Genomic DNA, 110,930 nt, shown 5'->3' with positions numbered 1-110,930 from the left:
CTCGCCGAGGGGGGCGGACTCGAAGAGGCCCTGCGCGGTCTGGCCGCCCGCGAGTCGGCGGCCTTCCGGGTGGACGGGGCGCCCGTACCGCTGCCCGAACGGGTGCAGACGGCGCTGCTGCGGATCGCGCAGGGCGCCCTCGCGAACATCCGCGAGCACGCCGCCGCCGACTCCGCCGCCCTGACCCTGACGTACCTCGACGACCAGGTGGTCCTGGACATCGCCGACGACGGCCGCGGCTTCGACCCCGTCGAGACGCCGGGCGGGGTACGCGGCCACGGACTGCCCGCGATGCGCGTGCGGGCCCGGCAGCTCGGCGGCACCCTGACGGTCGAGTCCACCCCCGGCGAGGGCACCGTGCTCTCGGCCGCGATCCCGCTGTCCCTGGAGTCGTGATGTCCGTACGGATCCTCCTCTGCGACGATCACGTCGTCGTCCGCGCCGGGCTGCTCGCGCTGCTCGGCAGCACCCCCGACATCGAGGTCGTCGGCGAGGCGGGCAGCGGGGAGGAGGCCGTCGCCATGGCGGCGAAACTGACGCCCGACGTCGTCCTGATGGACCTCCAGCTGGGCGCGGGCATCGACGGCGTGGAGGCGACGCGCCGGATCGCGCCCACCGGCGTCCACGTCCTCGTCCTCACCACGTACGACACGGACGCCGACATCACCCGGGCGATCGAGGCGGGCGCCACCGGCTACCTCCTGAAGGCCGAACGGCCCGAGGAGCTGTTCGCCGCCATCCACGCGGCCGCGCAGGGCCGCACCGCCCTCTCCCCGCCGGTCGCCAGCCGGGTCATGGACCGGATGCGGGGCGCGGCGGGGCCGAGCCTCACGGACCGGGAGCGGGACATCCTGGGCCAGCTCGGGCGGGGCCTCGGCAACCGCGAGATCGCGCGGGCCCTGTTCATCAGCGAGGCGACGGTCAAGACGCACCTCGGCCGGATCTACGCGAAGCTCGGCGTCGACACGCGGGCGGGCGCGGTGGCCGTGGCGAAGGAGCGGCGCCTGCTGCCGTAGGGGGTGCCCTGCCAGTCCGGCCGGACTGCACCAGACACACCCCCTCAGCCGTGTCGTGCTCCGCGCCCGTACGTGCGCGAAGCCCCACCACTGCTACCGTGCGTTGCTGTTCCATCGCACGGTGTCATGTCTTGAGACTCGGTCAGTCCAGTGGGAGCGCACGTGAAGCTCGCGATCGTCGGCGGCGGTCCCGCCGGCCTCTACCTCTCGATCCTGCTGAAGCGGCAGGACCCGGCGCACGACGTCGCCGTGTACGAGCGGAACCCGGCGGGTTCCACGTACGGCTGGGGCGTGACGTACTGGGCCGGGCTGCTCGACAAGCTGCGCGCGGGCGACCCGGAGTCCGCGGCGGCCGTCGCGGAGGCCTCCGTGACCTGGAACGACGGGGTCGCGATCGTCCGTGACGAGCGGACCGTCCACCGCGGCGACGCCGGCTTCGGCATCGGACGGCGGCGGATGCTCGCGCTGCTCGCCGACCGGGCCCGGGAGCTCGGCGTACGGGTCGAGTTCGAGCACGACATCCCCGGCGCGGACGCGCCCGAACTGGCCGGCGCGGATCTGGTCGTGGCCGCCGACGGGGTGAACAGCGTGCTCCGCGAGGCGCACGCCGACCACTTCGGCAGCGAGGTCGTGAGCGGCCGCAACCCGTACATCTGGCTCGGCACCACCAAGGTCTTCGACTCCTTCAGCTTCGCGTTCAAGGAGACCGAGCACGGCTGGATCTGGTGCTACGCCTACGGCTTCAGCGGCGAGCGCTCCACCTGTGTCGTCGAGTGCTCCCCGGAGACGTGGACGGGCCTCGGTCTCGACACGCGCGGCGAGACCGACAGCCTCCGGTTCCTGGAGAAGCTCTTCCACGACCTCCTCGACGGGCACGAGCTGATCGGCCGCGACCGCGCCGACGGCGCCGCCCAGTGGCTCACCTTCCGCACGCTCACCAACCGGGTCTGGCACCGGGGCAACCTGGTCCTCCTCGGCGACGCCGCCCACACCACGCACTACTCGATCGGCGCCGGCACCACCCTGGCCCTGGAGGACGCGCTCGCCCTCGCGGACGCCCTGCGCGCGCACACCGACCTCGACACGGCCCTCACCACGTACGGGAAGCGGCGCCGCGCCGAGCTCCTCTCCGCCCAGAGCGCGGCCCGCTACAGCGCCCGGTGGTACGAGAACCTGCCCCGCTACATGCGCCTGGAGCCGGCCCACATGTTCGCCCTCCTCGGCCAGCGCCACTCGCCGCTGCTCCCCCACGTCCCGCCGCAGCTGTACTACCGCCTCGACCGCGCCGCCGAGCAACTGGAACCCCTCCGCCGCCTCAAGCGCTGGCTGGGCCCCCGCCTGGCCCGCGCGACCCAGGGCCGCCGCTGAGCGCCACGGGTGGGGTGCGGCCGTTCGTCCTCGCGTACGAGGCCGGCCCGGCGCCGTGACACCATCGGTTCCGTGCTCGACATCGGCTACTCCCTCTCGCGTCGCTTCCCCGACCCGCCGCAGACCGACTACCGCCACGCGGACGTCCACGCGCTGCGCCACGACCTGTTCTGCGGGGACGTGTACCTCGCCGACACCAAGGCGGACCGGGAGGTGTCCACAGCCTGGGGATGGGTGCCGGTGCTCGACTTCGCGTGGGCGCTGTGCGACATCGTCGAGCAGCTCGACCAGGACCCGCGCGGCAACCGCTCCTCCCGGCCGCAGTACGCGGAGCTCGACTTCACCGAGTCCTCGGACCGGATGCTCTTCGAGCGCCGCTTCGGCTGGGTGGACGTCGAGGCCGACTGGATGCCGGGCGACGAGCCGCCGCTCACCTTCAACCACTCCGCGCTGCGCCGCGAGGCCCGCGACTTCCTGCACGACCTGATCGCCGACCTCACCGACATGCACGACGGCCTCGCCGACAACCCGGCCGTCTGGACCCTCCAGGCCCGCTTCCCCCGCCTGCCGTAGGACCATCGGGCCGGCCGCCTCCCCGATGCCGGGTCTGGCCCCCGGGCGCCGGGCCCCCGCCAGTCGTAGGACCACCGGGCCCAGCGGGCCGCCCCCTCGCATGCCCCAGACCACCGGGCGAGCCCCCGCTCCCCCGCAGACCCCCTGCGAACCCCCGCCCCCCCCGCCCCGCCGCAGGCCCCGGTGACGGGCCTCACCCCTCCACCCGCACCCCCAGCTTCGCCGCGAGCAGCGGTGCCAGGTCGAAGAGCTGGGCCGTCGAGATCACGGCGCCCGCCAGCGACTCCACCCCGCGCTCGATCTCCAGGCGCTGCACCCCTCTCAGGTCCACGTCCTTGAGCCGGGCCCCGCTGAAGTCCACGCCCGTGAGCACGCAGTCCACGAACTCCACCCGCTCCAGCACCGCGCCCCCGAAGTCGGGCTCGCTCAGCACGCAGCTCTCGAAGACGACGTCCTTCAGCTTCGCCGCCCTCAGGTTCAGATAGTCGCTCTTCCCTCCCCGCACCACGACCCGCTCCAGCACCGCCCCGTGCAGCTGCGCCCCGCCGAGCCGCGCGTCCACGACCTCCACGTCCCGCAGCTGCGCCCCGGCCAGGACCGTCCCCACGCCCCGTACGCCCGTCAGCACCGAGTCGAGGAACCGCGCCCCCGTCAGGCGCGCCTCGTCGAGCCCGCACTCGCGGAGCGCGCAGTCCAGGAACCGGGCGCCCTCCCCCGACTGCCCCGCCAGATCGAGCCCGGCCAGTTCGAGGCCGTCGTAGTCCCCGTCCGGCGCGAGGCCGCCCTCGTACACCTCCAGGGGAGGAAGCCGCACCTCCGGCCGCCGGGCGCCCACCACCGCCGCCTTCTTCTTCCGCGTCGTCGCCATGCCCCCATGGTGATGTACGCCACTGACAACGCCTCCGATGTCACGAACGCGCCCCCGTCCCCCGTCCCCGTTCAGAAGGTCACGAGCCCGACACGAGGGAGACGGACATGCGGAAGCTCACGATCATCGGCGGCGGATTCGCGGGACTGACCGCGGCCATCACCGCCGCCGAGGCCGGCACCAGGGTGACCGTGCACGAGGCGCACCGGACCCCCGGCGGCCGGGCCCGTACGGCCGAGGGCACCTACCGCACCAACGAGGGTCCGCACGCGCTCTACGCCGGCGGCCCGCACTGGACCTGGCTCAAGCAGCGCGGTCTCCTGGGGCCGCTGGCCCCGCTGCCGCCCGCCGAAGGCCTCCGGTTCCGATTCCACCGCGGCGGCGCCCTGCGCCGCACCCCCCCGCTCGGCCTGCTGCGGCAGTCCCTGCGGACCGCCGACAAGGCCCCCGTGGACCTCGACTTCCGCACCTGGGCCACCGGGCTCGCGGGCGAGCGGGCGGCGCGGGTGGCCGCCGCGTACGCCGGGGTCGCGCTCTTCCACCACGACCCGGGCGCGCTCTCCGCCCGCTTCGTGCAGGAACGGCTGCACCGGGCCGCCGCCGTACCGCCCGAGGCGCACTACGTGCGCGGCGGCTGGGGCGAGCTGATCGAGCGGATGGTCGCGCGCGCGTGGGAGGCGGGCGTACGGATCGAGACGTCGTCGCGCGTCGAGCGCCTCGACGACCTTCCGGGGGGCGAGGGACCGGTGATCGTCGCCACCTCCCTGCCCGCCGCCGCCCGGCTCCTCGACGACCCGTCGCTGACCTGGGAGAGCGGCCGTACGGTCCTGCTCGACCTGGCGCTGCGGAGCCGCAAGGGGGACCCGTTCGTGATCTCCGACCTGGACGAGCCCGGCTGGATCGAACGGTTCACGGCCCAGGACCCCTCACTCGCCCCGGCAGGGCAGCAGCTGATCCAGGCACAGCTGCCCGTCGGCCCGGACGCGGCCAAGGCGGACGGCGTCGCCCACGCCGAACGCCTCCTCGACCTGGGCTTCCCCGGCTGGCGCGAGCGGACGGTGTGGCGGCGGGAGGCGATGTCCCAGGGGCGTACGGGGGCGGTCGACCGCCCGGGCACGACCTGGCGCGACCGGCCGGCCGTCGACCGGGGCGACGGCGTGTACCTGGTGGGCGACCAGGTGGCGGCGCCGGGCGTGCTGTCGGAGGTGTCGTTCACGAGCGCGGTCGAGGCGGTGTCGCTGGCGCTGCGCGCGGACCACTTGGCCGTGCGGCGGGCGTGACGCGGGGCGCGCGGCGGGCGTGACGCGGGGCGCGTGGCGGGCGTGACTCGGGGCGTGCACGGCGGGTCTCCCCACCACCCCCTTGACCTCAACCATGCTTGAGGTCAGAGGCTTGCCCTGTCACCGCACGACCCGCGCGGACACCGTCACCGCACGACCGCGCACACCCATCCGTACGACGACAGGGGATCCGCCATGCACGCCATCCGCCTCCACGCCTTCGGCCCCGCCGAGAACCTCACGTACGAGGAGACGCCCGACCCCGTGCCGGGCCCCGGCCAGGTCCGCGTCCGGGTCGCGGCGGCCGGCGTGCACCTCCTCGACACCGCGCTCCGCGAGGGGATGACGGGCCCGTTCCCGGCGCCCGCCGCCCTGCCGACCGTCCCGGGCCGCGAGGTCGCCGGCACCGTCGACGCCCTCGGCGAGGGCACCGACCCGGCGTGGCTCGGCAAGCGGGTCGTGGCCCACCTCGGCATGAACCCCGGCGGGTACGCCGAACTCGCCGTCACCGACGCCGCCCGCCTGCACGCCCTGCCCGACCACCTCGGCGAGGCGGAGGCCGTCGCCATGATCGGCACCGGCCGCACCACCCTGGGCATCCTCCAGTTCACCGAACTCGGCCCCGAATCCGTGGCGATCGTGCCCGCCGCCGCCGGCGGCATCGGCACCCTGCTCGTCCAGTTCGCCAAGAACGCCGGCGCCACCGTCATCGGCCTGGCCGGCGGTCCCGCGAAGGTCGCCCTCGTCCAGGAGAACGGCGCCGACCTGGCCGTCGACTACAAGGAGCCCGACTGGCCGGAGAAGGTCCGCGCGTACCTGGGCGACCGGACCGCCACCGTCGTCTACGACTCGGTCGGCGGTGACACCGGCCGGGCCGCCGTCGGCCTCCTCGGCAAGGGCGGACGGCACATCGTCTTCGGCTGGTCCGGCGCCGGCCTCCACGACGGCGAGGCGCTCACCTTCACCCCGGAGGAACTCGCCGCGCGCGGCATCACCTCGGAGTCCGTCCTCGGCCCCGTCATGATCCAGAAGGCGGGCGGCGACGTCCGCGCGCTGGAACTCGCCGCCCTCGACGCGGCGGCCACCGGCACCCTCCGCCCGGCGGTCCACCGCTTCCCGCTCGCGGACGCGGCGGGCGCCCACCGCGCGCTGGAGACCAGGGGCACGGTGGGCAAGGTGGTGCTGGTGCCGTAGGAACAGGCGAGAGACGTCACCGGCTCCCCGCAACGGGGCCGCCGGGACGTCACCGCCCCCCGGCACCGGGGCCGCCCGGATGCCACCGGCCCCCGGGCCACCGGGCGCCGGTGGCGTCTCCCGTCCCCGGGCTCAGACCCCGACGACGTCCCAGGAGTGGGCCTTGAACTCCTTCTGGAAGTCGGGGTGGTCCTCCCACATCCGGGCGATGGAACGCAGCACGTCCCAGTTCTGTTCGAGCGCCTGGTCCACCACGGGCCGCAGTTCCGGCGACTCCCGCTTCTCCACGAGCCCGCCGACGGCCGCCGCGGCCTGCACGGTGTAGCGCGTGGCCCGCAGGGCCCGGGACGTGTCGTCCATCCCGAACCCGTGGTCGCTCCCGTTCGCGGGGTCGAAGAGCGGAGTCAACCGCGCCTCGATGAAGGCCGTGATCCGCTGGAAGCGCTGCTCGATGTCCGTATCCATGCCCCCTTTCCTACACCCCCGGCGCACCGAGCTCCGCCAGGGCCCCGTCCGTCAGCCGGTAGACCGTCCACTCGTCCTGCGGGCGGGCGCCGAGGGACTCGTAGAAATCGATCGAGGGCGTGTTCCAGTCGAGTACGGACCACTCCAGGCGCTCGTAGCCGCGCTCCACGCAGATCCGGGCCAGTTCGCGCAGCAACGCCTTGCCGTGGCCGCCGCCCCGCGCCTCCGGACGGACGTACAGGTCCTCCAGGTAGATGCCGTGGACCCCGCGCCAGGTCGAGAAGTTGAGGAACCAGAGCGCGAAGCCGACCACCTCGCCGGCCTCCGTCTCCGCGACGTGGGCGAAGGCGGCGGGTCGGGCGCCGAAGAGGGCCTCGTGGAGCTGCTCGGGGGTCGTACGGACCTCGTGGAGGGCCTTCTCGTACTCCGCGAGGTCACGGACCAGGGCGTGGAGGACGGGGACGTCGGCGGGAGTGGCTGTACGAATCATGGCCCCAGCCTGCCGGGAAGGGCCCCGGCCTGGCGAACGGGTTCCTCACCGCCTCCCGGCACGGGCGCCCCGCCTCGCCTCACGCCCGCCCGGCACTAGCGATCCGCCCCCGCCTCACGCCCGCCCGGCACGAACGACTCGCCCCCGCCTCACGTCCGCCCGGCCATCAGGATCCGGGCGACCGCCACCTGCTCCTGATCCAGCCCCGGTTCACCGTCCGCGACGTCCCAGAGGCCGTTCTGCAGGATGCGGCCCAGCGTCCACGCCACCGCGCGCGCCCGGTCGCCGACGACGTCCGCGAGGAGGTCGAACCTCCACAGCACGTCGTCAGGGTCGAAGCGGTCCAGCAGCGCCGGGAGCAGGTCGAAGCCCGGGTCACCGGCGAGCGGCTTCGGGTCGATCGCCAGCCACGGTTCACGCCCGCCCGCCAGGACGTTCCCCAGGTGCAGGTCCCAGTGCAGCAGCCGGTCGCCCGGTTCACCCGCCACCTCCCGAACCGCCGCCGCGCAGTCCCGCAGGACCGCCGCGTCCCGCGCACCGAGGCGTACGACCGCGCCGGGGACCTCGGCGAGCATCCCGGCCGCGACGTCCCCGAGCGTGCGCAACCCCGGCGGCGCCGGGACCGCCGTCAGGCGCGCGAGCAACCCGGCGACGACGCCGAGCGCCTCCCGGGTGTCGGCGACGGACGTCAGCGGCCGGCCCTCGTCGAGCCGCTCCAGGAGCATCGTCCCGGTGCCCTGGTCGTGGTCGAGGAGCCGTACGACGCCGTCTCCGCCCCAGGCGCGCAGGCCGACCGGCTCGCCCTCCGACTCCTCGTCGAGGAGCTGCATCTTCAGCGCCGCGCGCGTGCCGTCCGCGACCCGTTCGACGGGCAGCACCAGCGAGGCCACCCCATGCATCGAAGGACCCGTGACCCGCAGTCCCCACCGGCCGAGGAACTCCTCGGCGAGACCGGGCAGCCCGGCGACGAACGCCCGCCCGGCGTCCCCGTTGTACCTGGCCTGCGACGCCGCGAGCTCCTCGGGTACGTGAACCATCCCCCGACCCTAGACACCCGCCTCGGCCGGCGCCTCCGATAATCCCGTCGCGCCACACGGCGCACCCGCGACCGTCAGGGCCGTCCGCGGGCGACGACGATCCTCGTACCGTTTACGTCCGGCGGAGGCCGCACCAGCACCTCCGCGCGCCCGGCGGGCACGGACGCGTGCTCCGTGAGAAGGACCGCCACCGGCGCCCCGACCACCGCGCCCCCGCCCCGAACACCCCACCGCAGAAGGCCCGATGAGCACCGCCGAGGCGACCGCGACGACGGCGTGCCCGGAACTGCGCACGGGCACGGAAGAGTCCTTCCGGAGCGACGGAATCCGCACGCTGCCGCAACGGAATCCGTACCGCCCACGCGCGGGACGAGCACCCTCGAACCCAAGCCGCCCGACGCCCGGACATCGGCGCCGAAGGGCCCGTATCCAGGGGGCCTACGCCCCCGGTAACCTCCCGCCCACGCACCCGGAAGAGGGATACACATGAGTACGGTCAACGGCGGCATCTCGTTCTGGTACGCGCAGGACGGCACCCCCGCTCCCCGCGAACCGCTCCCCGGCGACACCACCGCGGACGTCTGCATCGTCGGCGGCGGCTACACAGGCCTGTGGACCGCCTACTACCTCAAGAAGGCCGTCCCCTTCCTCAACATCACCGTCCTCGAAGCGAAGTTCTGCGGTTACGGCGCCTCCGGACGCAACGGCGGCTGGCTCTACAACGGCATCGCCGGCCGCGACCGCTACGCCAAGCTCCACGGCCACGAGGCCGCCGTCCGCCTCCAGCAGGCCATGAACGCCACCGTCGCCGAGGTCCTCGACGTCTGCGAGACCGAGAAGATCGAGGCCGACCAGCACCGCGGCGGCGTCCTGGAGGTCGCCCTCTCCCCCGCCCAGCTCGCCCGCCTCAAGGCCTTCCACGCCGCGGAGGTCGCCTTCGGCGAGACCGACCGCGCCCTGTACGGGGCCCGCGAGACCGCCGACCGCATCCGCGTCACCGGCGCCGTCGGCTCCTCCTGGACACCCCACGGGGCCCGACTGCACCCCGTGAAGCTCGTGAAGGGCCTCGCGGCCGCCGTCGAGGCCCTGGGCGTCGTGATCCACGAGTCGACACCCGTCACCGAGATCCGGCCGAAGCACGCGGTCACCCCGTACGGCACGGTCCGCGCCCCCTACGTCCTGCGCTGCACCGAGGGCTTCACCGCCACCCTCGCCGGCCAGCGCCGCACCTGGCTCCCCATGAACTCCTCGATGATCGCCACCGAGCCCCTCACGGACGCCCAGTGGGAGTCCATCGGCTGGGAAGGCCGCGAGACCCTCGGCGACATGGCCCACGCCTACGTGTACGCACAGCGCACCGCCGACGGCCGCATCGCGCTGGGCGGCCGGGGCGTCCCGTACCGCTTCGGTTCGAAGACGGACAACGACGGACGCACCCAGCCGCAGACGATCGAGGCCCTCCGCGACATCCTGGTCCGCTTCTTCCCGCAGCTCGCGGGCGTACGGGTCGACCACGCCTGGTCCGGTGTCCTCGGCGTCCCGCGCGACTGGTGCGCCACGGTCACCCTCGACCGCTCCACGGGCCTCGGCTGGGCGGGCGGCTACGTCGGCTCCGGCGTCGCCACCGCCAACCTCGCGGCCCGCACCCTCCGCGACCTCATCAAGGAGGACTCGGGCCAGTCGGGCCCCACGGACCTCACCGCCCTCCCCTGGGTGAACCACAAGGTCCGCAAGTGGGAACCGGAGCCGCTGCGCTGGCTCGGAGTCCAGACGATGTACGCGGCCTTCCGTGGCGCGGACCACCGCGAGGCCACGGGGCACGCGGCGACGACGGACCGGGTGGCGGTGCTGGCGAACCGCTTGAGCGGACGCTGAGCCGGGAGCGGGGGGAAGGGGTCTCGGGGTCTCAAGGGGCCTCGGGGTCTCACTCCACCTGGATGCCGAAGTCCCCCACGAGCTCCTCCAGACCGCCCCGGTACCCCTTCCCGCCGAGGACGAAGTCCCAGTCACCCCCGGCGCGACGCCGGAACGAGCCGAGGACGAGGGCCGTCTCGCCGGGCCGGCCGTCCGAGACGACGAGCCGGTCGAGCTCGGCCCCGGAGTCGTCGCGCAGCCGGATACCGGCATCGGTGAACCCCCCGAGATCCGCCTCGGGGTTCACCTCCGGGTCGACGGCCGCGACGAGGACGAGGCGGTCGGCCCGGGACGGCAGCGCGTCGAAGCCGACGCGTACGGCGACCCGGTCGCCGGGCGCCGCGGCCGCCATCGACACCGAACCGTCCGGCGTGGAAGGGTTGTTGAAGAAGACGAACCACTCGTCACCGAGGACCTGGTTGCCGGAGCAGACCAGCGCGCACACGTCGAGCGCGGCCGAGCCGGCCCACACCATGCCGAGCAGGTTGAAGCCGGCGTCGGCCTCGACGGGCGCGTCCACGGCGGGGGTGTCGGCGACGGTGGCCGAGGGCGAGGACCCTGGCCCCAGCCGCCCCCGGAGCCCGTGCTGGTGGAGCAGGTCCACGAGTTCGGTCCCGGCGATGAGGGTCAGGGGCTTGCCGTTGGCGAAGGTGTACGAGCCGGGCCCGAACCTGGAGGTGGTGACGAGGACGCCCTTGTTCGCGCCGGCGCCCTGCACGGTCCCGTACAGATCCCGTACGGCGGACGGGGGCACGGTGTTCCGGTACCGCTTCACCTGGACGACGATGGAACCGCCGCTGATGGGGTCGGGATCGAGGGCTTCGACGTCCACCCCGCCGTCGTTGGAGCGGCGGGTGGTGACGGCCTGGAGCCCACGGGCCCGGAAGAGTTCGGCGACGAGCCCCTCGAAGGCGATGGGGTCCATGGCCAGCAGATCGGGCTCCTCGCCGTCCCCCTGGACGACGACGTCCGGGCCGACCTGGCCGGGGGTCCGCAGCGGGACGACGGCCGCCCGCTCGTCGGGCTTGGCCGCGAGCCGCCCGCCGAGGGCCCCGGTCAGGCACTCGACGGCCCCGACGAACTCCAGGTTCAGACGGTCGAAGACGCTCCGCTCGACGGCGACGGAGGCCACGCAGACCCTCCCGGCGAGCCCGGTCGCGGGATCGACCCCACCGACGTACCCGTTGAGGGTGACGGTCTCCAGGGCACCGAACCGGTCGGCGGCGAACAGCTCGCGCACGGCGAGGAGGACGCTCTGCGCGATGACGTCGCGGTAGAGGGCGCGCCGCTGGGTGACGGGCCTGGGCACCTCCTTCTCCTGGTCGGTGCTGGGCAGGTACTTGACCCCCTTGGCCTCGGGAACGACCTCGTACCCGGGCAGGCCCCAGTCGAGGACGAGCGTCCGCCCGCCGCGCGCGTAGGCGGCGGACACCTCCCGGGGGAAGCCCTCGGGCCAGCCGGTGGACGCGAAGAGGACGGCGGAGAAGAACTCCACGACGGTCTCGGCGTCACCGTCGCGCAGCGCCGCCTCCGTCCCGGCGACACCGCTGTTGTGCGCGCGGACCTCGGCGAGCCGGGCGGCGGCCCAGGTGTCGTACTCCCGCCGGTACGCGGCCAGTTGCTCCACACGCCGGGCCTCGGCGGCCTGCGCCGCGTACCAGTCCCGCTCGAACCGGGCGCGCGCGTCCCGCTCGGCCTGCGCCCGCCCGGACGCGGTCCAGGCGCTCTCGGGCTGGTAGAACCGCTGGTCGGGCATGGCGACGGGCTCCCCGAGGCGCCCCGGCGAGAACGGCTCGACGGTCTCCTCCCGCCGCAGCGACCCCACGGAGAACGCGGGCGCCCGGCACCCGGCCGCCAGCAGCCCCTCCAGCAGGGCGACACGCTCCTCCAACTCCCTTGTCCGGCCCAGCGCGTCCGCCTCCCGCTGCTGCCGATAGGCGACCCGCTGCTCCCGCTGCATCCGGGCGACATCCCGCGCGTACGCCCGCTGCGCCCGCTCGGCGTCCCGCTGCTCCCGCAGCACCGCCTGGTGCTGCCCCTCCCGCTGCCGTTGCGCCACCCGCTGCTGCTCGGCCCACACACCGATCAGCCCCCCGGACCGCCGCACCATCAGCCCCACCCCTCCCGAACAACACCCCACACCACCGGTACACCCCCGTAACACCCAAGTGTCCCGGACCGGGCTGGTCCGGGACACAGGAACGGGACGAGACCTCGTGGACTCGCCGGGCGCGACCCGGCCTAACGCAGGGCCGCATGACCGTCGGCGGGTACGGCTCAGGACTGGGCCTGTTTCAGCAGCCCCTTGACGGACACTTCCGAGTTGACGGTGACCCAGCCGAGGCCGTAGCGGGCATTCTCCCGCTGCACTTCTTCCTCGTCGAGAGCTTCATAGATGGCGTAGATCGACTCACTCTTCTTGTACTTCTCGAAGTTGAACGAGGAGATGAAGACATCCGTAGCCTCTTCCGGCGACCAGAAAGCCGCCACGTATCGCGGCTTGCGCGTCACGTTGATCAGGTTCGTGTTGTAGCGCACCCTGCCGTGATAGATCACATGCTCACCACAATCGTCGGGAGGGCAGTAATACCGCCCTTCCGACTCGTCCCAGGAGGGCCTGCCGTAGGAGAAGTCATCGTCGAGCTTCCCGCGGTCCTGCCTCATGATGGCGAACTGCAGCGATGCCTCGAGCACCTCGTACTTCGTCCCCTTGGGCACCATGATCATCTGTTCCATCCTGAACTCCTCCCCGACGGCCAGCGTGGAACCAGGCCCCTGGAACTGACCTGACGCGATGATCTCGCCGTCGGTCTCACCCTCGAAGGCCTGCGCCTCCGCGTACCATCCCTCCTCCTCGCCCTTCCATCTCGCCAAGCCGTCACCGGACTTGGAGAACTCGGATACGTACCCGAAGACCGTGTAGTCGTCAACGACGAGGTACACCGGGATTCCTCCGTCGTTCTTGGCGTAGAGCTTGAGAGGGACGTGAAAATAGGGCGCATCGGCGTCCGCGTAAGGTTTCCCGAATTCTGCCTTTAGGACGAAGTGCATGGGTGCGACGATGGGTTGGTAGAGAATCGAGTACCCCAGACTGACGGAAGTCAGGATCGCCGTGACGGTGACGCCTGCGGCGAACTTCTTCGGGTGCGGGATCCCTCTCCATACCTTTTCGCGGACGAGGACGTGGAGGGCCCACAGAGACCACAGCCACAGGGCGAGAAAGATCAGGACAGCGGCTATGAACTCCCGCTCCTGCGACCACAGGAACAGAAGAAGGGACGTGGTGGCGAGTGCCATGAGCACACCGAGGAGGACCAGCGCTCCGGACACCTTGACCTGTCGCCGGCCCCAGTGGTCGACGACGGCGGGCAGCGCGCTGGCCTGCACCACTCCCGCGAGGAGGAACAGGACGCCGACGAGCCGCTGCGCGAACGTCAGCGCCCCCAGGGCGTCCGCCCAGCCGATGACGGCGTGGAGACCCAGCGACCCGAGCAGCCCCACGAGCATGAGGGCGATGACCAGCCGCCGCCTCCAGCCCCGGTCGTCGGGCCAGACGTCGCTGTCGCCGCCCCGCCAGTGGACGCGCGAGCGGTCGTCGAGGTCCATGTCGTCGGGGTAACCCAGGCGGCGGAGGACCTTCCGCAGCTCGCGAAGGGACCAGGCGCTGCCGACCGTCTTGCCATGGATGGTGATCCGGCGCAGACCGCGCCGGTCAGGTGGCTCGACGACCACCCAAGGTCGTATGCCCATGACGCCAGCCTCACCGGCCGGCCCGCCATGTGCACGCCGAGCTGCTGCGTCCGACTGAAATCCCGAACGCATGAGTGACTCGGCCGGTACGTCCCGCACCAAGGTGGCCCGGGACGTCAGGAACGGACGGATCGACGTCAGCCCACCGGCAGGGCCACGGACCGGATCTCGCTGTACGGCGAGTAGTTCCCCGCCGCGTCATACGTACGGGCCCGGTACTCGTGGCTGCTCCCGTCGGCGGCCTGGGCGGCGCAGACGGTGACGGTGGCCGGTTCGCGGCGCGGGTCGTAGGTCTTGCTCACGACGACCGACCAGGCGGTCGCCCCCGGCGCCCGGCGCTCGATCTCCAGGCCGACGAAGTCGCGGATCGGGGCCGGCGTGTAGTCGGTGGCGGTGGCCTGGACACCGCCCGCGCAGGAACCCAGGGTCAGGTCGGGGGCGTAGCCGGGGGCGATGCCGTCGGGGATCTCCAGCCAGAGCTCGTGGGGGGCGAGGGCGTCGAGCCCCACGGGGCTGGGGGTGGTGGTGCCGCCGTCGTTGGTCACGAGGACGCGGTAGTGGCGCGTCTCGCCGTCGGCGGCGATGGGGGCGGTGGTCCAGGTGTTGCCCCTGGTGGTGCCCAGCGGGACCCAGACGTAGGAGCCGTCCACCTTGTCGTTGCTCAGGACCGTGTAGTGGTCGAAGTGCGGCTCGGTGTTCAGGGGCCACTTCAGGGTGACCTTGCGGGTCACCTTGTCGAAGGTGCCGGTCAGGGAGGTGACGATGGGCAGGGGACGCACGAGGGCGTCCGCGCTGCCCGCGGAGATGTTGCCCGCCCTGTCCTTGGCGCGCACCTCGTAGTAGTACGGCGTGCGGTCGCCGGGGTTCACGAGGGGGTCGGTGTGGCTGCGGGCGGTGGTGGAGGAGGTGACGGTCGTCCAGGTGGTGCCGCCGACGGGCCGCCGGTGGAGCGAGTACCCCGCGAGGTCCATCTCCTTGTTGGCCGTCCAGGAGACGGTGGTCTTCCGCGTGGTGGTGTTGTAGGTCGTCCGCACGCCGACGGGCGCGAGCGGCTTCACCTTGTCGTACACGGCGGCGGTCCGGGGCGCGTAGGCGAACTTGACCTTCGCGGCGCCGGTCCAGTTGGCGTAGTCGACGCGCACGGTGTGGCGGCCCGGGGGGACGACGAGATGGACGTTCCTGCCGCGGGCGGTGTCGCCGGTGCCGGCCCACAGGTCGATCTTGCGGACACCGTCCACGTAGACACGGACGCCGTCGGTGGCCAGGACGGCGAACGTGAAGGGCCCGCCGGAGCCGAAGTCGCGCGCCATCCACCAGCGGACGCCGAAGTTGTTCACCGGCACTCCGGCGACGGGGCTGCCGGCCCAGCTCTCGCTGACGGCGCTGTCGCAGTCGGTCTTCACGGGGGTGCCGGTGAACGAGGTGTTCTTGTAGAACGTCCGCATGAAGACGCCGGCCGAACAGCTGGTTCCGGCGGCGGCAGCCTGCGGGGCGGCGGCGAGCAGCCCGCCGAGGACGACGGCCGACATGGCGCCACCGACGGAGGTGGCGACGAGACTCTTCAGATACACGGGGATCCTTCACGCATCAGCGAATGTGCAGCACCAAGACTCCCGCCGGCGCCGAAAGGTTGCCCTGCACCGCTGTCATAGGCGCCTGCCAGGATCACGGACGTGAAGACCAGCGAAGACCTCGTGCGACGCGTGGCGGCGAAGGCCAGGGCCACGTCGCGGACCTTGCCTCCCGTCGCCGGCGCCGAGGAGGTGGCATCGGCGGAGGCGGCCCTCGGCTTCCCGCTCCCACCCCTGCTGGCGAGCCTGTACCGAGAGGTGGCCAACGGCGGCTTCGGCCCCGACTACCAGCTCCTCCCGCTGGTGGGAACGGGCCGCACGGTACTGAGCGAGTACCGCTCCGAACGCTCGGCCTCGGCCGAGGGCGAGACACCGTACTGGCCGGCGGGCGTGCTGCCGATCCTCGACTGGGGCTGCGCCATGTACGCCGCGGTGGACTGCCACAGCGAGACCGCCCAGGTCCTCCTCTTCGAACCGAACGCGATGACGGACGACGGAGCCACCGCCTGGTTCCTCGACGCCGACAGCCTGACCGCCTGGCTCGAGACCTGGCTCACCGGAACAGGGTGGTACGAGGAAGACGCCGACGAGCACCCGGACGTGGCAGAACCGACCCCATGGGAGAGGGCTGCCGCCCGGATCGGGGAGGGAACGGCCCGTGGATGCTGACATGGGCCGATTTGGGGTGCTGACAGACACCGTGGGCGTCTACGAGAGAAACCCTCACCGCGTCGGCTGACCGCACTCGGCTCGGAACTGGTCGAGGAGGGTGAAGAAGAGCTCGATGGCAGGCATGCCCACGGCGGCGGCCTCCCGCTCGATCTGCGCGGACCAGCGCAGGGAGCTCTCGTACCCGTTGCGCTTGCGGAGCCAGGTGTCGAAGGGCGACTCGCGGCCGGGAGTCCAGAAGGGGAAGTCCTCCTCGGCGTCGTGCACGGTCAAGGCCACGCTGTAGCCGATCAGCATGGTGTCCAGGTGCGTCAGCGAGCTGCCGGGAACCCACATGCCGGGGCGGAGGCGGACCTGGTCCAGCAGGTCGTAGACGTTCCGGAAGCCGTCCATGGGATTCGCCTTCGTCATGTGGATGCCTGGCTCCGAACGTCGAGCGCCGCAACACCCACCGTTCCTCGGTCCGTGTCAGCGAGACCGCCGGGCTACGGGTCATCCGGCTGCGCGGCGCTCGTCACCCTGACGGAAGCGTCGCCGTCGAAGGCACCGGTGGATGCCGAGGGGGAGCACCTGCCAACCGCGCCAGTTGTCCGTGAGCTTCCTACGTCGCGGTGAGTACGTCGGCGACGGCGTGCATGTCTTCGGTGATGGCGTCTGCCTGCGCCTCGGCGAAGAGGTCCGCCTTGTGGGGCTTGTCGGCGTAGCCGATGACCGTTGCCCCGGCCGCGTGCGCGGCCTGGACGTCCGTGAGGGAGTCGCCGATCAGGGTGCAGCTCGTGACGTCGATGTGCATCTGCTCGGCTGCCGTGATGAGCGGGAACGGGTTCGGCTTCATCAGGTGCGGCTGCTCGGCAGGGCGGCCCACGATCTTCGTGACGTACTCCTCCAAGCCGTGGAGTTCCAGGAAGACCCGTACGCACTCGGCGGAGTTGTTGCTCACCACCGCGACCCCCCGACCGGCCGCACGGGCCGCCTGGAGTGCCTCGACGGCACCTGGTGTCGGCTGCCCGGCCACCGCGACGGCTCGCACCTCGGCGCCCGTCAGGGCCTGCTCGATCTTCTGGCCGAGCTCGGAGTCGGCATCGTGCGCGATGCGCAGAACCTCGATCGGATCGTCCGTCCGGGCTGCAGCCACGCCCGCGGCTTCGTCCTCGACGGCGAGGAGCGCGGCCAGCTCCCGCGCGACCTCGGGCGCCGGAAGTCCCGCGAACACGTCACACACGGGCCCGTCGAAGTCGAAGAGGATGACCCGGGCGTTCGCCAGGGTCTCGGTGAGTGAGTCAGCGTGCGTCAAGGTCGCAGTCCCTTCCATGGTCTCCCGGACACTGCCGAACCACGTCAAGACCTACTGGACCGGCTGGACCCTGTCTGAGGACCAGCCGTCGTCGATCGCATGATGACAGTGCTGACAGTGCCCCTACCCAAGAACTCGCACATCTGGCACGGAGCGACCGTGATCACGCGAAAAGGGCCGGCGCTGGGAAAACGCGCCCCCTCAGGGCCCACCGTGGACCCCTTCCCCACGCTGCCCGAAGGGCCGGCTCCCGGCGGAGGGCGCAGAGCACGTCGGTGGAAGCACAGGCTGGGCGTCGGGGAGCATCAGGGTTGCTCAGAACTCCCGGAACATTGAGGGCTCCCACCCTTGGGGAAGGGACCGGGTCATGAAGACGAAGACTGGCCCGTACGGCGTCTCCGTTTGGAGAGCCTCCCACTGATCCAGCTCGTGAGCGCAGTACCGCCGCCACAAATTCATCATCTGCGCGACCTCTTCGTCACTGAGACGATCACGGTCCTGCCCATCCGTCATGCGCGCCATGGTAGGCGCGCCCCCGACGAGCCGACGTGCGCGACCTCAGCCCGTGGTCCCTCGACGAACAACGACGACACCAAGGGATGGTCGCTCACGCCCGATCCCGCTCCCCGCCATCTGCCTGGCTCCCCTGCGTCGGCATCGGATGCGTCAGAGGGTCGAGTCAGTGGAACCAGACGACGAGACGCACGTTCTCCGCGCCGTGGACTTCGCCGAGGATCCGCATGACGCTCCAGACGCGACCCCAGTCGGTGTCGGGCCCTGCGGCCGATGCGCGACTTCGTGTTCCGGAGGCGTTCGTCTCCTGCCAGTCGGTGGCGGACAGCTCGGCCCAGGTCACCCATGTCGTCCCGTACACGGAGTGAGGGCCGCCGTAGCCGGCGAACTCACGGCGCAGCCCTTCCGACGCGTCATCCGGAAAGCCTCGGTCCTCAGCAAGCGGACGGAAGCCGAAGGAGTTGCGGATCCCGAAGAGACAGGCCAGGCCGTCGTAGGCGTTGCCCCTGTTCAGCAGGAAGAGGTCGATGCCCGCTTCCCAGACCGTGTCCTCATCATCCGGACCCCACAGCCGAGCCCCCGGCCGGCACTCGATCATTCCGCTGACATCGGTCGACATGGCACGATCCTGCCTGCCAGGCCCGGGAGCCGGCACCTCCGCGTTTCGCTCCTCGGCCGACCGGAGCCGTTGACGTCACCCGTAGATGCCAAAGACCCCCGACCAAGATCGGTCGGGGGTCTTCGCACGTCCTGCCTGGAGCCCCCTGTCGGGTTCGAACCGACGACCCCCGCTTTACAAGAGCGGTGCTCTGGCCAGCTGAGCTAAGGAGGCAGCGAGTGCAGTGTATCCAACGTCGTCCGTCGGGCGGTCGGAAATCTCACGGCCCCGGGAGTACTGACAGATCCCGGATCGCCAGGTAGCGTCACCTGGAGTTCACCCTGGTGGACTAGACCTCAATCCTTCCTTTACTCGGATCGTCCGGCACGTTCCTGCCGGTGAAGGGACACATCACCATGGCCTCCGTCACTTTCGACAAGGCGACCCGGGTGTACCCCGGTGCCACCAAGCCCTCCGTCGACCAGCTCGACATCGAGATCGCCGACGGCGAGTTCCTCGTCCTCGTCGGGCCCTCCGGCTGTGGCAAGTCGACCTCCCTGCGCATGCTCGCGGGTCTCGAGGACGTCAACGCCGGCTCCATCCGCATCGGTGACCGCGACGTCACGCACCTGCCGCCGAAGGACCGGGACATCGCCATGGTGTTCCAGAACTACGCGCTGTACCCGCACATGAGCGTCGCCGACAACATGGGCTTCGCGCTCAAGATCGCCGGCGTCAACAAGGCCGAGATCCGCGCCAAGGTCGAAGAGGCCGCGAAGATCCTCGACCTCACCGAGTACCTCGACCGCAAGCCGAAGGCGCTCTCCGGCGGTCAGCGCCAGCGCGTCGCCATGGGTCGCGCCATCGTGCGTGAGCCGCAGGTCTTCCTCATGGACGAGCCGCTGTCGAACCTCGACGCCAAGCTCCGCGTCTCGACCCGTACGCAGATCGCCGGCCTCCAGCGCCGCCTGGGCATCACCACGGTCTACGTCACCCACGACCAGACCGAGGCGCTCACCATGGGCGACCGCGTCGCCGTCCTCAAGGACGGTCTGCTCCAGCAGGTCGACTCGCCGCGCAACATGTACGACAAGCCCGCCAACCTCTTCGTCGCCGGCTTCATCGGCTCCCCCGCCATGAACCTGGTCGAGGTCCCGATCGTCGACGGCGGCGTGAAGTTCGGCAACAGCGTCGTCCCGGTCTCCCGTGACGCCATCGCCGCCGCCTCCGCCAAGGGCGACACCACCGTCACCGTCGGCGTCCGCCCCGAGCACTTCGACGTCTCGGGCCCGACGAGCAAGGACGGCCTCGCCGTCACCGTCAACGTCGTCGAGGAGCTCGGCTCCGACGGCTTCGTGTACGGCTCCACCCGCGTCGGCGGCGAGGACAAGGACCTGGTCGTCCGCGTCGGCGGCCGTGACGTCCCCGCCAAGGGCACCACGCTGCACGTCGTGCCGCGCGCCTCCGAGCTCCACGTCTTCTCGACCTCCACGGGCGCGCGCCTCAGCGACTGACCCGCGACCGGTCGGTGCGACGACGACCTCTCCTCGGCCCCGTGTCTCTTGCAGATACGGGGCCGTTGGTCTAAGTGGTGGTTTACTTCGCGAAACCCCGGCAGACCCCGGCAGATCGCGGCAGAACCCGTCATTCGGAGCCCGTATCCACCTCCCGCGTCAACACGGGATTCGAAAAGCCGCTTCGAACCATCCCTCGCGAGAGTGACTAAATGTCGCCATTTCACTACCGGCCGCTACGCTCTCGTGCGTGACGCACACTGCCCGCCGAATCGGCCGCTCTCTCGCCCTCGTCCTGCCCGTCGTCCTGGTGCTCTCGGGAACGCTCGCGGTGTCCGCCGTTCCGTGGGCCGGCCAGGACGCCGGGACCCAGCTCACGGCATCCTCCTCCGAGGTCTCCGTCCGCGCCAAGTCCCGCGCCCCGCAGGACATCCTGCGCGACCAGCTCCTCGCGGAGCTCCAGGAGAAGGATCCCGGCACGGCTCTCACCCACCTCCAGCGTGAGGTGGAGAACCGGCCCTCCCTCGCCAAGCACTGCATGTCCATCGCCCGCTCCCTCGGCCGCGCCGCCGTCGAGCAGTACGGCCCCTCCCGCGCCCAGTCCTTCTCCCGCCCGGTCTGTGACACCTCGTACGCCACCGGCGTGATGCGCGCGAGCTGAGGCGCCGTCGCACGTCCGGCAGTCGGCCGTACGGGGCGCCTATCGTTCCCCGTATGCACAACACCTCTCCGACGCAGGCCGTGGTCCTGGCGGGCGGCCAGGGCTCACGGCTCCGCCCGTACACCGACGACCGCCCCAAGCCGATGGTCGAGATCCCGGGCACCGGGATCCCGATCATCGGCCATCAGCTTTCCTGGCTCGCCGCCGAGGGCGTGACCGACGCGGTCATCTCCTGCGGCCATCTGGCCGAGGTGCTCCAGGAGTGGCTGGCGGGCGCCGACCTGCCGCTCAAGGTGACCACGGTCGTCGAGAGCGAGCCCCTGGGCCGCGGCGGCGGGCTCAAGTACGCCGCCGCGCACCTGCCCGCGCCGGACCAGCCCTGGTACGCCACCAACGGCGACATCTGGACCCGCTTCTCGCTGCGCGAGATGGCCGCCTTCCACGCGGAGCGCGACGCCCTCGCCACACTCGCCCTGGCCCGCCCCCGGATCCCGTGGGGCGCCGTCGAGACCGACACCTTCGGGCACATCACCGACTTCGTCGAGTCGCCGCCGTCGCCGTTCCTCATCAACGCCGGCGTGTACGTCTTCTCCGCCGCCTTCACGGAGCTCCTCCCGGAGGTGGGCGACCACGAGCGCACCACGTTCCCCCGGCTCGCGCGCGAGCGGCGCCTGGCGGGCTTCCCGCTGCCCCAGGGGGCGTACTGGAGGGCCATCGACACCGCCAAGGACCTCACCGAGGCCGCGAAGGAGCTCGCCTCGCAGAGGGGCTGAGGCCGGGCGGGACCGGGAACAGCAGGAGGGCGGCACCGCATCCGCGGTGCCGCCCTCCTGCTGTTCCTCCGTACGAGACCTAGCCCAACAGCCCGCCGATCGGGTTCCTCGCGCCGCCCGTCGACGAGCCGCTCTCGGACGGGGTGCCGGTCGAACCGGTGGAGCCGGTCGAGCCGCCCGTCGAACCGCCGCCCGTCGTGCCGCCGGTGGTGGTCGGCGTGTCGGTGGTGGACGGCGGGGGCTCCGGCTCGGAGCGGGTCGGGGTGCGGCTGCCGCCGGTGCTGCTGCCCTGCGTGGCGGTCGGGCGCCGCTCCTCCTGGGTCCGGGTCGACTCACGGGTCGTCTCGGTGGGCCGGGTCGCCTCCTGCGTCTCCTCGCGCTCCGCCGGGGCCTCGCTCGTCGCGGACGGCTCGGGCTCGGTGGACACGGTCTTGGAGGGCGCGCGGCGCGTCGGCTCGGCCGGGAGCGGCTGACCGGGGAGGTGGTTGATCGGGTCGTCGTTCGGGCCCGGGACGGTGATCATCTCGGTGGAGCGGACGGCGCCGCCGAGGACGGAGCCGACGAGGAGGGTGAGACCGACGACGACGGAGGCGACGAGGATGCTGCGCCGCATGACGCGGCGGCGGAGGTCCCAGAGGTCGGCGCGGGGGCCGAGGGTGCGCCAGGCCTCCCCGGCGAGGCGGCCGTCGAGGGAGTAGACGGGGGCACCGGCGATGATCAGCGGGGACCAGGCGGCCAGGTAGATGATGTCGGCGGAGTCGTAGACCGGGACGGTCCTCCAGCTGACGGTCAGCAGGAGCGCGGCGGAGAGCAGGGCGCCGACGACGGCGGCGACGCGCTGCCAGAGGCCGAGGACGGTGAGGACGCCGACGACGACCTGGAGGAAGGCGACGGTGAGTCCGGCGCCGACCGGGTGCTGGAGGGCGAAGTCACGGAGGGGTTCGGCGAGGGCCCACGGGTGGAGGGAGTTGAGCCACTTCACCATGGAGCCGCGCTCGCCGCCGTCGAAGTAGACGGGGTCGCAGAGCTTGCCCATGCCCGCGTAGATGGAGATGAAGCCGAGGAAGACGCGGAGCGGGAGGAGGACGACGCCGAGGTTCATCCGGCGGCCGGGATAGTAGGCGTGCCGGACGCTGTCCTGCCCGTGGCGCTGCGCGGGCCGGCCGTGCGCCTCCTCGTCCTCGTACGGTCCGGGCCCCTCGGTCTCGGGCCGGAGGGCGTACAGCTCGTCGTACGCGCCCTCGGCTCGGCGCATCGGCGGCAGCAGCGGTCCGGAGCCGGCGGGAACCACGGGGGTGGGCATGGTGTCGTCGATGCGCGGGATGGCCTGGGTGGCGCCCGCGTCGAGACCGGGGTGGCCCATGCCCGGCTCCAGGGTGGAGACGGAGGACTCGCGGACGGCCTGGAGGAGGCCGGTCGCTCCCGGTGAGGACTTTCCGGTCCACACGACGGGACGGCGGCGCGGCCCGCCCGCTCCGGCCGTGGCCCCGGACAGGGCTGCGGTACGGGCGCCGGCGCCGAACTTCGGCTGAGCCGGCGCGAGCCGCACACGGAAGCTGGCGTGGTTCACGATCACCTGGGCGGGATCGGAATCCACCTTGACCATGCTCAACGCGGGCTGATCGTCGAACCCCGGCCGGGGCGTTCTGGTGTCCACACTCATCTAACCGAGTGATCTGGGTTTAGGACACTGCCTTGACGGCTCGCAAATGTCCGAGACCCGTCAAGATCAACGGCGCCGGAAGGCCCGGCGGACCGGGAACTGTTGTTCGCTGGCGGGGCGTCAGTTTACTTTGAGGTCCGCGCGATGCGAGTCGAGGGGAGCGACACCATGGCCCACCCTGTTCAGCCCGGCCCGGACGGTCACACCGGTCCGGCGGCCCAGGAGCAGATCCCGCGGCAGCGGGAACCGCGACCGGCGGTACCCGCCCCGGAGCCGGCACGGCGGGACAACCAGCTCGTCTTCTCGGACCTGGACCACTACCCGGTCGTGGCCCAGGCCCTCGACAACCAGTGGCTGCCGTCCGAGCTGGCCGGGGGGCGGCAGGACGCGAACGCCCCGCGCAAGGCGCCCGGGGTGGTCGCCGCCGCCTCCGCGGAGCTGCGCCGCTCACTGGTCAACAGCGGGACCCTGGTGGTCAACCGGGCCTTCTTCGTCAACAACGAGGCCCTGTACGCGAACTTCGTCCCGCAGGCCGAGGCGGCCGACCGCAACGCGTTCGCGCGGCTCCTGAACGACCGGGCGATCGTCCCGTACCTGCTCACGGAGCGGGACGGCACCGAGGACTTCGCCTTCGCGCACGACGCGGTCGCCGGACGTGCCTGGCGGCGGCTGATCACGGAGGAGTCGGACCCGGGTTTCGTACGCCTGGACTGGGACGAGCAGGGGAACCGGGCGGTCGCCGAGCGCATCGGCCAGCGCTTCACGCGGCAGCTTCCCGGGCTGAGGTGGCTGAACCCCCAGGAGCTCGCGAAGGACCTCGGGATCCCGGTGGAGCTGGCCACCTCGATGGGCAGCGGCATCCTGCAGTCCATCTACACCTGGGCGGGTGCGCAGGACCACACGACCAACATCGCCCGGAACGCGGTCTACCAGGAGTTCCTCACCCGCCCCGGCACCGATCCGCACCAGTGCCTGCTGCGGGACGGCGACGAGATCGTGCCGACGAAGCAGCTGATCGACCTCATGTACAGCCTGGGCCTGGCCGACGCGAGCGGACTCGTGGCGCTGACGCCGCCGGGCTCTCCCCCGCGCCGCACGCTCCAGGAGGACGTCTCGCCGCACGCCCGGGAGCAGGACCCGGAGGCGGTCGGCCTGCTGATCCGGAACCTGGTCGCCGACTCCCTGCACCGGGCGGTCGACGGCCCCAACTCGTACGCGGCGCTGTCGCTCGCCGACATCATCGCCCTGCGCGAGACCGGCGAGTGGAACACGTACGTGGGGTCGTTGGAGGCGTTCCTCCACGACAGCTTCCGGGGCGGACGCATCCCCGATCCGGACGAGTTCTCCGAGCGCACGGCCACGATCGCCCGGGACCACGCCCGCATGCTGAGGACGGCGCGCCGGTCCAGCCGCTCGGGTGAGGGCTTCGCCCGGGACATCACCACGGTCCTCGTGCTGCAGTCGGGAGCCGCTGCGCTCCAGGTCGTGAGCGGGGAGCCGTTGTCCGTGTCCACGGCGGCGATCCAGGCGCTGACGGCCGTGGGCGGGGCGCTGACCGTACGGCTGGAGTTCTGGGACCGGGGCGCCCGGGACCGCCGCTCGGGCCTCGGGCACTCGCTGACATTGCCGACGCTCCGGCTGGGCAACCTGAAGAGGGACTGGCAGACCATCCTGGCCGCGTCCGGTCTGTCCTCCGTCGACGCCCGGGAGGCTCCGCGCCGGGGCGGTCAGGCCGACCAGCAGGCACGGAACGACTAGTACGCACCCGGCGGCGCGGCCCGCCGGGCCTGAGAGGGAGAACCATGACCGGGGATCCGGTGGGGCGGTACGACGTGCTGCGTAGCGAGCGGCCGGAGCTGTTCCGCAACGAGCCGGGCGGGATCGAGATCCTGACGGACCCGGCCGCCGTCGAGGCCGCCGGCGGGGTGGTGTACCAGGACCCGTACGTGCTGCTCGTACGGGACGCGGTGCGCTTCCCCGACGGCCGCACCGGTACGTACACGCGCTCGGTGAGCGCGACCGCCGCGCCGGGATGCGTGATCCTGCCGCTCCTGGGCGACCGGATGGTGCTGATCGAGCACTACCGGCACGCCACGCGGTCCTGGCACTGGGAGATCCCCCGCGGTTTCGGCACGGCGCGGCTCACGGGCGAGGCGAACGCGGCGAAGGAGCTGGCGGAGGAGATCGGGGCGCGGGTGCGGGAGCTGCTGCCGCTCGGCTCCCTGCATCCCGATTCGGGAGTGAGCGCCGACCTCGTGCTGCTGTTCGCCGCCCGGATCGACGCGGTGGGGAGCCTGGAGACCGGCGAGGGCATCCGCGGCTCGATGACGCTGCCCTTCGCGGAGGCCGAGTCCATGATCGCCGACGGGCGCATCACGGACGGTTTCACCATCGCCGCCATGACCCGTGCCCGCCTGGCAGGCCTGACGGCCTGAGGCGGGCACGGGTACGGCGGGACCGGCGGGTGCCGGACCGGAGGGGTCCGACGAGGTCCGACGGGTGCCGGACGGGCCGGGGTCCGGACCGGCGGGGTCCGGCGAGGCGTAGGGCTCCGGCGTCAGCGGGCCATCCGGCGGCGGGCCGCCTCGTAGAGCACGACGCCGGCGGCGACACCGGCGTTGAGCGACTCGGCGCCGCCCGGCATGGGGATGCGGACGAGGAAGTCGCAGGTCTCGCCGACGAGGCGGGAGAGGCCCTTGCCCTCGGAGCCGACGACGATGACGACCGGGCCGCCCAGCTCCTCCAGCTCGTGGACCTCGCGGTCACCGTCGGCGGCGAGGCCGACGACCGTGACGCCGGCCTTCTGGTACTGCTCCAGGCAGCGCGTCAGGTTGGTGGCGCGGGCGACCGGGGTACGGGCGGCGGTGCCGGCCGAGGTCTTCCACGCACCGGCGGTCATGCCGGCGGCACGGCGCTCGGGGACGACGACGCCGTGGCCGCCGAAGGCGGAGACGGAGCGGACGACCGCACCGAGGTTGCGCGGGTCGGTGACGCCGTCGAGGGCGACGATCAGCGGGTCGTCGTGGTCGTCGAACGCGGCCGTGACGAGGTCCTCGGGGTGCGCGTACTCGTACGGCGGCACCTGGAGGACGAGACCCTGGTGGTTCAGGCCGTTCGTCATCCGGTCGAGCTCGGGGCGCGGCGCCTCCATGATGTTGATGTTGCCGCGGCCGGTGGCGAGGTTCAGGGCCTCGCGCACACGCTCGTCGTTGTCGATGAACTGCTGCACGTACAGCGTCGAGGCGGGCACGCCGTCGCGCAGGGCCTCGAAGACCGGGTTGCGGCCGACGACCATCTCGGACAGGCCCTTGCCGCCGCGGCGGGCGACGGGCTTGCGCTTGGACGCCTGCCGGGCCATCGCGTTGGAGACGCGGAACGCCTTGTGGCCCTTGCGGTTCTCGGCCTTGGGCGTCGGGCCCTTGCCTTCGAGGCCCTTGCGCCGCTGGCCACCGCTGCCGACCGTCGCACCCTTCTTGTTCGACGTGCGACGGTTCCTGCGCTGGCTGTTCCCGGCCATGACTACCTGTTTCCTCTGATGCCTGCGTACATAAGTCTGTAAGTGAAGTGTGCCGCCCGGGGGCCCGAGCGGCACGTCTTCTAACGGTTGCCCAGCGTCCAGCGGGGGCCGTCGGGGCTGTCCTCGATGGCGAGGCCGGACTGGTTGAGCTGGTCGCGGATTGCGTCCGCGGTCGCCCAGTCCTTGCGCTCGCGGGCCGACTCGCGCTGCTGGAGCACGAGCCGTACGAGGGTGTCGACGGCGCCGTGGAGCTCTTCGCCGCCACCGGACTCCTCGGCCCAATGCGGGTCGAGCGGGTCCAGGCCGAGGACGCCGAGCATGGCACGGACCTCGGCGAGGCGGGCGACGGCCTCGTCCTTGTCGTCCGCGGCGAGGGCGCTGTTGCCCTGGCGGACGGTGGTGTGGATGATCGCGAGCGCGTGCGGCACGCCCAGGTCGTCGTCCATGGCCTCGGCGAAGGCCGGCGGCACCTCGGCGGCGGGGGCGACGGCCGCCCCGGCCTTCTCGGTGGCGCGCTGGACGAAGCCCTCGATGCGGGCGAACGCCGACTCGGCCTCGCGCAGGGACTCCTCGCTGTACTCGATCATCGACCGGTAGTGCGGGGTGCCCAGGTAGTAGCGGAGGACGATGGGCCGCCAGTTCTTCACCATCTCCGACACCAGCACGCTGTTGCCGAGCGACTTCGACATCTTCTCGCCGGCCATGGTGACCCAGGCGTTGTGCACCCAGTACGAGGCGAAGGCGTCGCCGAAGGCCTTGGCCTGGGCGATCTCGTTCTCGTGGTGGGGGAAGATCAGGTCGAGGCCGCCGCCGTGGATGTCGAAGGCGGAGCCCAGGTACTTGTGGGCCATGGCCGAGCACTCCAGGTGCCAGCCGGGCCGGCCGCGCCCCCACGGGGTCTCCCAGTCGGGCTCGCCCGGCTTGGTCGCCTTCCACATCGCGAAGTCGCGCGGGTCGCGCTTGCCCGTGATGCCGTCCTCGGCGGGCTGACGCAGGTCGTCGATGTCCTGGTTGGACAGCTCCAGGTAGCCCGGGAAGGACCGCACGTCGAAGTAGACGCTGCCGTCGGCCTCGTAGGCGTGACCGCGCTCGATGAGACCGCGCATCATCTCGATCATCTCGGGGACGTGCCCGGTGGCGCGGGGCTCGTACGTCGGCGGGAGGCAACCGAGCGCGTCGTAACCGGAGTTGAACGCGCGCTCGTTCTCGTAGCCGATGGACCACCAGGGGCGGCCCTGGTCCGCGCCCTTGGCGATGATCTTGTCGTCGATGTCGGTGACGTTGCGGATGAACGTGACGTCGTAGCCGCGGTAGGCGAACCAGCGGCGCATGATGTCGAAGTTCAGCCCCGACCGGATGTGGCCGATGTGCGGGGCCGCCTGGACGGTGGCGCCACAGAGGTAGATCGAGACACAGCCCGGCGTGAGCGGGGTGAAGTCACGGATCTGCCGGGCGCTGGTGTCGTACAGGCGAATAGTCACCACTCCAGGGTAGTGGGCGTGTGGTAGTGCCCCGATACCTGTCGGCCTTCTCCCCCGACGTTTTTCACCGGTCCCGGTACGAATCCCGCACCCGTTCCCTCACCTGGCGCCGTCCGGGTCCTGCTGCCGTACGGAGTAGACGAGGGCGGTCGCGAGCGCCGCGAGTCCCTCGGCGCGGCCGGTGAGCCCGAGCCCGTCGGTGGTGGTGCCGGACACGGAGACCGGCGCGCCGGCCGCCTCGCTCAGCGCCTTCTGCGCCTCGTCGCGCCGCTTGCCGACCTTGGGGCGGACGCCGACGACCTGGACGGCGATGTTGCCGATCTCGTACCCCTCGGCGCGGACGATCCGGGCGGCCTCGGCGAGGAGGGTGACGCCGGAGGCGCCGGACCACTCGGGCCGTGAGGTGCCGAAGTGGGCGCCGAGGTCGCCGACGCCGGCGGCGGAGAAGAGGGCGTCGCAGGCGGCGTGGGCGGCGACGTCTCCGTCGGAGTGCCCGGCGAGGCCGTACTCCTCGCCCTCCCAGAGGAGGCCCGCGCACCACAGCTCGCGGCCCTTCTCGAAGGCGTGGACGTCGGTCCCGATGCCGGTACGGGGGATGACCGGCTGCGGGGTCGGCTCAGAAGCCATCGTTGGCCCTCCTGCGGGCGAGTACGGCCTCGGCGAGGACGAGGTCGAGCGGACGGGTGACCTTGAAGGCCTCTTCGTGGCCGGGCACGACGACGACGGGCGCGCCGAGCCGCTCGACCATGCCGGCGTCGTCGGTGGCGCCCTCACCGGTGAGGGCGATGGTGGCGTGGGCGTTGACGAGCGTGTCGTGGTCGAAGCCCTGCGGGGTCTGGACGGCGCGGAGCCGGGCCCGGATCGGGGTGGCGACGACCTGCTCGGGGTCGCCCGGCTTCGTGGCCGGTTCGACCTCCTTGACGGTGTCGGCGACGGGCAGCGCGGGGACGACGGCGACGGCCCCGTCGCGTACGGCCTCGATGACGGCGTCCACGGTGTCGACGGGGACGAGCGGGCGGGCCGCGTCGTGGACGAGGACGGTGGTGATGCCCTCGGGGAGGGCGTCGAGCCCGAGGCGCACGGACTCCTGGCGGGTCTCCCCGCCGGGGACGACGAGGTAGTCGGTCCGCTCGGGGAGGGCGTGGGCGTCGAGGAGGTTCTTGACCTCGGCGGCGCCGTCGGGCGGGGCGACCACGACGACGAGCGAGACCGCGCGGGAGGCGGCCATCGCGCGGACGGCGTGGATGAGCATGGGGGTGCCGTTCAGTGTGCGCAGCGCCTTGGGGGCGCCCGGCCCGAGGCGTACGCCCCGGCCGGCCGCCGGGATCACCACGGCGGTACGAGAAGGACGCGCTTCGTCTGACATCGGTTGCACTCCGGCAGGTTTGTTTCCGCGGCCGACATGGGTATGGCCTCAACCGTGCCGGACGCTCCGCCTTGACCGGGCCCTTTCCGTGACGACGGTCGAGGCGTTGCCGCCCGAGCACAGGGGTTCGGACGTTACAGGGGGTGGGGTTTCTTTCTCGGCGCAGGGGCACACGTGCGAGGTGACCGTGTGCGTGCGGCCGCGCGTGCGTCCGCATGCGTACGCGGACATGCCGCAGCGCCCGGCGGCAGCACTGTGTGGATCACAGCACGCCAACGGGCACCGCGGCATCGCTTCACTTGGGAACGCGCTCGGATGTCGTCAGAGCACGCTCAGGACGCGAGGACCTCGTCGAGGAGAGCCTCGGCCTTGTCCTCGTTCGTGTTCTCCGCGAGCGCGAGCTCGCTGACCAGGATCTGCCGCGCCTTGGCGAGCATGCGCTTCTCGCCTGCGGAGAGACCCCGCTCGCGCTCGCGCCGCCACAGGTCGCGGACTACTTCGGCGACCTTGATGACATCGCCGGAGGCGAGCTTCTCGAGATTTGCCTTGTAGCGACGGGACCAGTTCGTCGGCTCTTCGGCGTACGGCGCGCGCAGCACCTCGAAGACCCGGTCCAGCCCATCCTGACCGACAACGTCGCGAACTCCGACGAACTCCGCATTGTCCGCCGGTACGCGAACAGTCAGGTCGCCCTGCGCGACCTTGAGCACCAAGTAGGTCTTGTCCACGCCTTTGATCTGGCGAGTTTCGATGGCCTCGATCAGCGCGGCCCCGTGATGGGGATAGACCACGGTGTCGCCAACCTTGAACGTCATGTGACAGGTACCCCTTCCGTGGCTATCCAGGGTAACACGGATACGGCTTCTTCTGAATGGCGTTTTCGCAGGTCAGGGCATATCTCGGGGCTTGACAACAGCAACACGAACGTGCTGCGGAGGGCTTGCGGAAGGCGGTATTCGCAGGTCGGAGCCGCTGCACGGACGGAGAGAAACGCGCACGTTACACCTACCCGGGGGTCCGTCGAGGAGGGGTGATGCCCCGATTTGTCTGGTTCGGAGTGGGCTTCTTCACGTACTCCGTTCGAGGATCGTCCACCCGTACGGATGCATCGCGGGGTGATTCCGTAATTGATCAGCCGACGCGGGTCCGGGATTTTCGGAGGCACGGCTCCGCGGAATGCGGGGCCGCCCCCGAATTGATCAAGGCGGTTATGTGAACAACAGGTCAATGGGTCGTGATCCGGCCACACCGGCTGACTTCCGACGACGGGCGGGACGGTCGGCGGAGGCCCCGCGACCGCTCCCCGCCCGGCACCCCGGGGAGGGCCGTGACCGGTTAGGGGCGGGTCGGGTGCGGGACGGAGAGTGCGGCTCGGTAACCTAAGCGCGCTGACGCACCTTTAGTCGGGGCCTCAGCTCCCGAGCCCGTCGCAAGACCCCGTCCGTAAGTCCGTCCGTACGTCCTAGGAGATGCCGCCGCCGTGAGCCGCAGCCTTCGACGCGGCGCCCTCGCCGCCACCGCCCTCGTGTTCTCCATCGCCGCGCTCTCCGCCTGTGGGGCGGGCAACGACGCGCAGACGCTCGGTGTCCGGCCGGACAACGCCGCCGTCACCGTGGACGACGTCAAGATCCAGAACGCGCTCGTGATCACCCAGCCCGAGGCCGGTGTCAAGGGCCCGGCCGTCGTCTCGGCCACCGTCTTCAACAACGGCGACACGGCGCAGACCCTCGAGTCCATCAGCCTGCCGGGCACCAGCGCCACGGTGAAGCTGAAGGCGGCCGAGGGCACCGGCCCGATCACCGTCCCGGCCATGGGCTCGGTCGTGATCGGCGGCGCGGGCAACGCCACCGCCACCATCGAGAACGGCACGGAGGCGGCGCGCAAGGGCGACGCCCAGGAGGTCGTCTTCAAGCTGAGCAAGACCGGCGACGTGGGCCTGCGCGCCTTCGTCGTCCCGGCGTCCAGCTACTTCAAGGACTTCGGCCCGTCCATCGTCCCGGCCCCGCCGGGCGCCACGCCCAGCGCCTCCGCGACGCCCTCGGGCGAGGGGGAGCACGGCGGCGAGGCGGAGCACGGCGCCGAGCACGGCGAGTCCTCGGACTCGGCCGGCCACTGACGTGACCACGTGAAGGGCGCCCCCCGGTGACCGGGGGGCGCCCTTTCGCGCATGTCGCGGACCTACGGTCCGATGGGAACCTGCGGTCCGACGGGGTCAGGTCTACGGCTCGAACTTGTGGCCGGTCCGGTCTACGGCTCGAACTTGTAGCCCAGGCCGCGGACCGTGACCAGGTAGCGCGGGGCGCCCGGGTCCGGTTCGAACCCCTCCCGCGTGCGCCCCTCACACCGCTCGGCCCCGGAGGGCCTCCCGGGCTTCGGGACGCTGCGCCGGACTCCGCCCGGCATCCTCCGGTCCGGTCCGGTCTACGGCTCGAACTTGTAGCCCAGGCCGCGGACCGTGACCAGGTAGCGCGGGGCGCCCGGGTCCGGTTCGATCTTGGCGCGGAGGCGCTTCACGTGGACGTCGAGGGTCTTGGTGTCGCCGACGTAGTCCGCGCCCCACACCCGGTCGATCAGCTGCATACGGGTCAGCACACGGCCCGCGTTGCGCAGGAGCATCTCCAGCAGGTCGAACTCCTTCAGCGGCAGGTCGACCTTGCCGCCCGCGACCGTCACCACGTGGCGGTCGACGTCCATGCGGACCGGTCCGGCCTCCAGGGCCGCCGGGGTGACCTCCTCCGGCTCGCCGCGGCGGCGCAGGACCGCGCGGATGCGGGCCACCAGCTCCCGCGAGGAGAACGGCTTGGTCACGTAGTCGTCGGCTCCTATCTCCAGCCCGACGACCTTGTCGATCTCGCTGTCCTTGGCGGTCACCATGATCACCGGGACGTTGGAGCGGCCGCGCAGCTGCCGGCACACCTCGGTACCGGGCAGACCGGGGAGCATCAGGTCGAGGAGGACCAGATCCGCCCCGTTGCGCTCGAACTCGTCGAGACCGTCGGGCCCGGTCGCCGCCACGGCGACCTCGAAGCCTTCCTTGCGAAGCATGTAGGACAGGGCGTCGCTGAAGGATTCCTCATCCTCGACGACGAGCACTCGGGTCACGGAAGGACCTCCGGGGCAGGAAGCGGTTCGGTCATGAGATCAGGGGTGGAGGACGAGGCGGGCCGGCGGTCCCGTGCGGCGCCCGCCACGGGCAGCCGCAGGGTGAAGGTGGAGCCCTGGCCTTCGGTGCTCCACACGGTGACCTCGCCGCCGTGGGAGGCGGCCACGTGCTTGACGATGGCCAGACCGAGTCCCGTACCGCCGGTGGCACGGGAGCGGGCCGGGTCGACCCGGTAGAAGCGCTCGAAGATGCGCTCGCGGTCCTTCTCGGAGATGCCGATGCCCTGGTCGGTCACGGCTATCTCGATCAGGTCGCCGCCGGGCGCCGCGATGTGGCGGGCGGCGATGCCCACCCGCGTACGGGCCGGTGAGTAGTTGACGGCGTTCTCCACGAGGTTGCCGAGGGCGGCGGCGAGCTGGCCGCGGCTGCCCCAGACGAACAGGTCGGCGGCGCCTCCCGAGACCATGGTGATCTGCTTGGTGGAGGCGGTGTGCCGGGAGCGGTCGATCGCCTCGGCGACGAGTTCGTCGACGGACACGGGCTCGGAGTCTTCGAGCGGGTCGTCGTTCTGCACGCGGGAGAGGTCGATCAGCTCCTGTACGAGGTTGGTGAGGCGCGTGGCCTCTATCTGCATGCGGCCGGCGAAGCGGGTGACCGCCTCGGGGTCGTCCGAGGCGTCCATGACCGCCTCGGAGAGCAGGGAGAGCGCGCCGGTCGGGGTCTTGAGCTCATGGCTCACGTTGGCGACGAAGTCGCGCCGTACCGCTTCGATACGGCGGGCCTCGGTGAGGTCCTCGACCAGGAGCAGCACGAGCCGCGAGCCCAGCGGGGCGACCCGGGCGGAGACGGCGAGGGCCTCGCCGCGTCCCGCGCCGCGTCGCGCCAGGTCCAGCTCGACCTGTCGTATCTCCCCGTCCCGGCGCGTGTCGCGGGCCATGTTGAGCATGGGCTCGATGGCCAGCTTGCCGCCCCGGACCAGGCCGAGCGCGTACGCCGCCGAGCTGGCCTTGACCACGGAGTCGCTCTCGTCGAGGACGACCGCGGAGGAGCGCAGCACGGAGAGGACGGTGTCGACGCCGGGCGGGAGCACGGCGTCGGTGTGCAGGGAGGTGCGGGTGGGTCTCGCCTGGTCGCGCTCGCTCCAGCGGAACGCCAGCATGGCGATCACGCCGGTGCACACTCCGGCGATCGCGGCCAATGCGGCGACTGCCGCGTTCACGTCCATGCCTCAAGGTTATGCGGGGGCGGGGACACGTTCCCAGCCGTCCGAGTGGCTCCTCGAACAGTCGTCGCTCAGAGTTCACTGTGAAGACGGGGGCGGTTCATTTGCCCCGGACCGGACAGTGGCGCGTGTAGCCCAGAGTTCACCTGGGAGACGGTGGTGGTTCATGGGTGGGGGTGGAATCGGACGCGTAGGGGACCGAACGTGGGAGCGTGGGGGTTCCGAGCCCCACCCGGACCCCGGAGCTTTGCGTAGAGAGGGACAGCCACATGCGGGACGCGTACCACGAGGAACTGGACTCGATCGGCGAGAGCCTGGTCGAGATGGCCCGACTCGTCGGGTCGGCGGTCGGGCGCGCCACGACGGCGATGCTCGACGCGGATCTGAAGCTCGCGGAGAGCGTGATCGCGGCGGACCAGAAGGTCGACGACCTCCAGCACGATCTTGAGGCCCGCGCGATAGCGCTGCTCGCGCGGCAGCAGCCGGTCGCGACGGATCTGCGGATCGTGGTGACCTCGCTGCGGATGAGCGCCGACCTGGAGCGCTCGGGTGACCTGGCGCAGCACGTGGCGAAGCTGGCGCGGCTGCGGTTCCCGGATTCGGCGGTGCCGCGGGACCTGCACGCGACCATCCTGGAGATGGGTCAGCTGGCGCAGCGCCTGATGGCGAAGGCGGCGGAGGTCATCATCACGAAGGACGTCGACCTCGCGCTCCAGCTGGAGCAGGACGACGACGAGATGGACCTGCTGCACCGGACGCTGTTCCAGCACCTGATCGACGACCGCTGGAAGCACGGCATCGAGACGGCGGTGGACGTGACGCTGCTCGGCCGGTACTACGAGCGGTTCGCGGACCACGCGGTGTCGGTGGCGAAGCGGGTCGTGTACCTGGTGACGGGCGAGCACGCCGACGAGCTGCAGGCCTCGGACGCGCCGGTGGAGGGCGCGTAACCCCGACCGGTGCGCGCGGGGCGTACAGGCGTGCGGGCGCCGATGCGCCGTTGATGCGCCGGTCCGGGTGGGCATGCAATGGGGGGAGGCGACGCACGCCTCGAAAGGGAGGGACCCCATGGCCGAATCCCCGATGACGACGACCGACTCCGGTGCGGAGGCGCCGCGCGAAGCGGTCTTCCTGCCGGTGCTCGGCGCCTGTGGCTGCGGCTCGGGCTGCGGCTGCGGCTGCCAGTCGGGCGCGCCCTGCCAGTGCGGGGGCTGCTCGGGCTGACGCGGGAGGGGGCGGGGGCTCCGCGCGGGTCGGGTTCCGCCCCGCGGCGGGTCCGCCCCCGCCCCCTTCTCCTCAGATGTCGAGTACGCCGACGGTCTGGCCGCCGCTGACCTCGCCGGTGGTACGGAAGCCGAGCCGGCGGTAGAACGCGCCGGGCCCGTTCACGCCCGGCTCCCACGTCACGTACAGCCGCGCCGTTCCGCGCCGCCGGAGCTCGTCGCGTACGGCGTCGACGGCGAACCGTCCGTACCCCTTGCCCTGGGCGTCGGCGGAGATGTTGAGCCGCCAGAGGCCGCTGCGCCGCTCTCCCGTGCCCTTCTCCTCGTCCCAGGGGATGTCGAGGAAGGCCATCAGGAAGCCGACGAGCTCGTCGCCGTCGAAGACCAGCCGCGGCCAGGCGGCCTCCCCGAAGGCGTACGCCTGGGCGAGGGAGCGCACGACGGGGGCGACGTTGTGCTCCTGATGGGGATGGACGCGCAGGGCGAGGGCGGCGTCGACGTTGGCCGGGGTGACCTGCTCCAGGCGCAACGAGGTGCTGGGGGGCGTACTCATGGCCTGGACGGTAACGGTAGGGGCACCCCTCACGCGCCCGGCTTTCCCTCACGCGCCCGGCCCAGCACAAGGCCCCTGCCGGTGGGGACTCCGCCGGCAGGGGCCTTGAGGGCGCGTCAGGGCTACTTCTTGCCCTGGTTCTTCACGGCCTCGATGGCGGCGGCGGCCGCGTCCGGGTCGAGGTAGGTGCCGCCCGGGTTGAGGGGCTTGAAGTTCTCGTCGAGCTCGTAGGACAGGGGGATGCCCGTCGGGATGTTGAGGCCCGCGATGTCGGCGTCCGAGATGCCGTCGAGGTGCTTGACGAGAGCGCGCAGGCTGTTGCCGTGGGCGGCGACGAGGACCGTGCGGCCGGTCAGGAGGTCCGGGACGATCGCGTCGTACCAGTACGGGAGCATCCGCTGGACGACGTCCTTGAGGCACTCGGTCCGCGGGCGCAGCTCCGGCGGGATCGTCGCGTAACGGGCGTCGTGCGCCTGCGAGTACTCGCTGTCGTCGGACAGCTCCGGCGGCGGGGTGTCGTACGAGCGGCGCCACAGCATGAACTGCTCCTCGCCGAACTCGGCGAGCGTCTGGGCCTTGTCCTTGCCCTGGAGGGCGCCGTAGTGGCGCTCGTTGAGGCGCCAGGAGCGGTGGACGGGGATCCAGTGGCGGTCCGCGGACTCCAGCGCGAGCTGGGCCGTGCGGATGGCGCGCCTCTGGAGGGAGGTGTGGAGCACGTCGGGCAGCAGGCCGGCGTCCTTGAGCAGCTCGCCGCCGCGCGTCGCCTCCTTCTCGCCCTTGGCGGTGAGGTTCACGTCCACCCAACCGGTGAACAGATTCTTCTCGTTCCACTCGCTCTCGCCATGGCGGAGGAGGATCAGCTTGTACGGTGCGTCGGCCATGCGTACGAGCCTAATCGACCGCTGACGATTGACGCGCGTCGTCAATTGGCTGGCGTCCGACGGGTGAGATGCGTAAGTTACGGAAGCCTGAAGCAGGGCTTACGTACAGCAGGGGGGCGCCCACATGTCCATCGATTCGCTCAGACGATCGGCCCGTGCGACGGTGTCCGGGCTCCCGCAGGGCTTCTGGTGGCTGTGGCTGTCGACCCTGGTCAACAGGACCGGGGCCTTCGTCCTGACGTTCCTCTCGCTCTACCTGACGGTGGAGCTCGGGCACTCCGCCTGGTTCGCCGGGCTCGTCGTCGCCCTCCACGGGCTCGGCGGCGTCGCCGGCTCGCCGCTCGGCGGCGCGCTCACCGACCGCTGGGGCCGGCGCCCCACCATGGTCACGATGCACCTCGCGGCCGCGGCCGGCGCGGCCGCCCTCGCCGTCGTCACCAGCGCCTGGGCCATCGCCACGGTCGTCCTCCTCATGGGCGTCGCCATGCAGGCCGTGCGCCCCTCCATCAACGCCACGATCGCCGACATGGTCCCCGCCCACGACGTGCGCCGGGCCTACGCCCTGAACTACTGGGCCCTCAACCTCGGCTTCGCCATCGCCTCCGTCGGCGGCGGCGCCGCGATCTTCCTCGGCTACCGCGCCCTCTTCGTCGTCGACGCCGTCGCCACCGTCCTGTGCGCCGTCATCGTCTTCCTGCGGCTCCCCGAGACCCGGCCCGAGGCCCGCGTCGACACGGCGGGCGAACCGGTCGTCGAGGCCAAGGTCAGCATGCTCACCGTGCTGCGCGACGCACCCTTCCGCACCCTCGTCCTGCTCAACCTGCTCGTCTGCCTCGTCTTCACCGCCCCCTGGATCGGCCTCCCGCTCACCATGGCGGACCAGGGCCTCTCCCCCTCCTCGTACGGCGTGGTCATCGCCGTCAACGGCATCGTCATCGTCGGCTTCCAGCTGCTCGTCAACCGGCTGACCGACAAGCGCTCGCCGGTCCTCCTGCTGGGCCTCTCCTCCCTCCTCTTCGCCTTCGGCACCGGCGCCACCGCCCTCGCCGGCTCCTCCGTGGCCGCCTTCGCCGCGACCGTCGTCGTCTGGACCGTCGGCGAGATGATCCACGTCCCGACGAACGCCGCGGCCACCGCCCGCCTCTCCCCCGAGCACGCCCGGGGCCGCTACCAGGGCGTGATGGGCATGTCGTGGGCGGTCGCCGGGTTCGTCGCCCCGATCGGCGCCGGAGCCCTCGTCGGCGGCCCCGGCCCGAACGTCCTCTGGGCCGTGACCTTCACGATCGGTGTCCTCGCCGCCGTCGGCTACACCGTGCGGCTGCGCAAGGCCCTGGACGACGACAGCGACGGTGGCCGTGACGCCGACAGCGCCGCCCGCGACGACGACGCGGCCCGCGACGCCGTCGATGCAGAGGCCGGCGCCCATGTCGGCATCGAGGCCGGTGCCGGCGCCGAGGCCGGTGTCGGCATCGAGGCCGGGCCCGGCGAGGGCGTCGGCGGCGTCGGCTCCGCCGGGAAGTCCCCCGTCAGCGCCTGACCCGGGGCCCCCTCCCGGCGATCCTGAACCCGCTCCCCTCCCTGCGCACTTCGGCGATGCCCGACCCGCCGAAGTGCGCGGGCACGACCAGCTCCCGCTCGTCGGCGGCCCGCTCCAGGATCCGGCGGCGGCTCACCGACGCCCCTCGCGCGTCCAGGCAGAAGCAGCTGCTGTGCGCGGGGTCGAGGATCTGCACGGGACTGTGCAGCAGGTCCCCGACGAAGACCGCCCGCTCCCCCGCCGAAGCGAGTCTCAGCACGGCCGACCCGGGCGTGTGACCGGGCGCGGACTCCAGGGTGAGGTGCTCGTCGATGCGGTGGACGCCGTCCCAGAGCACGATCCGCCCCGCGCGGTGGAGGGGCGCGACGCTGTCCTCGTAGACGAATCGGTCGCTCTGGCTGCGGCCGCCGCCGTAGGCGTTGTCCGGCCCGAAGTGGGCGTCGTCCGCCGCCGGTACGAGGTACTCGGCGTGCGGGAAGGTCGGTACCCACTCGCCGCCGCCCGGGTCGTAAACGGGGCCGCTGCCGTCACCGCCGTCTGCGGCTCGGGTGTTCCAACCGACGTGGTCGGCGTGCAGATGGGTGTTGACGACGACGTCCACGTCCTCGGGGCGGACCCCGGCCCGCTCCAGGACGCCGAGGAAGTCCCCCTGCCAGTGGTGGAACTGCGGCGAGCCGGGCCGCTCGCGCCCGTTGCCCACCCCGGTGTCGACCAGGATCGTCCGTCCCCCGCTGCGCAGCACCCATGTCTGCAGCGCCATGACCGCCCGGTCGCTCTCCGGATCCCAGTGGTCCGGTGCCAGCCAGTCCTCGTTGTCCTTCCAGGTCTCCCCGCCGGCCGAGGGGACGAGCTCGCCGGCGGTCGCGAACGGCCCCTGCCACTCGACGACCCGGACGACCTCGACGTCCCCCACCACCACGCGCTGTGCGCTGTCCTGTGTCATGCCGTCGACGTTAGGGAGCGCGGATGAGCCTCTCAATGCCCGTACGGCTCTACCGGATACGCGTACGTCTCACCGTGGCGCCGCCGGGCGGTCCCGTGGGGCTACGCTGGCGCGATGGACGTGGTGAGCGACGCGATCTCGGCCGTACGGATCGGGCGGCCCTCCTCCCAGCGGGTCCGGGTCGCCGGGAGCTGGTGCACCCGCCTCGCCCCGTACGACGGGGCGGGCTTCCACGTCGTCCTGGAGGGCCACTGCTGGCTGCTGCCCGACGGCGGCGAGCCGGTCGAACTCGGCCCGGGCGACGCCGTCCTGCTGCCGCACGGGACCGGGCACGTGATCGCCGACGGGCCCGCCGACGCGGCGCGGCTCGCGCGCGCCGTGTCCTTCGAGCGGTGGTCGGCCGGGGCCGGGTCGCGGCCGCCCGTCGTCGGAGTGAGCACCGCCTGCGAGGACGGCACCACGGTGGAGGACGGCGCCGTGGTCGAGATGCTGTGCGGCAAGTACCGGCTCGACCGCAGCCACGTCCACCCGCTCCTCGCGGAGCTCCCCCCGCTCGTCCATCTGCCGAACCGGGACGACCGCGGCGCCGGGGGTGCCGACGGCCCCGGCGGCGCGGGCGGCGCCGATCCCGGCCTCCGCTCCGCCATCGCCCTGCTCGGCCACGAGGTGGGCGAGCGGCTTCCCGGCTCCGGGGTCGCCCTGCCCAGCCTGCTCGACCTGCTCCTCGTCTACATGATCCGTTCCTGGACGGCCGCGGACGCCGCCCCGGGAAGTCGGGCCGGTACGGCCGGAACCTGGCCGGCCGCCCTCGGCGATCCGGTGACCGCCGCCGCCCTGCGGGCCCTGCACACCGACCCGGCGGCCCCCTGGACCATCGAGCTGCTCGCCGCCGAGGCCGGGGTCTCCCGGCCCACCCTGGCCCGCCGTTTCACCGCCCTCGTCGGCCGACCCCCGATGGCGTACCTCACCTGGTGGCGCCTGACCCGCGCCGCCGCCCTGCTCCGCGACACCCGGGACCCGTTGGCCGCCGTCGCCCGACGCGTCGGCTACAGCACGCCGTACGCCTTCTCGCACGCCTTCCGCCGGGAGTTCGGCACGACCCCGGGGCAGTACCGGACGGCCCTGGCCGCGGCTACCGTCGGCTGAGCGCGCGCTGCGCCTCGTACAGGTTCGCGGGGCGCACCGAACCCGGGCTGCCGTAGGCCTCCACGCGCGCGTGGAGCTCGCCCGTGAAGTCCGGGACGTCGATCTGGTCGAATTCGCGGACCTCGCTGATGCCCACCGTCGCGCTGTACGGGGCGATGGTGTCGATCTTCACCAGGCCGGCCCGGCCGTTCGTCACCGTCACGTTCCAGTGGGCGAACCGGGCCCCGTAGAGGGGACCGGCGGAGGCGTCGCCGCCGTGGCGGCCGTTGTTCTCGACCGTGATCTCGGTCCGTACGTTCGCGAAGGGCATGCCCCGGTGGGTGTCGAAGGTGCCCATCTCCATCACGCCGCGCGACCAGACGTTGTGGCTGGACAGGCCCTCGACGTTGATGCCGTGCAGCTGCGGGCGCCGGGACCGTACGGGCCGCGATGCGGAAGTCCTCGACCAGGTTGTCGTGCGCGCCCTCCCGGCAGAAGTACGGGTGGTGGGAGCCGCGGCCCTCCACCCGGGTACGGCGCAGGGTGCAGGCGGAGGCGGCGACGAGCCCGAAGCCGTTGTCGACGTGCCGGACCACCACGTCCTCCGCCCAGCAGTCGTACGCGCACTGGAAGGTGACGCCGTTGTAGCCCTTGTCGAGGAGGTGCGGGGACTGCGGGGTCTCGACCGCCTCCAGGGTCAGGCCCACCACACCGGAGTCGGTGAGCGCCTCCGCCCCGGAGACGATCCGGGGGTCCCACTCCGGGCGGGCGTCGAGCGGCAGCGGGCGCTCCAGGGTGGCCGTCCGGCCGCGTACGGCGGTGATCCGCACGGGCCACTCGTAGGGGACGTAGCTGGTGAGCTTGGTCTTGTCGGCCCATACGTACGCCTCCGGGCCGGCGCCGTCGCCCGCCATGTGCTCCAGGAGCGTGTGGCCGGCGTCGTCGGCGAGGCGGAGGACGACGAGTTGGCCGCGCCGGAGGGCCGAGGGGTCGTCGACCGTGACGGTGCGGTCGCCCCGGCGGCCCGGGCGGACGGTCGTCAGGGTGCTCCACTCGTCGCGCCTGTTGCCGGTCCAGCCCTCGAAGGGCCAGGCCCGGTCCCGTATCGCGGTGACGAGGGAGGCGTGCCGGGCCTGCGGGGAGAGCCAGATGAGGCCGCCGGCCCAGGACCAGGAGGACTTGTCGCCGCCGTAGCGGGAGCCGTACGGGCCGATCAGTTCGGTGAGGTGCCGGGTGGCGAGCAGTCTCGTACGGCCGGAGCCCGCGCCGCGCAGGACGACGCCGCTGTGGCCGATCCGCAGGTAGTCGTCGATCCGGTACGTGCCCGGCGGGAGGAGGACCGTGCCGCCGCCGCGCTCCCCCGCCTCCGCGAGGGCTCGGTTGATCGCGGGCGCCGAGTCGGTCGAGCCGTCGGGGGTGGCCCCGTGGGTGAGGACGTTCGCGACGACGCGGGGGCGGGGTGCGCGGCGCGCGCCGCCGTGGGCGCCGGCCCGGCCCACGTACGGGATCTGGGGGTGCGTGTAGGGGGCGGCCTCGAACTCCCGCCAGAGCCCCGCGGGGCGGGCGGGGGGAGCGAAGCCGGTGGTGCCCAGTGCCGCGGTCGCGGCTCCCGCGACCGCCACCGCGCCGCCGACGAACTGCCTTCTGCTCAGTGCCATGCCCTGGAACCTTTCATGTATATGAACGGCGTTCAGGTCTGCGTCGGGGGTGAGCATGGCACTGGAAGGCCCTTGCGGGAAGAGGTCAGTTGCCGGGTTTCTGGGTCAGGTTCTTGAACGCGTCGAGGTTACGGGTCGACTCGCCGCGCGACACCCGCCACTCGTACTCGCGCCGGATCGCCGACGCGAACCCGAGCTCAAGGAGCGTGTTGAAGTCGCCGTCCGCCGCTTCGAGGACCGAGCCGAGCAACCGGTCCAGCTCCTCGGGTGTGACGGCGGCCAGCGGCAGCTTGCCCGCGAGATAGATGTCGCCGAGGCCGTCGACCGCGTAACTCACCCCGTACAGCCTGAGGTTGCGTTCGAGCAGCCAGCGGTGGACGCCCGCCTCGTTCTCGTCCGGGTGGCGGATGACGAACGCGTTGAGCGAGAGCGAGTGGCGGCCGACCCGCAGGGACAGCGTCGTGAACAGCTTCCGTGTGCCGGGGAGCTTGACCACGTACGAGCCCGGTTCGGGGGACTCCCACTCCAGTTCCGCGTCCTTGAATGTGTCCTCGACGATCCGCCGGACGTCCTCGGTCTCAGCCATGGTGGGAGCGTACGCGACGGCGGTTCTCACGCAGCCGGTGGTCGTGCACGGCGGCCGTGTACACGTCGGCCGTACCCGAGGCCGCCGTGTCCCAGCCGAAGGACCCGGCGTGCAGGGCCGCCGCCGCGCCCATCCGGTCCGTGAGGGACGGGTCCGCCACGAACCGGCCGAGCGCACGGGCGTAGTCCGCCGGGTCGTGCCCCTGCACGAGGAAGCCGGTCGTCTCGTCCCGTACGGCCACGGGCAGGCCGCCGACCGCCGCCGCGACGACCGGGGTGCCGGCCGCCTGCGCCTCGATCGCCACCAGCCCGAAGGACTCGCTGTACGAGGGCATGACGAGGACGCTCGCCGCGCGGAACCAGTCGGCGAGCCGGTCCTGGCCCACCGGCGGGTGGAAGCGCACGATGTCCGCGATGCCCAGCCGGGCGGCCAGCTTCTGCAGCCCCTCCGGCTTCGCGAGACCGCTGCCGCTCGGACCGCCGACCACGGGCACGATCATGCGCGAGCGCAGCGAGGGGTCCCGCTCCAGGAGCACCGCGGCGGCCCGCAGCAGGATGTCCGGGGCCTTCAGCGGCTGTATGCGGCCGGCGAAGACCGGGATGAAGGCGTCCTGCGGCAGCCCGAGCCTGGCCCTGGCGGCGGCGCGGCCGTCGGCGGGACGGAAGTGGTCGAGGTTGACGCCCGGGTGCACGACCGCGATCTTGCCGGGGTCGGCCTCGTAGAACCGGGCGAGCTCGTCGGCCTCCTCGGCCGTGTTCGCGATCAGCCGGTCGGCGGCGGAGACGATCTGCGTCTCGCCGATCACCCGCGCCGCGGGCTCGGGCGTGTCGCCCTCGGCGAGCGCCGCGTTCTTGACCTTCGCCATGGTGTGCATGGCGTGGACCAGCGGCACGCCCCAGCGCTCGGCGGCGAGCCAGCCGACGTGGCCGGAGAGCCAGTAGTGGGAGTGGACCAGGTCGTAGTGGCCGGGGCGGTGGCCCGCCCACGCCTGCATCACGCCGTGCGTGAAGGCGCAGAGCTGGGCCGGCAGCTCCTCCTTGGCCAGGCCCTCGTACGGGCCGGCGTCCACATGCCGTACGAGCACGCCGGGGGTGAGCTCCACGACCGGGGGGAGACCGCCGGTCGTGGCGCGGGTGAAGATCTCCACCTCGATGTCGATGGCGGCGAGTCGTTTCGCCAGCTCCACGATGTAGACGTTCATTCCGCCCGCGTCGCCCGTGCCCGGCTGGTGCAGCGGGGAGGTGTGGACGCTGAGCATGGCCACGCGGCGCGGGGTCCGGCTCCGGCCGGGGAGCCGGAGCCGTGAGGGGGCCGGGTGCCGGTGCCGGGTACCGGCGAACCGGGACACGTACTGGCTCACGTCGGCGGTCCTTCCGCTCGGGGGCCTCGGGGGCGGGCTGAGCTGTTCGGGCATGACAGTCGGAGGGCGGGGGCCGTCCTCCAGCCGCGACAACACCGGAATGACACCTTTCATTTCCGGCGACGGGGGCGTTTTGCCAATTCATTACCGGGGGGGGAGGCGGGGAGGGCCGGAGGAGGAACCGGGGAGGGTGGTGGGGCGCCCGGGGCGCGGGGCCCGGGCGCGACCCGGGCGCGGGGGGCCGGGCCCGGGGTGCGGGGCCCGGGGAGGCAGGGGGGCGGTCGCGCCCGGCGCGGGAACCGGGGGCGATCGCGCCCGGCACGGGACCCGAGGGCGATCGCGCCCGGCGCGGGGCCCGGGCGCGACCCGGGCGGGGGGGCCGGGCCCGGGGTGCGGGGCCCGGGCGCGGGAGGGGCGGCGCGCGGGACCCGGGCGAGGTCGGGGGCGGTCGCGCCCGGCGCGGGACCCCGGGGGCGGTGGCGCGCGGGGCCCGGGCGAGAGCGGGGGCGGTCGCATCCGGCGCCCGGGGCCGGGCCGCGCCCCGGCCTCCCCGCCGGGCGGCCCCTACCGCTCCTCTAGGCTCGTGTCATGGCCCCGCGCACCACCCGCCCCGTCGGCACCCCGACCCGCGGGACCACCAACCCCAACCGGCTGCGCCGCATGGACCGCTGGATCGCCGCCGTCCACGGACCCGCCCTGCGCCGCTCCCCCGAGGCGCCCGTCGCCGTGGACCTCGGATACGGGGCCGCCCCGTGGACCGCCGTCGAGCTCCTCGCCCGGCTGCGCACCGCCGACCCCCGCACCCGCCTCTACGGCATCGAGATCGAACCCGCCCGCGTCGAGGCCGCGAAGCCGTACGAGCACGACGGCCTCTCCTTCGTGCACGGCGGCTTCGAGGTGCCGGTGCCCGGCCCGGTCGCCCTGATCCGGGCGGCGAACGTGCTGCGCCAGTACGACGAGGAGCAGGTCACGGCCGTGTGGCGGCGGCTGTGCGAGCGGCTTGCACCCGGCGGGCTGCTCGTGGAGGGCACCTGCGACGAGATCGGCCGCAGGCACGTGTGGGTGGCGCTCGACCGGAGCGGGCCGCGCACGGTGACCTTCGCGACCCGGCTCGGTTCGCTGGAGCGCCCTTCGGACCTGGCGGAGCGCCTGCCGAAGGCTCTGATCCACCGCAACGTCCCGGGCGAGCCGGTGCACGCGTTCCTGCGGGACTTCGACCGGGCATGGGCGGCGGCGGCCCCGTACGCCTCGCTCGGCGCCCGGCAGCGGTGGATCCGAGCCGTCCGCGACCTGGCGGCGGACTGGCCGCTGACGGACGGTCCCCGGCGGTGGCGCCAGGGCGAGGTGACGGTGCGGTGGGAGGCGCTGGCGCCCCGGGAGTGAGGGCCGGGGGTGGGAGGCACCAGCCCCGGGAGGGCGCGGGCACCTGCGGCTCCCTCCCCAACTCCCGCTGAATTTCCGGTACGCCGGGAACGCCACGCCCGCCACACCCGTCCCCAGGAGGGGGAGCGGGCCCGACAGGCCCCGGTTTCCCCTGTCGCTTTACGGTTTCGCATGGCACTATCGCCATCGTCGCCATCAAGTTACTGACGGTAAATCAGATGTGGCCTTACAAGGGGGAGCCAGTGAACCGACGCCGCCACGCCACCGCCGCGATCACCATGATCTGCGCCTTGACCGTGCTGGCCTCTCCCGCACTGACCCTGCAGGCCGCCGCCGCACCCCTCCCGCCTCCCCCGCCGAAGAAGAGCCTGGAGCAGGTACGCGAGGAGATCGACGCCCTGTACCGACAGGCCGCCGTCGCCACGGACGCGTACAACCTCGCGGAGGAGAAGACCGAGGAGCAGTCCGCCGAGATCGTCCGGGTCGCCCGGATGATCGTGGCGGGCCGCGCGAAGATCGAGGCGCTCAAGGCCAAGGCCGGGGCGTCCGCCCGCGCCCAGTACCGCAACGGCGGTCTCCCCGACGGCGCTCAGCTCGTCCTCACCGACGACCCGCAGCTCTTCCTCGACGCGGCGGGGCGGCTCAAGGCCGGCGCGAAGGCCACCACCGACCTCCTCGGCGAGATGACCCGCACCCAGGCCCAGTTGGACGTCTACGCCAAGGAGGCGGGCACCAACTGGACCAAGCTGGAGGCCAACCGCGTCCGGCAGGCCCAGGCGAAGAAGGAGATCAACGACAAGATCGCCGCGGCGAAGAAGCTGGAGTCCGAGCTCGCCGCCGAGGAGCGGGAGCGGCTGCGGCGGCTGGAGGAGCAGGAGCGGCAGCGGGCCCAGTCGACCTGGCTCGGCACCGGCGTCCTCACCGGGCTGAAGGCCGACGCGACGCCGGACGCCAAGAAGGCGATCGCGTTCGCGATGGCCCAGATCGGCAAGCCGTACGTGTGGGGGGCGGAGGGCCCGGACTCGTACGACTGCTCGGGGCTGACCCAGAGCGCCTGGGGCGCGGCGGGCCGGCCGATCCCGCGCACCTCGCAGGAGCAGTGGCGCCTGCTGCCGCGCGTGGACATCAAGGACATGCAGCCGGGCGACCTGATCGTCTACTTCGCGGACGCGAGCCACATCGGGATGTACATCGGGAACGGCACGATCGTGCACGCCCCCCGCCCGGGACGGAACCTGACGCTGGCGGGGGCGGGCTCGATGGAGATCCTGGGGGTCGTGCGCCCGGCCTGAGGCGAGGCGCCACGACGGGGCCGGGGGCGCCACGACGGGGCCGGGGGCGGGACGACGACAGGGTCCACCCGCGACAGAGCCCGGGGCGGGACGACGGGGCCGGGGCGGACGACGGCGGGGCTCACCCGCGACGGCCCCGGGCGGACGGCCACGGACAGGTCCGGACAGACCGGGCAAACCACTCCGAATCAACCGCCCCGACCGGCGAACCACCGTCCCGACGTGACGGAGTGCACGCCCATCGCCGGGCCCCAGGACGCCACCCCCGCGTGACCTTTCTCATTGCCGCCGGGCGCTTCCGCGCAGCGTACGGCGGCAAGTACCTCCCTTTCCGCGGCATATGCCAATCCCGCCACGGCGGCTCTCCCCTGATCACCATTCCGCTGCGCACCGCCCTACCGCTAGGGTCCGGGACGGGCGGAGCGCCACCCGGCGCCCTGCGCACCCTCGGGGGGAGGGAAGGAAGGCCGGACCGATGCCCGTATCGCTACCGCGTCAGAGAATCGTCTCTGCAGCTGCGGGACCCGGCGAGGCCACCCCTATGGACGCCACCGCTATGACAGGCACAGTCACAGGCACCGACCGCACCGATCTCACTCTCCTGGTCGTCGAGGACGACCCGGCGGGTGTCCTCGGCGTGCCCGAACTCCTCGACGCGGCCGACGCCGCCGGCACCCGGGTCCGCATCCGTACCGCCCGCAACCTCACCGAGGCCGAGCGGCTCCTCACCGACGACGTCCACTGCGTCCTGGTCGACCTGTCCCTGCCCGGCCCCGGCGACGACCCGCTCGCACCCCTGCGGCACATCCTCCGCCTCGCCCCGCGCCACGCCGTCCTCGCCCTCGCCGCCTCCGCCGACGCGGAACTCGCGGCCGAGGCGGTACGCGTCGGGGCCCAGGACCACCTCTTCCGCGAGGAGCTCGACGGGCGGCTGCTCAGCCGGGCCATCCGGTACGCCGTCGAACGCAAGCGGGCCGACGCCGTCCAGGTGAAGCTGGCCGAGTCCCGGCTCCGCGCCCAGGAGAACGCCCGCCTGGAGCGCGGGCTGCTCCCCACACCGCTCCTGGAGGGCTCCGACCTGCGGTTCGCGGCGCACTACCGGCCCGGCCGCTCCCGCGCCCTGCTCGGCGGCGACTTCTACGACACGGTGCGTACGCCCGACGGCACGGTCCACGCCATGATCGGCGACGTCTGCGGGCACGGCCCCGACGAGGCCGCCCTCGGCGTCGAGCTGCGGATCGCCTGGCGGGCCCTGACCTTCGCGGGCCTGTGCGGGGACGAGCTGCTCTCGACGATGCAGCAGGTCCTGGAGCACGAGCGGGAGAGCGACGAGATCTTCGCGACCCTCTGCACCGTCGACATCGCGCCCGACGGACGCCGGGCGGGCATGTGCCTGGCCGGCCACCCCTCGCCGCTGATCGCCCGGCAGGGCCGGGCGGCACGGCTGCTCCCGTACGAGGACGGCGGCCCGGCCCTCGGACTGCTGCCGCGCGCCCGCTGGCCGCGCCGGCAGGTCGAGCTGGGCGGGGCGTGGAGCCTGCTCATGTACACGGACGGCCTGATCGAGGGCCGCTCGGCGGGTCCCGGCTCGCCTCGGCTCGGCCAGGACGGAATGGTCGGGATGATCAACCGGCAGCTGGCCTCGGGCCTGCGGGGCGAGGAACTCCTTGAGGCGGCGGTCACCGAGGTCCGCTCGCTGAACGGCGGCGAGCTGACGGACGACGTCGCGGTCCTGGCCCTGGAACGGGACAGGACCCGGGGATAGTCCCCGGGCCCTGTGCCTGCGTTTCCGGCCGAATCCTCCGTGGTCGCTACCGGCCGCCGTTGTAGGGGCCGTACGGTCCGTCGCTGCTGGAGCCGCCGCCCCGGCGGCCGCCGCGGCCTCCGCCGGAGACCTGCGCGAGTGCGGGGCGCACGTCCACCATGAAGACGATGGCGGCGATCACACCGGCGATCTGCAGGAACAGCATCGGCAGCAGCAGGTTCAGGGCGAGGTTGATGCCCAGGATGATCAGCCAGAACTTCTTCGTCTGCTTCTCGGCTGCGCGGTACGCGTCCTCGCGCGCCATGGCGGCGAAGACGAGCGCGGCGACGGCGAAGCCGGTGAAGACCAGGAACGTCACCAGGAAGAGAAGGGAGTCGAATCCCGCGCGCAACATGCTGAGCACCGCCTAGAGAAGAGGGGAAGAGCGCCTCGCGGTCAAGGTACCCGCTACAACGCCCCGGATACCCGTATTGGTGCCCGGTCCTATTCCTTCTCGGCGGCGACGGGCGCCTTCTTGGCGGGGGCCTTGCGGGCGGCGGGCTTCCGGGCGGGCGCCTTCCTGGCCTCGGCGGGGTCGCCGGCGGGGTCCGTCACCGACGCGTCGGCCGTGTCCTCGGCGGCCTTCTGCTCGGGCTCGACGACGACGGCGATCTCGACGATCTCCTCGGCGACCTCGCCGCGCCACGCCTTGACGGCCTCCTCGCCGTGGGCGGCGACCTCCTCGTACTTCTCGCGGGCCTTGACCGCGTACTCGGCGGCGACGCCGACGCCGCGCAGCGCGAGGTCCTGGGCCGTCTCGCCGAGCTTCTTGAGGTCGGTGTCGAGGTTGCCGACGACGTCGGCGAACTTCGACTGCACGGTGGCCTGGGCCTCCTTGGCCTGGGCGGTCACCTTCTCCTGCACGACCTTGGGGTCGGTGTTCCGTACGGCCTCGATCCGGGCGGGCGCCTCTGCGGCGAGCTGCTCGATCAGGCCGGGCACCTTCTTGGCCTGCTGCACGGCGAGGTCGGCGGTGCCGGCGGCGAAGTAGAGAGGGGTACGCAGTTCGTCGATGATGGCCATGCTGGTGGTCCTCCCGGATGTGACGTACGAGCGAGCTACTTCAGGGGCGTTTCGGCATCGGGTGCGTCGAGGGGCGACTCGGCCGACGGCTCGGCGGCCGTGCCGGCGTCGGCCTCGGCGTCGGCGTCGGCTTCTGCGGCAGCGGCGGCAGCGGCCTCGGCGGCGTTCTCCTTGCGGAAGGAGTCGTAGATCTGGAGCAGCACCTGCTTCTGCCGCTCGTTTATCGAGGGATCGGCCAGGATGACGGCGCGCGTCTCCAGCTCGTCCCGCTCCTTCTCGTCGAGGATCCCGGCCCGTACGTAGAGCGTCTCGGCGGAGATCCGCAGGGCCTTCGCGACCTGCTGCAACACCTCGGCGCTCGGCTTCCGCAGCCCGCGCTCGATCTGACTCAGGTACGGATTCGACACCCCGGCGGCGTCGGCGAGCTGACGCAGGGACAACTGCGCGGTCCTCCGCTGCTCGCGGAGGTACTCACCGAGATTGCCGACGTTGAGCGATGCCATGCTCCGACCATGCCAGCCTTTGCTAACTATTGCAAGCAGCCGCTTGCAGGAGTCGCCCTTCCTTACGGCGCTCCGCACGTCGCGCCTAGCATGGGCCGGACACCCAGGGGGAGGGTCCGCATGCTGGTCGAACGTGCCGGGCAGGACCGACGCATGACCGTGCCGTACGCGCAGGGGGCACGGTGAGCGCCCGCCGGCGCGCGGAGGTGCTCGCCGAGACGGGTGGCGGCCCGGCGTCGGGGCGCCGCTTCGCCGGTCCCGCGACCGGGGACGAGCGGGAGATGCTCGCCGGGTTCCTGGCGGACCAGCGCGCGACCCTGGTCCTGAAGTGCGCGGGCCTGGAGGGGGCGCGGGCGGCGGAACTGGCCCGGCGGTCCGTCGAACCGTCCACCCTCTCGCTGCTCGGCCTGGTCCGGCATCTCACCGACGTCGAGCGCCGCTGGTTCGGGCAGGTGCTCGCCGGCCGGGACGACGCCGGTCCGCTCTGGTCCTCCGCCGAGGACCCGGACGGCGACTTCGACGGCGCCGCACCGGACCCGATGGCCGTCTCGGCCGCCTGGGAGGCCTGGCGGGCGGCGGTGGCCTTCGCCGACCGCTTCACGTCCGAGGCCCCGGACCTCGACGTCTCGGGCCACGACGACTGGCGCGGCACGGTGTCCCTGCGGTGGGTCCTGATCCACATGATCGAGGAGTATGCCCGCCACAACGGCCACGCGGACCTCCTCCGCGAACGCATCGACGGCACCCGGGGCCTCTGACGACCCGGCACGGGACGTACGCCTCATCGCCAACAGGCGGCGAGGAGTCCGCATCCGTCCGCTTCTCGATAATCCGCGACGGATCGATGGTCGCTACCCTGGCAGACATGACCGCCATGGCGCCCACCCGCACCGAGCCCGATCTCTCCTACCTCCTCGACCACACCAGTCACGTCCTGCGGACCCGGATGGCCGCCGAGCTCGGCGCGATCGGGCTCACCCCCCGGATGCACTGCGTCCTCGTCCACGCCCTGGAGGAGGAGCGCACGCAGGCTCAGCTCGCGGAGATCGGCGACATGGACAAGACGACCATGGTCGTCACCGTCGACGCCCTGGAGAAGGCCGGGCTCGCCGAGCGCCGGCCGTCGAGCACCGACCGGCGGGCGCGGATCATCGCCGTGACCGAGGCGGGGGCCGAGGTCGCCCGGGAGAGCCGGAAGATCGTCGACGGGGTGCACCAGGGCGCCCTCTCCTCCCTTCCGGAGGACGAGCGAACCGTCCTGCTCCGGGCCCTGAACCGCCTGGCCACCGGCCACCTGGAGACCCCCGTCGAGGGCCCGAAGGCAGCCCGCCGGGCCCGGCAGCGCGCCTGAGGCGTCCGCGACGCACGTAAGGAGGGGCCCGCCACCTTGGCCGGCCCCTCCGTCCGTCACCCGTCACCCGTCACCCTCGGGCGTCACCGCGTACACGACACCCCAGATCCGTTTCGTAAAAAATAGTCTGCAACAAAACCATCTGCTAACGTCACTCTTGTCGGTTCCCCCGGACCCCTCGCACAGGAGTGACCTCCATGCCCGCGTCCCGCACCACCCCCCGCCCCCTCTCCCCCGGCCTCGCCCTCGGCGTCCTCGCCACGGGCATGCTCATGACGATCCTCGACGGGAGCATCGTCACCGTCGCGATGCCCGCCATCCAGAGCGACCTCGGCTTCACCCCGGTCGGCCTCAGCTGGGTCGTCAACGCCTACCTGATCGCCTTCGGCTCGCTCCTGCTCCTCGCCGGCCGCCTCGGCGACCTGATCGGCCGCAAGCGGATGTTCCTGGCCGGCACCGGGGTCTTCACCGCCGCCTCCCTCCTCGCCGGGGTCGCCACCTCCCCCGGCGTCCTCATCGCCGCCCGCTCCCTCCAGGGCGTCGGCAGCGCGATGTCCTCGGCCGTCGGCCTCGGCATCCTCGTGACCCTCTTCACCGTGCCCCGCGAACGCGCCCGCGCCATCGCCGTGTTCAGCTTCACCGGCGCCGCCGGCGCCTCGCTCGGCCAGGTCCTCGGCGGCGTCCTCACCGACGCCCTCGACTGGAACTGGATCTTCTTCATCAACCTGCCGATCGGCGTCGCCACCCTCCTCGTCGCCCTCCGCGCCCTCCCCTCCGACCGGGGCCTGGGGCTCCGGGCGGGCGCCGACGTCATCGGCGCGGCGCTCGTCACGACCGGGCTCATGACCGGGATCTACGCGGTCGTCAAGATCGAGGAGTACGGGGCCGGTTCGGCGCACACCCTCGGCCTCGGCGCCCTCGCGCTCGCCCTCCTGGCCGGGTTCCTCCTCCGCCAGGCGAGGACCGCGAACCCGCTCATGCCCCTGCGGATCCTGCGCTCCCGCAGCGTCTCCGGCGCCAACGCCGTCCAGATGCTGATGGTCGCCGCGCTCTTCTCCTTCCAGATCCTCGTCGCCCTCTACCTGCAGAAGGTCCTCGGATACGGAGCCGCCGCGACCGGCCTCGCGATGCTGCCCGCGGCCGCGATCATCGGCGCCGTCTCGCTCGGCGTCTCGGCCCGCCTCATCGCCCGCTTCGGCGAGCGCAACGTCCTGCTCACCGGACTCCTGCTGCTCGTCGGCGTCCTCGGCCTGCTGACCCGCGTCCCCGTCCACGCCTCGTACGTCACCGACCTGCTCCCCGTGATGCTGCTCGCCGCCGGCTTCGGTCTGGCGCTCCCCGCCCTCACCTCGCTCGCCATGTCGGGCGCCGAGGAGGCGGACGCGGGCCTCGCCTCCGGCCTCTTCAACACCACCCAGCAGATCGGCATGGCCCTCGGCATCGCCGTCCTCTCCACCCTGGCCGCCACTCGCACCGAGTCCCTCACCGCCGCCGGCCGCCCCGCCGCCGAGGCCCTGACCGGCGGCTACCACCTGGCCTTCGGCGTCGGCGCCGGTCTCCTCGTCGCCGCCTTCGCCGTCGCCCTCACCGTCCTGCGCCGCCCGGCCGCCCCCGGCCCCACGGAGGCACCCGGGCGGACCGGATCCGCCAAGGCCCTCGCGTCGCACTGAGCGGCCCCCGAAGCGGCGGCGGATCGACCGGCTCGCACGGCGACAATGGCGCCATGAGAGCCGATCGACTCGTCGCCGCCCTGCTCTTCCTCCAGACCCGGCAACGTGTCACCGCCGCCGGACTCGCCGCCGAACTCGGCGTGTCCGAGCGCACCGCGCGCCGGGACCTCGAAGCGCTCGCCGGCGCCGGGATCCCGGTGTACTCGCAGGCGGGCCAGGGCGGCGGCTGGTCCCTCGTCGGCGGCGCCCGCACCGACCTGACGGGTCTGACGGCCCCCGAGATCCGCGCGCTGTTCCTCCTGACCGGTTCGGACGCCACCGCGAGCCCGCAGACCCGGACCGCCCTGCGGAAGCTCGTACGGGCCCTCCCCGCGCCCCTCAGGGACGGCGCCGAGACCGCCGCCCGCGCGGGGATCTCCGACGGTACGGACTGGGCGGGCACGGAGACGGACGAGGCCTCCCTCGGTCCGCTCCAGCGGGCGGTGGTCGAGGCACGGGAGATCCGGATCGGCTACGCCCGCCCCGGCCGGGAGCCGCGCGAGCGGACCGTCCACCCGCTGGGGATCGCCGTGAAGTCCGGCGCCCGCTACCTCGTCGCGGACACGGAGCACGGCCTGCGCACCTTCCGGGTCGGCCGCGTCACCACCGTGGCCGAGACCGGTGCCCCCGCCGTACGGCCCGAGGGATTCGACCTGCCCACCGCCTGGCGCGCGCTCGCCGCCCGCATGGAGGACCGGCTGGTCGCCGCGACGGCCCGGGGACGGGCCGCCCCGGGCACGGAAGGCGTCCTGGAGGGCCTGTTCGGAGGGCGGATACGGTACGGGGAACGCGCCCCGGACGGCTGGACGCCCTTCGAGGCCGACGGCCCCTCGCCCGAGGTGATCGCCGCCCGACTGGCCGGGCTCGGCGCCCGCGTGGAACTCCTCACCCCACCCGAGGCCCGCGCCGCCCTGACCCGCATCGCGGCCGAACTCACGGCGCTGTACGGAGAACCGGCCCCTCCGCAGCCGTCCCACCAGCCCCCGGCGCCGCCCCCGCCTCGCGCCCCAGCCACTCCGGCAGCTCCGCCGCGTGTACCAGCGTCAGCCGGGACACCGCCCGGGTGAGCGCCACGTACAGGCGGTTCGCGCCGCGTGCCTCGGCGGCCACGATCGCGGCCGGTTCGACCACCACGACATGGTCGAACTCCAGGCCCTTGACGACCGAAGCGGGCAGCACGGTCACCCGCTCCTCCGCCCCGCAGGCCCGCACCGCCTCGCCCACGGGACCGGCCAGGCCGCCGGCGGTGATCACCCCCACCGAGCCCTCGGCCGTGAGCGCGGCGGCGACGGCCTCGCGGGTCGCGGCCAGGAGGTCCGTCGTCCGGTGCACCGACACCTCGCCGTCCCTGCGGACCGAGCGCCCGGCGGGCACGTCCGCGCCCAGGTGGGGAAGGAGCCGGTTGGCGAGGTCCACGATCACCGCCGGGACGCGGTAGCCGAGGGTGAGCGGCACGACGGGCGCCTCCGCCTTGCCCAGGTGGGCGAGTTGGTCGCGCCAGGTCCGGGCGGCCCACGGGGTGGTGCCCTGCGCCAGGTCGCCGAGGACGGTGAGCGAGCCGAAGGCGGTGCGGCGGGCGATGGCCCGGCACTGCATGGGCGACAGGTCCTGGGCCTCGTCGACGACGACGTGGCCGTAGCTCTCCGGCCGTTCGATCAGGCCCGCCAGCTCGTCGAGGAGGACGAGATCGGCGGCGGTCCAGCGCGCCGAACGGTACGAGCGCGGCGGCCGTTCCCAGCGGATCGCGGCCCGTTCGGCCTCCGTCAGAGTGCGGTCGGCGGGGTCGGCGAGGACCTCCGCGAGGACCTCCTCCGGCGTCGTTCTCGGCCAGCACGCGTCGAGGAACGCGCTCACCGCCCGCGCCCGTTCGATCCGCCGCGCCCAGGCCGCGCCCATCGGTCCCGACCGGCGCTCGGCCTGGAGCTGGAGGGCCCGTACGACCCGGGCGCGGACGCGCTCACGGCCCGTCGCGTAGGGCGGCGCCTCCTCCCGTACGGCCTCGACGATCTCCGCGAGCAGGCCGGCGGGCAGCCGCCAGTGGTAGGAGCCGTCGGGGACGGCGAGGTCGTCCGCCGGGGCCGGATCGACCCTGCCGTACAGGGCCCGGTGCAGCACCCCCGCCATCCGGCCGTCGTGTTTGACCAGGGCCGCCGCCTCGCCGTCCTCGGCGCGTACCGGATGGCGGGCGATCTCCTCGTCGAGGGTGGCCTGGCGGATGCCGGTCTCGCCGAGCGACGGCAGCACCTCCGCGATGTAGGAGAGGAAGGCGCGGTGCGGTCCGAGGACGAGGAGTCCGGAGCGGCGGATCCGCTGCGGATGGGTGTAGAGGAGGTACGCGGCCCGGTGCAGCCCCACGGCGGTCTTGCCGGTGCCGGGCGCGCCCTGCACGCACAGCGAGGCGGCCGGGTCGGAGCGCACGAGGTCGTCCTGTTCGGGCTGGATGGTGGCGGCGATGTCCCGCATGGGGCCGACCCGAGGCCGCTCGATCTCCCCGGTGACGAGGGCGCTGACCGTCCCGGCGCCGCCGGCCGTGAGGGATTCGTCCTCCAGGGCGGTCAGGTCCTCCGTCGCGCCCCTGCTGTGCGGCGCCCAGCCGAAGCGGCGGCGCCGCAGGACGCCCTGCGGGTCGTGGGCGCCGGCCTGGTAGTAGGCGCGGGAGACGGGGGCGCGCCAGTCGACGACGAGCGGCGGGGCGGCGGGGTCCTCGGCGATCCGGCGGCGGCCGATGTGATGGATCTGGCCGTCCTCGCGGTCGAGCCGGCCGAAGAACAGCGGGCCCGGCGGCTGCTCCCGCATCTCCTTGGCGCGGCTGCGCAGGTGTCTGCCGAGCGCCTCGGCGTCGGCGCCGGACGCGGCGGTGTCCTCGCCGGTGACGACCTGTTCGGCGACGTCCTCGGTCATCCGGGTCAGGGCGGCGCGGCAGGCGTCGTGGTGGGAGCGTTCGCGGGCGAGCTCAAGGTCCAGTGACGTCATTCCGGCAAGCCTAACGGAAAGCGTTACTGAGTTACATTTTTTACTTGTCTACGGAGCGGGCGGTCCCGCAGGCCCCCGCTGCCCACCTCGGGAGTCCGAGCGGTGGCGCCACGGCCCGGCCGCTCACGTCGGAGTCCGAGCGGGTGGCGCCACGGCCTGCTCCGCCCTCAGATCGCGAGCCCCTCCCGCAAGGCCCGGAACGCCAGCCCGGCCGCCTCCATCGCGTCCGCCTCCACCGCGTCGGCCGTCTCCCCGTCCGCGATCCGGGCCGTGTTCTCCTCCGCGAGGACCCGCAGCACGGTCACGATCTGCCCGGCGGCGAGCCGGGCGGCCAGCCCGTCGACTCCCCCCGCCCCTTCGGCGGCGAGCGCGTCCGCGAGCGCCGCCTCCGACCGCACGCGGTACGCGTGGAGGCGGCCGACCAGGGCCGGTGTGCCGTACAGGAGCCGGAGGTACGCCAGGACCTCCGGGTGGTCGCAGAGTCCGGTGACCGGGTCGCGCCGGGCGAGCCCGTCGAGCAGGTGCGCGTACAGCGCGTCGAGCGGGGCGGTGCCGGCGCGGCGCCCGGCGGCCACCACGCGGGCGGCCTCGTCCTCGTGGTCGGCGAACCGGTGGAGGACCAGGTCCTCCTTGGCGGGGAAGTACCGGAAGAGGGTCGGCTTGGACACCTCGGCGGCGGCGGCCACCTCCGCGACCGACACCGCGTCGAAGCCCCGCTCCAGGAAGAGCGCGACGGCCGCGTCCGACAGCGCCTGCCGGGTGCGCTCCTTCTTCCGCTCGCGCAGGCCGGGCGCGGCGACGGCCTCGGGCGCGTCCCGGTCCGGGGTCATGGAACGCAGCCCGGGGGCGGCGACGGGATCCTGCGCGTCCCGGTCCGGGGTCATGCGGCGCGCCCTTCCACCAGCGCGGCGACCCCGTCCAGGATCCGGGCGAGACCGAAGCGGAACTCCGCCTCCGGCTCGTCGGCGACGTCCATCACCCCCGAGTCCAGCAGCCGCGCCACCTCCGGGTACCGCTCCGGGTCGGCGAGCCGCCGCAGGGTGCGGGCGTACCGGGAGAGGACGTCCTCCGGGCTCGCGCCGCTCCCCTCGATGACGGCGTCGAGGTCGGCCATGACCAGGGCGTCGTTCCGGACGAACCCGCCGAGCAGCATGGTCACCGAGATCTTGCCGCCCGCGTCGAGGCCCGTGCCGTCGAGGGCGGCGAGGGCCTTCTCCCACCAGGCGACCGAGTTCGGGGTCGCGGGCGGCCCGGACACGGGAAGCCGCAGCATCCAGAGGTTGCGGCGATAGACCTCGCGCAGCGCCCACGCCCAGGCCTCCAGGGCCTCGCGCCATCCGGCGCCGGGCGGGAAGAGCGCGGGCGGGGCGCCGGTGGCGGACTCCTGCATGAGGACGTACAGCTCGCTCTTGGCGGAGACGTACCGGTAGAGGGACATCGTCGAGACGCCGAGCTCCTTGGCGACCCGGCCCATGGAGACGGCGCCGAGACCCTCGGCCGCCGCGAGCGCGACGGCCGCGTCGACGATCCGGTCCAGGGCCAGTCCGGGCTTGGGCCCCTTCGAGGGGCGCTCCCGCAGCCCCCAGGCGGCCTCGATGCTCGGCGGCAGAAACGTCCCGCCGTCACCCGTGCCGCCCTCGTCCTCCGCCATAACCGCCGCCTCCCGGCCACCTCGCACGCTTGACGTCCATCCTAGTAATGCGTAACCCTTACACAGTAACGCGTATGGCATACGCAGTACGCCGTGCGAGCCCGGCCACGCGACCACCCACCCATGAGCCCAGGGAGCACACCCATGTCTCCGGCCATCGAAGCCACCGGCCTGACCAAGAGCTACCGGGACGTCCGCGTCCTCGACGCCCTCGACCTCCACGTCACGCCCGGCACCGTCTTCGCCCTCCTCGGCCCCAACGGCGCCGGCAAGACCACCACCGTCCGCATCCTCGCCACGCTCACCCCGCCCGACGCCGGCCACGCGCGCGTGGCCGGGCACGACGTCGTCACGGCACGCTCCCGGGTCCGCCGGGCCATCAGCCTCACCGGGCAGTTCGCCGCCGTCGACGAGACCCAGACCGGCACCGAGAACCTGCGGACGGTGGCCCGCCTCTCCGGCCTCTCGCGCCCCGCCGCCGCCCGCCGCGCCTCCGAACTCCTCGAACGCTTCGGCCTCGCCGACGCCGGCGACCGGCTGACCAGGACCTACTCGGGCGGCATGCGCCGGCGCCTCGACCTCGCCGCCGGCCTCGTCCGCGACCCCGGCGCGACCCGCGTGATGTTCCTCGACGAACCGACCACAGGCCTCGACCCCCGCAGCCGCCAGGAACTCTGGCAGGTCGTCAGAGAACTCTCCGACGGCGGCACGACCGTCTTCCTCACCACCCAGTACCTGGAGGAGGCCGACCGCCTCGCCGACCGGATCACCGTCCTCGGCAAGGGCCGCGCCCTCGCCGAGGGCACCCCCGCCGAACTCAAGGCGCGGTACGCCGCCCACCGGCTCGACCTCGTCGCGTACGACCCCGAGGGCTACCTCCGGCTCACCACCCGCGCGGACGCCACGGCGACCCGCGACCCCGGGACCCGCACGCTCGGCGTCCCCACCGACGGCAGCGCCGCCCACGTACGCGAGCTGCTCGACCACCTCGACCCGGAGCGCCGTGACATCGCCCGCTTCGCGCTGCACTCGGCCACGCTCGACGACGTCTTCCTGACCCTCACCGCCGACCAGGAGCCCAGCGCCTCCGGCAAGGAGCCCAGCCGTGTCTGACACCCTCACCGCCCCGAGGCCGCTCACCGCGGCGAGCACACTCGCCGGGCGCGGCATCCGGCTCAGCCGCCGCAACCTCGACGCCGTCATCACCTCGATGATGATGCCGATCATGCTGATGCTGGTCTTCGTCTACTTCTTCGGCGGAGCCATCGACACCGGCACCCGGTACGTCACCTACGTCGTCCCCGGCGTCCTCGTCCTCTGCGCCGGATTCGGGGCGGCCGGCACCGCCGTCACCGTCAGCGAGGACATGCGGCTCGGGGTCGTCGACCGCTTCCGCACGCTCGACGTCGGCGGCACGCCGTTCCTCGCCGGGCACGTGGCCGCCACCGTCACCCGCAACGTGCTCTCGACGGCCCTCGTCCTCGGCGTCGCCTTCCTCATCGGCTTCCGCCCCGCCGCCACGGCGGGCGGCTGGCTCGCGGCGATCGGACTGCTGCTCGCCTACATCACGGCCGTCTCCTGGCTGTCGGCGGCCGTCGGCCTGCTCACCAGGACGGCGGAGGCGGCCGGAGCGGTCACCTTCTTCATGATGTTCCTGCCCTACCCGAGCAGCGCGTTCGTACCGATCGACACCATGCCGAGCTGGCTGCACGGCTTCGCCGAGCACCAGCCGGTGACCCCGCTGATCGAGTCGATGCGCGGGCTGCTGCTCGACCAGCCGGTCGGGAACTCCCCCTGGACCGCCCTGGCCTGGTGCGCGGCCCTGCTCGCGGTCGCCGTCGCGGCCTCCGGGTTCCTCTTCCGGCTGCGGACGCGCTGACGGCGGCCGGGCCCCGGGAGAGGTCCGGGAAGGCGTCAGAAGATGTCCGGCGAGAACGGCCGCAGCGGCGTACGGAACAGCAGGTCGGCGCGGGCGGCGGCGCCCGCCGTCAGCTCCTCGACGCGCCCGAGCCGGCAGAGCCGTACCGCCGACTCGTCACCGAGGGTGAGCGTGCCCAACTCGGCGATGTCGAAGGCCAGATCGGCGGACTCGGCGGTACGGACGGCGGTGGCGCCGGCCGGGGAGGCGTCGAGCCGGTAGCGCCCGCCGGCGAGCCCGTCCCCGTCCCGCAGGTCGAGCACGAGGCCGTCCGCCACCGGGTACGTCCGGCTCTCCAGGACCCGGACGACGTCCAGGACCCGCACCCACAGCATGTCCACGTACGTCAGCGTCCTCGCGGCGCGCGGGTCGGGCAGCAGCATCGGCAGCGGGTCGTCGGGCGCCCGGTAGCCGGAGCGGACCGTGCCGACCCAGTCGACGGAGCACAGGTAGTGCCAGAGGGCCCGCTCGGCGGCGGGGGTGACGGCGATCAGGTCCCGTACGGTCGCGGTGTTCAGCGGCTGCTTGGCGTCGCCCCACTTGTCGTCGGCCGTGTAGGACACGAACCCCTCGACCTCGCCGGACTCCGCGCGGTACACCGCGTAGAACGGCTCCCGCCAGGGCTCGCTGTGCACGCCGAGGCCGGTGCCGACCTCCCAGTCGCGGGCACTGCGGTCGGTGACCCCCGCGCGGACGCCGGCGAGCCGCCGGTGCACGGCGGGACCGGCCTTGCGGATCTCCTCGGCGTCGGTCAGGTCGATCCGGCCGCCGTCCTCCGGGCGGCCCGAGCGGCGCGGGTCGAGCCCGGCCCTGCGCACGTCCACGCTCCACTCGGTGGCCCAGCTCGCGGCGCCGAAGCCGAACCGTCCGTAGATCGGGTACTCGGCGGCGATCAGGGTCGCGATCGCGTCGCCCCGCTCCTTCGCGGCGGCCAGGTCGGTGGTCATCATCCGGCTGAGCAGCCCGCGCCTGCGGTGCGTCGGGGAGACGGTCACCTGGCTGATCGCGTCGGCGGTGAGGCTGCCTCCGCCGACGGTGCTGACCTCCTGGCGGAACGACCGGAAGGTGGCGACGACCCGGTCCCGGTCGAAGGCGCCGAGGGTCCGCGCGAGGTCGACGTGCGCCAGCCGGTCGGCGACCTCCTCGTCGGTCACGACGGGCGGGCGGAGGAACCCGGTGCGCAGGGCGCGCTGCCAGTCGGGGAACTCGGACTCCGCCACCGTGCGTACGTCGACAGTCATCCTTCGACCCTACGCACGGCCCCGACACGCCCGCACCCGAGTTTCCCCGTCCCCGCGGGGACCACGCCGACAGCTCGTCGACGCACCGCGCGAGACCACACCGGTGGCTCGTCGACGCGCCCCCGCCAGGTCACGCCAGCAGGTCGTCGACCTGGGCCTCGCCCTCCCGGTAGCGGCGGGCGATCTCCGCGCTGCAGTCGTCGGCGGTCCGCTGCAGCTGCTGGCGGCGCCGGGAGATCTGCTGCTCGTACCCGGCGAGCCGCCCCATCCCCGTGTGCAGCTCGTCGTCCGTACGGGCCGTCAGGTCCGACAGCTCGACCTCCGACAGCATCTCGGCCGCGAGCCGCCGGTACTCCTCGCTCCTCGGCGTCGACAGCGTCACGTGCCGGGCCGAACTGCGGTGCCGCGAGGGCACGTCGGCGAGGATCTCGGAGAGCCGGTCGAGGACCGGGGCCTCCGGATCGGTCCGCCGCGCCAGCTCGGCCCGCAGGATGTCGATGCGCCCCTGGAGCATCCGCCGTACGTAGCTCAGGTCGGCCTCGTCGCTCTGCGCGTCCCGCCGCAGCGTGCGCAGCTCGGGCAGCCGCAGCGCGCCGAGGTCCGGCTGCGGCCGGTCCGACAGGGCGGCCTCGGCGGACCGCTGCAGGGGCGGCCGCGATGCCGGCCCACCGCCCCTGGTTCCGGCGCGGGTCAGCGGTACGGGGCCGGACGGCGTCGGCCCTGTGCCAGGTGCACTCATGTGAATCGTCCCCTCGACCGGTGCGGAGCCGCACCGCCTGACACGCATGGTGCCACTCCTGCACGCGCGCGTGCAGGCGCTCTGCACCCGTTCGGCCCCTCGTCCGCCGGACTGCGGTCGGCTCGGTAGGTTGGGACGCATGCGTGCTGTGGTGCAGAGGGTCGACGGCGCGAGCGTCGTCGTCGCAGGGGAGACCGTCGGTGAGATCAAGGGAGAGGGGTTGTGCGTCCTGGTCGGGGTGACCCATGACGACACCCCCGAGAAGGCCGCCCAATTGGCCAGAAAGCTCTGGTCCGTCCGGGTACTGACCGACGAGAAGTCGTGCTCGGACGTGAACGCGCCGCTGCTCGTGATCTCTCAGTTCACGCTCTACGGCGACGCCCGCAAGGGCCGCCGCCCCACGTGGAACGCCGCCGCCCCCGGACCCGTCGCCGAACCCCTCGTCGACGAGGTCGTGGCCCGGCTGCGGGAACTGGGCGCCCACGTGGAGACGGGCCGCTTCGGGGCGTCGATGCGCGTCTCCCTCACGAACAACGGCCCGTTCACGGTGCTGATCGAGGTCTGATCCCGCTCGGGGCCCGATCCCGCCGACGGCCTACGGCTCGACGACGGTCTCCTGGGCGGCCGCCGTCGTCCCGGCGATCAGCGGCGCGTCCACGGGCACGTTCCGCTTCACCAGGGCCAGGGCGATCGGGCCCAGTTCGTGGTGGCGGACGGAGCTCGTCACGAAACCGAGCTGCCGGCCCTCCTCACCGTCCGCCGCGAGCCGGACCGGGGTGCCGTGCCCCGGCAGCAGCACCTCGCTGCCGTCCAGGTGCAGGAAGACCAGCCGGCGCGGCGGCTTCCCCAGGTTCTGCACCCGGGCGACGGTCTCCTGCCCCCGGTAGCAGCCCTTCTGGAGGTGGACGGCGCTGCCGATGAGGCCGATCTCGTGCGGGATCGTCCGGTGGTCGGTCTCGAAGCCGAGGCGCGGCCGGTGGGCCTCGACGCGCAGCGCCTCGTACGCGAGCATCCCGGCGGCCGGCCCGTGCGAGCCGGCGAAGGACTCCAGGTCCGCCCGGGGCAGGAACAGGTCGCGGCCGTGCGGGGTCTCCCGTACGGCGACGCCCTCGGGCACCTCGGCGATGGAGCCGGCCGGGAGGTGGACGACGGCGATGTCGTCCGTGCGGTCGGCCACCTCGACCCGGTAGAAGAACTTCATCGACTCCAGGTAGGCGACGAGCTCCTCCCGCGTCCCCGGCTCGACGTGCGCCCACACCGTCTCGCCGTCGTCGACGAGGTACAGGGCGTGCTCGATGTGCCCGTTCGCGGAGAGGACGAGCGCCTCCGTCGCCCGGCCGGGCGGCAGATCGGTCATGTGCTGGGTGACGAGGAGGTGCAGCCAGCTCAGGCGGTCGTCACCGGTGACGGTGACCACACCGCGGTGCGAGAGGTCGACGAAACCCTTGCCGTCGGCGAGGGCGCGCTGCTCACGGAAGAGGTCGCCGTAGTGCGCGGCGACACCTTCGTCGCGGCCTTCGGCGGCGACGGCACCGGGCAGGGACAGCAGAGGGCTGGTCGTGGAAGGTCGCTGCATACGGCAAGCCTACGACTCGGCGCCGGCGTCCTTCCCGGCACAGTCCCCGCACCGCCCGAAGATGGCGAAGTGCTTCATGTCCGTCTCGAACCCGAAGGTCTCGCGGAGCTTCCCCTTGAACTCGGCCGCCACCTCGACGTCCGCCTCGATCACCCCGGAGCAGTCCCGGCACACCAGGTGCAGATGGTGGTGCCGGTCGGCGAGGTGGTACGTCGGAGCCCCGTGCCCCAGATGGGCGTGGCTCACGAGCCCGAGCTCCTCCAGGAGCTCCAGGGTCCGGTAGACGGTGGAGATGTTCACCCCCGACGCGGTCCTGCGGACCTCGACGAGGATGTCGTCGGGCGTCGCGTGCTCCAGCGCGTCGACGGCCTCCAGGACAAGCTGACGCTGCGGCGTCAGCCGATAGCCGCGCTGCCGCAGGTCGCTCTTCCAGTCGGTGCTCACCACGCCCTCCAGTGTAGGAGGGCGCGGCGCGCCACCCCCAGACTTCTAGCGGAAGAAGGCGATGCCGTCGTCCGGCAGGTCGCCGAGGTTGCGGGCCATCTCCGCGACCTCCTCCGGCGTCACGACCTTCTTCAGGTGCGCCGACATGTACGGCCGCAGCGGGACCTCGGGGGTCGCCTTCTCGCCCACCCACATGAGGTCGCTCTTGACGTAGCCGTAGAGGCGCTTGCCACCGGAGTACGGGCCCGAGGCCGCCGTCCGGGCGACGGCGTCCGTCGCCAGGTCGATCTGCGGCTTCTGGTCGGCGAGCTCGCCGTACCAGATCTCGACGATGCCCTGGTCACGGACCATGACGACCTCGACCTTGCGGTCCTTGTCGATGCGCCAGTAGCCGCTCTCGCTCTCCAGCGGGCGGACCTTGTTGCCCTCGTTGTCCAGGACCCAGGAGTGGGACGTGTACTCGAGGAAGTCCCGGCCGTCGTGGCTGAACGTCACGGACTGGCCGAAGTTGCACTTCTCGGCGCCGGGGAAGTCGGAGACACCCGCGCCCTCCCACGTGCCGATCAGGAACGCGAGGGGGACGAGGTCCGGGTTGAGGTCGGACGGGATCTCGATCATGAGCAGCTCTGGCGTTCTCTAGAGGTGGTTAGCGCTGGCCCTGGTACAGCTTCTTCACGGCCAGACCGGTGAAGGCGAGCACGCCGACACAGACCAGGACCAGCAGAGCTTCGAAGAAAATGATCACGGGGTGCTCCTCGACTGAGCGGTGAAGGCGGAACGGGCCGGACCCCAGCTTAGTGGGCTGGGGTCCGGCCCACTCGGTGAGGTGGGTCTCGCGCGCTGTGACTAGCCGAGCAGCTGGTTCTGCAGCGTGACGGTCTGCTGGAACGGCACGGCCGGCACCTCGCCCTTACGGGTCAGGGTGATCAGCGCCAGCGTGTCGCCGGCCTGGACGTAGGCCCAGCTGGTCTGCTCGGGGCCGTACGGCTTCTTCTCGTGGAAGGCGTGCAGGCTCGTGTCCGGCACGTCGACATCGTCGGTGAAGTTCTCCAGGACGACGTCCTCCACTCCGTCCGGGAGGGCGAGGGGGCCGTCCGCCGCGTCCACCTGGAGCGCCACGTCCTCGTACGACTCGGCGTACGCCACCGAGCTGAACCGCAGCAGGTGGACGGTGGTCCGGGTGCCGTCCGGCGCCGTCCAGCCCCGGGCGGCGATGTGCCGCAGGGTGGAGTCCGCGAGGCTCCGCTTCAGCTCGGCACGGAACTCCTTCCCGTACAGCGAGAGGTACGCGTCCGTGGACACGAACCCGCCCTTCAGCTTCGGGTCGGGCGTCGCTCCGGTCGGCGCGGGCAGCAGCAGCTCCCGCAGGTCGGCGTGGTGGACCTCGCCCTCGTTGCCGTCGGTGTAGGGGCGGAGGCGGTCGGCCGGCAGCGCGGGGAGGCGGAGCACCGGGTACTCCCAGCGTCCGTCGCTCTCGGTCGCGAGACCGGGCACCTCGTGCCGGTCGAGCGCGGTGATCCCCGCGGCGGTACCGGCGCCGACGCCACCGCAGACGACGACGGCGGCGGTCCAGCGGGCGACGGCCCACAGGACGGCTCGGGTCCGCCGGGGGGCGGCGGACGCGGGAGCCTCCGGCTCCGGCGCGGGCGCCGTCTCGTCGACGGGCGTCTCGGTCAGCTGCCGGCTCATACGTACTCCCCCGGGGACTCGATGTGGCGGAGCTGCTTCTCCACCAGGAGCGCGACGGCCTTCTGGTCGAGCGGCGCGGCGCCGAACGCCGTGACGGTGACCATGACCTCGCCGTCGTACGCCCAGCACATGAGGGACCGCAGCCGGGCCTCCCGCTCCTCCTCGTCGCCGCCCTCGGGCTCGGGTCCCAGGTAGCAGGCGGAGTTCTTGGCGTGGTCCTTGATCTTCGGCCCCTTGCGCAGGTCGAGGAGCTCGGCGAGCTCCTTCCGCAGCTCGAAGAACGCACGGACCTGCTTCCTGTCCTTCATGCGCAGGACCAGCGCCTCCACCTGGAGGTCGTTCTCGACCGAGGCGTACGAGCGCGTCGCCATGCCCTGGATGCCGAGCTTGTCGACCCGCTTCTCGTACTCCCTGCGCTTCTTGCCGTAGGTGCCCTTTCCGGCCTGCTTGAGGAGCGCCGCGGCCTGCCGGCCGGCCAGTTCGCCGTCGTTGCCGTGTCCCGCGAGGTCGGCGCCGAGCACGTAGCCGTCGGGTACGGGCAGGAGCAGCCTGCTGAGCGGGGTGGACGCCCGTCCCCTGACGATGCCGGCGGCCGGGTCCTCGGGGGTCTGGGTCACGGCCGGCTGCGCCCAGGCCTCGGTGGGGGCGGTCCGGTCGGCCCGGTCGACCGTGACGGCCGTGTACGCGACTCCGCCGCCGACGGTCCCGAGCACGAGCACGGCGGTCAGGACGTTCTTGAGGAGCCCGCGCGTGCGGCTCCCGGACTTCTCACTCACAGGCGCCCCAGCTGCCGCTCGGCCAGAGAACGGATGTCGTTCTCGGCGATCTTGCTCGTGTCGGAGATGTAGATCTCGACCGCGATGTCTCCGTGCTGGATGTACGCACGGGCCTGGTGGAGGTCCATGTATCCGGCCTTGCGCTCCACCGGATAGAGGAAGTAGCGGCCGTCTGCGGCACCGGGGACCGGCTCGCCCAGGGAGTCGGCGCTGTCCTCGTCCATCTCGGCGGTCTGCCGTGCGCGCAGGTGCTCCCAGGCGCCGATCCCGGCGCTGGGCCGGTACTGGAGGAGCTTGACGGTGACGCGCCGGTACTCGCCCGTCCGCCACGACCGGGTCGCCACCCGCCGGAGTCCCTGCTCCAGCTGGAACTCCAGGGCGTACGAGGGGTAGTTGTAGTCCGACGCGTACGCGGACAGCGACTCCCACCCGTCCTCACCGTCGGCCCGCGCGCCCGCCGGCCGCGGCACCAGCAGCTTCCGCAGGTCGCCCTGCGCCTTCGCCTGGAGGTCCTCCGAGGCCGGGAGCGGGTCCGGCTCCTCGCCCTTCGGGAGGGGCTTCGCCGGGTACGCCAGGCCCGGCTGGTTCAGCGGCGGGAGCGGGGTCGGCTCCCGGTCCGCCTGGATGCGGTAGCCGACGGCCGTGCCGCCGACGAGACCGAGGAGGGCGGCGACGGCTATCAGGCCCGTCGTGCGGAGGGCACGGCGGCGCGGCCGGGCGGCCGGCGGTGTGTCCGGGGACACATCCGGGATCTCCGGCCGCGAGGCGACCGGAGGCGCGGTTTCCGGGTCGGTCTCCGCCTCCGGCGGCGGTGCCGTTTCCGGATTTTGGATACTTTCTTCGTTGCTCAAGAGTCCCCCCACGAGACCTGAATCGCGGATTCCGTCATCCGCGCACCCAGCTGACACGTGAGGTGTGCGAGGGGTTGCAGGGGCGCGCATTACAGTTCGGTATATGGCGAAGAAGCTCGTGATCAAGGTGACCGCAGGGGCCGACGCCCCCGAACGCTGCTCGCAGGCCTTCACGGTGGCCGCCGTCGCCGTCGCCAGCGGCGTCGAGGTCTCGCTCTGGCTGACCGGCGAGTCCGCGTGGTTCGCGCTCCCGGGCCGGGCCGCCGAGTTCGAACTCCCGCACGCGGCGCCGCTGCCGGACCTGGTCGACTCGATCCTGGCGGCCGGGCGGATCACGCTCTGCACGCAGTGCGCGGCCCGTCGCGAGATCACGGAGAAGGACGTCCTGGACGGTGTCCGCATCGCCGGCGCGCAGGTCTTCGTCCAGGAGGCCCTGGCCGACGACACCCAGGCCCTCGTGTACTGACCTGTACGCGCCCCCCTCAGCGCTCCCGGCGCTTCTTGCCGTCGAGCTCGTCCCACCACTCGTCCGACGTCGGGTCGCCCGACGGGTCGTCCCACCAGCGGTCCTCGGGGCCCCGGCGGTTCGCGACCATCGCCGCGACCGGTGGGATGAGCATGGCGACGACGCACATGCCGATCGCCACCGGCATCGAGAAGAGCCGCACGACGGCCCAGGCGCCCACGAAGAGGAACAGACAGGCGCCCATCATCCAGAAGTAGACGTGCCGGCGGCGTGCGTACACACCTTCAGCGTACGTCCGGGAGCGCCCCGGAGCAGTGGGGGCGGGCCTGCGCGCGGGCAGACCGAAGGGCCGTGCCTCAAGTCCTGGAAATGGCGTCCAACCCCCCAGGAGGCACGGCCCTTCGGCCGGTTCAGCGTTGCGGGATCACACCGCGATGGCGACCTCGGCGAGGCCGCCCTGCTGGGCCACGACCTGGCGGTCGGCGGTGCCGCCCGGGACCAGGGCGCGGACGGTCCAGGTGCCCTCGGCCGCGTAGAAACGGAACTGGCCGGTGGCGGAGGTCGGGACCTCGGCCGTGAACTCGCCGGTCGAGTCCAGGAGGCGGACGTAACCGGTGACGGGCTGGCCGTCCTTGGTCACGAAGCCCTGGATGGTGGTCTCACCGGGCTTGATCGTCGAGGCGTCGGGGCCGCCGGGCTGCGCTCCACACATGTCGTTCTGTCCTTACGGTCGAGGGGTCCGGAGGAGGGGGAGGGGTCCGGGGGATTACTTGTTGGCGCCGAGCTCGATCGGCACGCCGACGAGGGAGCCGTACTCGGTCCACGAGCCGTCGTAGTTCTTGACGTTCTCGACGCCGAGCAGCTCGTGCAGCACGAACCAGGTCAGCGCGGAGCGCTCACCGATGCGGCAGTAGGCGATGGTGTCCTTCGCCAGATCGACCTGCTCGTCCTCGTAGAGGGCCTTGAGCTCGTCGTCCGACTTGAAGGTGCCGTCGTCGTTGGCGTTCTTCGACCACGGGATGTTGCGGGCGCTCGGCACGTGGCCGGGGCGCTGCGACTGCTCCTGCGGGAGGTGGGCCGGGGCGAGCAGCTTGCCGGAGAACTCGTCGGGCGAGCGGACGTCGACCAGGTTCTGGGCGCCGATCGCGGCCACGACGTCGTCGCGGAAGGCGCGGATCGAGCTGTCCTGGGCCTGGGCCTTGTACGTGGTGGCCGGGCGGGCCGGGACCTCGGAGCCGTCGACCAGGTCGCGGGAGTCGAGCTCCCACTTCTTGCGGCCGCCGTCGAGGAGCTTCACGTCCTGGTGGCCGTAGAGCTTGAAGTACCAGTAGGCGTAGGAGGCGAACCAGTTGTTGTTGCCGCCGTAGAGGACGACCGTGGTGTCGTTCGCGATGCCCTTGGCCGAGAGGAGCTTCTCGAAGCCCTCCTGGTCGATGAAGTCGCGGCGGACCGGGTCCTGAAGGTCCTGGGTCCAGTCGATCCGGATGGCGTTGCGGATGTGGTTCTTCTCGTAGGCCGAGGTGTCCTCGTCGACCTCGACGATGGCGACCTGCGGGTTGTCGAGGTTGGCCTCGACCCAGTCAGCGTCGACCAGGACGTCGCTGCGAGCCATGCTGTTCTCCTCCGGGGCAGTGTGCGGCGGTGTGGTGCGGGTGTGGTGCGGTACGCGTCGTCGCGTGCGTACGGACAGCAGGACGTGCGTACGGCTACACAGGGCGGCCCTGACCTCGGGGGGAGGGCCTGAGGAATACGGGAGTGGTGAGTCCCGCTCAGACGGAGCGACAGAGCATGGCGGCGACGCGGCACAGGTCTACTGCCCGCCGCTTCGTGAGATCCGCCTGTCGCTTCATGCCCACGATCGTAGGGACGGACAGGCGGCCGTGTCACCGGTGTGTCGTATTTTGAGACGCGATCGTCCGAGATACGAGACGAGATCATGGCGCGGGCAGGCCCCGGACGCCCGCGCGGCCCGGCCTCGGCCTGTGTTTCTACGCTTCGGACAACGACGTCTCAGCATGTGACCTGAGGGGCGGTGGGTCAGCCCGCCAGGACGATGTCCTTGCCGCTCACCGAGACGGCCAGACCCTCCGGCCGCGGCTCGACCTTCTCCACCTTCATCCCGGCGATCAGACCGATCGGACGCTCGAAGTCGGTCCGGGCGCGCACCAGGTCCTCGATGCCCGGGATGCCCTCGCCGGGCACCTCGTCGGCGCGGACCCGGATGGTGTCGCCGTTCACCACGGTCACGGTCGAGAGGACCGTACGGGTCAGGGTGCGGCCCATGACCGTCACCCCGCCGGTCACCTTCACCTTGCCGTCGCCCCCGTAGGCGACGGTGGCCTCCCGGTCGGAGGCGGCGGTGAGGTCCGCGTACGAGATGAGGGCGGTCCCACTCGCCGAGCCCGCCTTCGCGCCCGCCCAGTCACCGGTCACGGTGACGTCCCGCAGGGCCACGGTCAGCTCGCCGACCCGGATCCGCCGGCTGCCCGCCGTCGCCGTCACGCCGGTCGCCTTCACGTCGACCTCGTCGAACCGCTTGTCCGCGACCTGGGTGAGGAACGGGAAGCCCTTGATGTCGACGTCGATCGACTCGCTCCGGGCCGCCGAGAGCTTCACCCGGCTCGACGCCTCCGACTCGGCGTACGCCACGGCCAGCCGGTCGATCCCGACGAGGACCCCGCCCAGCACGACGGCCACGATCAACAGAATCCGCAGTGCACGCATGGGCTGAGTGTCCCCCCGATGGAAATGGATATGTGCCGGCCCCCCGACACGAAGATCGACGTGTCGGGGGGCCGGTTGGTTCCCGGGCGGCTCTCGGATCAGGGTCCGTTCGGGGCCGGGTCGGGGGCGGCTCGGGGACGGGCGGGGTCAGCCGAGAGCCCGGCCCAGCAGGTACACGGCGGGCGCCGCGGCCGTCAGCGGCAGCGCCACCCCGGCCGTCATGTGGACGAAGCGGGACGGGTAGTCGTAGCTGGCCACCCGCAGGCCGATCAGGGCGCAGACCCCGGCCCCGAGGCCGAGCAGCGCCCCGGAGGTGCCCAGGTCCGTGAACCCGCCGGCCGCGATCCCCGCCCCCGCCGAGGCGAGCAGCGCGGCGACCAGGGACACCGGGCCGGGCAGCGGGAGGGCCCGCGCCAGGACGGCGGCCGCGACCGCGACCCCGCCGACGACCACCGCGTCGGACGCGGCGCCGAGGTGCCCGGTGGCGATGACGGTCAGCGCCGCCGAGGCGACGGTGGCCATCAGGCCGTACATCCGCTCGTCCGGGTCGGCGTGGCTGCGCAGCTGGAGGACGAGGCAGAGCAGCACCCAGACGCCGAGCGTGCCGAGGATCGCGGCGGCCGCGTGCTCCCGGCCGGTGGCGAGCAGGGCCGCGTCGGCGGCGAGGCCGCCCGCGAAGGCGAGGGCGATGCCCTGCCGGGCGGGCCACATGCCGTTGAGCCGGAACCAGCCGGCGGCGGTGAGGCCCTGGAGCAGGACGAGCGGGACGAGCAGGCCGTAGGTGCCGAGGGCGGCGCCGCCGGCGAGCAGCAGTCCGAGGACGGCGGTCAGGGCCGCGGGCTGCATCCCGGGCTCGATCACCGGCGAGCGTCCCTCGGCACGGGCGCGCTGGGCGTCGGTGATCCGGGTGTTCCCCGAGGTCGTGGGCGAGGACCAGCCGGGGCCGGCCTCACCCGCCGCGGGGGCGGGCTGGGGCGCCGGGGCCGGAGCGGGTGCCGGGGCGGCCGCGGGCTCGTGCGCCGCCGCGGGGTACCCGCCCGCGCCGCCCCCGAACGACGGGTACGGCTCGTACGGCTGCTCGTACGGCTGCTCGTACGACTGCTGGTACGGCTGCTGGTAGCCCTCCTGCGTCCCGTACGTCACGGGGGCGGGGTTCTGGGCCTGTGGCTGCGGCTGTGCCTGCGCGGCCCTGGCGGCCTGGACCTGCTCGTACGAGACGGCCGGCTGGTACGTGGTGTCCCAGGTCTGGCCCTCCCACGTCTGCGTGACGTCGGGGTCCTGCGGCCGCTGGTCCATGCCCCGGCCCTGGTTCCCGTTCGCGTACGGGTCGTGCTGCTGACCGCCGTAGTACTGGTCGTTGCTCATTGCTCTGGGGTTCACCCTCCTGCGAACGGGGGGAGCACCTCGACCGTGCCGCCCTCGGCAAGCCGTACCGTCTCATGGCTCCGGGTCCCGACGGGGTCGCCGTCGACCAGGAACGAGCACCGCTTGAGGACCTGGACGAGCTCGCCGGGGTGCTTCGCGCGGGCCGCGTCGAGCGCCTCCGCGAGGTGCTCCGCGGTGTACGGCTCCTCCGCGACTCCTGCGGCGGCCTTGGCCGCGGCCCAGTAGCGGATGGTTCCCGCTGCCATAGCGGCGCTCCCTTCGTTCGTGTGCGCGCCGCTCCCCATGATGGGCTATGCGCGCGTGGGCCGGTCCCCGGGCGGGTGAGCGGGGGCGACGGCGACCGCCGTATCGGTGACACTTGCCGTGAAGGGTTGGCGGACCCCCTCGATCCGGACATCGTCATCCGTACGCGATATGGCCCGCCGGGAGCCGGAAGTGATCAGGGAGACATCCACCATGTGAAATCGTCCCCCTCCCCGGGAAGGTATGTGGGCTATTCTGCTCGGCAGAGGATCCGGGCGATGCAGCCCCCGGGTCCTTTTGCGTTTTCCGACCGTTGTTACGGACGGATGAACAAAAGCTCTCAGGGCGCGAGAGCCGGTAGTGATCTGTACGAAGCAGTGCACGTCCTCGCAGGGACCGAGGAGGAACCGACGTTATGAGCGAGCGCACGCAGCACGACCGACCGATGGCAGGGGGGTCCGCTCCGCACGAGCGGCCCCGACAGCTCGTGGGAGGAGACCGATGAGTTCACTGCTGCTCCTCACCAACGCACTCCAGCCGTCGACCGAGGTGCTTCCGGCACTCGGCCTGCTGCTGCACAACGTCCGGGTGGCCCCGGCCGAGGGCCCCGCCCTCGTGGACACCCCCGGCGCGGACGTGATCCTCGTCGACGGCCGGCGGGACCTCCCGCAGGTGCGTTCGCTCTGTCAGCTGCTGCGGTCCACCGGCCCCGGCTGTCCGCTGATCCTCGTCGTCACCGAGGGCGGCCTCGCGGCCGTCACCGCCGACTGGGGCATCGACGACGTCCTCCTCGACACCGCGGGCCCGGCCGAGGTCGAGGCGCGGCTGCGGCTCGCGATGGGCCGCCAGCAGATCGTCGCCGACGACTCCCCCATGGAGATCCGCAACGGCGACCTGTCGGTCGACGAGGCGACGTACAGCGCGAAGCTCAAGGGCCGGGTCCTGGACCTGACCTTCAAGGAGTTCGAGCTCCTCAAGTACCTGGCCCAGCACCCCGGCCGGGTCTTCACCCGCGCGCAGCTCCTCCAGGAGGTGTGGGGGTACGACTACTTCGGCGGCACCCGTACGGTCGATGTCCACGTACGGCGGCTGCGGGCCAAGCTGGGTCCCGAGCACGAGGCGCTGATCGGCACCGTCCGCAACGTGGGCTACCGCTTCGTCACCCCGGAGAAGGTCGAGCGGGCGGCCGAGGAGGCGCGTGCCAAGGAGGACGCCCGCGCGAGCGCGCGCGTCAAGGGCGCCGCGGGGGACGCCACCCCTTCGGAGGACGTGAACGTGGCGGATGCCACAGTGCGACCTGCCGGTAGGTAGGTCACCCCGCGTAGACTGCCGCGCGTGGCCAAGGTGACGCGGGATGACGTAGCTCGACTGGCAGGTACTTCGACCGCGGTCGTGAGCTACGTCATCAACAACGGACCCCGGCCGGTCGCCCCGGCCACGCGCGAGCGTGTCCTCGCCGCGATCAAGGAGCTGGGCTACCGGCCCGACCGGGTCGCCCAGGCGATGGCGTCCCGGCGCACCGACCTCATAGGCATGATCGTCCCCGACGCGCGCCAGCCGTTCTTCGCGGAGATGGCTCACGCGGTCGAGCAGGCCGCCGCCGAGCGCGGGAAGATGGTCCTCGTCGGCAACTCCGACTACCGGACCGAGCGCGAGGTCCACTACCTGCGCGCCTTCCTCGGGATGCGGGTCTCCGGTCTGATCCTGGTCAGCCAGGGCATGAGCGAGCAGGCCGCGAGCGAGATCGAGGCCTGGGACGCGCGCGTGGTGCTGCTCCACGAGCGGCCCGAGGCGATCGACGACGTGGCCGTCGTGACCGACGACATCGGCGGCGCCCAGCTCGCCACCCGTCACCTCCTGGAGCACGGCCACCCGTACGTGGCGTGTCTCGGCGGCGTCCCGAACACCCCGGCCGTCGGCGACCCGGTCGCCGACCACGTCGAGGGCTGGCGCCGCGCCATGCTGGAGGCGGGCCGCTCGGTCGAGGGCCGGCTCTTCGAAGCCCCGTACAACCGCTACGACGCCTACCAGGTGGCCCTCAAGCTCCTCGCGGGCCCCGACAGGCCGCCGGCGATCTTCTGCTCCACCGACGACCAGGCCTTCGGTGTGCTCCGGGCGGCGCGCGAGCTGCGCATCGAGGTGCCGACGGAGCTGGCGGTCGCGGGCTTCGACGACGTGAAGGAGGCGGCGCTCACCGACCCGCCGCTGACCACGGTCTCCTCCGACCGGCCGGCGATGGCGCGGGCGGCGGTGGACCTGGTCCTGGACGACTCGCTCCGGGTGGCGGGCTCGCGCCGCGAGCGGGTGAAGCTCTTCCCGTCGGCCCTGGTGGTCCGCCGCTCCTGCGGCTGCGACGGCTAGACACGCCCCGCCGCTCCTGCGGCCGCGACGGCCAGACCCGCCCCACCGCGAGCCAGACCCGCCCCGCCGCGAGCCCACGCCGCCCTTTATATAGGGCATACAGGGTTCTGTCGGGCTTCTCAGCCGGTCCTCAGACGGCTCTCATGTACGGCTCCGAGAGTCATAGCCATGACGGACTTCCAGGAGCAGCAGCCGCACCAGCCGTACTACCCGCCGAGGCCGCCGTACGAGCCCACGCCGCACGGCTTCACCGCCGAGCAGGCCGCCACCCGGCCGATGGCGACCCAGCCGATCGTCACCGAGCCGGGCACCACCGTCTGGCCGTCAGGCGGGCACGTGCCGCCGCCGGTGGACCCGCCCGTGGCCGGCACGGTCGCTCCCGTCCCCGCCGCTCCCGCCCACCGCCGGCGCGCTCGGCGCGGTGTCGGCCTCATGGCGGCGGTGGCCATCGCGGCCGCGGCCGTCGGCGGCGGTACGGCGACCCTCGTCCAGCAGATGACCGCCGAGACCCCGGTCGCCGCCTCCTCGAAGGTGAGCGGCACCAACGTCTCCGCGCGCAGCACGGGCACGGTCGCCGGCGTCGCGGACGCCGTCTCCCCCTCCACGGTCGAGATCTCCGCGGCCTCGAACTCCGGCAAGTCGACCGGCTCGGGCGTGATCATCACCTCCGACGGCGAGATCGTCACCAACAACCACGTGATCTCCGGCGCCTCCGAGATCAGCGTGCGCCTCAGCGACGGCAAGACCTACCCGGCCGAGATCGTCGGCACGGACCCCGACAAGGACCTGGCGCTCATCAAGCTGAAGGGCGCCTCCGGTCTCAAGGCCGCCACGCTCGGGGACTCCTCCGAGGTGCGCGTCGGCGACCAGGTCGTGGCGATCGGCTCCCCCGAGGGCCTGACCGGGACCGTCACCAGCGGCATCGTCTCCGCGCTCGACCGGGACGTGACGGTCGCCAAGGACGACGACGGGCAGGAGCAGCGGCAGGAGCAGCGCTACGACCCCCGGCAGGGCTGGCCGTTCGAGTTCGGCGGGCAGGAGTTCAACGGCGACACCGGCTCGTCGAAGACGACGTACAAGGCGATCCAGACGGACGCCTCGCTCAATCCGGGGAATTCCGGCGGCGCGCTGATCAATATGGACGGCGAGATCATCGGAATCAATTCGGCCATGTACGCGCCGAGTGCCGCGAACGGTTCCACGGCCGGAAGCGTGGGCCTCGGATTCGCCATTCCGGTCGACACCGTGAAGGCCGACCTGGACCGTCTGCGCGCGGGCGGCGAGAACTGACCGGCGAACGGACGCCGTGCGACGCTGAGGCCATGACGGGACAGCAGAACGAAGCCGAGCGCATCCTCATCGTCGACGACGAGCCCGCCGTGCGGGAGGCCCTGCGCCGCAGCCTCGCCTTCGAGGGGTACGGGACGCAGGACGCCGTCGACGGCCTGGACGCGCTGGCCCGGATGGAGTCGTACGCCCCCGATCTCGTCGTCCTCGACGTGCAGATGCCCCGCATGGACGGGCTGACGGCGGCCCGCCGGATCAGGGCCTCCGGCTCGACCGTGCCGATCCTGATGCTCACCGCCCGCGACACGGTCGGCGACCGGGTCACCGGGCTCGACGCGGGCGCGGACGACTACCTGGTCAAGCCCTTCGAGCTGGACGAGCTGTTCGCCCGGATCAGGGCGCTGCTCCGGCGCAGCTCGTACGCCGCGGCGACGGCCGCCGCCCCCGCCGACACCGACGTCCTGGCCTTCGAGGACCTGCGGATGGACCTGGCCACCCGCGAGGTGACCCGGGGCGGGCGGACGGTGGAGCTGACGCGGACCGAGTTCACGCTCCTGGAGATGTTCCTGGCGCACCCGCGGCAGGTGCTGACCCGGGAACAGATCCTGAAGGCGGTGTGGGGCTTCGACTTCGAGCCGAGTTCCAACTCGCTGGACGTGTACGTGATGTATCTGCGGCGCAAGACGGAGGCGGGCGGCGAGCCGCGCCTCGTGCACACGGTGCGGGGCGTGGGGTACGCGCTGCGCGGAGGAGGCGCGGAGTGAGCGGTTCCGGGAGAGGGTCCTCCCTCGCGGGGAAGCGGGCCGTGCGGACTCCTCTGGCGTGGTTCCGCTCGCGGCCGCTGCGCTCCCGGCTCGCGCTGCTGACGGCGGTCGCGGTCGCGGTGGCCGTGGCGGCCGTGTCGCTGGCCTGCTGGTTCGTGACGCGGGAGCAGCTGGAGGCGGAGATGGACTCCTCGCTGCGCAGCACCCGGCTCGACCCGTCCGGGGTGCAGAGCCTGCTCTCGCTGTGCCGGCAGGGCACCACGCCGCCGCCGGTGGCGGGCTCGTACACGGTCCAGGTGATCCTCGCGAACGGCAGCGTGTGCACCTCGGGGAAGGCCGCGATCCCGGCCGGGGCCGGCGATCTCGCGGTGGCGCGGGGGCAGCTGGAGTACGCCCTGCACACGGTGCTCGACGACACCGGGCGGGAGATGCGGGTCTACACCTACCCGCAGGAGGGCCCGATCGGGCTCGCCGTGTCGGTGGCCCGGCCGCTCGCCGAGATCGACAACTCGATGTCCACCCTGCGCTGGGTGCTGCTCCTGGTGTCCGGGATCGGGGTCGTCGGCGCGGGCGCGGCCGGTCTGTGGGTGGCCAGGACCGGTCTCGAACCGGTGAACCGGCTGACCGGGGCGGTCGAGCACGTGGCCGCGACCGAGGACCTGACCGTGCGCATCCCGGTGGAGGGCGAGGACGAGATCGCCCGGCTCTCGCGCTCCTTCAACGCGATGACGGCGGCCCTCGCGACCTCGCGCGACCGGCAGGCGCAGCTGATCGCGGACGCGGGGCACGAGCTGCGGACCCCGCTCACCTCGCTCCGTACGAACGTCGAGCTGCTCGCGCGCAGCGAGGAGACGGGCCGGGCGATCCCGCCGGACGACCGGCGGGCCCTGATGGCCTCGGTGAAGGCGCAGATGACGGAGCTGGCGGCACTGATCGGCGACCTCCAGGAGCTGGCCCGCCCGGACGCGGCGCAGCCCGGTCCCCTGGAGGTGGTCCCGCTCCACACGATCCTGCGGGCGGCCCTGGACCGGGCGCGGCTGCGGGGCCCCGGGCTGACCTTCGTGACGGACCTGGCGCCCTGGTACGTGCGGGCGGAGCCGGCCGCGCTGGAGCGGGCGCTGATGAACGTCCTGGACAACGCGGTGAAGTTCTCGCCGGCGCGCGGCACGGTCGAGGTGACCCTGATGCGGGGCGAGCTGACCGTCCGCGACCAGGGCCCGGGCATCGCCCCGGACGAGCTGCCGCACGTCTTCGACCGCTTCTGGCGCTCGCCCTCGGCGCGCAGCCTGCCGGGTTCGGGCCTGGGTCTGTCGATCGTGGCGCGTACGGTCCACCACGCGGGCGGCACGGTCACCCTCACTCCGGCGGAGGGCGGCGGGACGGTGGCGACGGTACGCCTGCCGGGGGCGCCGACACCGCCGCCGTCAGTTGTGGCGGACGAGGGACGCGACGAGGCCTGAGCGGGTGTTCGGGTAGTCCATGGCGACGATGCCGAGGCCCTTCCAGGTGTTCGCCGTGCCGTCCAGGAAGCCGTGGACCCGGGGGTTGAGGTTGTCGGAGTTCCAGCGGGGCGGCAGGGACGCGGACGTGCTGACGAAGTTGATGTACAGCTTGCCGGGCTGTTCGACGGCCGCGCGGAAGTGGGCCTCGATCTTGGGGTACTTGGCGTTCGGCAGGGCGTTCCAGTCGTCCTGGATCGCGAGGGCCCCGGCGTCCCACCACTTGAGGCCGGGCAGGCCGCCGTTGTCGGCGATGAGGACGACCTTGCCGCGGGCCTCGCCCAGGGCGGGGACCGTGTCGCCGATGCGGAACAGCGACCGCCAGCCGCGGTTGTCCAGGTAGTCGTCGAAGATCGCGCGGAAGGTGGCGTCGGAGTCCGAGGAGTACTCCTGCTTGACCCGCATGAGGACGGTCTCGGAGGGGTGGGCGGCGAGGAAGTCGCGGCAGGCGATGAGGACGTCGCCGAACATCATGTTCTGGTACGAGGGGCCGTGGTGGATGGCGAAGGAGCCGCCGGTCACCCGGCACCGGATGTCCAGGAACCTGATCCCGCTGTCCAGTTGCTGGGCGATGGTGGTGTTCTGGCACTCGGACCAGGGGCCGCCGAAGCGGGCTCCGGAGTCGTGGGTGCCGGGGATGGTGAGCCGCGCGAGGGGGGTCCCGTCCGGATGCGCCCCCATCCACGTGCGCGTGTCCAGGGCCGCGGCCCGCGCCCCGGGCACCCCGGCGATCAGTACGGCCCCGGCCCCGAGGGCCCCGGCGAGAAAGCGTCGTCGCTCCATGGACCGGATAATGACAGGTCCCCGTCAACTTTCCCAGAGCGCGGAAGCCATGACGAAAGGGGGCTGCCCCTCCGCCGGTCCGGCGGAGGGGCAGCCCCCTCTTCGAGGTTCGGAGACCCCCGAGGACTACTTGACGACCGTGATGCGGCCGGTCGCCGGAGCCCGGAGCGGCTCGGCGGCCGACGAGTTGGCCGTCAGGTAGGCGATGAAGACGTCGAGGTCCGAGGCGCCGACGAGCTTGTTCGCACCGGTGGCCAGGACCGGGAAGCCGTCACCGCCGCCCGTGAGGAACTCGTTCATCGCGACCCGGTAGCTCTTCGACGGGTCGAGGGGCGCGCCGTTCAGCCGCACCGAGTCGACCACGATCCGGTCGGCGCCCGTCTTCGTCATGTCCAGGGTGTAGGCGAAGTTCTTCGACACCTGGAGGATCTTCGGGGACGCCAGGTTGGCACCGCTGACCTGCTGCTGGAGCGCGGTGACGAGCTGGGCACCGGTCAGGTCGACCACCGTCATCATGTTGGTGAACGGCTGGACGGTGTACGCCTGGCCGTAGGTCACCACGCTGTCCGCGCCCTTGGTCAGCGGCGCGCGGACGCCGCCCGGGTTCATCAGCGCGAGCTGGGCGCCGCCCTTGTCGGCCGGGGCCATGCCCGCCAGCTGCGCGTCGGCGATGAGATTGCCCAGCGGCTTCTCGTACACGTCGAGGGGGTTCTCGATGCTCTCGGCGATGTGGCCGACGGGACGGTTCGCGATCGGCGCGGCCAGGGCGCTCCAGCGCTTGATCAGCGTGCTGATGTCACCGGCCGGCTCCACGTCACGGGTGACGACGTGGTTGGCGGAGGAGACGGCGGTGCGGACGATGTCCTTCGTGCGACGGTCGTAGGTGAGCGTCGTGTCGGTGTAGAGCCGGCCGAAGGAGGCCGCCGAGGTGACCGTGCGCGGCTTGCCCGACGGGTCCGGGATCGAGCACGCGTACGCCTGGTGCGTGTGGCCGGTGACCAGGGCGTCGACCTGCGGGGTCACGTTCTTCGCGATGTCCACGATCGGGCCGGAGATGCCGGCGCCGGCGCCCGGCGTGTCGCAGTCGTAGTTGTACGCGCCCGAGGCGGGCAGGCCGCCCTCGTGGAGCAGCGCGACGATCGACTTCACGCCCTTGCGCTCCAGCACCTTGGCGTACTTGTTGATCGTCTCGACCTCGTCGCCGAACTTCAGGCCCTTGATGCCCTCGGCGGAGACGATGTTCGCCGTGCCCTCCAGGGTCACGCCGATGAAGCCGATCTTGACCCCGTCACGCTCCCAGACGAAGTACGGGTCGAGCAGCGGCTTGCCGCTCTTCTCGTCCGTCACGTTGGCCGTGAGGTACGGGAACTTCGCCCCCTTGAAGCGCTTGCCCTCCTCGAAGCAGCCCTCGGTCGGGTGACAGCCGCCGTTCTGTATGCGGCTCAGCTCGCGGGCGCCCTCGTCGAACTCGTGGTTTCCGACCGAGCTCACGTCGAGCTTCAGCTTGTTCAGCGCCTCGATGGTCGGCTCGTCGTGGAACAGCCCGGAGAGCAGCGGCGAGGCACCGATCATGTCGCCCGCGGCGGCCGTGATGGAGTACCGGTGGCCCTCACGGGCCTGCCGCAGATGCGTGGCGAGGTACTCGGCGCCGCCGACGTTCGGGACGAGCTCGGTCGTGCCGTCCTCCTTGATGCGCGTGAGCCGGCCCGAGGAGCCGGTCGGCGGCTCCAGGTTGCCGTGGAGGTCGTTGAAGGACAGGAGCTGCACGTCGACCATGCGGCCCCAGCCCTTGCCGTTCGAGCCGTGCCGGGCCTCCGTGTCCTGCGAGGCGCCCGCGGGCAGCGCGGCGACGAGCGCGCCGACGGTGGCAAGCCCCGCGCCCACGGCGAGTATCCGCCGTGCCGTCCTCTTCTTCTTCCGTGTCGCTGCCATCGCTCCCCTATTCCCCGCGCCCCGCTGCGGGGGCGCCTCTCGACTGCTGACGTGCCAGCGAAGCCTAGAGTCAACGCGCGTAGCGCAACAGGGGGTAGCGGGTTACGAGACAGTTGCCTTCGCCTTTCCCCGGGGCGGCCGCACGTCACCGTAGGCTCAGGTCCATGACTTCCGACGCGGCACCGGCCCTCGAACCCGGACGGCAGATCCACACGTATGACGAGCTCACGCCCGAGCAGGTCCAGGACGTACTGGACCTGCTGGAGGCCGCCGACCACGCCGACGGCATGCACGCCGTGTCCGAGCAGGGGCGGCTCTACCTGCGGAACGGCAGGCGCGAGGGCGTACGGCACTTCCTGCTCACCGTCGGCCCCCACCTCTACGGCTACGCGCAGCTGGAGGAGACCGACCCCATCGAGGCCCCGGCGGCCGAACTGGTCGTCCACCCGTCCCACCGCGGCCGCGGCCACGGCCGGGCCCTCGGCACCGCCCTGCTCGCCGCCTCCGGCAAGCGGCTGCGCGTCTGGGCGCACGGCGGCAAGTCCGCCGCCCGGCACCTCGCCCAGGTCCTCGGTCTGACGCTCTTCCGCGAGCTGCGCCAGCTGCGCCGCTCGCTGGTCCCGCTCGACATCCCGGAGCCGGTCCTGCCCGAGGGCGTCACCATCCGTACGTTCACCCCGGGCCAGGACGACGAGGCCTGGCTCGCCGCCAACGCGGCCGCGTTCGCCCACCACCCGGAGCAGGGCTCGCTCACCCAGCGGGACCTGGACGACCGGACGGCCGAGCCCTGGTTCGACCCGAAGGGCTTCTTCCTCGCGGAGAAGGACGGCCGGCTGATCGGCTACCACTGGACGAAGACCCACGCCGAGGAGCAGCTCGGCGAGGTGTACGTCGTGGGCATCCTGCCCGACGCCCAGGGCGGCGGCCTCGGCAAGGCGCTCACGGCGATCGGCCTGCGCCACCTGGCGGCGCAGGGGCTGCCGACGGCGATGCTGTACGTGGACGCGGACAACACCTCGGCGGTGCGGGTCTACGAGGGCCTGGGCTTCACGACGCACGAGGTGGACCTGATGTACCGCACGGAGTCGTAAGTCCGGTCACGCGCGGCGCGGTTGACACCGTCCCGCCGCGGAGGGGGCGGTTTGACACCGCCCCCTTCTTTGCACCACCCTTTCACTACTTGATTAGTGAAAGGGTGGTGGAAGGGATCGTGGTCGAGTACCGCATCGACCGGCGCAGTGGCGTCGCCACCTACCTCCAGATCGTCCAGCAGACGAAACAGGCCCTCCGCATGGGCCTCCTGGAGCCCGGCGACCGACTGCCCACCGCACGCGAGGTCGTCGAAGCGACGGCCATCAACCCCAACACGGTCCTCAAGGCCTACCGGGAGCTCGAACGCGAAGGACTCGTCGAGGCCCGCCGCGGCCTCGGCACCTTCGTCCGCGCCACCCTCGGCACCGGCCCCGCCGACTCGCCCCTGCGCGGCGAACTCGCCGACTGGGCCCGCCGGGCACGCGCGTCGGGCCTCGACCGCGAGGACGTGGCCGCGCTCTTCACATCCGTACTGAAGGAACACTTCGAGGGGGACGACGCATGACCCAGGACGGCATCGCGCTGGAGGCCGCTCTGCTCGGCAAACGGTACGGAGGACGCGGCGGCCGCGGCTGGGCCCTCCGGGAGTGCGACTTCGCCCTCCCCACCGGCCGGATCTGCGCCCTCGTCGGCCCCAACGGCGCCGGCAAGTCCACGCTCCTCGCCCTCGCCGCCGGGCTCCTCCGCCCCACCGAGGGCACCCTCGCGGGCCCGGCCCGCCGGCACCTCGCCTACGTCGCCCAGGACAAGCCGCTCCACCCCCGGCTCAGCGTCGCGGACACCCTGCGCATGGGCCGCGAACTCAACCCGGGCCGCTGGGACTCCGCCCTCGCCGAGCGGGTCGTCGAGGGCGGCGGCTTCTCCTCCGACACCCTCGTACGCGACCTCTCCGGCGGCCAGCGGACCCGCGTCGCCCTCGCGCTCGCCCTCGGCAAGCGCCCCGAACTGCTGCTCCTCGACGAACCGATGGCCGACCTCGACCCGCTCGCCCGGCACCAGCTGATGGGCCTGCTCATGGCCGACGCCGCCGAGCACGGCACCACCGTCGTCATGTCCTCGCACATCCTCACCGAGCTGGAGGGCGCCTGCGACCACCTCATCCTGCTCCACGGCGGCCGGGTCCGCCTCGACGGCCCCGTCGACGCGCTCCTCGCCGCCCACACCCTGCTCACCGGCCCGATCGCGGACCTCACCCCGCACACGGTCGTCGAGTCCCGCACGACGGGCCGCCAACTCACGGCCCTGGTCCGCCACGAGGGCCCGGTCGAAGGCCCCTGGGAGACCCGGGAACCCTCCCTGGAGGACCTCCTCCTCGCCCACCTCCGCACCACCGAAGGAGCCCCCGCATGAGCACCCTCACCCTGAAGGGCACCTACTGGGTGACGGTCCGCCAGTACCGCAGGACTCTCTGGCTGGCGGGAGCGCTGGTGGTCCTGGCGCTCGCGGTGATCGGGGGGCTGCGGATCTGGGACCTGCAGTACCCGGACCTGCGCATCGAGAACCGGTACGAGGTCGTCTCCGACGACAACCGCGCCCACGGCGTGCTCCGCTTCGCCGTGGAGCAGCTGTCCACGGGCCTGGTCCTGCTGCCGCTCCTCGTCGGCGCCCTCGTCGCCGGTCCGCTGATCGCCCGCGAGTACGAGTCGGGGACGTACAAGCTGTCCCTCACCCAGTCGGTGAGCCCGGCGGCCTGGCTCCGCGCCAAGCTCCTCACCGCGACCGCCGCCGCCCTCCTGACGACGCTCGCCCTCATGGCCGTCTTCCGGATCGGCTGGGGACGGACCTCGGGCACCTGGGCACTGCACTGGGCCGGCCGTGGCCCGTACGAGGCGACCGGCGTCGTCCTCGTCGCCTACCTCCTCGCCGCCGTCGCCGTGGGCGCCCTCCTCGGACTGCTGATCCGGCGCGCTCTCGTCGCGATGGCGGCCACGGGCCTGGTCATGGGCATCGTCCTCCTCGTCGTCGGCGCGTTCCGCTGGTCGTTCCTCCCGGTGCAGACGATCACCGGCCCCGCCGGCACCGCGCTCTCGCTCACGCACTCGGTCGACAGCCTGACGATGGAGTCGGGTCTGCTCACCGCCACCGGCGCCCGCTTCGACGAGCGGATCTGCTGGGAAGAGGCGGCCCGGACGCCGGGCACCGACCACACCATGGGCCTGTGGGGCAAGGTGGAGGCCCAGTGCCAGGCCCGGAACGGCGTCACCGGCCAGTACATCGACTTCCACCCCCAGTCACACTTCTGGCCCACCCAGCTCATCGAGAGCGGCATCGTCCTCGCCCTCGCCGCCCTCGCGGCCCTCGCCGCCTTCCGCGTGCTGCGCGCCCGTCACCCCTAGGCCGCACCCGTAAGGAGGATTCGGGGGGCGAATCCCTGACCAAGGGCCCGCCCCCCGATTCCCCTACGACACGTCCCCGTTACCGGCCATTCAGACGCGCTTGCGACGCTCACGCAATGAAGCGCTCCGTGTCCGGTCTTCCCAAGGGGAGACTTCCCTCCCCCACGGTCCGTTCCGACGCGCCTGAGCTGCCCCTCGCGCGGAAGAATAGGGTCATGAGCAAGCAGCCCGCCGAGGTCCCGGTCCAGTCCTCCGCCACGCAGTCCGCCGCTTCGAGCGCCCCGACGTCCGCGCAGCCGTCCGTCGGCTCCATAGCCGCCCACCGCGCGCAGGTGGTGAACGGCGCCGTCGTGACCGATCTCGACCCCGACCTGGACGCCGATCCCGACACGTACGAGGACGACGGCGCACTCGGCGACGAGCTGCCCCAGGGGCGCTTCCTCGACCGGGAGCGCAGCTGGCTCGCGTTCAACGAGCGCGTCCTCGAACTCGCCGAGGACCCGACGACCCCCCTCCTCGAACGGGCGAACTTCCTCGCGATCTTCGCCTCGAACCTCGACGAGTTCTTCATGGTCCGCGTCGCCGGCCTCAAGCGCCGCATCGCCACCGGCGTCGCGACCCGTTCCGCCTCCGGGCTCCAGCCCCGCGAGGTCCTCGACCTGATCTGGACGCGGTCGCGCGAGCTCATGGCCCGCCACGCCGCCTGCTTCCAGCAGGACGTCGCCCCGGCCCTGGCCGACGAGGGCATCCACCTGATCCGCTGGCCCGAGCTCACGGAGAAGGAGCAGGCGCGGCTCTTCACCCTGTTCCGGCAGCAGATCTTCCCGGTCCTCACCCCGCTGGCCGTGGACCCGGCGCACCCCTTCCCGTACATCTCGGGACTCTCGCTGAACCTCGCCGTGGTCGTACGCAACCCGGTGAGCGGCCACCGCCACTTCGCGCGCGTGAAGGTACCGCCGCTGCTGACCCGCTTCCTGGAGGCCTCCCCGCAGCGGTACGTCCCCCTGGAGGACGTGATCGCGGCGCACCTGGAGGAGCTGTTCCCCGGCATGGAGGTGCTCGCGCACCACATGTTCCGGGTGACCAGGAACGAGGACCTGGAGGTCGAGGAGGACGACGCCGAGAACCTGCTCCAGGCCCTGGAGAAGGAGCTCATGCGGCGCCGCTTCGGCCCGCCCGTGCGCCTGGAGGTCGAGGAGTCCATCGACCCGTACGTCCTCGACCTGCTCGTGCGCGAGCTGAAGGTCTCCGACGCCGAGGTCTATCCGCTGCCGGGCCCGCTGGACCTGACCGGGCTGTTCGGGATCGCCGGGCAGGACCGGCCCGAGCTGAAGTACCCGACGTTCATCGCCGGCACCCACCGGGACCTCGCCGAGGTCGAGTCGGCGTCGGCGCCGGACGTGTTCGCCGCGCTGCGCGAGCGGGACGTGCTGCTCCACCACCCGTACGACTCGTTCTCGACGTCCGTACAGGCCTTCCTGGAGCAGGCGGCCGCCGACCCGGACGTCCTGGCGATCAAGCAGACGCTGTACCGGACCTCGGGCGACTCCCCGATAGTCGACGCCCTGATCGACGCCGCCGAGTCCGGCAAGCAGGTCCTCGTCCTCGTCGAGATCAAGGCCCGCTTCGACGAGCAGGCCAACATCAAGTGGGCGCGGAAGCTGGAGGAGGCCGGCTGCCACGTCGTGTACGGCCTCGTCGGCCTGAAGACCCACTGCAAGCTGTCGCTGGTCGTACGGCAGGAGGGCGAGCTGCTCCGCCGCTACTCGCACGTCGGCACGGGCAACTACCACCCGAAGACCGCCCGGCTGTACGAGGACCTCGGCCTGCTCACGGCCGACCCGCAGGTCGGCGCGGACCTCTCCGACCTGTTCAACCGGCTCTCCGGCTACTCCCGCCGCGAGACGTACCGGCGCCTGCTCACGGCCCCCAAGTCGCTGCGGGACGGGCTGGTCTCCCGGATCACCAAGGAGATCGCCCACCACCGCGCCGGCCGCCCCGCGTACGTGCGGATCAAGGTCAACTCGCTGGTCGACGAGGCGATCATCGACGCCTGCTACCAGGCCTCGCGGGCCGGCGTCCCCGTCGACATCTGGGTCCGCGGCATCTGCGCCGTGCGCCCCGGGGTCACCGGCCTCTCGGAGAACATCCGGGTGCGCTCGATCCTCGGCCGCTTCCTGGAGCACTCCCGGGTCTTCACCTTCGGCAACGGCGGCGAACCCGAGGTCTGGTTCGGCAGCGCCGACATGATGCACCGCAACCTGGACCGGCGGATCGAGGCCCTGGTCCGGGTCTCCGACCCGGCCCACCGCGCGGCGCTCACCCGGCTCCTGGAGACCGGGATGTCCGACACCACCTCCTCCTGGCACCTCGGCCCCGACGGGAACTGGACGCGGCACGCGACCGACCCCGAGGGACGGCCGCTGCGGCACGTGCAGGAGATGCTCATCGACGCGCGGAGGCGCCGGCGTGCTCAAACCTGACCACTCGCACCACGGACGGGACGTCACGGCGGGCGAGGTCCTGGCCCCCTACCTGCACGCCCGTGCCGCGGACTTCCTCCGCGGCCTCCGGCTCCACTCCGAGAGCGGCTCGGACACGGCAGGTGCGGAGGAGGCGGCCCGCACGCTGCGGGCCGCCGCCCGCCGGATCAGCGGCACGCTCCACACGTTCCGGCCGCTGCTCGACCAGGCCTGGGCGGACCAGCTGCGGACCGAGCTCGCGTGGCTCTCCGGCACCCTGGCCCTGGAGCACGCCTGCACCTCCCGGCTCGTCCGCCTGATGGACGCGCTGTCCCGCCTGTCGAGCGGAACGAACGGCGGGGGCGGGCCCGTCCCCGCCGCCCGGGGCGGTGACGCGGCCGGGCTCAGCGTGGGAGCAGCCCGGGCCGGGGCGCTCCTCGAACGCCAGCTGACCCTGGCCCGTACGCGCGCCCACTCGGCCTCCCTCCAGGCCCTCGGCTCGGCCCGCTTCCACGCCGTCGCCGACGCCGTCGCCCTCCTCGCCTCCGAGGTCCCGCTCGGCCCCGTCGGCGCGGCCCCCGCCGTCGAGGTCCTGGACGGCCCCGCCGAGGTCGCCGGGCGGCGCCTCCTCGACGCGGTCGCCGCCCTGCCCCTGACCCGGGCGGCCCACCCGTACAACGCGGACGCCCTCGGGCTCGCCGCCGGCGAGGGCCAGGACGCGCCCTGGCACCAGACCCGGCTCCTGCTGCGCCTGCACCGGTACGCCACCGAGGCCCTGCACACCGGCGGCGAACCCGAACCCGTCCTGTACGAGGCGGCCCGCGCCCTGGACCGGCACCGCGACGCCGCCGAGGCCGCGACGGCCGCCGCCACCGCCGCCCGCACCCCGCGCATCGCCCCGGCCACCGCGTACGCCCTGGGCGTGCTCCACGCCGACCAGCGCCACGAGGTCGAGGCGGCCCGCTTCGCCTTCCAGCGGGCCTGGCGGAGAACGACGGCCCCGGTCCCATGAGCGACGACCGAGCCCCGGTCCTGGCGGCGGGCTGCGTCCTGTGGCGCCCGGCGGTTTCCGGCCACGGCATCGAGATCGCGCTCGTCCACCGGCCGAAGTACGACGACTGGTCGCACCCGAAGGGCAAGCGGAAGCGCGGCGAGACGGCGGAGGCGTGCGCGCTGCGCGAGGTGCTGGAGGAGACGGGACAGCGCTGTGAGCTCGGCGCCCGCCTGCCGACCGTCCGCTACACCGTGGACGGGCGCCCCAAGGAGGTCGTCTACTGGACGGCCCGCGCCCTGAGCGGCACCTTCACACCGTCGCGAGAGGTCGACGCCCTGCTCTGGCTGCCGCCCACGCCGGCCCGGGCCCGTCTGACCATGCCGCGCGACCGGCAACTCCTGGACACGGCCGTGGCGACTTCCCGCCACTGAACGGCCCCGGCCGCCGCCCCAGGGCGCCCGCACCCGGGCTTACGGCACGGTTCACCTCCCGTTCACCCTCTTCGGTCGACCGCTTCACCTGTTCTGCCTAATTTCGGACGTACACGGTGCTCCCAGCACATCGATGCACCACCAACCGACACACGCCGCCGTAGAAACGTTCAGGACACTCGGTCCGCGACAGGGCGGCTTCTGGAAGGAACACCCGAAAGTGAAGCTTTCGCGCAAGAACGGGCTTCGCGCCTCCGCGATCGGTGCCCTCGTCGTCTCCGGTGCGCTCGTCCTCTCGGCGTGTGGCTCGGACGACAACGCGGCGACCCCGGCCAAGGAGGGCGGCACCAAGGCCTCCTCCGCCGCGTCGAACATCGCGTGCGAGGGCGCCAAGGGCCAGCTCCTCGCCGCCGGCTCCAGCGCGCAGAAGAACGCGATGGACCTGTGGGTCAAGAACTTCCAGGCCGCCTGCGAAGGCGTCGAGATCAACTACCAGGCCATCGGCTCCGGCGGCGGCATCACCAAGTTCAACCAGGGCCAGGTCGCCTTCGCGGGCTCCGACTCCGCCCTGAAGGACGAAGAGGTCGCCGAGTCGCAGAAGATCTGCAAGGGCGGCAAGGGCGTCAACCTCCCGATGGTCGGCGGCCCCATCGCCATCGGCTACAAGCTGGAGGGCGTGGACAACCTGGTCCTGGACGCCTCCACGATCGCCAAGATCTTCGACAACAAGATCACCAAGTGGAACGACCCCGCGATCGCCAAGCTGAACCCGGGCGCCAAGCTCCCCGACAGCACGATCCAGGCCTTCCACCGCTCGGACGAGTCGGGCACCACCCAGAACCTCGGCAAGTACCTCTCCACCGCCGCCGCGGCAGACTGGAAGCACGACCCGAAGTCGAAGTCGTGGCCCGCCCAGGGCGGCCAGGCCGCGAACGGCTCCTCCGGTGTCGCCACCGCCGTCAAGGACGCCGAGGGCTCCATCGGATACTTCGAGCTCTCGTACGCCACCGCGAACAAGATCTCCACCGTCAGCATCAACACCGGCGCGGCCGCCCCGGTCGCCGCCACCTCGGAGAACGCCTCCAAGGCCATCGCCGCCGCCAAGGTCAAGGGCACGGGCAGCGACGTCGCCCTCTCCCTCGACTACGCGACGAAGGCCGAGGGTGCCTACCCGATCGTCCTCGTCACCTACGAGATCGCCTGCGACAAGGGCAACAAGGCGGAGACCCTGCCGACCCTGAAGGCCTTCCTCAACTACACCGTGAGCGAGGAGGGCCAGAAGGTCCTCACCGACGCCGGCTACGCCCCGCTGCCGGCCGAGATCGCCGCGAAGGTCCGCGCGATCGTCCCCACCCTGTCCTGACCCCCGGCCGGGACCGGCCCTCCCCCAGGGGGGGCCGGCCCCGGCATCCGGTGCACCGCCGCCAGGAGCCCCCACACCCGTAGGGGCACCGCAGACCGGAGAAGCAGATGGCTACCACCACACCAGACATACAGAGGAGCCGGCGCGCCAAGAGCGCGTCCCGCCCCGGGGACCGCATCTTCAGCGGCCTGTCCCGAGGCTCCGGCATCACCCTCCTCGTCATCATGGCCGCGATCGCCGGCTTCCTCACCTACCGTGCCGTCCTCGCCATCTCGAAGGACAGCACCAACTTCTTCACCACCTTCGAGTGGAACCCGGCGGGCAGCCCGCCGACCTTCGGCATCGCCGTCCTCGCCTTCGGCACGGTCGTCTCGTCGATCATCGCGATGCTCATCGCCGTGCCCGTCGCGATCGGGATCGCGCTCTTCATCTCGCACTACGCGCCCCGCAAGCTGGCCAAGCCGCTCGCGTACGTCGTCGACCTGCTCGCCGCCGTGCCCAGCATCATCTACGGCCTCTGGGGCGCGATCTTCCTCGTCCCGTACCTGGACGGCCTGAACCTCTGGCTCGACGAGTACATGGGCTGGACGTACATCTTCGACAAGGCCAACGAGGGCCCCGCCCGCTCGCTCTTCACCGTGGGCATCCTGCTGGCGATCATGATCCTGCCGATCATCACCAACGTCACCCGCGAGGTCTTCCTCCAGTCCCCGAAGATGCACGAGGAAGCCGCCCTCGCCCTCGGCGCCACGCGCTGGGAGGTCATCCGCATGTCGGTGCTGCCCTTCGGCCGCTCCGGCATCATCTCCGCCTCCATGCTGGGCCTCGGCCGCGCGCTCGGCGAGACCATGGCCGTCGCCGTGGTCCTCTCCCCCAGCTTCCTCATCTCGGGCCACCTCCTCGACCCGGGCGGCGGCACCTTCGCGCAGAACATCGCCGCCAAGTTCAACGAGGCCAACGAGTACGGCCGGGACGCGCTGATCGCCTCCGGTCTCGTCCTCTTCGCCATCACCCTGCTGGTCAACGGCGCCGCCCGCTGGATCATCGGCCGCCGCAAGGAGTACTCGGGGGCAGCGGCATGAGCCACGCCATTCAGGATCGTCCGGTCACCGCGGCCCCCCGCCCGGGGTCCCTCTCACACGCCCGGCTCCCCCGCTGGACGCCCGCCGCCGTCGCGGCCGGCTCGATCGCCGCGGGCGTCGGCATCGGCCTCGCCGCCGGCTGGCACAGCAAGATCCAGTGGGGCATGATCGCCGCGCTGGTCTTCGTCGTCGCCACGTACGCCCTGACCACCAAGGTCGAGGGCCGCCGCCAGGCCAAGGACCGCGTCGCCACCAGCATCGTCTGGGTCTGCTTCGTCCTCGCCGTCGTCCCGCTGCTCTCCCTCGCCTGGGTCACGATCAGCAAGGGCATCGAGGTCCTCGACGGCTACTTCCTGAGCCACTCGATGAACGGCGTCCTCGACGCCGAAGCCGGCGGCGGTGTCTACCACGCGCTGCTCGGCACCATCGAGCAGGTCGCCATCGCGACCGTGATCGCCGCGCCGATCGGTCTGCTCACCGCCGTCTACCTCGTCGAGTACGGCGGTGGGAAGCTGGCCCAGGCCGTCACCTTCTTCGTCGACGTCATGACCGGCATCCCGTCGATCGTCGCCGGCCTCTTCATCCTCGCCACCTGGAACCTGATGCTCGGCTTCGGGCCCTCCGGCTTCGCCGGCGCGATGGCCCTGTCGATCCTGATGATGCCGGTCGTGGTCCGCTCCACCGAGGAGATGCTCAAGCTCGTCCCGAACGAGCTCCGCGAGGCCTCCCTCGCCCTCGGCATCCCGAAGTGGCGCACCATCCTGAAGGTGGTCCTGCCCACCGCGATCGGCGGCATCACCACGGGCGTCATGCTCGCGATCGCCCGCATCACCGGCGAGACGGCCCCCGTCCTGCTCCTCGTGTTCGGTACGAAGCTCATCAACCCGAACCCCTTCGAAGGCGCGCAGTCCTCCCTGCCGCTCTACGTGTACGAGCAGTTCGCCGTCGGCACCGACGCCGCGATGGCCCGTGCCTGGGGCGCCGCGCTCGTCCTGATCGCCTTCGTCATGATCCTCAACCTGGTGGCCCGCGGCATCGCCCGCTGGAAGGCCCCGAAGACCGGCCGCTGACCGCGGCCACCATGGAAGTGAACTGATATGGCCAAGCGAATCGACGTCAGCGGCCTCTCCGCGTACTACGGCGCCCACAAGGCGATCGACGACATCTCCATGACCGTCGAGCCCCGCTCCGTGACGGCCTTCATCGGCCCGTCCGGCTGCGGCAAGTCCACCTTCCTGCGCACCCTGAACCGGATGCACGAGGTCACCCCCGGTGGCCGCGTCGAGGGCAAGGTGATGCTGGACGACGAGAACCTGTACGGCTCGAACGTGGACCCGGTCGCCGTGCGCCGCACGGTCGGCATGGTGTTCCAGCGCCCCAACCCCTTCCCCACCATGTCGATCTTCGACAACGTGGCGGCGGGCCTGCGGCTGAACGGCTCGTACAAGAAGGCCCAGCTCAACGAGATCGTCGAGCGGTCCCTCAAGGGCGCCAACCTCTGGAACGAGGTCAAGGACCGCCTCAACAAGCCGGGCTCCGGCCTCTCCGGCGGTCAGCAGCAGCGCCTGTGCATCGCCCGCGCCATCGCGGTCGAGCCCGACGTCCTGCTCATGGACGAGCCCTGCTCGGCCCTCGACCCGATCTCGACGCTGGCGATCGAGGACCTGATCGGCGAGCTGAAGGAACGCTTCACGATCGTCATCGTGACGCACAACATGCAGCAGGCCGCCCGCGTCTCGGACCGCACGGCCTTCTTCAACCTGGCGGCCGTCGGCCAGCCCGGCAAGCTCATCGAGCTGGACGACACCGAGCGCATCTTCTCCAACCCGAGCGTCCAGGCGACCGAGGACTACATCTCCGGCCGCTTCGGATAGGACGCCCAGCCCGTGTGAACCCACCACCGGGGGCAGCGAAACGCCCCCGGCCCAGGGTCACCACGTGCGGGGCAACACGCCATACGGTGCTGCATGGCGGTGCCACCGTATGACGAAGGGCCCGGCTCCCCTGAGGGGAGCCGGGCCCTGCCACGTACCCGTCAGCCGAAGAACAGCTGCACCACGTAGAAGCTCGTCGCGGCCACGAGCGCCGCCGCCGGCATGGTGATACTGCATCCCCCGGGGGATAACCCCCGGACCCCCAGCAGCATCAGGCGACGCCGCCCGTCAGCCGAAGAACAGCTGCACCACGTAGAAGCTCGTCGCGGCCACGAGCGCCGCCGCCGGCATGGTGATGAACCAGCCGAGGATGATGTTCTTCGCGACACCCCACCGCACCGCGTTGACGCGCTTGGTCGCGCCCACGCCCATGATCGCGGAGGTGATGACGTGCGTCGTCGAGATCGGCGCGTGGAAGATGAACGCGGAGCCGAACATGATCGACGCACCCGTCGTCTCCGCCGCGAAACCCTGCGGCGGGTCCAGCTCGATGATCTTCCGGCCGAGCGTCCGCATGATGCGCCAGCCACCCGCGTACGTACCGAGCGACAGCATCACGGCGCACGCGATCTTCACCCACACCGGGATGTCGTCGCCGGCCTGCTGGACATCGGCGATGACCAGGGCCATCACCACGATGCCCATGGTCTTCTGCGCGTCCTGCAGACCGTGACCGAGCGCCATGCCGGCCGCCGACACCGTCTGCGCTATACGGAAGCCGCGCTTGGCCTTGTGCGGGTTGGCCTTGCGGAACATCCACATGATCGCGCACATCACCAGGTAACCGGCCACGAGACCGACGACCGGCGAGATGAACATCGGGATGACGACCTTGTCGAGGACGCCGCCCCAGATGACCTCCGTGCCACCGGCCAGCGCCGCGCCCACCATGCCGCCGAACAGCGCGTGGGAGGAGGAGGACGGCAGACCGAAGTACCAGGTGACCAGGTTCCAGATGATCGCGCCGACGAGCGCCGCGAAGAGGATGCCCATCCCCTTGTCGCCGGTCGGCGTCTCGATCAGGCCCTCGCTGACCGTCTTGGCGACCCCGCTGCCCATGAAGGCGCCCGCGAGGTTCATGACGGCGGCCATCGCGAGCGCGGCCCGCGGGGTCAGCGCCCGGGTCGACACCGAGGTGGCGATGGCGTTGGCGGAGTCGTGAAAGCCGTTCGTATACGTGAAACCGAGCGCGACACCGATGGTCACGATCAGAGCGAAGGTGTCCACGAAGCTCAGGACTCCTTGACCGCGATGGTCTCCACCGTGTTGGCCACGTGCTCGAACGCGTCGGCCGCCTCTTCCAGCACGTCGACGATCTGCTTGAGCTTCAGCACCTCGATGGCGTCGTACTTGCCGTTGAAGAGCGTCGCGAGCAGCTTGCGGTGGATCTGGTCCGCCTGGTTCTCCAGCCGGTTGACCTCGATCCAGTACTCGGTGAGGTTGGACATCGTCCGCAGGTTCGGCATCGCCTCGGCGGTCAGCTCGGCCGCCCGCGCCAGGACCTCGATCTGCTGCTCGACACCCTTGGGGAGCTCCTCGACGTTGTAGAGGACGACCAGGTCGACGGCCTCCTCCATGAAGTCCATGATGTCGTCGAGGGACGACGCGAGGTTGTAGATGTCCTCACGGTCGAAGGGCGTGATGAAGGAGGAGTTGAGCTGGTGGAAGATCGCGTGGGTCGCGTCGTCGCCGGCGTGCTCCGCTGCCCGCATCCGCTCCGCGATCTCGGCCCGGGCGGAAGGCTCCGCGCCGAGCAGTTCCATCAGGAGCTTGGAGCCCGTGACGATGTTGTCCGCGGAGGCGGCGAACATGTCGTAGAAGCTCGTCTCCCTGGGGGTCAGACGAAATCGCACGTGAGGTCCTCGGGGTGCTGGGTTTCGGTCAGGCTGATGCTAGGCGCATCATCCGGCCACGGCTAACCGGCGTCCTCTCAGTGTCGCCCATCAGGCACAGTGAACTGCACGGGCCCCCGCCCGGATCGGCGGGGATCGGTACCATATACCCACGAGGGGTATACACCCCCTTAATGGACAACGGGAGGCAGCGATGACGACCACCGAGGCGGACCAGGTCACCCCCGAGGCCGTCGAGGCCGTCGGGCCGGCCGACCACGAGCACGGAGTGCACGGCTACCACAAGCAGAAGGACGAGCACCTCAAGCGGCTCCGCCGGATCGAGGGCCAGATCCGCGGCCTCCAGCGGATGGTCGACGAGGACGTCTACTGCATCGACATACTCACGCAGGTCTCCGCCTCCACGAAGGCGCTCCAGTCCTTCGCGCTCCAGCTCCTGGAGGAGCACCTGCGGCACTGCGTCGCCGACGCGGCGGCCAAGGGCGGCGACGGCATCGACGCCAAGGTCGAGGAGGCCACGAAGGCCATCGCCCGCATGCTGCGCACCTGACGGCCGCCGCACGGAGGCGGTGGTGAGCCGGGCCGTACCGTCAGAGATGTTCCACGGCCCGCTCCGCCGCCACTCGCAGCACCTCGTCGATCCGGTCCGCGCTGAGCCGTTCCCCGTCGGCGGTCGAGGCGGCGATGATCAGTTCGCCGCACAGTTCGATCTCGGCGAGGGCGACGCAGTCCGGGTCTGCGGGCACGGTTGCTGTACCGGGCGGGGCCACGCGCATCCACCTCTTCCTGCCGGCGTCGGTCTCCCAGCGGTCTCCCAGCGTAGGGACGGGGCCACGGACCGCGCATGACACGTCCGGACCATTTGCCGATGGCCCCCGCGGCACCGGCCCAGGTCAGGCCTTGATCTTCCCGGCGTAGATGTCCCGGCGATCCGGCAACCTCACCTCGACCCGGACCCCGAAGCCGTACAGCAGCGTCGTCGACGCGACGGCGACCGTGCTTCCCTGGTTGCTGAAACTGAACTGGTGGCGGACCTTCCGCAGCCGCCCCTCACCGTCGAGGTACGCGTCGAAGGGCACGGTGTCCTTGGCGAACCCTTTCGCCGCCGCGGCGAGCGCCCCGCGCAACTGCGGCGAGGCGGCGCGGGCGGCCAGCGCCATGTCGGCGACGCCCCGGTAGTGGCTGACTTTCACCCCTGCCAGCTCGACCTCACCGACGAACGTGACGTCCCGGGCGCCCCGGAGCAGCTCCGCCGCCGCCCCGGGGTCGGTGGCCCCGCCCGTGACGAGGTTGCCGTCGTCGAGCGTGGTGGTGTCGACCCGGACCCACTTGTCGGCGGGGACCCCGGCCCCCCGGTTCTTCATGTAGAGGGCGCCGGGCGTGAGGAGTTCGGTGATCGGCCGGTGCCCGCTGGCTCCCGCCGGGTCCTTCGGCAGCACCACCTGGAGCCGCCCGGTCCGGCGCCGGAAGTCGTACCCGCCCTCGCCCCTGATGGTGACCCGGGTCCCGCCCGACGCCATCTCCATCGAGGTGCTCGCCTTGGCCGTCCCGGCCTTCGTCAGCGCGTCGGCGGCGTCCCGTACGGCGAGCGCCGGATCGACCGCGGGCTTCGGGTCCCCGGGGGCCGCGCACCCCGTGACCGCGCCGGTCCCGACGAGGGAGCCGACCAGGACGGCGGTGACGGCGAACGCCCCGCTCCCGCGACCGTGCGGACGTCCGTACCGCTGCGCCACCATCCCTGCCAACCCCCCACGCCTCACCGCTGTCCGCCCGGGTCCCGCCCTTCCCCGGCACCCGCGGGTCCGGGGGCACCCGATCCGCATAACGACGGTCAACGCGTGCCGTCACGCGCAGTACGGTGGTGGTGTGCACGCGCAGTCCACTCCTCACACCGCCACGACGACGGAGCGCGGCTCGTTCGCGCTGGCACGCTGCAGCTGCGGCTGGACGGGCCCGGCCCGACGGTCCAGGGACCGCGCCCGTACGGACGCGGCGGACCACGTCCGTACGACGGACACCACCGAGAGCTGAAACGCCCTCGCGGCGGACACCACCGAGAGCTGGAACGTCCGCGCGGCGGTCACCACCGAGAGCTGAAACGCCCTCGCGGCGGACACCACCGAGAGCTGGAACGTCCGCGCGGCGGTCACCACCGAGAGCTGGAACCGGCCCGGGCACGCCTGGTGGGACCGGTCCCCGAGGCTGCCCCGGCGCGCGCCCGTCGAGATCAGGCCGCGAGGTCCTTGCGGCCTGAGTCGGGGGTCGCGCCGCCGAGCCGGGTCTCGGGGATGTCGACCGCCTCCGGGCGCCGCGGGCTCTCGGCCCGGCGGGAGCGGACGAGCCGGGCGCCGAAGCCCGAGTGGGCGACGGCGGAGACCACCGGGGTGAGCAGGGCGAGGGCGAGCGGGGCGAGGAGCAGCGCGACCGCCGTGCCGAGGGCGAGTCCGCCGACGACGTCGGTCGGGTAGTGGACGCCCATGTACACCCGCGCGAACCCCTCGGCGAGCGCGAGGCCGATGGCGGCGAGCCCGAACCGGCGGTGGGCGACGAAGACGCCGACGGCGAGGGCCATCGCCAGGGTGGCGTGGTCGCTGACGAACGAGAAGTCGGTCTTGCCCTCGACGAGGACCTCGAGCCCCTGGTGGTCCTTGAAGGGCCTGGGGCGCTCGACGAAGCCGCGGATGGGGACGTTCACGAGCAGGGCGATGCCGGCGGCCAGCGGGGCCCACACGAGCCCGGCGACGGCCGAGACGGAGTCGGCGAGGGTGCCGCGGCGGCGGACGCCCCACCAGCACCACAGGCAGACGAGGGCCATCGCGAGCATGATCCCGTACTCGCCGACGAACTCCATGACGCGGTCGAACCACGGCGGAGCCGCCTTGGCCAGCCCGTTGATGTCGTAGAGCAGGCCGACATCGGGGTTCGAACCGTCCGATGCGAGTCCAGCCATGTGCTGAAGCCCCTTGCTCTCGTGTCTGGTGTTTCCAACCCCCGTGGTCATGAGCGGTCGGATCAGGGAACGAACCGCCTGAGGCGCACGTTCCGCTCTCTCCGGTGGATCATGCTGACGTTATCGAAGAGTGACGGCGGACCGCAGCTCAGGGCCTGTGCATGACGGAGAGTTCCAGCCATGTCCGGTACGACCCGACGGTCCGTCTGGTCCGCTCAGGCCCCCGGAAGATGGGTCGGCAGCGCCGCCGCGCCCTCCGCCGTGACCCGGGTCGCGCCGAAGTAGTCCGGGGTGTCGATCCGGTCGAAGCGGATCACCGCCCCGGTGCGGGGCGCGTCGATCATGTACCCGCCGCCGACGTAGATGCCCACGTGCCGGATGGCCCGGGAGTTGGTCAGGTCGTCGGAGAAGAAGACGAGGTCGCCCGGGAGCAGCTCGTCCCTGCTCGGATGCGGCCCCGCGTTGTACTGGTCGTTGGCGACGCGCGGCAGGTCGATGCCGACGCTCTCGTACGCGGCCTGGGTGAGCCCGGAGCAGTCGAACCGGCCGTTCTGCGCGGCCGTGCCCGTACCGCCCCAGAGGTACGGCGTGCCGAGCTTCTGCTGCGCGTAGTGGATGGCGCCCGCCGCCTGCCGGGACGGCGCGACGCGCCCGAGGGGCCGGGCGAAGCTCTTCTCCAGGGACCGGATGATGCGCACGTAGTTCTGGGTCTCGCTGATGGGCGGGACCCCGCCGTGCTTGATCACCCGGTACGCGCCCGCGTTGTACGCGGCCAGCATGTTGTTCGTCGGATCGCCGGGCACGTTCTTCACGTAGCCGGCGATCTCGCAGTCGTACGAGGCGGCCGAGGGGATCGCGTCCGCGGGGTCCCAGATGTCCCGGTCGCCGTCGCCGTCGCCGTCCACGCCGTGACCGGCCCAGGTGCCGGGGATGAACTGGGCGATGCCCCGGGCGTCGGCCGGGGAGACGGCCCGCGGGTTCCAGCCGCTCTCCTGGTAGAGCTGGGCGGCGAGCAGGGCCGGGTTGATGGCGGGGCAGAGGTTCCCCCACCGCTGCACGAGCCCCTGGTAGAGGGCGGGGACCGAACCCTTGGCCAGCGCCACGGTGCCGTTCTTGGAGCTGCCGGCGCCGCCGACGAGACCCGCGGCGGCGGAGAACGTCCCGACGACGAGCAGGGCGACGAAGGAGAGACAGACCCCGACGGCTCCCCCGGCCACCAGCCACGCCTTGCCAGCCCTACGCACCGTCAACCACCCCTCGGCTCATGGCAGTACGCCCCCGCAGCCCAGTCTAGGCGGCGACGGCCCCGTGGGGCCGTCCGCGGGTTCGACGCGGCCCCAAGAGTGCAACAACGACAATCATTGCCCGGAGTCACTCTCCGTGATACACAGAGTGACCATACGCTTCTTCGCATGGAAACCGGCCACACCACCGCAGGTCAAGACGGTCAGATCGGTCAAGTGTGCGGGGATCGGGTAAAGAGAGCCGTCAAGCCGTCACACGCGGGCGGTTTCATCAGCGAAGATAGGGCGATGACCCATGCCGTCCGGCAGGGGCAACTAACTACCCAACAGGGGCGGTGAGTTACATGTACCTGGCGGCAGAGAAGGGCGACATCACCACCATCATCGGTGGAATCGCCCCGAACTGGGGGCCTTTCGGCAGCCTTGGCGCCGAAGCCAAGATCATGATCGAGGTCGTGATGGCCGTGGCCATCCTGCTGTGCCTCGGCATCGCCATCTGGGGCGCGGCCAAGCAGCGCATCGGCGCGACCGCCCTTCGCGACACGTTCAGCGCGGAACAGGGCAAGGGGCTGATCGTGGCCGGCCTGACCGGCGTCTTCATCATCGGATCACTGGGGACGCTGTTCACGATCGTGTACGGGATGGCCGTCTGATTCCCCGTCGGACCCCATCCCCCTGAGATTGCGTTCCCTGATGTCCAGTCACGTTGCAGCACTGCCCGTACCGCGAACCAGTGAGGGGGCGTACCCGGCATGAGTCCCGGTGACGAGCACGACAGCTTCGGCGGCGTGGGCGGCTCGGGCCAGACCCGGACCCGCCTGCCCGAAGGCAACAGCGGCGACGTCTACGGCGGCGCCCGCCGCCCCGTCCGCAGCTCGCGTTCCCTCATCACGGTCGTCGGCGTGGTGGTCCTCCTCCTCGCCGCCATCGCCTTCGCCAACAGAGGCGACGGCAACGCCACGGACACCCCGGACGCCTCCCCCCGCAAGGGCGCGGCGGCCGCCGACCCCACGGCGGCGACGGGCGTCCGCCCGGTGACGGGCAAGAGCGGCGCGATCCCCACGGGCTACGCCCACGACGAACAGGGAGCGCAGAGCGCGGCGTCGAACTACGCGGTGGCGCTGGGCTCCGACGGGATGTTCAACGCCGCCCGGCGGCACGAGATCGTGGACACGATCGCGGACGCGAGCACCCTGGAAACGCTCCAGTCCGGCTTCGACGCCGACTACTCCCAGGACTTCTTGAAGCAGATCGGCCTCGACAACGACGGAAACGCTCCCGACGGAGCGACTTTCGTCAGCCGGACCATCCCGGTCGGCTCGAAGGTCAAGAGCTACTCCGACGACGCCGCCGAGGTCGACGTCTGGTCCGTCGGCATGTTCGGCCTCACGGGAGCTTCCTCGACCAAGCCGGTCACCCACGCCTGGTTCACCGTCAGCCTCAAGCTCACGTGGGACGGAACCGACTGGAAGGTCCGCTCGACCGCCCAGCGCACGGGGCCCACACCCGTCAACGGAGACAACCCCGTCTCCGGTTCCGAGGAGATCGCGGACGCGGTCAAGGAGTTCGGGGGGTTCACCTATGCCCGCTAGGGCACGCACCCACGGCCGCACCGCTCTGTCCGTCCTGGTGGCGGCACAGGTCGCGGTGTTCTCGCTGGCCTCCCGGGCCTCGGCAGCCCCGACACCGACCCCGACGCCCGCGCCCAGCGCGAGCGAGGACCCCTGCGCGCTGATCGCCGGCCCCGCACGGGACTACTGCGTCAACGGCCGTCCCGGCTCCGGCGGCGGAGCCGGCAGGACGCCCCTCGACGACCCCGCATCCGCCCTGGACCCCCTCACATCCCTGGCCCGCGGATGCGCCGACGCCGCCATCGCCACCATCGACTACCTCTCCAAGGCCGTCAAAGAGACCGCCGACGTCGACTTCACCAACCTGGAGTTCCTCGGCCGGTACGCGATCGTCTTCGCCGCCGCCACCTTCCTCACCCTCCTCCTCTGGCTCCTCGCCGTCGCCAAGCGCGCCATCCGCGGCGTCCCCCTCACCACCGCGCTCTCCGAAGCCATCGGCTTCCTCTGGCTGACGGTCCTGGCCTCCGCCTTCACGCCGCTGATCCTCTACACCGTCGTCAACGCCACCGACGCCGTCACCGAGGTCATCGCCTCCGGCACCGGCCAGCAGACCGACGTCTTCTTCGGCAGCTTCAAGCAGGCCCTCCAGAAGGGCGACAGCATCGGTGGCGGCCCCATCATGCTGATCATCGTGTCCCTGGTGACCGTCCTCGCGGCGGGCGTCCTGTACCTGGAGCTGTTCCTCCGCGCCGTCCTGCTGTACGTCGGCGCCCTCCTCGGCGTCGTCGTCTACTCCGGGCTCGTCGACAAGAACATGTGGGGCCACGTCCGCCGCTGGGCCGGCATCATGATCGCGGTCATCCTGGTCAAGCCGGTCATCGTGATCGTCCTCGGCCTGGCGGGCGCCCTCTCCTCCGGCACCGGCCCCGACTCGTTCTCCGCCGTCGTCTCCGGCCTCGCGATCATCCTGCTCGCGATCTTCGCCTCCGCGATGATCTACCGCTTCGTCCCCGGCTTCGGCGACGAGATCGCCGCCTCCCGCAACAACCGCCTCCACCGCGCCGGCGAGAACGCGGCCGCAGCCGTCATCTCCTCCCCCGCCTCCCTCGTCTCCCAGGGCATCAAGACGCACAGCGCCCGCGGTGACGGCGGCCAGGGCGGCGGCACCCAGGCCCCCCGCCCCGCCAACCCGGTGTCCGGCGGCATGGCCGCCCACAGCAGCCGCGGCGGCAGCGGCGGCGCCGGCGGTGCGACTCCCCCGCCCCCGCCCCGTAGCAGCAGCCCCACCGCGGGCACCCCGCACAGCAACCGCAAGAACTCTGGAGGTGCAGGGCGTTGACGACCCAGTCCCAGCCGGTCGCGCCCCGCCGTACGTATCTCGTCGGCCGTGCCCGGCCGAACGCGATCGTCGGCAAGAACCGCGAGACCGGCGAGATCGCCCTGATCATCGTCGGCGCCTTCCTCGGCATGATGAGCGGACTCCTCGTCCCCCTCCTCCCCCTGCGGATCGCGCTCCTCGCCGGCCTGCCGATGCTCGCCATCGCCGCCGTGTACCTCCCGTACAAGCACCGCACCTTCTACAAGTGGTTCGAGATCAACCGCAGCTACAAGCGGATGCTCAAGCGCGGCACCGCCTACCGTTCCGTCGTCGCCGAGGCCGGCACCCGCCTCGACGGCCGCGAGGTCGAGGTCGGTCCGCCGCCCGGCATCGGCCGCGTCGGCTGGCTCGCCGCCCCCTTCGGCCCCGACGAGATCGCCGTCCTCCTGCACGCCGACCGCCGCACGGTCACCGCCGCCATCGAGATCGAGGGCCCCGGCGTCGGCCTGCGCGACAGCGAGGACCAGGAGGCCCTGGTCGACCGCTTCGGCACCCTCCTCAAGCACGTCGCCAACGGCGACGGCTTCGTGACCCGCCTCCAGATGCTGGCGCGCACCCTCCCCGCCGACCCCGACGCCCACGCCAAGGACGTCGCCCAGCGCGGTGACCCCCACGCGCCCGCGTGGCTCATGGAGTCGTACGACCAGCTCCAGTCCATGGTCTCCACCTCCAGCGAGCAGCACCGCGCCTACCTCGTCGCCTGCATGCACTACACGCGCGAACTCGCCGCCGAGGCCAACGCCATGGCCCGCGCCGCCAAGCACGCCTCCGGCGCCCGCAAGCTCGACCGCGACGCCGGCCTCGCCGTCGTCATGGCCCGCGAGCTCACCGACATCTGCGCCCGGCTCGCCGAGGCCGACATCCGCGTCCGCCAGCCCCTCGGCCAGTCCCGCCTCGCCTCCCTCGTGCACTCCATGTACGACCCGGACCACCCCATCGACCACATCCAGGCCATGACGAAACGAAACGCTTGGCCGGCCGAGCTCGACGCCATGGAGCCGACGTACCTCCAGGCCAAGACCCGCGAGTCCTCCACCCGCGCCCCCTGGTGCCACGCCACGGCCTGGGTGAAGGAGTGGCCGATGACCCCCGTCGGCGTCAACTTCCTCGCCCCTCTCCTCGTCCACACCCCGGACGTGATCCGCACGGTCGCCGTGACCATGGACCTGGAGCCCACCGAGGTCGCCATCGAGCGGATGCTCACCGAGAAGACCAACGACGAGGCCGACGCCAGCCGCGCCGCGAAGATGAACCGCACGGTCGACCCGCGCGACATCGCCGCCCACGGCCGGCTCGACCAGCGGGGTGAAGATCTCGCCAGCGGCGCGGCCGGAGTGAACCTCGTCGGGTACATCACGGTGTCGTCGCGTTCACCCGAGGCCCTGGCCCGGGACAAGCGCACGATCAGGGCCTCCGCCGGCAAGTCGTATCTGAAGCTGGAGTGGTGCGACCGCGAGCACCACCGGGCCTTTGTGAACACCCTGCCGTTCGCGACCGGCATCCGCCGCTAGGGCCGAAGGGGCACAGACCCATGCGAGATCCGCTGTCCGTCCTCACCGAAGCCTTCACCTCCTTCCTCTTCGGGAAGGTGGAGACGACCCGGCTGCCCGTCCGCACCTCCACCGGGCAGGCCCAGGCCGTCTATCTGCCGACCGCCGCTCCCGGCCTCGGCGACTCCGGCGTCATCATCGGCCGCGAGGTCTACAGCGGCAAGGGCTACATCTACGACCCCTTCCAGCTGTACGGGCAGCAGCTCCCCGCCCCGCACTGGCTGGTCCTCGGCGAGTCCGGCAACGGCAAGTCGGCGCTGGAGAAGACGTACGTGCTCCGCCAGCTCCGCTTCCGGGACCGGCAGGTCGTCGTCCTCGACGCCCAGGGCGAGGACGGCGTCGGCGAATGGAACCTCATCGCGCAGGAGTTGGGGATAACCCCCATCCGCCTGGACCCGATGGTCGCCAACGACTCGGGGATCCGCCTCAACCCGCTCGACCCGTCGATCACCACGACCGGGCAGCTCGCCCTGCTCCGCACGATCATCGAGGTGGCGATGGGCCACGGCCTCGACGAGCGCTCCGGCTTCGCGCTCAAGGTCGCCCACGCCCACGTCACCGAGCACACCACCGACCGGCAGCCGATCCTCACCGACATCGTGGAGCGGCTCCGCCACCCGGAGGCGGAGTCGGCCGAGGCGATGAACGTCGACATAGACGATGTACGGGCCTGGGGCCTGGACGTCGCCCTCGTCCTCGACCGGCTCGTCGACGGCGACCTGCGGGGCATGTTCGACGGCCCGACGACCGTCGGCATCGACCTCGACGCGCCCCTGATCGTCTTCGACCTCTCCCACATCGACCGCAACTCCATCGCCATGCCGATCCTCATGGCGATCGTCGGCGTGTGGCTGGAGCACACCTGGATCCGCCCCGACCGGAAGAAGCGCATCTTCCTCGTCGAGGAGGCCTGGCACATCATCAACAGCCCGTTCGTGGCGCAGCTGTTCCAGCGGCTGCTCAAGTTCGGCCGGCGCCTCGGCCTGTCCTTCGTGGCCGTCGTCCACCACCTCTCCGACGTCGTCGACGGAGCGGCCGCCAAGGAGGCCGCGGCGATCCTCAAGATGGCCTCCACACGGACCATCTACGCCCAGAAGGCCGACGAGGCACGCAACACGGGCCGGGTCCTCGGCCTGCCCCGCTGGGCGGTCGAGATCATCCCGACCCTCACCCCGGGCATCGCGGTCTGGGACGTCAACGGCAACGTGCAGGTGGTCAAGCACCTCATCACCGAGAAGGAACGCCCGCTGGTCTACACGGACCGCGCCATGACCGAGGCCTCGGCCGTCGACCCGGAACTGGAGTGGGAGACCGAGCAACGGGCGATCCTCGTCGAGCAGCAGCTGAACGGCACGTCCCAGTCGACGGTGGCGTAGATGGAGGCGGCACGCAAGGAGGGGGGAGTCTCCGACGGGCTGCTGCTCAGCCTGTTCGGCCTCCTCCTCTGCCTCACGGTCCTGGTGTGGACGGCGACCGGCCTCGCCGGCCTCCTCTCCCACGGCGCCTGGCCGGACGGCATCACCCTCACGGGCACACCGTCCGCCCTGCGCTCCCTGGTGACCGCCCCGACCGACCTCCCGGCGGCCTGGCCCGCCACCCCGCCGGGCCAGCTCTCGGGGTACGGGCTGTTCTGGGGCCTGTTGATCGGCGAGGCGATGATCCTGCTCGTCCTCGCGGTCTTCGCGCTCGGCACGCTGGCCCGCTGGCGAGCGGTCAGGGCGAACCGGAAGTCGGGGGCGTACGGTCACGCCGCGGCCGCTCCGGTACGGAAGGAACCGGCCGCGCCGGCGGCACACTCCAGCGTCCCGCCCCCCGCCGGCCCGACGACACCCGAACCGGCCCCGCCCGCGACCGCACCCGTCCCAGCCGCGGCGCCTGCACCGACCGCCCCGGTGGCACCGACCACGCCGACCCCAACGACCCCGACGACCGCCCCGGTGGCACCCACCCCGCCGTACGCACCCGCACCCACCCCCGCCGTCCCGGCCCCGGCCCCACCCGCCACCGTCGCCCTCGCACCGCCCGCCCCCGCCCCGGTCGGGCCCGCCCCCGTCACCGCCGCGCACCCCACCCCCGGCCCCACGACCCGCACGTTCTACGGCCTCCCGGACGCCCGCCGCCCCGTCGCCGTCCAGGCGATCCAGGACGCCGAGGGCCCGGTCCTGGTCGTCACCTCCGACCCCGCCGTCTGGTCCGCCACGAAGGACGCCCGCGGCAAGCTCGGTCCGGTCCTCGTGCACGACCCCGGCCACCTCTGCGACACGCCCGCGCGGCTCCACTGGTCGCCGTCCGAGCACTGCGAGGACCCGGCCGTGGCCGCCGAGCGGGCCGTCGCCCTGCTCGCCCCCGTACGCCCGCACTCGCGTCTCGACGCGGCTACCGCCGATACCGCGGAAACGCTCCTGCGTTGCTGGCTGCACGCCGCCGCCGTCGACGGCCGCCCGTTCCGCCAGGTCCACCGCTGGGCGCAGGGAACCGGCGCCCACGAGCCGGTACGGATCCTCCGCAGCCACCCCAAGGCGGCCTCCGGCCACGCGGGACTTCTCGAATCGGCGCTGACCGCGCACCCGGAAAGCCGCCGCCTGGCACAGGAACTGACGGCCCGTGCCCTCGCCTCGCTCTCATCGGTCCACATCCGCGAGGCCTGCACCCCGAATCGAACGGATTCGCTGGCGCTGGCATCTTTCCTGCCCGAAGGGGGCACCCTCTACGTGGTGGGGGAACCGATCGAGGATCCCCGCACCCACCCCGGCGCGATGCCGCTCCTGACGGCGCTCGCCGCAAGCGTGGTCGAGCACGGCCGCCGCATGGCCGCACGGTCATCCGACGGTCGGCTCGACCCACCACTGACGCTCGTCCTCGACGACGTCGCCGCCGTGGCGCCGCTCCCCCAGCTCCCGCAGCTCCTCGCCACCGGCCACGACCAGGGCCTCCCGACGCTCGCGCTGATGCGCTCCGCCGAACAGGCACGCACCCGCTGGCCGGAGACCTCCCTCAGCCGCTAGGGGGTGCCCGGAAAGCTCCGCCCGATCAGAGGGCGCGGGCGCGGAGGGAGTCGAGGTGGGCGCGGGCGGCCTCGGCGGCGTGGGTGAACCAGTCGGCGATCACGGCGGTCTCCTCCGGGGTGTAGCGGGCGAAGACCTCCTCCAGGCGGGCGTAGAACGGCTGGTAGAGCGCGATGACCCGGGCGGCCGCCGCCGGGTCGGCGACGACACGTACCCGGCGGCGGTCGGCGGGGTCGGGGACGCGGTGGGCGTACCCGGCCTTCTCCAGGCGGTTGAGCACGCCGGTCACGGCGCCCGTGGTGAGGTTGGCGCGCGCGGCCAGGTCCCCGGCCGACAGGGGCTCCTCGCCCGCGCCGAGCACATGCCCGAGACAGGTCAGGTCGGTCACGTTGAGGCCGAGCGCCTGCGCGACCTCCTGCTGCCCGACGAGCCCCAGGGCCACGTACGCGTCCATCCGCTGGATCGCCTCGCCGGCGGTGGCCGGGGGGCGGCTCTTGCCCTGCACGCAGAGACTCCTTAGCATCTAAGTTACTTAGCTCGTGAGATAAACCCGCGTGCTGATGCCTTCATCCTGCCTGCCCGCAAACCCCGACGGAGCATCCATGAGCGCCCACGGCGACGTCGACCTCGGCCACACCCTGGCCGGATGGACCGGAACCACCCTCGCCGGGCTCGCCGGCGCCGTCACCGGAGCCGGGATCTGCCTGGACAGAACCTGGGCCCTGTGGCTCGGCGCCGCCCTGGCCGCCCTCGCGGCCGCCACGACCTGGGGCCTGCACCTGGCCGGCTGGGGCAAGCCCTCCGGCCCCCGCCCGGCCGCCCAGTGGGACTGGCGGGTACGCGACATCACCGCCCGCGACGGCCACCCCGACTGCCTCGGCTGCCGCCTCGCCGGCCGCCACGCACCGGCCCCCGCCCACACCCCTCTGCGCCCCGAACCGGCGCCCAGCACCTGAACCCCGACCGGCGACTGCCGTCCAGGTCCCCGAGCCCACGTCCTCAAGCCCAGGCCCTCAAGCAGGCCGCAGCAGCTCGAACTCCAGCTCGTGCGCGTCCGCGCTCCCGTGCAGCGCGGCCCGTACGCCGGTCGGCACGTATCCGAGACGCCGGTACACCGCCTGGGCCCGGCCGTTCTCCGCGTGCACATACAGCCGCGCCCGCCCGATCCGCGGCTCCGCCAGCGACCAGGACCACTCCGCCGCCGCCTCGAACAGAGCGTCGATCACCCCGGCGCCGCGCGCCTCGTCCCGTACGAACACCCCGACGACATGGGTCTGTTCGACCTCGGGGACGTCCCCGAAGAGCGACTCGGCCCCGGCCCGCTCCACCAGCACCGACACCGTTCCCACCCACTGCCCGTCCGGCGCCTCCGCGACGAACTGGCGCACCCGCCCGTCGCCGCTCTCCGAAGCCCCCTCGGTCCGCTCCCGCCAGAACGAGTCCGGCCGCTCCACCGCCGCCTCGTACGTGTCGAGGAACGCGAGATGCGCGACCGGGTCCCGCAGCGCCGTCAGCCGGAGCTCCCGGGCCCGCTCCCACTCGTCGGCGCGGATGACACGAATCGAATAGTCCATGCGGCCGATCCTCCCCACGGCACCACCACCCTGACAACGCAATTCATCGCCGTGGTACCCCGGTACGACGCCCGCGCCCCGGCACCCGCCCCCGGTCGGACGTCCCGCCCCCGCCGGCTCCCTAGCGTCGAAGCATGATCCGAGCAGAGAACCTCACCAAGCGGTACGGGTCCACCACCGTCGTCCAGGACCTCAGCTTCACCGTCCGCCCCGGCGCCGTCACCGGCTTCCTCGGCCCCAACGGCGCCGGGAAGTCCACCACCCTCCGCATGCTCCTCGGCCTCGACGCCCCCACCCGCGGCCACGCCACCATCGGCGGCCGCCCGTACGCCTCCCACCGCGCGCCCCTCACCCAGGTCGGCGCCCTCCTCGAAGCCCGCTCGGTGCACCCGGGCCGCTCCGCCCACCACCACCTCATGGCCCTCGCCCACACCCACGGCATCCCCCGCGCGCGCGTGGAACGGGTCCTCGCCCTCACCGGCCTCACCCACGTCGCCGGGAAACGCGTCAAGGGCTTCTCCCTCGGCATGGGCCAGCGCCTCGGCATCGCCGCCGCCCTCCTCGGCGACCCCGCCACCGTCATCCTCGACGAACCGGTCAACGGCCTCGACCCCGAGGGCGTCCTCTGGATCCGCACCCTCCTCAGGTCCCTGGCCGCCGAGGGCCGTACCGTCCTCGTCTCGTCCCACCTCATGAGCGAGATGGCCCTCACCACCGACCACCTCATCGTCATCGGCAAGGGCAGGCTCCTCGCCGACACCACCGTCGACGACCTCGTACGCACCTCCGGCGGCACCACCGTGAAGGTCGTCACCCCCGAGGCGGACCGGCTGCGCACCCTCCTGCCCGGCGCCGGCATCACCGTCGAAGCCCCCGACACCCTCCTCGTCACCGGCCGCGACGCCCCCGAGATCGGCCGCACCGCCGCCGCCCACGGCCTCCCCCTCCACGAACTCACCCCCCAGGCGGCCTCCCTGGAGCAGGCGTTCATGGCCCTCACCCACGACTCCGTCGAATACCAGGGAGCCCCCGCATGACCACCCTGACCGCCCGGACCACCCCGGCCCTCACGCACGCGCGCGTCCTCCGCTCCGAGTGGCACAAGCTGTGGACCGTCCGCTCCACCTGGATCACCGTCCTCACCGCCGTCGCCTTCGTGCTCGGCGTCGGCATCCTGATGGGCGCCACCTACACCTCCGACGGCGGAGACTCCGACGTCGACACCGTCGTCCTCTCCCTCTACGGCTCCCAGCTCGGCGGCGTCGCACTCGCCGTCCTCGGCATCCTGGTCACGGCGGGCGAGTACGCGACCGGCATGATCCGCGCCTCCCTCACCGCCGTCCCCCGCCGCCTCCCCGTCCTGTGGGCCAAGGCAACGGTCTACACCGCCACCGTCTTCGCGCTCTCCTTCGCCACCGCCCTGCTGACCTTCCTCGCCGCCCAGCTCTTCCTCTCCGACACCGACCAGGCCGCCTCCCTCACCGACGACGGCGTCCTCGCCGCCCTCGCGGGCAACGCCGCCGGAGTCACCCTCCTCGGCGTCCTCGCCCTCGGACTCGGCGCGACCCTCCGCTCGGTCCCGGGCGCGATCGGCGCGTTCGTCGGCGGGGTCCTGATCGTCCCAGAGATCCTCGGGATGCTCCCGTACGAGGCGATGGACACCGCCGTCCGGTACTTCCCCACCCAGGCGGTCGGCGCCCTCGGCTCCGCGACCCCGCTGCCGGGCGCCGCCTCCCCCGGCACCGCCCTGCTCGCCCTGCTCCTCTGGGCGGCCGCCGCCCTCGCCGTCCCCGCCCTGTTGCTCAGGGGCCGGGACGTATGAGGATGATGACGGGATGACCACGCAGGAGCCGCCGCACACGGCAGGGCAGACCGGCCTGAGCAGGCACGTCCAGCGCCTGCTCGACCGCCTCCGGGCCTTCGACGACCGACACCCCTGGCCGTGGGACGCCACCCTGACGCTCCTCTGGACGGTGGCGGCCCTCGTGGACGCGGCGGGCGGCTGGCGGACCACCGCCCAGAACCCGTCCCTGCCCACCTGGTTCGTGACCGTCCTCAGCCTCGGCCTCGCCCTGCCCCTCTACTGGCGCCGCCGGCACCCCACGGCGGTCCTCACCGTCATGGCCTGCGCGGCGCTCGTCAGCGAGGCCTCCGGCGCCTCCCTGCAGGCCTCGTACCTCCAGATGCTCCCTGTCTTCCACATCGCGCTGATCCGCCCGCCCCGCGCGCTCCTGTGGTGCCTGGCCCTGCTCGTGCCGCCGCTCGTGACGGGAGCCCTGCGCTTCTCCCGGGAGGCATGGGACCAGCGCGTCATCCCCGCCCTCTGGGCGTACGCCCTGGTCGCCCTCCTCGGCATCGCGGTCCGCGCCCGCAGGGACTACACGGAGGGCCTCGTCGACCGCGCCCGCCGCCTGGAGATCGAACGCGACCAGGAGGTGCGCCTCGCGGCGGCGGCCGAACGCACCCGGATCGCCCGCGAGATGCACGACATCATCGGCCACAACCTCTCGGTCATCACCGGCCTCGCGGACGGCGGCCGTTACGCGGCCGCCAGAAACCCCGAGCGCGCCGCACAGGCCCTCGACGCCATCGCCACGACGAGCCGCGAGGCCCTCGGAGAACTCCGCCGCCTCCTCGGCGTCCTGCGCGACGACGAGGAGGCGGCGGTACGCGACCCCCAGCCCACCCTGGCCGACCTGGACGCCCTGATCACCGGCGTACGGAAGGCCGGCCTGCCGGTACGCGTCGACCTCCGTGACGAACCGATGGCCCAACCTCTCGCCCCCGGTGCCCAGCTGACGGTCTACCGGGTGGTGCAGGAAGCCCTCACGAACACGCTGAAGCACGCCGGCGCGGGGGTGAGGGCGGCCGTCGTCCTCACGTACACCCCAGCGGAGGTACGCGTGGACGTCACCGACACCGGAACGGCGACGGAACTCCCTCCCCCCGGCCAGGGGCAGGGCCTCCTGGGCATGCGCGAACGCGCGGCCCTCTACGACGGCACTCTCGACTGCGGCCCCCTGCCGACCGGCGGCTGGGCCGTCCGACTCCGACTTCCCCGGGAGGACTCCCCCTCGTGACGACCGTTCTCATCGCGGACGACCAGCCGATGCAACGCTTCGGCTTCCGCATGCTGTTGGAGAGCCAGGACGACATGAGCGTCGTCGGCGAGGCGTCGAACGGCGCCGAAGCGATCCGCCTGGTCGACCGCTTCCACCCGGACGTGGTCCTGATGGACATCCGGATGCCCGGCCTGGACGGCATCGAAGCCACCCGCCGCATCATCGCCACGGGCGCCCGCACCCGGATCCTCATCGTCACCACCTTCGACCTGGACGAGTACGCGTACGAGGGCCTGCGTGCCGGCGCCAGCGGCTTCCTGGTGAAGGACGCCCAGCCGGAGGAGCTCCTCGCGGGCATCCGCGCGGTCGCCGGCGGCGACGCGGTGGTGGCCCCGAGTCTCACCCGCCGTCTCCTGGACGCCTACATCCACCACCTGCCGCCGACGACAGGCGCGACGACGGCCCCGCACGCGGAGGACCCCCGCCTCACCTCCCTGACCGACCGGGAACGCGAGATCCTCACGGTCATCGGCCAGGGCTGGACGAACACCGAGATCGCCGAACGCCTGCACCTGGCGGAATCCACGGTGAAGACCCACGTGGGCCGCATCCTCGCCAAGACCGGCGCCCGCGACCGCGTCCAAGCGGTGATCCTGGCCTACGACACCCAGCTGGTGACGCCGGCCTGAAAAGGCCCCCAAACGCAGAAAAGCCCCGCACCATAAGGTGCGGGGCTTTCCCACAATGATTGTTCGGCGGCGTCCTACTCTCCCACAGGGTCCCCCCTGCAGTACCATCGGCGCTGAAAGGCTTAGCTTCCGGGTTCGGAATGTAACCGGGCGTTTCCCTAACGCTATGACCACCGAAACTCTATGAAGTTAACAACCGGAGATAGACACAGTCGTTACTTCAGAA

General features: G+C 72.2%; 111 protein-coding genes, 1 tRNA gene, 1 rRNA gene and 2 pseudogenes (1 of these 115 running past the window's edge). 57 read left to right on the top strand and 58 right to left on the bottom strand.

What is annotated here, in order from left to right; genetic code table 11:
• From AMK29_RS34480 to AMK29_RS34465, 4 genes are all read left to right on the top strand, one after another.
• Window positions 1-396 carry the 3' portion of a sensor histidine kinase gene (locus tag AMK29_RS34480; protein ID WP_073820071.1) on the top strand. Its footprint begins 717 nt before the window's first position, so 396 of the gene's 1,113 nt are visible here — the last part of the coding sequence; its start codon lies beyond the left edge, outside the window; the stop codon is at window positions 394-396.
• Window positions 396-1,016, top strand: coding sequence for a response regulator (locus AMK29_RS34475; protein WP_073820020.1), 621 nt, complete (start codon window positions 396-398; stop codon window positions 1,014-1,016). Before AMK29_RS34480 ends, AMK29_RS34475 begins: the two co-directional genes overlap by 1 nt.
• Before the next feature lie 162 nt (window positions 1,017-1,178).
• The gene (locus AMK29_RS34470) at window positions 1,179-2,384 is read left to right on the top strand and encodes an FAD-dependent monooxygenase (RefSeq protein WP_073820019.1); all 1,206 of its coding nucleotides are present in this window, start codon (window positions 1,179-1,181) and stop codon (window positions 2,382-2,384) included.
• A 72-nt stretch (window positions 2,385-2,456) separates the two neighbouring features.
• Complete coding sequence (locus AMK29_RS34465) at window positions 2,457-2,957, top strand: hypothetical protein (RefSeq protein ID WP_073820018.1); 501 nt, start codon at window positions 2,457-2,459, stop codon at window positions 2,955-2,957.
• Window positions 2,958-3,150: 193 nt separating this feature from the next.
• Here the strand turns inward: AMK29_RS34465 and AMK29_RS34460 are convergent, their stop codons facing one another.
• Window positions 3,151-3,825, bottom strand: coding sequence for a pentapeptide repeat-containing protein (locus AMK29_RS34460; RefSeq protein ID WP_073820017.1), 675 nt, complete (start codon window positions 3,823-3,825; stop codon window positions 3,151-3,153).
• A 107-nt stretch (window positions 3,826-3,932) separates the two neighbouring features.
• On the opposite strand from AMK29_RS34460, the gene AMK29_RS34455 reads away from it, so the two are divergent.
• Both AMK29_RS34455 and AMK29_RS34450 read left to right on the top strand, forming a co-directional pair.
• Window positions 3,933-5,105: an NAD(P)-binding protein gene (locus AMK29_RS34455; RefSeq protein WP_073820016.1), complete on the top strand. Its 1,173-nt coding sequence runs from the start codon at window positions 3,933-3,935 to the stop codon at window positions 5,103-5,105.
• A 195-nt stretch (window positions 5,106-5,300) separates the two neighbouring features.
• Complete coding sequence (locus AMK29_RS34450; RefSeq protein WP_073820015.1) at window positions 5,301-6,299, top strand: zinc-binding dehydrogenase; 999 nt, start codon at window positions 5,301-5,303, stop codon at window positions 6,297-6,299.
• A gap of 132 nt (window positions 6,300-6,431) precedes the next feature.
• Here AMK29_RS34450 and AMK29_RS34445 read toward each other — a convergent pair whose 3' ends face one another.
• From AMK29_RS34445 to AMK29_RS34435, 3 genes are all read right to left on the bottom strand, one after another.
• Entirely contained in the window at window positions 6,432-6,764 is a 333-nt protein-coding gene (locus AMK29_RS34445; protein ID WP_073820014.1) for a hypothetical protein, read from the bottom strand.
• Window positions 6,765-6,774: 10 nt separating this feature from the next.
• Complete coding sequence (locus AMK29_RS34440) at window positions 6,775-7,254, bottom strand: GNAT family N-acetyltransferase (RefSeq protein WP_073820013.1); 480 nt, start codon at window positions 7,252-7,254, stop codon at window positions 6,775-6,777.
• A 149-nt stretch (window positions 7,255-7,403) separates the two neighbouring features.
• Window positions 7,404-8,291: an aminoglycoside phosphotransferase family protein gene (locus AMK29_RS34435; protein WP_073820012.1), complete on the bottom strand. Its 888-nt coding sequence runs from the start codon at window positions 8,289-8,291 to the stop codon at window positions 7,404-7,406.
• A 486-nt stretch (window positions 8,292-8,777) separates the two neighbouring features.
• On the opposite strand from AMK29_RS34435, the gene AMK29_RS34430 reads away from it, so the two are divergent.
• On the top strand, window positions 8,778-10,166 hold the full coding sequence (locus AMK29_RS34430; RefSeq protein WP_073820011.1) for an NAD(P)/FAD-dependent oxidoreductase: 1,389 nt from the start codon (window positions 8,778-8,780) through the stop codon (window positions 10,164-10,166).
• 49 nt (window positions 10,167-10,215) lie between these two features.
• Here AMK29_RS34430 and AMK29_RS34425 read toward each other — a convergent pair whose 3' ends face one another.
• The 3 genes from AMK29_RS34425 to AMK29_RS34415 form a co-directional block, all read right to left on the bottom strand.
• Complete coding sequence (locus tag AMK29_RS34425) at window positions 10,216-12,315, bottom strand: restriction endonuclease (protein WP_198942388.1); 2,100 nt, start codon at window positions 12,313-12,315, stop codon at window positions 10,216-10,218.
• A gap of 167 nt (window positions 12,316-12,482) precedes the next feature.
• Window positions 12,483-13,811: an MFS transporter gene (locus AMK29_RS34420; protein WP_143202972.1), complete on the bottom strand. Its 1,329-nt coding sequence runs from the start codon at window positions 13,809-13,811 to the stop codon at window positions 12,483-12,485.
• Between the two features lie 281 nt (window positions 13,812-14,092).
• Window positions 14,093-15,526 carry a PA14 domain-containing protein gene (locus AMK29_RS34415; RefSeq protein WP_073820009.1) on the bottom strand — a complete coding sequence of 478 codons (1,434 nt, stop codon included), beginning with the start codon at window positions 15,524-15,526 and terminating at the stop codon, window positions 14,093-14,095.
• 102 nt (window positions 15,527-15,628) lie between these two features.
• Here AMK29_RS34415 and AMK29_RS34410 point away from each other — a divergent pair, with 102 nt between their 5' ends.
• A complete protein-coding gene (locus AMK29_RS34410) occupies window positions 15,629-16,195 on the top strand; it encodes an SMI1/KNR4 family protein (protein ID WP_107422766.1) in 567 nt (188 codons plus the stop codon).
• A gap of 54 nt (window positions 16,196-16,249) precedes the next feature.
• Here the strand turns inward: AMK29_RS34410 and AMK29_RS34405 are convergent, their stop codons facing one another.
• The 4 genes from AMK29_RS34405 to AMK29_RS34385 all read right to left on the bottom strand — a co-directional run bounded on the left by AMK29_RS34405 (window position 16,250) and on the right by AMK29_RS34385 (window position 18,834).
• Window positions 16,250-16,606 (bottom strand): hypothetical protein, encoded by a 357-nt coding sequence (locus AMK29_RS34405; protein WP_143202971.1) that lies wholly within the window; start codon window positions 16,604-16,606, stop codon window positions 16,250-16,252.
• Window positions 16,607-16,796: 190 nt separating this feature from the next.
• Window positions 16,797-17,489, bottom strand: coding sequence for an HAD family hydrolase (locus AMK29_RS34400; protein ID WP_079197247.1), 693 nt, complete (start codon window positions 17,487-17,489; stop codon window positions 16,797-16,799).
• 679 nt (window positions 17,490-18,168) lie between these two features.
• A complete protein-coding gene (locus tag AMK29_RS34390) occupies window positions 18,169-18,621 on the bottom strand; it encodes a hypothetical protein (RefSeq protein ID WP_073820006.1) in 453 nt (150 codons plus the stop codon).
• A 136-nt stretch (window positions 18,622-18,757) separates the two neighbouring features.
• Window positions 18,758-18,834 (bottom strand) — tRNA-Thr (locus tag AMK29_RS34385).
• A gap of 182 nt (window positions 18,835-19,016) precedes the next feature.
• Here AMK29_RS34385 and AMK29_RS34380 point away from each other — a divergent pair.
• The 3 genes from AMK29_RS34380 to AMK29_RS34370 all read left to right on the top strand — a co-directional run bounded on the left by AMK29_RS34380 (window position 19,017) and on the right by AMK29_RS34370 (window position 21,548).
• Entirely contained in the window at window positions 19,017-20,114 is a 1,098-nt protein-coding gene (locus AMK29_RS34380) for an ABC transporter ATP-binding protein (protein ID WP_073820005.1), read from the top strand.
• A 250-nt stretch (window positions 20,115-20,364) separates the two neighbouring features.
• Window positions 20,365-20,775 carry a hypothetical protein gene (locus AMK29_RS34375; RefSeq protein WP_073820004.1) on the top strand — a complete coding sequence of 137 codons (411 nt, stop codon included), beginning with the start codon at window positions 20,365-20,367 and terminating at the stop codon, window positions 20,773-20,775.
• Between the two features lie 53 nt (window positions 20,776-20,828).
• Entirely contained in the window at window positions 20,829-21,548 is a 720-nt protein-coding gene (locus tag AMK29_RS34370; protein ID WP_073820003.1) for a nucleotidyltransferase family protein, read from the top strand.
• A gap of 79 nt (window positions 21,549-21,627) precedes the next feature.
• Here AMK29_RS34370 and AMK29_RS34365 read toward each other — a convergent pair whose 3' ends face one another.
• Window positions 21,628-23,211: a DoxX family membrane protein gene (locus AMK29_RS34365; protein WP_073820002.1), complete on the bottom strand. Its 1,584-nt coding sequence runs from the start codon at window positions 23,209-23,211 to the stop codon at window positions 21,628-21,630.
• A gap of 168 nt (window positions 23,212-23,379) precedes the next feature.
• Here AMK29_RS34365 and AMK29_RS34360 point away from each other — a divergent pair, with 168 nt between their 5' ends.
• Together AMK29_RS34360 and AMK29_RS34355 are read left to right on the top strand one after the other, a co-directional pair.
• Complete coding sequence (locus AMK29_RS34360) at window positions 23,380-24,969, top strand: hypothetical protein (protein ID WP_073820001.1); 1,590 nt, start codon at window positions 23,380-23,382, stop codon at window positions 24,967-24,969.
• Window positions 24,970-25,013: 44 nt separating this feature from the next.
• Window positions 25,014-25,646 (top strand): NUDIX hydrolase, encoded by a 633-nt coding sequence (locus tag AMK29_RS34355; protein WP_241845815.1) that lies wholly within the window; start codon window positions 25,014-25,016, stop codon window positions 25,644-25,646.
• 122 nt (window positions 25,647-25,768) lie between these two features.
• Here the strand turns inward: AMK29_RS34355 and rlmB are convergent, their stop codons facing one another.
• The 5 genes from rlmB to AMK29_RS34330 form a co-directional block, all read right to left on the bottom strand.
• Window positions 25,769-26,728, bottom strand: a complete 960-nt coding sequence (gene rlmB, locus AMK29_RS34350; RefSeq protein WP_073820000.1) for a 23S rRNA (guanosine(2251)-2'-O)-methyltransferase RlmB — start codon at window positions 26,726-26,728, stop codon at window positions 25,769-25,771.
• Between the two features lie 80 nt (window positions 26,729-26,808).
• Complete coding sequence (cysS, locus tag AMK29_RS34345; RefSeq protein ID WP_073819999.1) at window positions 26,809-28,209, bottom strand: cysteine--tRNA ligase; 1,401 nt, start codon at window positions 28,207-28,209, stop codon at window positions 26,809-26,811.
• Between the two features lie 99 nt (window positions 28,210-28,308).
• Window positions 28,309-28,836: a 2-C-methyl-D-erythritol 2,4-cyclodiphosphate synthase gene (ispF, locus tag AMK29_RS34340; protein WP_073819998.1), complete on the bottom strand. Its 528-nt coding sequence runs from the start codon at window positions 28,834-28,836 to the stop codon at window positions 28,309-28,311.
• Complete coding sequence (gene ispD / locus AMK29_RS34335; protein ID WP_073819997.1) at window positions 28,826-29,575, bottom strand: 2-C-methyl-D-erythritol 4-phosphate cytidylyltransferase; 750 nt, start codon at window positions 29,573-29,575, stop codon at window positions 28,826-28,828. Before ispD ends, ispF begins: the two co-directional genes overlap by 11 nt.
• Window positions 29,576-29,907: 332 nt before the next feature.
• Window positions 29,908-30,390 carry a CarD family transcriptional regulator gene (locus AMK29_RS34330; RefSeq protein WP_003953493.1) on the bottom strand — a complete coding sequence of 161 codons (483 nt, stop codon included), beginning with the start codon at window positions 30,388-30,390 and terminating at the stop codon, window positions 29,908-29,910.
• A 665-nt stretch (window positions 30,391-31,055) separates the two neighbouring features.
• On the opposite strand from AMK29_RS34330, the gene AMK29_RS34320 reads away from it, so the two are divergent.
• Complete coding sequence (locus AMK29_RS34320; protein ID WP_073819995.1) at window positions 31,056-31,691, top strand: DUF461 domain-containing protein; 636 nt, start codon at window positions 31,056-31,058, stop codon at window positions 31,689-31,691.
• Window positions 31,692-31,996: 305 nt separating this feature from the next.
• Here the strand turns inward: AMK29_RS34320 and AMK29_RS34315 are convergent, their stop codons facing one another.
• Window positions 31,997-32,677: a response regulator transcription factor gene (locus AMK29_RS34315; protein ID WP_015035162.1), complete on the bottom strand. Its 681-nt coding sequence runs from the start codon at window positions 32,675-32,677 to the stop codon at window positions 31,997-31,999.
• Window positions 32,674-33,903, bottom strand: a complete 1,230-nt coding sequence (locus AMK29_RS34310) for a sensor histidine kinase (protein WP_073819994.1) — start codon at window positions 33,901-33,903, stop codon at window positions 32,674-32,676. Before AMK29_RS34310 ends, AMK29_RS34315 begins: the two co-directional genes overlap by 4 nt.
• A 266-nt stretch (window positions 33,904-34,169) precedes the next feature.
• Between AMK29_RS34310 and phoU the strand changes: the two genes are divergently transcribed.
• Together phoU and AMK29_RS36890 are read left to right on the top strand one after the other, a co-directional pair.
• On the top strand, window positions 34,170-34,850 hold the full coding sequence (phoU, locus tag AMK29_RS34305) for a phosphate signaling complex protein PhoU (RefSeq protein ID WP_073819993.1): 681 nt from the start codon (window positions 34,170-34,172) through the stop codon (window positions 34,848-34,850).
• Between the two features lie 118 nt (window positions 34,851-34,968).
• Window positions 34,969-35,124, top strand: coding sequence for a hypothetical protein (locus tag AMK29_RS36890; RefSeq protein ID WP_198942387.1), 156 nt, complete (start codon window positions 34,969-34,971; stop codon window positions 35,122-35,124).
• 72 nt (window positions 35,125-35,196) lie between these two features.
• Here the strand turns inward: AMK29_RS36890 and AMK29_RS34300 are convergent, their stop codons facing one another.
• Both AMK29_RS34300 and AMK29_RS34295 read right to left on the bottom strand, forming a co-directional pair.
• Complete coding sequence (locus AMK29_RS34300) at window positions 35,197-35,676, bottom strand: GNAT family N-acetyltransferase (protein WP_073819992.1); 480 nt, start codon at window positions 35,674-35,676, stop codon at window positions 35,197-35,199.
• Window positions 35,677-35,798: 122 nt separating this feature from the next.
• The gene (locus tag AMK29_RS34295) at window positions 35,799-36,557 is read right to left on the bottom strand and encodes a phosphoglyceromutase (protein ID WP_073819991.1); all 759 of its coding nucleotides are present in this window, start codon (window positions 36,555-36,557) and stop codon (window positions 35,799-35,801) included.
• Window positions 36,558-36,681: 124 nt separating this feature from the next.
• On the opposite strand from AMK29_RS34295, the gene AMK29_RS34290 reads away from it, so the two are divergent.
• Complete coding sequence (locus AMK29_RS34290) at window positions 36,682-38,094, top strand: MDR family MFS transporter (protein ID WP_241845814.1); 1,413 nt, start codon at window positions 36,682-36,684, stop codon at window positions 38,092-38,094.
• Here the strand turns inward: AMK29_RS34290 and AMK29_RS34285 are convergent.
• On the bottom strand, window positions 38,084-39,037 hold the full coding sequence (locus AMK29_RS34285; protein WP_073819990.1) for an MBL fold metallo-hydrolase: 954 nt from the start codon (window positions 39,035-39,037) through the stop codon (window positions 38,084-38,086). The two genes, AMK29_RS34290 and AMK29_RS34285, sit on opposite strands and share 11 nt — an antisense overlap.
• A gap of 114 nt (window positions 39,038-39,151) precedes the next feature.
• Here AMK29_RS34285 and AMK29_RS34280 point away from each other — a divergent pair, with 114 nt between their 5' ends.
• On the top strand, window positions 39,152-40,183 hold the full coding sequence (locus AMK29_RS34280; protein WP_073819989.1) for an AraC family transcriptional regulator: 1,032 nt from the start codon (window positions 39,152-39,154) through the stop codon (window positions 40,181-40,183).
• Here the strand turns inward: AMK29_RS34280 and AMK29_RS34275 are convergent.
• The 3 genes and pseudogenes from AMK29_RS34275 to mshA form a co-directional block, all read right to left on the bottom strand.
• Window positions 40,170-41,820: pseudogene (locus tag AMK29_RS34275) on the bottom strand (glycosyl hydrolase family 28-related protein). The gene AMK29_RS34280 and the pseudogene AMK29_RS34275 overlap by 14 nt on opposite strands.
• 85 nt (window positions 41,821-41,905) lie before the next feature.
• Complete coding sequence (locus AMK29_RS34270; protein WP_073819988.1) at window positions 41,906-42,406, bottom strand: YbjN domain-containing protein; 501 nt, start codon at window positions 42,404-42,406, stop codon at window positions 41,906-41,908.
• The gene (gene mshA, locus AMK29_RS34265; RefSeq protein WP_073819987.1) at window positions 42,399-43,766 is read right to left on the bottom strand and encodes a D-inositol-3-phosphate glycosyltransferase; all 1,368 of its coding nucleotides are present in this window, start codon (window positions 43,764-43,766) and stop codon (window positions 42,399-42,401) included. The genes AMK29_RS34270 and mshA overlap by 8 nt, the downstream gene beginning before the upstream one ends.
• Before the next feature lie 588 nt (window positions 43,767-44,354).
• On the opposite strand from mshA, the gene AMK29_RS34260 reads away from it, so the two are divergent.
• The 3 genes from AMK29_RS34260 to AMK29_RS34250 all read left to right on the top strand — a co-directional run bounded on the left by AMK29_RS34260 (window position 44,355) and on the right by AMK29_RS34250 (window position 48,206).
• The gene (locus tag AMK29_RS34260; protein WP_073819986.1) at window positions 44,355-45,149 is read left to right on the top strand and encodes a class I SAM-dependent methyltransferase; all 795 of its coding nucleotides are present in this window, start codon (window positions 44,355-44,357) and stop codon (window positions 45,147-45,149) included.
• Window positions 45,150-45,391: 242 nt separating this feature from the next.
• Complete coding sequence (locus AMK29_RS34255) at window positions 45,392-46,441, top strand: C40 family peptidase (RefSeq protein ID WP_073819985.1); 1,050 nt, start codon at window positions 45,392-45,394, stop codon at window positions 46,439-46,441.
• Window positions 46,442-46,982: 541 nt separating this feature from the next.
• On the top strand, window positions 46,983-48,206 hold the full coding sequence (locus AMK29_RS34250; RefSeq protein ID WP_107422764.1) for a PP2C family protein-serine/threonine phosphatase: 1,224 nt from the start codon (window positions 46,983-46,985) through the stop codon (window positions 48,204-48,206).
• A 46-nt stretch (window positions 48,207-48,252) separates the two neighbouring features.
• On the opposite strand, the gene AMK29_RS34245 is transcribed toward AMK29_RS34250, so the two are convergent.
• From AMK29_RS34245 to AMK29_RS34235, 3 genes are all read right to left on the bottom strand, one after another.
• Complete coding sequence (locus AMK29_RS34245; protein WP_073819983.1) at window positions 48,253-48,600, bottom strand: DUF2516 family protein; 348 nt, start codon at window positions 48,598-48,600, stop codon at window positions 48,253-48,255.
• Window positions 48,601-48,689: 89 nt separating this feature from the next.
• Window positions 48,690-49,268, bottom strand: coding sequence for a hypothetical protein (locus AMK29_RS34240; protein WP_073819982.1), 579 nt, complete (start codon window positions 49,266-49,268; stop codon window positions 48,690-48,692).
• A gap of 35 nt (window positions 49,269-49,303) precedes the next feature.
• The gene (locus tag AMK29_RS34235; protein ID WP_073819981.1) at window positions 49,304-49,771 is read right to left on the bottom strand and encodes a helix-turn-helix domain-containing protein; all 468 of its coding nucleotides are present in this window, start codon (window positions 49,769-49,771) and stop codon (window positions 49,304-49,306) included.
• Window positions 49,772-49,953: 182 nt separating this feature from the next.
• On the opposite strand from AMK29_RS34235, the gene AMK29_RS34230 reads away from it, so the two are divergent.
• The 4 genes and pseudogenes from AMK29_RS34230 to AMK29_RS37555 form a co-directional block, all read left to right on the top strand.
• Window positions 49,954-50,529, top strand: coding sequence for a DinB family protein (locus tag AMK29_RS34230; protein WP_443334096.1), 576 nt, complete (start codon window positions 49,954-49,956; stop codon window positions 50,527-50,529).
• A 107-nt stretch (window positions 50,530-50,636) separates the two neighbouring features.
• A complete protein-coding gene (locus AMK29_RS34225; protein ID WP_073819980.1) occupies window positions 50,637-51,122 on the top strand; it encodes a MarR family winged helix-turn-helix transcriptional regulator in 486 nt (161 codons plus the stop codon).
• A 197-nt stretch (window positions 51,123-51,319) separates the two neighbouring features.
• Window positions 51,320-52,792, top strand: a complete 1,473-nt coding sequence (locus tag AMK29_RS34220) for an MFS transporter (RefSeq protein ID WP_073819979.1) — start codon at window positions 51,320-51,322, stop codon at window positions 52,790-52,792.
• A 53-nt stretch (window positions 52,793-52,845) separates the two neighbouring features.
• A pseudogene (locus AMK29_RS37555) lies at window positions 52,846-53,754 on the top strand (helix-turn-helix transcriptional regulator); the annotation flags it as partial.
• Between the two features lie 10 nt (window positions 53,755-53,764).
• On the opposite strand, the gene AMK29_RS34210 reads toward AMK29_RS37555, so the two are convergent.
• The 3 genes from AMK29_RS34210 to AMK29_RS34200 all read right to left on the bottom strand — a co-directional run bounded on the left by AMK29_RS34210 (window position 53,765) and on the right by AMK29_RS34200 (window position 57,455).
• A complete protein-coding gene (locus AMK29_RS34210; RefSeq protein WP_079197246.1) occupies window positions 53,765-55,804 on the bottom strand; it encodes a HelD family protein in 2,040 nt (679 codons plus the stop codon).
• Window positions 55,805-55,971: 167 nt separating this feature from the next.
• Entirely contained in the window at window positions 55,972-56,634 is a 663-nt protein-coding gene (locus tag AMK29_RS34205) for a TetR family transcriptional regulator (RefSeq protein WP_073820065.1), read from the bottom strand.
• Between the two features lie 50 nt (window positions 56,635-56,684).
• Complete coding sequence (locus tag AMK29_RS34200) at window positions 56,685-57,455, bottom strand: TetR/AcrR family transcriptional regulator (protein ID WP_073819977.1); 771 nt, start codon at window positions 57,453-57,455, stop codon at window positions 56,685-56,687.
• Between the two features lie 144 nt (window positions 57,456-57,599).
• On the opposite strand from AMK29_RS34200, the gene AMK29_RS34195 reads away from it, so the two are divergent.
• Together AMK29_RS34195 and AMK29_RS34190 are read left to right on the top strand one after the other, a co-directional pair.
• The gene (locus AMK29_RS34195; protein WP_073819976.1) at window positions 57,600-58,568 is read left to right on the top strand and encodes an ABC transporter ATP-binding protein; all 969 of its coding nucleotides are present in this window, start codon (window positions 57,600-57,602) and stop codon (window positions 58,566-58,568) included.
• Window positions 58,561-59,334 (top strand): ABC transporter permease, encoded by a 774-nt coding sequence (locus tag AMK29_RS34190; protein ID WP_073819975.1) that lies wholly within the window; start codon window positions 58,561-58,563, stop codon window positions 59,332-59,334. Before AMK29_RS34195 ends, AMK29_RS34190 begins: the two co-directional genes overlap by 8 nt.
• A gap of 35 nt (window positions 59,335-59,369) precedes the next feature.
• Here the strand turns inward: AMK29_RS34190 and AMK29_RS34185 are convergent, their stop codons facing one another.
• Both AMK29_RS34185 and AMK29_RS34180 read right to left on the bottom strand, forming a co-directional pair.
• Window positions 59,370-60,614 (bottom strand): GNAT family N-acetyltransferase, encoded by a 1,245-nt coding sequence (locus AMK29_RS34185; RefSeq protein WP_073819974.1) that lies wholly within the window; start codon window positions 60,612-60,614, stop codon window positions 59,370-59,372.
• A 130-nt stretch (window positions 60,615-60,744) separates the two neighbouring features.
• A complete protein-coding gene (locus AMK29_RS34180) occupies window positions 60,745-61,353 on the bottom strand; it encodes an RsiG family protein (RefSeq protein WP_073819973.1) in 609 nt (202 codons plus the stop codon).
• A 139-nt stretch (window positions 61,354-61,492) separates the two neighbouring features.
• On the opposite strand from AMK29_RS34180, the gene dtd reads away from it, so the two are divergent.
• Window positions 61,493-61,918 (top strand): D-aminoacyl-tRNA deacylase, encoded by a 426-nt coding sequence (gene dtd / locus AMK29_RS34175; protein WP_073819972.1) that lies wholly within the window; start codon window positions 61,493-61,495, stop codon window positions 61,916-61,918.
• 30 nt (window positions 61,919-61,948) lie between these two features.
• On the opposite strand, the gene ygfZ is transcribed toward dtd, so the two are convergent.
• The 6 genes from ygfZ to AMK29_RS34145 all read right to left on the bottom strand — a co-directional run bounded on the left by ygfZ (window position 61,949) and on the right by AMK29_RS34145 (window position 66,581).
• Window positions 61,949-62,929, bottom strand: a complete 981-nt coding sequence (ygfZ, locus tag AMK29_RS34170) for a CAF17-like 4Fe-4S cluster assembly/insertion protein YgfZ (protein WP_073819971.1) — start codon at window positions 62,927-62,929, stop codon at window positions 61,949-61,951.
• Between the two features lie 9 nt (window positions 62,930-62,938).
• Window positions 62,939-63,376, bottom strand: coding sequence for a Fur family transcriptional regulator (locus AMK29_RS34165; protein ID WP_073819970.1), 438 nt, complete (start codon window positions 63,374-63,376; stop codon window positions 62,939-62,941).
• Window positions 63,377-63,418: 42 nt separating this feature from the next.
• The gene (locus tag AMK29_RS34160; RefSeq protein WP_073819969.1) at window positions 63,419-63,991 is read right to left on the bottom strand and encodes an FABP family protein; all 573 of its coding nucleotides are present in this window, start codon (window positions 63,989-63,991) and stop codon (window positions 63,419-63,421) included.
• 228 nt (window positions 63,992-64,219) lie between these two features.
• Entirely contained in the window at window positions 64,220-65,062 is an 843-nt protein-coding gene (locus AMK29_RS34155; RefSeq protein WP_073819968.1) for a hypothetical protein, read from the bottom strand.
• Window positions 65,059-65,838, bottom strand: coding sequence for a hypothetical protein (locus AMK29_RS34150; RefSeq protein ID WP_073819967.1), 780 nt, complete (start codon window positions 65,836-65,838; stop codon window positions 65,059-65,061). The genes AMK29_RS34155 and AMK29_RS34150 overlap by 4 nt, the downstream gene beginning before the upstream one ends.
• The gene (locus AMK29_RS34145) at window positions 65,835-66,581 is read right to left on the bottom strand and encodes a hypothetical protein (protein ID WP_241845813.1); all 747 of its coding nucleotides are present in this window, start codon (window positions 66,579-66,581) and stop codon (window positions 65,835-65,837) included. Before AMK29_RS34145 ends, AMK29_RS34150 begins: the two co-directional genes overlap by 4 nt.
• 211 nt (window positions 66,582-66,792) lie before the next feature.
• Here AMK29_RS34145 and AMK29_RS34140 point away from each other — a divergent pair, with 211 nt between their 5' ends.
• Window positions 66,793-67,155, top strand: a complete 363-nt coding sequence (locus tag AMK29_RS34140) for a DsrE family protein (RefSeq protein ID WP_073819966.1) — start codon at window positions 66,793-66,795, stop codon at window positions 67,153-67,155.
• A 16-nt stretch (window positions 67,156-67,171) separates the two neighbouring features.
• Here the strand turns inward: AMK29_RS34140 and AMK29_RS34135 are convergent, their stop codons facing one another.
• From AMK29_RS34135 to AMK29_RS34110, 7 genes are all read right to left on the bottom strand, one after another.
• Window positions 67,172-67,435 (bottom strand): DUF3099 domain-containing protein, encoded by a 264-nt coding sequence (locus AMK29_RS34135; protein WP_073819965.1) that lies wholly within the window; start codon window positions 67,433-67,435, stop codon window positions 67,172-67,174.
• A gap of 144 nt (window positions 67,436-67,579) precedes the next feature.
• Complete coding sequence (locus tag AMK29_RS34130; protein WP_073819964.1) at window positions 67,580-67,867, bottom strand: DUF1416 domain-containing protein; 288 nt, start codon at window positions 67,865-67,867, stop codon at window positions 67,580-67,582.
• Between the two features lie 54 nt (window positions 67,868-67,921).
• Window positions 67,922-68,767: a sulfurtransferase gene (locus AMK29_RS34125; protein WP_073819963.1), complete on the bottom strand. Its 846-nt coding sequence runs from the start codon at window positions 68,765-68,767 to the stop codon at window positions 67,922-67,924.
• A gap of 157 nt (window positions 68,768-68,924) precedes the next feature.
• The gene (locus AMK29_RS38065; RefSeq protein WP_350497993.1) at window positions 68,925-69,005 is read right to left on the bottom strand and encodes a putative leader peptide; all 81 of its coding nucleotides are present in this window, start codon (window positions 69,003-69,005) and stop codon (window positions 68,925-68,927) included.
• A 187-nt stretch (window positions 69,006-69,192) separates the two neighbouring features.
• Window positions 69,193-69,879, bottom strand: coding sequence for an LmeA family phospholipid-binding protein (locus AMK29_RS34120; RefSeq protein ID WP_073819962.1), 687 nt, complete (start codon window positions 69,877-69,879; stop codon window positions 69,193-69,195).
• Window positions 69,880-70,026: 147 nt separating this feature from the next.
• Entirely contained in the window at window positions 70,027-71,244 is a 1,218-nt protein-coding gene (locus tag AMK29_RS34115; protein ID WP_073819961.1) for a hypothetical protein, read from the bottom strand.
• Window positions 71,245-71,255: 11 nt separating this feature from the next.
• Window positions 71,256-71,510, bottom strand: a complete 255-nt coding sequence (locus AMK29_RS34110; protein ID WP_030323286.1) for a MoaD/ThiS family protein — start codon at window positions 71,508-71,510, stop codon at window positions 71,256-71,258.
• Between the two features lie 499 nt (window positions 71,511-72,009).
• Between AMK29_RS34110 and AMK29_RS34100 the strand changes: the two genes are divergently transcribed.
• The 5 genes from AMK29_RS34100 (at window position 72,010) to AMK29_RS34080 (ending at window position 77,380) form a co-directional block, all read left to right on the top strand.
• The gene (locus AMK29_RS34100; protein WP_073819960.1) at window positions 72,010-72,819 is read left to right on the top strand and encodes a response regulator transcription factor; all 810 of its coding nucleotides are present in this window, start codon (window positions 72,010-72,012) and stop codon (window positions 72,817-72,819) included.
• Window positions 72,820-72,843: 24 nt separating this feature from the next.
• Window positions 72,844-73,869, top strand: coding sequence for a LacI family DNA-binding transcriptional regulator (locus AMK29_RS34095; RefSeq protein WP_073819959.1), 1,026 nt, complete (start codon window positions 72,844-72,846; stop codon window positions 73,867-73,869).
• Window positions 73,870-74,037: 168 nt separating this feature from the next.
• Window positions 74,038-75,159 carry a S1C family serine protease gene (locus AMK29_RS34090; protein WP_073819958.1) on the top strand — a complete coding sequence of 374 codons (1,122 nt, stop codon included), beginning with the start codon at window positions 74,038-74,040 and terminating at the stop codon, window positions 75,157-75,159.
• A gap of 32 nt (window positions 75,160-75,191) precedes the next feature.
• Window positions 75,192-75,920, top strand: a complete 729-nt coding sequence (locus AMK29_RS34085) for a response regulator transcription factor (RefSeq protein WP_073819957.1) — start codon at window positions 75,192-75,194, stop codon at window positions 75,918-75,920.
• Between the two features lie 41 nt (window positions 75,921-75,961).
• Entirely contained in the window at window positions 75,962-77,380 is a 1,419-nt protein-coding gene (locus AMK29_RS34080; protein ID WP_073819956.1) for a sensor histidine kinase, read from the top strand.
• Here AMK29_RS34080 and AMK29_RS34075 read toward each other — a convergent pair.
• Both AMK29_RS34075 and AMK29_RS34070 read right to left on the bottom strand, forming a co-directional pair.
• On the bottom strand, window positions 77,345-78,202 hold the full coding sequence (locus AMK29_RS34075; RefSeq protein ID WP_073819955.1) for a phosphatidylinositol-specific phospholipase C: 858 nt from the start codon (window positions 78,200-78,202) through the stop codon (window positions 77,345-77,347). The two genes, AMK29_RS34080 and AMK29_RS34075, sit on opposite strands and share 36 nt — an antisense overlap.
• 126 nt (window positions 78,203-78,328) lie before the next feature.
• Window positions 78,329-80,134, bottom strand: a complete 1,806-nt coding sequence (locus AMK29_RS34070) for a bifunctional metallophosphatase/5'-nucleotidase (RefSeq protein WP_073819954.1) — start codon at window positions 80,132-80,134, stop codon at window positions 78,329-78,331.
• Window positions 80,135-80,298: 164 nt separating this feature from the next.
• On the opposite strand from AMK29_RS34070, the gene mshD reads away from it, so the two are divergent.
• From mshD to pstB, 11 genes are all read left to right on the top strand, one after another.
• Window positions 80,299-81,225 (top strand): mycothiol synthase, encoded by a 927-nt coding sequence (gene mshD, locus AMK29_RS34065; protein WP_073819953.1) that lies wholly within the window; start codon window positions 80,299-80,301, stop codon window positions 81,223-81,225.
• A 119-nt stretch (window positions 81,226-81,344) separates the two neighbouring features.
• Window positions 81,345-81,731: a GntR family transcriptional regulator gene (locus tag AMK29_RS34060; RefSeq protein WP_073820063.1), complete on the top strand. Its 387-nt coding sequence runs from the start codon at window positions 81,345-81,347 to the stop codon at window positions 81,729-81,731.
• Entirely contained in the window at window positions 81,728-82,576 is an 849-nt protein-coding gene (locus AMK29_RS34055) for an ATP-binding cassette domain-containing protein (RefSeq protein ID WP_073819952.1), read from the top strand. The genes AMK29_RS34060 and AMK29_RS34055 overlap by 4 nt, the downstream gene beginning before the upstream one ends.
• Window positions 82,573-83,562 carry an ABC transporter permease gene (locus AMK29_RS34050; protein ID WP_073819951.1) on the top strand — a complete coding sequence of 330 codons (990 nt, stop codon included), beginning with the start codon at window positions 82,573-82,575 and terminating at the stop codon, window positions 83,560-83,562. The genes AMK29_RS34055 and AMK29_RS34050 overlap by 4 nt, the downstream gene beginning before the upstream one ends.
• Before the next feature lie 215 nt (window positions 83,563-83,777).
• Window positions 83,778-86,045 carry an RNA degradosome polyphosphate kinase gene (locus tag AMK29_RS34045; RefSeq protein WP_073819950.1) on the top strand — a complete coding sequence of 756 codons (2,268 nt, stop codon included), beginning with the start codon at window positions 83,778-83,780 and terminating at the stop codon, window positions 86,043-86,045.
• Window positions 86,032-87,036 carry a CHAD domain-containing protein gene (locus AMK29_RS34040; protein WP_073819949.1) on the top strand — a complete coding sequence of 335 codons (1,005 nt, stop codon included), beginning with the start codon at window positions 86,032-86,034 and terminating at the stop codon, window positions 87,034-87,036. The genes AMK29_RS34045 and AMK29_RS34040 overlap by 14 nt, the downstream gene beginning before the upstream one ends.
• Window positions 87,033-87,449 carry an NUDIX hydrolase gene (locus AMK29_RS34035; protein ID WP_073819948.1) on the top strand — a complete coding sequence of 139 codons (417 nt, stop codon included), beginning with the start codon at window positions 87,033-87,035 and terminating at the stop codon, window positions 87,447-87,449. The genes AMK29_RS34040 and AMK29_RS34035 overlap by 4 nt, the downstream gene beginning before the upstream one ends.
• 220 nt (window positions 87,450-87,669) lie before the next feature.
• Complete coding sequence (gene pstS / locus AMK29_RS34030; protein ID WP_073819947.1) at window positions 87,670-88,812, top strand: phosphate ABC transporter substrate-binding protein PstS; 1,143 nt, start codon at window positions 87,670-87,672, stop codon at window positions 88,810-88,812.
• Between the two features lie 107 nt (window positions 88,813-88,919).
• On the top strand, window positions 88,920-89,894 hold the full coding sequence (gene pstC / locus AMK29_RS34025) for a phosphate ABC transporter permease subunit PstC (protein ID WP_073819946.1): 975 nt from the start codon (window positions 88,920-88,922) through the stop codon (window positions 89,892-89,894).
• Window positions 89,891-90,964 (top strand): phosphate ABC transporter permease PstA, encoded by a 1,074-nt coding sequence (gene pstA / locus AMK29_RS34020; RefSeq protein WP_073819945.1) that lies wholly within the window; start codon window positions 89,891-89,893, stop codon window positions 90,962-90,964. The genes pstC and pstA overlap by 4 nt, the downstream gene beginning before the upstream one ends.
• Window positions 90,965-90,991: 27 nt before the next feature.
• Window positions 90,992-91,768 (top strand): phosphate ABC transporter ATP-binding protein PstB, encoded by a 777-nt coding sequence (pstB, locus tag AMK29_RS34015; RefSeq protein WP_073819944.1) that lies wholly within the window; start codon window positions 90,992-90,994, stop codon window positions 91,766-91,768.
• A 288-nt stretch (window positions 91,769-92,056) separates the two neighbouring features.
• On the opposite strand, the gene AMK29_RS34010 is transcribed toward pstB, so the two are convergent.
• Entirely contained in the window at window positions 92,057-93,055 is a 999-nt protein-coding gene (locus AMK29_RS34010; protein ID WP_073819943.1) for an inorganic phosphate transporter, read from the bottom strand.
• A gap of 5 nt (window positions 93,056-93,060) precedes the next feature.
• Window positions 93,061-93,681 (bottom strand): DUF47 domain-containing protein, encoded by a 621-nt coding sequence (locus tag AMK29_RS34005; RefSeq protein ID WP_053643397.1) that lies wholly within the window; start codon window positions 93,679-93,681, stop codon window positions 93,061-93,063.
• 193 nt (window positions 93,682-93,874) lie between these two features.
• On the opposite strand from AMK29_RS34005, the gene AMK29_RS34000 reads away from it, so the two are divergent.
• Window positions 93,875-94,231 carry a metal-sensitive transcriptional regulator gene (locus AMK29_RS34000; protein ID WP_073819942.1) on the top strand — a complete coding sequence of 119 codons (357 nt, stop codon included), beginning with the start codon at window positions 93,875-93,877 and terminating at the stop codon, window positions 94,229-94,231.
• A 40-nt stretch (window positions 94,232-94,271) separates the two neighbouring features.
• On the opposite strand, the gene AMK29_RS33995 is transcribed toward AMK29_RS34000, so the two are convergent.
• The 5 genes from AMK29_RS33995 to AMK29_RS33980 form a co-directional block, all read right to left on the bottom strand.
• Entirely contained in the window at window positions 94,272-94,457 is a 186-nt protein-coding gene (locus AMK29_RS33995) for a hypothetical protein (RefSeq protein ID WP_073819941.1), read from the bottom strand.
• 117 nt (window positions 94,458-94,574) lie between these two features.
• Window positions 94,575-95,417 (bottom strand): hypothetical protein, encoded by an 843-nt coding sequence (locus AMK29_RS33990; protein ID WP_073819940.1) that lies wholly within the window; start codon window positions 95,415-95,417, stop codon window positions 94,575-94,577.
• Between the two features lie 150 nt (window positions 95,418-95,567).
• The gene (locus tag AMK29_RS36885) at window positions 95,568-95,831 is read right to left on the bottom strand and encodes a hypothetical protein (protein ID WP_198942385.1); all 264 of its coding nucleotides are present in this window, start codon (window positions 95,829-95,831) and stop codon (window positions 95,568-95,570) included.
• Window positions 95,832-95,908: 77 nt separating this feature from the next.
• Complete coding sequence (locus AMK29_RS33985; RefSeq protein WP_073819939.1) at window positions 95,909-96,631, bottom strand: phosphatase PAP2 family protein; 723 nt, start codon at window positions 96,629-96,631, stop codon at window positions 95,909-95,911.
• Window positions 96,632-96,846: 215 nt separating this feature from the next.
• Window positions 96,847-97,875 (bottom strand): C40 family peptidase, encoded by a 1,029-nt coding sequence (locus AMK29_RS33980; protein WP_382620782.1) that lies wholly within the window; start codon window positions 97,873-97,875, stop codon window positions 96,847-96,849.
• Between the two features lie 344 nt (window positions 97,876-98,219).
• On the opposite strand from AMK29_RS33980, the gene AMK29_RS33975 reads away from it, so the two are divergent.
• The 6 genes from AMK29_RS33975 (at window position 98,220) to AMK29_RS33950 (ending at window position 105,379) form a co-directional block, all read left to right on the top strand.
• Window positions 98,220-98,528 carry a hypothetical protein gene (locus tag AMK29_RS33975; protein ID WP_017242359.1) on the top strand — a complete coding sequence of 103 codons (309 nt, stop codon included), beginning with the start codon at window positions 98,220-98,222 and terminating at the stop codon, window positions 98,526-98,528.
• 99 nt (window positions 98,529-98,627) lie between these two features.
• A complete protein-coding gene (locus AMK29_RS33970) occupies window positions 98,628-99,467 on the top strand; it encodes a hypothetical protein (protein WP_073819937.1) in 840 nt (279 codons plus the stop codon).
• The gene (locus tag AMK29_RS33965; RefSeq protein WP_073819936.1) at window positions 99,457-100,785 is read left to right on the top strand and encodes a hypothetical protein; all 1,329 of its coding nucleotides are present in this window, start codon (window positions 99,457-99,459) and stop codon (window positions 100,783-100,785) included. The genes AMK29_RS33970 and AMK29_RS33965 overlap by 11 nt, the downstream gene beginning before the upstream one ends.
• Entirely contained in the window at window positions 100,782-102,335 is a 1,554-nt protein-coding gene (locus tag AMK29_RS33960; protein ID WP_073819935.1) for an SCO6880 family protein, read from the top strand. The genes AMK29_RS33965 and AMK29_RS33960 overlap by 4 nt, the downstream gene beginning before the upstream one ends.
• Before the next feature lie 20 nt (window positions 102,336-102,355).
• Window positions 102,356-103,750, top strand: coding sequence for an ATP-binding protein (locus AMK29_RS33955; protein ID WP_073819934.1), 1,395 nt, complete (start codon window positions 102,356-102,358; stop codon window positions 103,748-103,750).
• Window positions 103,751-105,379 (top strand): type IV secretory system conjugative DNA transfer family protein, encoded by a 1,629-nt coding sequence (locus tag AMK29_RS33950; protein WP_073819933.1) that lies wholly within the window; start codon window positions 103,751-103,753, stop codon window positions 105,377-105,379.
• Between the two features lie 25 nt (window positions 105,380-105,404).
• On the opposite strand, the gene AMK29_RS33945 is transcribed toward AMK29_RS33950, so the two are convergent.
• Window positions 105,405-105,884, bottom strand: a complete 480-nt coding sequence (locus AMK29_RS33945) for a MarR family transcriptional regulator (protein ID WP_073819932.1) — start codon at window positions 105,882-105,884, stop codon at window positions 105,405-105,407.
• A 97-nt stretch (window positions 105,885-105,981) separates the two neighbouring features.
• Between AMK29_RS33945 and AMK29_RS37730 the strand changes: the two genes are divergently transcribed.
• Complete coding sequence (locus AMK29_RS37730) at window positions 105,982-106,335, top strand: HGxxPAAW family protein (protein WP_073819931.1); 354 nt, start codon at window positions 105,982-105,984, stop codon at window positions 106,333-106,335.
• A gap of 57 nt (window positions 106,336-106,392) precedes the next feature.
• Here the strand turns inward: AMK29_RS37730 and AMK29_RS33935 are convergent, their stop codons facing one another.
• Window positions 106,393-106,953 carry a GNAT family N-acetyltransferase gene (locus AMK29_RS33935; RefSeq protein WP_073819930.1) on the bottom strand — a complete coding sequence of 187 codons (561 nt, stop codon included), beginning with the start codon at window positions 106,951-106,953 and terminating at the stop codon, window positions 106,393-106,395.
• Between the two features lie 134 nt (window positions 106,954-107,087).
• On the opposite strand from AMK29_RS33935, the gene AMK29_RS33930 reads away from it, so the two are divergent.
• From AMK29_RS33930 to AMK29_RS33915, 4 genes are read left to right on the top strand one after another with little or no spacing between them, the layout of a single operon-like run.
• Window positions 107,088-107,990, top strand: coding sequence for an ABC transporter ATP-binding protein (locus tag AMK29_RS33930; RefSeq protein ID WP_073819929.1), 903 nt, complete (start codon window positions 107,088-107,090; stop codon window positions 107,988-107,990).
• The gene (locus AMK29_RS33925; protein WP_073819928.1) at window positions 107,987-108,775 is read left to right on the top strand and encodes an ABC transporter permease; all 789 of its coding nucleotides are present in this window, start codon (window positions 107,987-107,989) and stop codon (window positions 108,773-108,775) included. Before AMK29_RS33930 ends, AMK29_RS33925 begins: the two co-directional genes overlap by 4 nt.
• 13 nt (window positions 108,776-108,788) lie before the next feature.
• Complete coding sequence (locus tag AMK29_RS33920; RefSeq protein ID WP_073819927.1) at window positions 108,789-110,033, top strand: sensor histidine kinase; 1,245 nt, start codon at window positions 108,789-108,791, stop codon at window positions 110,031-110,033.
• Entirely contained in the window at window positions 110,030-110,704 is a 675-nt protein-coding gene (locus tag AMK29_RS33915) for a response regulator (protein ID WP_073819926.1), read from the top strand. Before AMK29_RS33920 ends, AMK29_RS33915 begins: the two co-directional genes overlap by 4 nt.
• 61 nt (window positions 110,705-110,765) lie before the next feature.
• Here AMK29_RS33915 and rrf read toward each other — a convergent pair.
• Window positions 110,766-110,882: ribosomal RNA gene (gene rrf / locus AMK29_RS33910) — 5S ribosomal RNA — on the bottom strand.
• Window positions 110,883-110,930 lie beyond the last annotated feature (48 nt).

The sequence above is a fragment of the Streptomyces sp. CB02261 genome, assembly GCF_001905665.1.
Taxonomy (GTDB): domain Bacteria; phylum Actinomycetota; class Actinomycetes; order Streptomycetales; family Streptomycetaceae; genus Streptomyces.
Note: the sequence above shows the minus strand (reverse complement) of the source record. Positions and strands in the feature narration are given on the sequence as shown.

Excerpts from the sequence above, each read along its gene's own strand:
- AMK29_RS34475 (WP_073820020.1), top strand. The coding sequence starts at position 396 with ATGTCCGTACGGATCCTCCTCTGCGACGATCACGTCGTCGTCCGCGCC.
- AMK29_RS34460 (WP_073820017.1), bottom strand. The coding sequence starts at position 3,825 with ATGGCGACGACGCGGAAGAAGAAGGCGGCGGTGGTGGGCGCCCGGCGG.
- AMK29_RS34455 (WP_073820016.1), top strand. The coding sequence starts at position 3,933 with ATGCGGAAGCTCACGATCATCGGCGGCGGATTCGCGGGACTGACCGCG.
- AMK29_RS34450 (WP_073820015.1), top strand. The coding sequence starts at position 5,301 with ATGCACGCCATCCGCCTCCACGCCTTCGGCCCCGCCGAGAACCTCACG.
- AMK29_RS34445 (WP_073820014.1), bottom strand. The coding sequence starts at position 6,764 with ATGGATACGGACATCGAGCAGCGCTTCCAGCGGATCACGGCCTTCATC.
- AMK29_RS34440 (WP_073820013.1), bottom strand. The coding sequence starts at position 7,254 with ATGATTCGTACAGCCACTCCCGCCGACGTCCCCGTCCTCCACGCCCTG.
- AMK29_RS34435 (WP_073820012.1), bottom strand. The coding sequence starts at position 8,291 with ATGGTTCACGTACCCGAGGAGCTCGCGGCGTCGCAGGCCAGGTACAAC.
- AMK29_RS34430 (WP_073820011.1), top strand. The coding sequence starts at position 8,778 with ATGAGTACGGTCAACGGCGGCATCTCGTTCTGGTACGCGCAGGACGGC.
- AMK29_RS34425 (WP_198942388.1), bottom strand. The coding sequence starts at position 12,315 with ATGGTGCGGCGGTCCGGGGGGCTGATCGGTGTGTGGGCCGAGCAGCAG.
- AMK29_RS34420 (WP_143202972.1), bottom strand. The coding sequence starts at position 13,811 with ATGGACCTCGACGACCGCTCGCGCGTCCACTGGCGGGGCGGCGACAGC.
- AMK29_RS34405 (WP_143202971.1), bottom strand. The coding sequence starts at position 16,606 with ATGACGAAGGCGAATCCCATGGACGGCTTCCGGAACGTCTACGACCTG.
- AMK29_RS34390 (WP_073820006.1), bottom strand. The coding sequence starts at position 18,621 with ATGTCGACCGATGTCAGCGGAATGATCGAGTGCCGGCCGGGGGCTCGG.
- AMK29_RS34380 (WP_073820005.1), top strand. The coding sequence starts at position 19,017 with ATGGCCTCCGTCACTTTCGACAAGGCGACCCGGGTGTACCCCGGTGCC.
- AMK29_RS34370 (WP_073820003.1), top strand. The coding sequence starts at position 20,829 with ATGCACAACACCTCTCCGACGCAGGCCGTGGTCCTGGCGGGCGGCCAG.
- AMK29_RS34365 (WP_073820002.1), bottom strand. The coding sequence starts at position 23,211 with ATGAGTGTGGACACCAGAACGCCCCGGCCGGGGTTCGACGATCAGCCC.
- AMK29_RS34360 (WP_073820001.1), top strand. The coding sequence starts at position 23,380 with ATGGCCCACCCTGTTCAGCCCGGCCCGGACGGTCACACCGGTCCGGCG.
- AMK29_RS34355 (WP_241845815.1), top strand. The coding sequence starts at position 25,014 with ATGACCGGGGATCCGGTGGGGCGGTACGACGTGCTGCGTAGCGAGCGG.
- rlmB (WP_073820000.1), bottom strand. The coding sequence starts at position 26,728 with ATGGCCGGGAACAGCCAGCGCAGGAACCGTCGCACGTCGAACAAGAAG.
- ispF (WP_073819998.1), bottom strand. The coding sequence starts at position 28,836 with ATGGCTTCTGAGCCGACCCCGCAGCCGGTCATCCCCCGTACCGGCATC.
- ispD (WP_073819997.1), bottom strand. The coding sequence starts at position 29,575 with ATGTCAGACGAAGCGCGTCCTTCTCGTACCGCCGTGGTGATCCCGGCG.
- AMK29_RS34330 (WP_003953493.1), bottom strand. The coding sequence starts at position 30,390 with ATGACGTTCAAGGTTGGCGACACCGTGGTCTATCCCCATCACGGGGCC.
- AMK29_RS34310 (WP_073819994.1), bottom strand. The coding sequence starts at position 33,903 with ATGGACGTGAACGCGGCAGTCGCCGCATTGGCCGCGATCGCCGGAGTG.
- phoU (WP_073819993.1), top strand. The coding sequence starts at position 34,170 with ATGCGGGACGCGTACCACGAGGAACTGGACTCGATCGGCGAGAGCCTG.
- AMK29_RS36890 (WP_198942387.1), top strand. The coding sequence starts at position 34,969 with ATGGCCGAATCCCCGATGACGACGACCGACTCCGGTGCGGAGGCGCCG.
- AMK29_RS34300 (WP_073819992.1), bottom strand. The coding sequence starts at position 35,676 with ATGAGTACGCCCCCCAGCACCTCGTTGCGCCTGGAGCAGGTCACCCCG.
- AMK29_RS34295 (WP_073819991.1), bottom strand. The coding sequence starts at position 36,557 with ATGGCCGACGCACCGTACAAGCTGATCCTCCTCCGCCATGGCGAGAGC.
- AMK29_RS34290 (WP_241845814.1), top strand. The coding sequence starts at position 36,682 with ATGTCCATCGATTCGCTCAGACGATCGGCCCGTGCGACGGTGTCCGGG.
- AMK29_RS34285 (WP_073819990.1), bottom strand. The coding sequence starts at position 39,037 with ATGACACAGGACAGCGCACAGCGCGTGGTGGTGGGGGACGTCGAGGTC.
- AMK29_RS34280 (WP_073819989.1), top strand. The coding sequence starts at position 39,152 with ATGGACGTGGTGAGCGACGCGATCTCGGCCGTACGGATCGGGCGGCCC.
- AMK29_RS34270 (WP_073819988.1), bottom strand. The coding sequence starts at position 42,406 with ATGGCTGAGACCGAGGACGTCCGGCGGATCGTCGAGGACACATTCAAG.
- AMK29_RS34260 (WP_073819986.1), top strand. The coding sequence starts at position 44,355 with ATGGCCCCGCGCACCACCCGCCCCGTCGGCACCCCGACCCGCGGGACC.
- AMK29_RS34250 (WP_107422764.1), top strand. The coding sequence starts at position 46,983 with ATGGACGCCACCGCTATGACAGGCACAGTCACAGGCACCGACCGCACC.
- AMK29_RS34245 (WP_073819983.1), bottom strand. The coding sequence starts at position 48,600 with ATGTTGCGCGCGGGATTCGACTCCCTTCTCTTCCTGGTGACGTTCCTG.
- AMK29_RS34240 (WP_073819982.1), bottom strand. The coding sequence starts at position 49,268 with ATGGCCATCATCGACGAACTGCGTACCCCTCTCTACTTCGCCGCCGGC.
- AMK29_RS34235 (WP_073819981.1), bottom strand. The coding sequence starts at position 49,771 with ATGGCATCGCTCAACGTCGGCAATCTCGGTGAGTACCTCCGCGAGCAG.
- AMK29_RS34225 (WP_073819980.1), top strand. The coding sequence starts at position 50,637 with ATGACCGCCATGGCGCCCACCCGCACCGAGCCCGATCTCTCCTACCTC.
- AMK29_RS34220 (WP_073819979.1), top strand. The coding sequence starts at position 51,320 with ATGCCCGCGTCCCGCACCACCCCCCGCCCCCTCTCCCCCGGCCTCGCC.
- AMK29_RS34210 (WP_079197246.1), bottom strand. The coding sequence starts at position 55,804 with ATGACGTCACTGGACCTTGAGCTCGCCCGCGAACGCTCCCACCACGAC.
- AMK29_RS34205 (WP_073820065.1), bottom strand. The coding sequence starts at position 56,634 with ATGACCCCGGACCGGGACGCGCCCGAGGCCGTCGCCGCGCCCGGCCTG.
- AMK29_RS34200 (WP_073819977.1), bottom strand. The coding sequence starts at position 57,455 with ATGGCGGAGGACGAGGGCGGCACGGGTGACGGCGGGACGTTTCTGCCG.
- AMK29_RS34195 (WP_073819976.1), top strand. The coding sequence starts at position 57,600 with ATGTCTCCGGCCATCGAAGCCACCGGCCTGACCAAGAGCTACCGGGAC.
- AMK29_RS34185 (WP_073819974.1), bottom strand. The coding sequence starts at position 60,614 with ATGACTGTCGACGTACGCACGGTGGCGGAGTCCGAGTTCCCCGACTGG.
- AMK29_RS34180 (WP_073819973.1), bottom strand. The coding sequence starts at position 61,353 with ATGAGTGCACCTGGCACAGGGCCGACGCCGTCCGGCCCCGTACCGCTG.
- dtd (WP_073819972.1), top strand. The coding sequence starts at position 61,493 with ATGCGTGCTGTGGTGCAGAGGGTCGACGGCGCGAGCGTCGTCGTCGCA.
- ygfZ (WP_073819971.1), bottom strand. The coding sequence starts at position 62,929 with ATGCAGCGACCTTCCACGACCAGCCCTCTGCTGTCCCTGCCCGGTGCC.
- AMK29_RS34160 (WP_073819969.1), bottom strand. The coding sequence starts at position 63,991 with ATGATCGAGATCCCGTCCGACCTCAACCCGGACCTCGTCCCCCTCGCG.
- AMK29_RS34155 (WP_073819968.1), bottom strand. The coding sequence starts at position 65,062 with ATGAGCCGGCAGCTGACCGAGACGCCCGTCGACGAGACGGCGCCCGCG.
- AMK29_RS34140 (WP_073819966.1), top strand. The coding sequence starts at position 66,793 with ATGGCGAAGAAGCTCGTGATCAAGGTGACCGCAGGGGCCGACGCCCCC.
- AMK29_RS34130 (WP_073819964.1), bottom strand. The coding sequence starts at position 67,867 with ATGTGTGGAGCGCAGCCCGGCGGCCCCGACGCCTCGACGATCAAGCCC.
- AMK29_RS34125 (WP_073819963.1), bottom strand. The coding sequence starts at position 68,767 with ATGGCTCGCAGCGACGTCCTGGTCGACGCTGACTGGGTCGAGGCCAAC.
- AMK29_RS38065 (WP_350497993.1), bottom strand. The coding sequence starts at position 69,005 with ATGAAGCGACAGGCGGATCTCACGAAGCGGCGGGCAGTAGACCTGTGC.
- AMK29_RS34120 (WP_073819962.1), bottom strand. The coding sequence starts at position 69,879 with ATGCGTGCACTGCGGATTCTGTTGATCGTGGCCGTCGTGCTGGGCGGG.
- AMK29_RS34115 (WP_073819961.1), bottom strand. The coding sequence starts at position 71,244 with ATGAGCAACGACCAGTACTACGGCGGTCAGCAGCACGACCCGTACGCG.
- AMK29_RS34110 (WP_030323286.1), bottom strand. The coding sequence starts at position 71,510 with ATGGCAGCGGGAACCATCCGCTACTGGGCCGCGGCCAAGGCCGCCGCA.
- AMK29_RS34100 (WP_073819960.1), top strand. The coding sequence starts at position 72,010 with ATGAGTTCACTGCTGCTCCTCACCAACGCACTCCAGCCGTCGACCGAG.
- AMK29_RS34090 (WP_073819958.1), top strand. The coding sequence starts at position 74,038 with ATGACGGACTTCCAGGAGCAGCAGCCGCACCAGCCGTACTACCCGCCG.
- AMK29_RS34085 (WP_073819957.1), top strand. The coding sequence starts at position 75,192 with ATGACGGGACAGCAGAACGAAGCCGAGCGCATCCTCATCGTCGACGAC.
- AMK29_RS34075 (WP_073819955.1), bottom strand. The coding sequence starts at position 78,202 with ATGGAGCGACGACGCTTTCTCGCCGGGGCCCTCGGGGCCGGGGCCGTA.
- AMK29_RS34070 (WP_073819954.1), bottom strand. The coding sequence starts at position 80,134 with ATGGCAGCGACACGGAAGAAGAAGAGGACGGCACGGCGGATACTCGCC.
- mshD (WP_073819953.1), top strand. The coding sequence starts at position 80,299 with ATGACTTCCGACGCGGCACCGGCCCTCGAACCCGGACGGCAGATCCAC.
- AMK29_RS34055 (WP_073819952.1), top strand. The coding sequence starts at position 81,728 with ATGACCCAGGACGGCATCGCGCTGGAGGCCGCTCTGCTCGGCAAACGG.
- AMK29_RS34050 (WP_073819951.1), top strand. The coding sequence starts at position 82,573 with ATGAGCACCCTCACCCTGAAGGGCACCTACTGGGTGACGGTCCGCCAG.
- AMK29_RS34045 (WP_073819950.1), top strand. The coding sequence starts at position 83,778 with ATGAGCAAGCAGCCCGCCGAGGTCCCGGTCCAGTCCTCCGCCACGCAG.
- AMK29_RS34035 (WP_073819948.1), top strand. The coding sequence starts at position 87,033 with ATGAGCGACGACCGAGCCCCGGTCCTGGCGGCGGGCTGCGTCCTGTGG.
- pstC (WP_073819946.1), top strand. The coding sequence starts at position 88,920 with ATGGCTACCACCACACCAGACATACAGAGGAGCCGGCGCGCCAAGAGC.
- pstA (WP_073819945.1), top strand. The coding sequence starts at position 89,891 with ATGAGCCACGCCATTCAGGATCGTCCGGTCACCGCGGCCCCCCGCCCG.
- pstB (WP_073819944.1), top strand. The coding sequence starts at position 90,992 with ATGGCCAAGCGAATCGACGTCAGCGGCCTCTCCGCGTACTACGGCGCC.
- AMK29_RS34000 (WP_073819942.1), top strand. The coding sequence starts at position 93,875 with ATGACGACCACCGAGGCGGACCAGGTCACCCCCGAGGCCGTCGAGGCC.
- AMK29_RS33995 (WP_073819941.1), bottom strand. The coding sequence starts at position 94,457 with ATGCGCGTGGCCCCGCCCGGTACAGCAACCGTGCCCGCAGACCCGGAC.
- AMK29_RS33990 (WP_073819940.1), bottom strand. The coding sequence starts at position 95,417 with ATGGTGGCGCAGCGGTACGGACGTCCGCACGGTCGCGGGAGCGGGGCG.
- AMK29_RS33985 (WP_073819939.1), bottom strand. The coding sequence starts at position 96,631 with ATGGCTGGACTCGCATCGGACGGTTCGAACCCCGATGTCGGCCTGCTC.
- AMK29_RS33975 (WP_017242359.1), top strand. The coding sequence starts at position 98,220 with ATGTACCTGGCGGCAGAGAAGGGCGACATCACCACCATCATCGGTGGA.
- AMK29_RS33970 (WP_073819937.1), top strand. The coding sequence starts at position 98,628 with ATGAGTCCCGGTGACGAGCACGACAGCTTCGGCGGCGTGGGCGGCTCG.
- AMK29_RS33965 (WP_073819936.1), top strand. The coding sequence starts at position 99,457 with ATGCCCGCTAGGGCACGCACCCACGGCCGCACCGCTCTGTCCGTCCTG.
- AMK29_RS33955 (WP_073819934.1), top strand. The coding sequence starts at position 102,356 with ATGCGAGATCCGCTGTCCGTCCTCACCGAAGCCTTCACCTCCTTCCTC.
- AMK29_RS33950 (WP_073819933.1), top strand. The coding sequence starts at position 103,751 with ATGGAGGCGGCACGCAAGGAGGGGGGAGTCTCCGACGGGCTGCTGCTC.
- AMK29_RS37730 (WP_073819931.1), top strand. The coding sequence starts at position 105,982 with ATGAGCGCCCACGGCGACGTCGACCTCGGCCACACCCTGGCCGGATGG.
- AMK29_RS33935 (WP_073819930.1), bottom strand. The coding sequence starts at position 106,953 with ATGGACTATTCGATTCGTGTCATCCGCGCCGACGAGTGGGAGCGGGCC.
- AMK29_RS33930 (WP_073819929.1), top strand. The coding sequence starts at position 107,088 with ATGATCCGAGCAGAGAACCTCACCAAGCGGTACGGGTCCACCACCGTC.
- AMK29_RS33925 (WP_073819928.1), top strand. The coding sequence starts at position 107,987 with ATGACCACCCTGACCGCCCGGACCACCCCGGCCCTCACGCACGCGCGC.
- AMK29_RS33920 (WP_073819927.1), top strand. The coding sequence starts at position 108,789 with ATGACCACGCAGGAGCCGCCGCACACGGCAGGGCAGACCGGCCTGAGC.